Source organism: Actinosynnema sp. NPDC002837 (assembly GCF_040295345.1).
Lineage (GTDB): Bacteria > Actinomycetota > Actinomycetes > Mycobacteriales > Pseudonocardiaceae > Actinosynnema.
The window spans coordinates 171,013-258,507 of record NZ_JBEOVG010000003.1; the positions used below are offsets into that span (position 1 = coordinate 171,013).

Annotated in this window: 99 protein-coding genes and 1 tRNA gene (1 of these 100 only partly in view); 63 read left to right on the forward strand and 37 right to left on the reverse strand. The window is 71.6% G+C overall.

Annotation, left to right across the window (positions count from 1 at the left end; translation table 11 throughout):
- The 3 genes from ABTZ99_RS03510 to ABTZ99_RS03520 all read right to left on the reverse strand — a co-directional run.
- A protein-coding gene (locus tag ABTZ99_RS03510; RefSeq protein ID WP_498771663.1) for a hypothetical protein crosses the window boundary here: on the reverse strand, positions 1 to 297 show its 5' portion. Its footprint begins 90 nt before the window's first position; only the first 297 of its 387 coding nucleotides appear in the window; its start codon is at positions 295 to 297; its stop codon lies beyond the left edge, outside the window.
- Positions 298 to 309: 12 nt separating this feature from the next.
- On the reverse strand, positions 310 to 834 hold the full coding sequence (locus ABTZ99_RS03515; protein ID WP_498771974.1) for a GNAT family N-acetyltransferase: 525 nt from the start codon (positions 832 to 834) through the stop codon (positions 310 to 312).
- Positions 835 to 997: 163 nt separating this feature from the next.
- A tRNA-Gly gene (locus ABTZ99_RS03520) sits at positions 998 to 1,068 on the reverse strand.
- Between the two features lie 36 nt (positions 1,069 to 1,104).
- Between ABTZ99_RS03520 and dcd the strand changes: the two genes are divergently transcribed.
- Positions 1,105 to 1,686: a dCTP deaminase gene (gene dcd, locus ABTZ99_RS03525; RefSeq protein ID WP_498771665.1), complete on the forward strand. Its 582-nt coding sequence runs from the start codon at positions 1,105 to 1,107 to the stop codon at positions 1,684 to 1,686.
- Here the strand turns inward: dcd and ABTZ99_RS03530 are convergent.
- A complete protein-coding gene (locus ABTZ99_RS03530; RefSeq protein WP_499607846.1) occupies positions 1,683 to 2,666 on the reverse strand; it encodes a cation diffusion facilitator family transporter in 984 nt (327 codons plus the stop codon). The two genes, dcd and ABTZ99_RS03530, sit on opposite strands and share 4 nt — an antisense overlap.
- A 118-nt stretch (positions 2,667 to 2,784) precedes the next feature.
- Between ABTZ99_RS03530 and ABTZ99_RS03535 the strand changes: the two genes are divergently transcribed.
- Complete coding sequence (locus ABTZ99_RS03535; RefSeq protein WP_499607849.1) at positions 2,785 to 4,077, forward strand: hypothetical protein; 1,293 nt, start codon at positions 2,785 to 2,787, stop codon at positions 4,075 to 4,077.
- A gap of 34 nt (positions 4,078 to 4,111) precedes the next feature.
- On the forward strand, positions 4,112 to 4,495 hold the full coding sequence (locus ABTZ99_RS03540; protein ID WP_499607851.1) for a phage holin family protein: 384 nt from the start codon (positions 4,112 to 4,114) through the stop codon (positions 4,493 to 4,495).
- A gap of 62 nt (positions 4,496 to 4,557) precedes the next feature.
- Here ABTZ99_RS03540 and ABTZ99_RS03545 read toward each other — a convergent pair whose 3' ends face one another.
- Entirely contained in the window at positions 4,558 to 6,831 is a 2,274-nt protein-coding gene (locus ABTZ99_RS03545) for a (Fe-S)-binding protein (RefSeq protein WP_499607854.1), read from the reverse strand.
- A 139-nt stretch (positions 6,832 to 6,970) separates the two neighbouring features.
- Between ABTZ99_RS03545 and ABTZ99_RS03550 the strand changes: the two genes are divergently transcribed.
- The 4 genes from ABTZ99_RS03550 (at position 6,971) to ABTZ99_RS03565 (ending at position 9,382) form a co-directional block, all read left to right on the forward strand.
- Positions 6,971 to 7,303: a DMT family transporter gene (locus ABTZ99_RS03550; protein ID WP_498771675.1), complete on the forward strand. Its 333-nt coding sequence runs from the start codon at positions 6,971 to 6,973 to the stop codon at positions 7,301 to 7,303.
- Positions 7,290 to 7,823 (forward strand): TetR/AcrR family transcriptional regulator, encoded by a 534-nt coding sequence (locus tag ABTZ99_RS03555; protein WP_498771677.1) that lies wholly within the window; start codon positions 7,290 to 7,292, stop codon positions 7,821 to 7,823. Before ABTZ99_RS03550 ends, ABTZ99_RS03555 begins: the two co-directional genes overlap by 14 nt.
- Before the next feature lie 23 nt (positions 7,824 to 7,846).
- Positions 7,847 to 8,416: a hypothetical protein gene (locus tag ABTZ99_RS03560; protein ID WP_498771679.1), complete on the forward strand. Its 570-nt coding sequence runs from the start codon at positions 7,847 to 7,849 to the stop codon at positions 8,414 to 8,416.
- Between the two features lie 177 nt (positions 8,417 to 8,593).
- Entirely contained in the window at positions 8,594 to 9,382 is a 789-nt protein-coding gene (locus ABTZ99_RS03565; protein ID WP_499607858.1) for a DUF4097 family beta strand repeat-containing protein, read from the forward strand.
- Here the strand turns inward: ABTZ99_RS03565 and ABTZ99_RS03570 are convergent.
- Together ABTZ99_RS03570 and ABTZ99_RS03575 are read right to left on the reverse strand one after the other, a co-directional pair.
- The gene (locus ABTZ99_RS03570; protein WP_499607860.1) at positions 9,379 to 9,786 is read right to left on the reverse strand and encodes a DUF5655 domain-containing protein; all 408 of its coding nucleotides are present in this window, start codon (positions 9,784 to 9,786) and stop codon (positions 9,379 to 9,381) included. The two genes, ABTZ99_RS03565 and ABTZ99_RS03570, sit on opposite strands and share 4 nt — an antisense overlap.
- Before the next feature lie 18 nt (positions 9,787 to 9,804).
- Positions 9,805 to 9,942: a hypothetical protein gene (locus tag ABTZ99_RS03575; protein WP_499607863.1), complete on the reverse strand. Its 138-nt coding sequence runs from the start codon at positions 9,940 to 9,942 to the stop codon at positions 9,805 to 9,807.
- Between the two features lie 169 nt (positions 9,943 to 10,111).
- On the opposite strand from ABTZ99_RS03575, the gene dnaK reads away from it, so the two are divergent.
- The 5 genes from dnaK to ABTZ99_RS03600 all read left to right on the forward strand — a co-directional run bounded on the left by dnaK (position 10,112) and on the right by ABTZ99_RS03600 (position 15,248).
- Positions 10,112 to 11,965: a molecular chaperone DnaK gene (gene dnaK / locus ABTZ99_RS03580; protein ID WP_499607866.1), complete on the forward strand. Its 1,854-nt coding sequence runs from the start codon at positions 10,112 to 10,114 to the stop codon at positions 11,963 to 11,965.
- On the forward strand, positions 11,962 to 12,675 hold the full coding sequence (gene grpE, locus ABTZ99_RS03585) for a nucleotide exchange factor GrpE (RefSeq protein ID WP_499607869.1): 714 nt from the start codon (positions 11,962 to 11,964) through the stop codon (positions 12,673 to 12,675). Before dnaK ends, grpE begins: the two co-directional genes overlap by 4 nt.
- An 18-nt stretch (positions 12,676 to 12,693) precedes the next feature.
- On the forward strand, positions 12,694 to 13,863 hold the full coding sequence (gene dnaJ / locus ABTZ99_RS03590; RefSeq protein ID WP_498771690.1) for a molecular chaperone DnaJ: 1,170 nt from the start codon (positions 12,694 to 12,696) through the stop codon (positions 13,861 to 13,863).
- Positions 13,860 to 14,288, forward strand: coding sequence for a heat shock protein transcriptional repressor HspR (locus ABTZ99_RS03595; protein ID WP_230570812.1), 429 nt, complete (start codon positions 13,860 to 13,862; stop codon positions 14,286 to 14,288). Before dnaJ ends, ABTZ99_RS03595 begins: the two co-directional genes overlap by 4 nt.
- 282 nt (positions 14,289 to 14,570) lie before the next feature.
- Complete coding sequence (locus tag ABTZ99_RS03600; protein WP_498771692.1) at positions 14,571 to 15,248, forward strand: alpha/beta fold hydrolase; 678 nt, start codon at positions 14,571 to 14,573, stop codon at positions 15,246 to 15,248.
- Between the two features lie 138 nt (positions 15,249 to 15,386).
- On the opposite strand, the gene ABTZ99_RS03605 is transcribed toward ABTZ99_RS03600, so the two are convergent.
- Both ABTZ99_RS03605 and ABTZ99_RS03610 read right to left on the reverse strand, forming a co-directional pair.
- The gene (locus ABTZ99_RS03605) at positions 15,387 to 16,490 is read right to left on the reverse strand and encodes an FAD-binding oxidoreductase (protein WP_498771694.1); all 1,104 of its coding nucleotides are present in this window, start codon (positions 16,488 to 16,490) and stop codon (positions 15,387 to 15,389) included.
- A 510-nt stretch (positions 16,491 to 17,000) separates the two neighbouring features.
- On the reverse strand, positions 17,001 to 17,381 hold the full coding sequence (locus ABTZ99_RS03610) for a VOC family protein (protein WP_498771696.1): 381 nt from the start codon (positions 17,379 to 17,381) through the stop codon (positions 17,001 to 17,003).
- Positions 17,382 to 17,566: 185 nt separating this feature from the next.
- Between ABTZ99_RS03610 and clpB the strand changes: the two genes are divergently transcribed.
- From clpB to ABTZ99_RS03640, 6 genes are all read left to right on the forward strand, one after another.
- Positions 17,567 to 20,149 (forward strand): ATP-dependent chaperone ClpB, encoded by a 2,583-nt coding sequence (gene clpB / locus ABTZ99_RS03615; RefSeq protein ID WP_498771698.1) that lies wholly within the window; start codon positions 17,567 to 17,569, stop codon positions 20,147 to 20,149.
- Between the two features lie 511 nt (positions 20,150 to 20,660).
- The gene (locus ABTZ99_RS03620; RefSeq protein ID WP_498771700.1) at positions 20,661 to 21,356 is read left to right on the forward strand and encodes a TtfA family protein; all 696 of its coding nucleotides are present in this window, start codon (positions 20,661 to 20,663) and stop codon (positions 21,354 to 21,356) included.
- A complete protein-coding gene (locus ABTZ99_RS03625; RefSeq protein WP_499607874.1) occupies positions 21,353 to 22,132 on the forward strand; it encodes an SDR family NAD(P)-dependent oxidoreductase in 780 nt (259 codons plus the stop codon). The genes ABTZ99_RS03620 and ABTZ99_RS03625 overlap by 4 nt, the downstream gene beginning before the upstream one ends.
- A gap of 68 nt (positions 22,133 to 22,200) precedes the next feature.
- Complete coding sequence (locus tag ABTZ99_RS03630) at positions 22,201 to 22,554, forward strand: hypothetical protein (protein WP_498771704.1); 354 nt, start codon at positions 22,201 to 22,203, stop codon at positions 22,552 to 22,554.
- Entirely contained in the window at positions 22,551 to 23,468 is a 918-nt protein-coding gene (locus tag ABTZ99_RS03635) for a WXG100 family type VII secretion target (RefSeq protein ID WP_499607877.1), read from the forward strand. Before ABTZ99_RS03630 ends, ABTZ99_RS03635 begins: the two co-directional genes overlap by 4 nt.
- Positions 23,465 to 23,899, forward strand: a complete 435-nt coding sequence (locus ABTZ99_RS03640; protein ID WP_498771708.1) for a hypothetical protein — start codon at positions 23,465 to 23,467, stop codon at positions 23,897 to 23,899. Before ABTZ99_RS03635 ends, ABTZ99_RS03640 begins: the two co-directional genes overlap by 4 nt.
- Before the next feature lie 327 nt (positions 23,900 to 24,226).
- Here ABTZ99_RS03640 and ABTZ99_RS03645 read toward each other — a convergent pair whose 3' ends face one another.
- Positions 24,227 to 24,796 carry a hypothetical protein gene (locus tag ABTZ99_RS03645; protein WP_498771710.1) on the reverse strand — a complete coding sequence of 190 codons (570 nt, stop codon included), beginning with the start codon at positions 24,794 to 24,796 and terminating at the stop codon, positions 24,227 to 24,229.
- A 53-nt stretch (positions 24,797 to 24,849) separates the two neighbouring features.
- Between ABTZ99_RS03645 and pyrE the strand changes: the two genes are divergently transcribed.
- The 6 genes from pyrE (at position 24,850) to ABTZ99_RS03675 (ending at position 29,713) form a co-directional block, all read left to right on the forward strand.
- Entirely contained in the window at positions 24,850 to 25,404 is a 555-nt protein-coding gene (gene pyrE, locus ABTZ99_RS03650) for an orotate phosphoribosyltransferase (RefSeq protein WP_498771976.1), read from the forward strand.
- 1 nt (position 25,405) lies between these two features.
- Positions 25,406 to 26,098 carry a hypothetical protein gene (locus ABTZ99_RS03655; protein WP_498771712.1) on the forward strand — a complete coding sequence of 231 codons (693 nt, stop codon included), beginning with the start codon at positions 25,406 to 25,408 and terminating at the stop codon, positions 26,096 to 26,098.
- An 81-nt stretch (positions 26,099 to 26,179) separates the two neighbouring features.
- The gene (locus tag ABTZ99_RS03660) at positions 26,180 to 26,569 is read left to right on the forward strand and encodes a DUF2784 domain-containing protein (protein WP_498771714.1); all 390 of its coding nucleotides are present in this window, start codon (positions 26,180 to 26,182) and stop codon (positions 26,567 to 26,569) included.
- Between the two features lie 206 nt (positions 26,570 to 26,775).
- On the forward strand, positions 26,776 to 27,621 hold the full coding sequence (locus tag ABTZ99_RS03665; protein ID WP_498771716.1) for a hypothetical protein: 846 nt from the start codon (positions 26,776 to 26,778) through the stop codon (positions 27,619 to 27,621).
- 363 nt (positions 27,622 to 27,984) lie between these two features.
- A complete protein-coding gene (locus ABTZ99_RS03670; RefSeq protein ID WP_499607882.1) occupies positions 27,985 to 28,614 on the forward strand; it encodes a TrmH family RNA methyltransferase in 630 nt (209 codons plus the stop codon).
- 25 nt (positions 28,615 to 28,639) lie between these two features.
- Entirely contained in the window at positions 28,640 to 29,713 is a 1,074-nt protein-coding gene (locus ABTZ99_RS03675; protein WP_498771720.1) for a glycoside hydrolase family 76 protein, read from the forward strand.
- 19 nt (positions 29,714 to 29,732) lie between these two features.
- Here the strand turns inward: ABTZ99_RS03675 and ABTZ99_RS03680 are convergent, their stop codons facing one another.
- Positions 29,733 to 30,689 (reverse strand): LacI family DNA-binding transcriptional regulator, encoded by a 957-nt coding sequence (locus tag ABTZ99_RS03680; RefSeq protein ID WP_498771723.1) that lies wholly within the window; start codon positions 30,687 to 30,689, stop codon positions 29,733 to 29,735.
- A gap of 77 nt (positions 30,690 to 30,766) precedes the next feature.
- Between ABTZ99_RS03680 and ABTZ99_RS03685 the strand changes: the two genes are divergently transcribed.
- Both ABTZ99_RS03685 and ABTZ99_RS03690 read left to right on the forward strand, forming a co-directional pair.
- Positions 30,767 to 31,591 (forward strand): PfkB family carbohydrate kinase, encoded by an 825-nt coding sequence (locus ABTZ99_RS03685; RefSeq protein WP_499607969.1) that lies wholly within the window; start codon positions 30,767 to 30,769, stop codon positions 31,589 to 31,591.
- Positions 31,573 to 32,208 (forward strand): nucleoside/nucleotide kinase family protein, encoded by a 636-nt coding sequence (locus ABTZ99_RS03690; RefSeq protein WP_498771725.1) that lies wholly within the window; start codon positions 31,573 to 31,575, stop codon positions 32,206 to 32,208. Before ABTZ99_RS03685 ends, ABTZ99_RS03690 begins: the two co-directional genes overlap by 19 nt.
- 4 nt (positions 32,209 to 32,212) lie before the next feature.
- On the opposite strand, the gene ABTZ99_RS03695 is transcribed toward ABTZ99_RS03690, so the two are convergent.
- Complete coding sequence (locus tag ABTZ99_RS03695; RefSeq protein WP_498771729.1) at positions 32,213 to 32,818, reverse strand: DedA family protein; 606 nt, start codon at positions 32,816 to 32,818, stop codon at positions 32,213 to 32,215.
- Positions 32,819 to 33,018: 200 nt separating this feature from the next.
- On the opposite strand from ABTZ99_RS03695, the gene ABTZ99_RS03700 reads away from it, so the two are divergent.
- Positions 33,019 to 34,395 (forward strand): FAD-binding oxidoreductase, encoded by a 1,377-nt coding sequence (locus ABTZ99_RS03700; protein ID WP_498771731.1) that lies wholly within the window; start codon positions 33,019 to 33,021, stop codon positions 34,393 to 34,395.
- Positions 34,396 to 34,398: 3 nt separating this feature from the next.
- Here ABTZ99_RS03700 and ABTZ99_RS03705 read toward each other — a convergent pair whose 3' ends face one another.
- The 5 genes from ABTZ99_RS03705 to ABTZ99_RS03725 all read right to left on the reverse strand — a co-directional run bounded on the left by ABTZ99_RS03705 (position 34,399) and on the right by ABTZ99_RS03725 (position 38,511).
- Positions 34,399 to 35,136: a DedA family protein gene (locus tag ABTZ99_RS03705; protein ID WP_498771733.1), complete on the reverse strand. Its 738-nt coding sequence runs from the start codon at positions 35,134 to 35,136 to the stop codon at positions 34,399 to 34,401.
- Positions 35,137 to 35,146: 10 nt separating this feature from the next.
- Positions 35,147 to 35,332, reverse strand: coding sequence for a hypothetical protein (locus ABTZ99_RS03710; protein ID WP_498771735.1), 186 nt, complete (start codon positions 35,330 to 35,332; stop codon positions 35,147 to 35,149).
- Between the two features lie 4 nt (positions 35,333 to 35,336).
- Positions 35,337 to 36,494 carry an N-acetylglucosamine-6-phosphate deacetylase gene (gene nagA, locus ABTZ99_RS03715; RefSeq protein ID WP_498771737.1) on the reverse strand — a complete coding sequence of 386 codons (1,158 nt, stop codon included), beginning with the start codon at positions 36,492 to 36,494 and terminating at the stop codon, positions 35,337 to 35,339.
- Positions 36,491 to 37,396 carry an ROK family protein gene (locus ABTZ99_RS03720; protein WP_498771739.1) on the reverse strand — a complete coding sequence of 302 codons (906 nt, stop codon included), beginning with the start codon at positions 37,394 to 37,396 and terminating at the stop codon, positions 36,491 to 36,493. The genes nagA and ABTZ99_RS03720 overlap by 4 nt, the downstream gene beginning before the upstream one ends.
- 275 nt (positions 37,397 to 37,671) lie before the next feature.
- A complete protein-coding gene (locus ABTZ99_RS03725) occupies positions 37,672 to 38,511 on the reverse strand; it encodes a LysR family transcriptional regulator (RefSeq protein WP_499607890.1) in 840 nt (279 codons plus the stop codon).
- Positions 38,512 to 38,615: 104 nt separating this feature from the next.
- Here ABTZ99_RS03725 and ABTZ99_RS03730 point away from each other — a divergent pair, with 104 nt between their 5' ends.
- A complete protein-coding gene (locus ABTZ99_RS03730) occupies positions 38,616 to 39,350 on the forward strand; it encodes an SDR family NAD(P)-dependent oxidoreductase (protein ID WP_499607893.1) in 735 nt (244 codons plus the stop codon).
- A 22-nt stretch (positions 39,351 to 39,372) separates the two neighbouring features.
- Here ABTZ99_RS03730 and ABTZ99_RS03735 read toward each other — a convergent pair whose 3' ends face one another.
- Positions 39,373 to 39,951 carry a SigE family RNA polymerase sigma factor gene (locus ABTZ99_RS03735; protein ID WP_053714368.1) on the reverse strand — a complete coding sequence of 193 codons (579 nt, stop codon included), beginning with the start codon at positions 39,949 to 39,951 and terminating at the stop codon, positions 39,373 to 39,375.
- Between the two features lie 66 nt (positions 39,952 to 40,017).
- Here ABTZ99_RS03735 and ABTZ99_RS03740 point away from each other — a divergent pair, with 66 nt between their 5' ends.
- A complete protein-coding gene (locus ABTZ99_RS03740) occupies positions 40,018 to 40,296 on the forward strand; it encodes a YciI family protein (protein WP_498771746.1) in 279 nt (92 codons plus the stop codon).
- A gap of 4 nt (positions 40,297 to 40,300) precedes the next feature.
- On the opposite strand, the gene ABTZ99_RS03745 is transcribed toward ABTZ99_RS03740, so the two are convergent.
- Positions 40,301 to 41,164 (reverse strand): SDR family oxidoreductase, encoded by an 864-nt coding sequence (locus tag ABTZ99_RS03745; RefSeq protein WP_499607897.1) that lies wholly within the window; start codon positions 41,162 to 41,164, stop codon positions 40,301 to 40,303.
- 73 nt (positions 41,165 to 41,237) lie between these two features.
- The gene (locus ABTZ99_RS03750; protein ID WP_499607900.1) at positions 41,238 to 42,170 is read right to left on the reverse strand and encodes an aldo/keto reductase; all 933 of its coding nucleotides are present in this window, start codon (positions 42,168 to 42,170) and stop codon (positions 41,238 to 41,240) included.
- A 109-nt stretch (positions 42,171 to 42,279) separates the two neighbouring features.
- On the opposite strand from ABTZ99_RS03750, the gene ABTZ99_RS03755 reads away from it, so the two are divergent.
- Positions 42,280 to 43,104: a TIGR03620 family F420-dependent LLM class oxidoreductase gene (locus ABTZ99_RS03755; protein WP_498771752.1), complete on the forward strand. Its 825-nt coding sequence runs from the start codon at positions 42,280 to 42,282 to the stop codon at positions 43,102 to 43,104.
- Here the strand turns inward: ABTZ99_RS03755 and ABTZ99_RS03760 are convergent.
- A complete protein-coding gene (locus tag ABTZ99_RS03760) occupies positions 43,101 to 43,388 on the reverse strand; it encodes a DUF427 domain-containing protein (RefSeq protein ID WP_498771754.1) in 288 nt (95 codons plus the stop codon). The two genes, ABTZ99_RS03755 and ABTZ99_RS03760, sit on opposite strands and share 4 nt — an antisense overlap.
- Before the next feature lie 94 nt (positions 43,389 to 43,482).
- Here ABTZ99_RS03760 and fbaA point away from each other — a divergent pair, with 94 nt between their 5' ends.
- On the forward strand, positions 43,483 to 44,517 hold the full coding sequence (gene fbaA / locus ABTZ99_RS03765; protein ID WP_498771756.1) for a class II fructose-bisphosphate aldolase: 1,035 nt from the start codon (positions 43,483 to 43,485) through the stop codon (positions 44,515 to 44,517).
- Between the two features lie 60 nt (positions 44,518 to 44,577).
- Here fbaA and ABTZ99_RS03770 read toward each other — a convergent pair whose 3' ends face one another.
- Together ABTZ99_RS03770 and ABTZ99_RS03775 are read right to left on the reverse strand one after the other, a co-directional pair.
- A complete protein-coding gene (locus ABTZ99_RS03770) occupies positions 44,578 to 45,759 on the reverse strand; it encodes a serine hydrolase domain-containing protein (RefSeq protein ID WP_499607903.1) in 1,182 nt (393 codons plus the stop codon).
- A gap of 66 nt (positions 45,760 to 45,825) precedes the next feature.
- Positions 45,826 to 46,941, reverse strand: coding sequence for a hypothetical protein (locus tag ABTZ99_RS03775; protein WP_499607971.1), 1,116 nt, complete (start codon positions 46,939 to 46,941; stop codon positions 45,826 to 45,828).
- Positions 46,942 to 47,236: 295 nt separating this feature from the next.
- Here ABTZ99_RS03775 and ABTZ99_RS03780 point away from each other — a divergent pair, with 295 nt between their 5' ends.
- Together ABTZ99_RS03780 and ABTZ99_RS03785 are read left to right on the forward strand one after the other, a co-directional pair.
- Positions 47,237 to 47,644, forward strand: coding sequence for a DUF3151 domain-containing protein (locus ABTZ99_RS03780; protein WP_230570781.1), 408 nt, complete (start codon positions 47,237 to 47,239; stop codon positions 47,642 to 47,644).
- A 4-nt stretch (positions 47,645 to 47,648) separates the two neighbouring features.
- On the forward strand, positions 47,649 to 48,725 hold the full coding sequence (locus ABTZ99_RS03785) for an FUSC family protein (RefSeq protein WP_499607906.1): 1,077 nt from the start codon (positions 47,649 to 47,651) through the stop codon (positions 48,723 to 48,725).
- Positions 48,726 to 48,857: 132 nt separating this feature from the next.
- Here the strand turns inward: ABTZ99_RS03785 and ABTZ99_RS03790 are convergent, their stop codons facing one another.
- From ABTZ99_RS03790 to ABTZ99_RS03800, 3 genes are all read right to left on the reverse strand, one after another.
- Positions 48,858 to 49,106 (reverse strand): hypothetical protein, encoded by a 249-nt coding sequence (locus tag ABTZ99_RS03790; RefSeq protein ID WP_141980007.1) that lies wholly within the window; start codon positions 49,104 to 49,106, stop codon positions 48,858 to 48,860.
- Between the two features lie 7 nt (positions 49,107 to 49,113).
- Positions 49,114 to 49,755, reverse strand: a complete 642-nt coding sequence (locus ABTZ99_RS03795; RefSeq protein WP_498771764.1) for an HNH endonuclease family protein — start codon at positions 49,753 to 49,755, stop codon at positions 49,114 to 49,116.
- A 110-nt stretch (positions 49,756 to 49,865) separates the two neighbouring features.
- Positions 49,866 to 50,540 carry a diacylglycerol kinase family protein gene (locus ABTZ99_RS03800; protein WP_498771982.1) on the reverse strand — a complete coding sequence of 225 codons (675 nt, stop codon included), beginning with the start codon at positions 50,538 to 50,540 and terminating at the stop codon, positions 49,866 to 49,868.
- Between the two features lie 88 nt (positions 50,541 to 50,628).
- Here ABTZ99_RS03800 and ABTZ99_RS03805 point away from each other — a divergent pair, with 88 nt between their 5' ends.
- The 5 genes from ABTZ99_RS03805 (at position 50,629) to ABTZ99_RS03825 (ending at position 55,721) form a co-directional block, all read left to right on the forward strand.
- On the forward strand, positions 50,629 to 51,921 hold the full coding sequence (locus ABTZ99_RS03805) for an adenylosuccinate synthase (protein WP_498771766.1): 1,293 nt from the start codon (positions 50,629 to 50,631) through the stop codon (positions 51,919 to 51,921).
- Positions 51,922 to 52,077: 156 nt separating this feature from the next.
- A complete protein-coding gene (locus tag ABTZ99_RS03810; protein WP_498771768.1) occupies positions 52,078 to 52,902 on the forward strand; it encodes an ABC transporter permease in 825 nt (274 codons plus the stop codon).
- Positions 52,887 to 53,588 carry an ABC transporter ATP-binding protein gene (locus ABTZ99_RS03815; RefSeq protein WP_499607910.1) on the forward strand — a complete coding sequence of 234 codons (702 nt, stop codon included), beginning with the start codon at positions 52,887 to 52,889 and terminating at the stop codon, positions 53,586 to 53,588. The genes ABTZ99_RS03810 and ABTZ99_RS03815 overlap by 16 nt, the downstream gene beginning before the upstream one ends.
- Positions 53,572 to 54,522 carry an ABC transporter substrate-binding protein gene (locus tag ABTZ99_RS03820; protein ID WP_498771772.1) on the forward strand — a complete coding sequence of 317 codons (951 nt, stop codon included), beginning with the start codon at positions 53,572 to 53,574 and terminating at the stop codon, positions 54,520 to 54,522. Before ABTZ99_RS03815 ends, ABTZ99_RS03820 begins: the two co-directional genes overlap by 17 nt.
- Complete coding sequence (locus ABTZ99_RS03825; RefSeq protein ID WP_499607914.1) at positions 54,519 to 55,721, forward strand: LLM class flavin-dependent oxidoreductase; 1,203 nt, start codon at positions 54,519 to 54,521, stop codon at positions 55,719 to 55,721. The genes ABTZ99_RS03820 and ABTZ99_RS03825 overlap by 4 nt, the downstream gene beginning before the upstream one ends.
- A gap of 56 nt (positions 55,722 to 55,777) precedes the next feature.
- On the opposite strand, the gene ABTZ99_RS03830 is transcribed toward ABTZ99_RS03825, so the two are convergent.
- Together ABTZ99_RS03830 and ABTZ99_RS03835 are read right to left on the reverse strand one after the other, a co-directional pair.
- A complete protein-coding gene (locus ABTZ99_RS03830) occupies positions 55,778 to 56,884 on the reverse strand; it encodes a glycerophosphodiester phosphodiesterase (RefSeq protein ID WP_498771776.1) in 1,107 nt (368 codons plus the stop codon).
- Positions 56,885 to 57,009: 125 nt separating this feature from the next.
- The gene (locus ABTZ99_RS03835) at positions 57,010 to 58,563 is read right to left on the reverse strand and encodes a Na+/H+ antiporter (protein ID WP_498771778.1); all 1,554 of its coding nucleotides are present in this window, start codon (positions 58,561 to 58,563) and stop codon (positions 57,010 to 57,012) included.
- A 28-nt stretch (positions 58,564 to 58,591) separates the two neighbouring features.
- On the opposite strand from ABTZ99_RS03835, the gene ABTZ99_RS03840 reads away from it, so the two are divergent.
- From ABTZ99_RS03840 to ABTZ99_RS03880, 9 genes are all read left to right on the forward strand, one after another.
- The gene (locus ABTZ99_RS03840) at positions 58,592 to 58,852 is read left to right on the forward strand and encodes a UBP-type zinc finger domain-containing protein (RefSeq protein ID WP_498771780.1); all 261 of its coding nucleotides are present in this window, start codon (positions 58,592 to 58,594) and stop codon (positions 58,850 to 58,852) included.
- A gap of 119 nt (positions 58,853 to 58,971) precedes the next feature.
- A complete protein-coding gene (locus ABTZ99_RS03845) occupies positions 58,972 to 60,954 on the forward strand; it encodes a TRAP transporter permease (RefSeq protein ID WP_498771782.1) in 1,983 nt (660 codons plus the stop codon).
- Positions 60,935 to 61,927: a TAXI family TRAP transporter solute-binding subunit gene (locus ABTZ99_RS03850; protein ID WP_498771784.1), complete on the forward strand. Its 993-nt coding sequence runs from the start codon at positions 60,935 to 60,937 to the stop codon at positions 61,925 to 61,927. Before ABTZ99_RS03845 ends, ABTZ99_RS03850 begins: the two co-directional genes overlap by 20 nt.
- Before the next feature lie 28 nt (positions 61,928 to 61,955).
- Positions 61,956 to 63,212 (forward strand): phosphoribosylamine--glycine ligase, encoded by a 1,257-nt coding sequence (gene purD / locus ABTZ99_RS03855; RefSeq protein WP_498771786.1) that lies wholly within the window; start codon positions 61,956 to 61,958, stop codon positions 63,210 to 63,212.
- Positions 63,213 to 63,443: 231 nt separating this feature from the next.
- The gene (locus tag ABTZ99_RS03860) at positions 63,444 to 63,896 is read left to right on the forward strand and encodes a hypothetical protein (protein ID WP_499607919.1); all 453 of its coding nucleotides are present in this window, start codon (positions 63,444 to 63,446) and stop codon (positions 63,894 to 63,896) included.
- 19 nt (positions 63,897 to 63,915) lie between these two features.
- Positions 63,916 to 64,482: a DUF3558 domain-containing protein gene (locus tag ABTZ99_RS03865; RefSeq protein ID WP_498771790.1), complete on the forward strand. Its 567-nt coding sequence runs from the start codon at positions 63,916 to 63,918 to the stop codon at positions 64,480 to 64,482.
- A gap of 10 nt (positions 64,483 to 64,492) precedes the next feature.
- Positions 64,493 to 65,770 (forward strand): PPE domain-containing protein, encoded by a 1,278-nt coding sequence (locus ABTZ99_RS03870; RefSeq protein WP_499607922.1) that lies wholly within the window; start codon positions 64,493 to 64,495, stop codon positions 65,768 to 65,770.
- 1 nt (position 65,771) lies between these two features.
- Positions 65,772 to 66,539, forward strand: coding sequence for an ESX secretion-associated protein EspG (locus ABTZ99_RS03875; protein ID WP_498771794.1), 768 nt, complete (start codon positions 65,772 to 65,774; stop codon positions 66,537 to 66,539).
- A gap of 104 nt (positions 66,540 to 66,643) precedes the next feature.
- Positions 66,644 to 67,171 (forward strand): ESX secretion-associated protein EspG, encoded by a 528-nt coding sequence (locus ABTZ99_RS03880; protein WP_499607925.1) that lies wholly within the window; start codon positions 66,644 to 66,646, stop codon positions 67,169 to 67,171.
- 92 nt (positions 67,172 to 67,263) lie between these two features.
- On the opposite strand, the gene ABTZ99_RS03885 is transcribed toward ABTZ99_RS03880, so the two are convergent.
- Positions 67,264 to 67,644, reverse strand: a complete 381-nt coding sequence (locus tag ABTZ99_RS03885) for a VOC family protein (RefSeq protein WP_498771798.1) — start codon at positions 67,642 to 67,644, stop codon at positions 67,264 to 67,266.
- Between the two features lie 59 nt (positions 67,645 to 67,703).
- Here ABTZ99_RS03885 and ABTZ99_RS03890 point away from each other — a divergent pair, with 59 nt between their 5' ends.
- The 3 genes from ABTZ99_RS03890 to ABTZ99_RS03900 all read left to right on the forward strand — a co-directional run bounded on the left by ABTZ99_RS03890 (position 67,704) and on the right by ABTZ99_RS03900 (position 69,911).
- On the forward strand, positions 67,704 to 68,858 hold the full coding sequence (locus tag ABTZ99_RS03890; protein ID WP_499607928.1) for a pyridoxal phosphate-dependent aminotransferase: 1,155 nt from the start codon (positions 67,704 to 67,706) through the stop codon (positions 68,856 to 68,858).
- A 67-nt stretch (positions 68,859 to 68,925) separates the two neighbouring features.
- A complete protein-coding gene (locus ABTZ99_RS03895; RefSeq protein WP_181320179.1) occupies positions 68,926 to 69,099 on the forward strand; it encodes a hypothetical protein in 174 nt (57 codons plus the stop codon).
- A 59-nt stretch (positions 69,100 to 69,158) separates the two neighbouring features.
- Positions 69,159 to 69,911, forward strand: a complete 753-nt coding sequence (locus ABTZ99_RS03900) for a potassium channel family protein (protein WP_499607931.1) — start codon at positions 69,159 to 69,161, stop codon at positions 69,909 to 69,911.
- 17 nt (positions 69,912 to 69,928) lie between these two features.
- Here ABTZ99_RS03900 and ABTZ99_RS03905 read toward each other — a convergent pair whose 3' ends face one another.
- Together ABTZ99_RS03905 and ABTZ99_RS03910 are read right to left on the reverse strand one after the other, a co-directional pair.
- Positions 69,929 to 70,510 (reverse strand): HAD family hydrolase, encoded by a 582-nt coding sequence (locus ABTZ99_RS03905; protein WP_498771804.1) that lies wholly within the window; start codon positions 70,508 to 70,510, stop codon positions 69,929 to 69,931.
- 1 nt (position 70,511) lies between these two features.
- Entirely contained in the window at positions 70,512 to 71,531 is a 1,020-nt protein-coding gene (locus ABTZ99_RS03910) for a threonine aldolase family protein (RefSeq protein WP_499607935.1), read from the reverse strand.
- Between the two features lie 152 nt (positions 71,532 to 71,683).
- Between ABTZ99_RS03910 and ABTZ99_RS03915 the strand changes: the two genes are divergently transcribed.
- The 7 genes from ABTZ99_RS03915 (at position 71,684) to purB (ending at position 76,851) form a co-directional block, all read left to right on the forward strand.
- The gene (locus ABTZ99_RS03915; RefSeq protein ID WP_498771808.1) at positions 71,684 to 72,202 is read left to right on the forward strand and encodes a SigE family RNA polymerase sigma factor; all 519 of its coding nucleotides are present in this window, start codon (positions 71,684 to 71,686) and stop codon (positions 72,200 to 72,202) included.
- Between the two features lie 17 nt (positions 72,203 to 72,219).
- Positions 72,220 to 72,975, forward strand: coding sequence for a hypothetical protein (locus ABTZ99_RS03920; RefSeq protein WP_498771810.1), 756 nt, complete (start codon positions 72,220 to 72,222; stop codon positions 72,973 to 72,975).
- A gap of 87 nt (positions 72,976 to 73,062) precedes the next feature.
- Complete coding sequence (locus ABTZ99_RS03925; RefSeq protein WP_498771812.1) at positions 73,063 to 73,386, forward strand: DMT family transporter; 324 nt, start codon at positions 73,063 to 73,065, stop codon at positions 73,384 to 73,386.
- A 13-nt stretch (positions 73,387 to 73,399) separates the two neighbouring features.
- Positions 73,400 to 73,984: a TetR/AcrR family transcriptional regulator gene (locus ABTZ99_RS03930; protein WP_498771814.1), complete on the forward strand. Its 585-nt coding sequence runs from the start codon at positions 73,400 to 73,402 to the stop codon at positions 73,982 to 73,984.
- 46 nt (positions 73,985 to 74,030) lie between these two features.
- A complete protein-coding gene (locus ABTZ99_RS03935; protein ID WP_499607940.1) occupies positions 74,031 to 74,561 on the forward strand; it encodes an RNA polymerase sigma factor in 531 nt (176 codons plus the stop codon).
- Entirely contained in the window at positions 74,558 to 75,370 is an 813-nt protein-coding gene (locus tag ABTZ99_RS03940; protein WP_498771819.1) for a hypothetical protein, read from the forward strand. The genes ABTZ99_RS03935 and ABTZ99_RS03940 overlap by 4 nt, the downstream gene beginning before the upstream one ends.
- Before the next feature lie 47 nt (positions 75,371 to 75,417).
- Complete coding sequence (gene purB, locus ABTZ99_RS03945) at positions 75,418 to 76,851, forward strand: adenylosuccinate lyase (RefSeq protein ID WP_499607943.1); 1,434 nt, start codon at positions 75,418 to 75,420, stop codon at positions 76,849 to 76,851.
- Between the two features lie 200 nt (positions 76,852 to 77,051).
- On the opposite strand, the gene ABTZ99_RS03950 is transcribed toward purB, so the two are convergent.
- The 4 genes from ABTZ99_RS03950 to ABTZ99_RS03965 are packed head-to-tail and all read right to left on the reverse strand — an operon-like array spanning position 77,052 to position 79,970.
- The gene (locus tag ABTZ99_RS03950; protein ID WP_498771823.1) at positions 77,052 to 77,489 is read right to left on the reverse strand and encodes a hypothetical protein; all 438 of its coding nucleotides are present in this window, start codon (positions 77,487 to 77,489) and stop codon (positions 77,052 to 77,054) included.
- A 56-nt stretch (positions 77,490 to 77,545) separates the two neighbouring features.
- Complete coding sequence (locus ABTZ99_RS03955; protein WP_498771825.1) at positions 77,546 to 78,295, reverse strand: amino acid ABC transporter ATP-binding protein; 750 nt, start codon at positions 78,293 to 78,295, stop codon at positions 77,546 to 77,548.
- A complete protein-coding gene (locus ABTZ99_RS03960) occupies positions 78,292 to 79,122 on the reverse strand; it encodes an amino acid ABC transporter permease (RefSeq protein WP_498771828.1) in 831 nt (276 codons plus the stop codon). The genes ABTZ99_RS03955 and ABTZ99_RS03960 overlap by 4 nt, the downstream gene beginning before the upstream one ends.
- On the reverse strand, positions 79,119 to 79,970 hold the full coding sequence (locus ABTZ99_RS03965) for an ABC transporter substrate-binding protein (RefSeq protein ID WP_498771830.1): 852 nt from the start codon (positions 79,968 to 79,970) through the stop codon (positions 79,119 to 79,121). Before ABTZ99_RS03965 ends, ABTZ99_RS03960 begins: the two co-directional genes overlap by 4 nt.
- A gap of 62 nt (positions 79,971 to 80,032) precedes the next feature.
- On the opposite strand from ABTZ99_RS03965, the gene ABTZ99_RS03970 reads away from it, so the two are divergent.
- Positions 80,033 to 80,938, forward strand: a complete 906-nt coding sequence (locus ABTZ99_RS03970) for a phosphoribosylaminoimidazolesuccinocarboxamide synthase (RefSeq protein ID WP_499607948.1) — start codon at positions 80,033 to 80,035, stop codon at positions 80,936 to 80,938.
- Positions 80,939 to 81,010: 72 nt separating this feature from the next.
- On the forward strand, positions 81,011 to 81,730 hold the full coding sequence (locus tag ABTZ99_RS03975; protein ID WP_499607951.1) for a DUF2334 domain-containing protein: 720 nt from the start codon (positions 81,011 to 81,013) through the stop codon (positions 81,728 to 81,730).
- Here the strand turns inward: ABTZ99_RS03975 and ABTZ99_RS03980 are convergent.
- A complete protein-coding gene (locus tag ABTZ99_RS03980; protein WP_499607954.1) occupies positions 81,652 to 82,263 on the reverse strand; it encodes an MBL fold metallo-hydrolase in 612 nt (203 codons plus the stop codon). The two genes, ABTZ99_RS03975 and ABTZ99_RS03980, sit on opposite strands and share 79 nt — an antisense overlap.
- Before the next feature lie 61 nt (positions 82,264 to 82,324).
- Complete coding sequence (locus ABTZ99_RS03985) at positions 82,325 to 83,296, reverse strand: NAD-dependent epimerase/dehydratase family protein (protein WP_499607958.1); 972 nt, start codon at positions 83,294 to 83,296, stop codon at positions 82,325 to 82,327.
- A 155-nt stretch (positions 83,297 to 83,451) separates the two neighbouring features.
- Here ABTZ99_RS03985 and ABTZ99_RS03990 point away from each other — a divergent pair, with 155 nt between their 5' ends.
- The 4 genes from ABTZ99_RS03990 to purL all read left to right on the forward strand — a co-directional run bounded on the left by ABTZ99_RS03990 (position 83,452) and on the right by purL (position 87,382).
- Positions 83,452 to 83,985: a DUF3800 domain-containing protein gene (locus tag ABTZ99_RS03990; RefSeq protein WP_498771840.1), complete on the forward strand. Its 534-nt coding sequence runs from the start codon at positions 83,452 to 83,454 to the stop codon at positions 83,983 to 83,985.
- 228 nt (positions 83,986 to 84,213) lie between these two features.
- Entirely contained in the window at positions 84,214 to 84,453 is a 240-nt protein-coding gene (purS, locus tag ABTZ99_RS03995) for a phosphoribosylformylglycinamidine synthase subunit PurS (RefSeq protein WP_033428368.1), read from the forward strand.
- Positions 84,450 to 85,121 carry a phosphoribosylformylglycinamidine synthase subunit PurQ gene (gene purQ / locus ABTZ99_RS04000; protein WP_499607960.1) on the forward strand — a complete coding sequence of 224 codons (672 nt, stop codon included), beginning with the start codon at positions 84,450 to 84,452 and terminating at the stop codon, positions 85,119 to 85,121. Before purS ends, purQ begins: the two co-directional genes overlap by 4 nt.
- Positions 85,121 to 87,382 (forward strand): phosphoribosylformylglycinamidine synthase subunit PurL, encoded by a 2,262-nt coding sequence (gene purL, locus ABTZ99_RS04005; RefSeq protein ID WP_498771844.1) that lies wholly within the window; start codon positions 85,121 to 85,123, stop codon positions 87,380 to 87,382. Before purQ ends, purL begins: the two co-directional genes overlap by 1 nt.
- Positions 87,383 to 87,495: the final 113 nt, after the last annotated feature.

The window sequence follows — 87,495 nt, forward strand, 5'->3', positions numbered from 1 at the left end:
GTGCGCGGCGAGGATCTCCAGGTACCCGTCGACCCGTTCGATCAGGTGCCGGGCCGAAGCCTTGAACCACGCCACCGCGGCGGGGTTGACCTCCCGGTCGTACACGGTCGGGTCGACGTCGGACGGCGTCACGTAGGCCGCGTCGAACCAGTCGTTGTTCTCCCGCCGGAACCGTTCCTGCGCGGCCGTCAGCACCCCGTCCCGGGCGAGCCGGTTGATCAGCCAGAACACCCCGGGGAAGAACCCGCGCTCGTGCCGGACCGTCCCCTGGAACCGCACGTACACCATGTCGCTCATCAGGTCGGGTGACTAGTCGAGGCGCAGGACGGTTTCCTCGATGTCGGCGTTCCGGGCCGGTGCGTAGCCGGTCTCGGTGCCGGTGATCGTGAAGCCCGCCTTCTGCAGGACCCGGAGCGAGCCGTGGTTGTCACTGGCGGCGCGGGCGTGCAAGGGCCGGACCGGGACCAGGTCGAGCAACAGGGCCAGGGCGCGGCTCGCGACTCCCCGACCCCAGGCCGAGCGGTCGATCCAGTAGGTGATCTCGGTGTCGCCGTCCATGACGAAGCTGGAGATGGTGCCGACGAAGCGCCCGTCGAGCGTCACCGCGCGCAGCGTGATGTCGTGGGCGGCCCTCAGCTTCGCCATGTGGGCGTCGAACGCCGCGCGGTCGTCGGGGTCCTTCGCGGTGAAGGCGGCCATCCGGACCGACTCGGGGTCGCGCATCTGGTCGAACAGCGCGTCGAGGTCGGCGTCCTCGATCGGCCGCAGTGCCACCTCTGCCACGGTGTGCTCCCCCTTCGTCCGCCCCGCCCGGGCTCGCGGGGAACGTAGCAGCGGGGTCCGACAATTCCCGCGTCAACTCTTCGCGGTCATCAACGTGCACCGCCCCGACGCGACGAGCCGGCATGGAGGCAGCGCCCACCGCGCTCCGGCCCGAGTACGACGAAGGCCCAGGTCATCCGGCTGAACCGGCGCTGACCTGGGCCTTCGTGCGCTGAGCGGGTGACGGGAATCGAACCCGCCTCTACAGCTTGGGAAGCTGTCGTTCTACCAATGAACTACACCCGCGTGCTGCGGCACCGATCATACACATAGGCTGTGCCCGTGCTGCTCAGTGACCGCGATCTGCGCAAAGAGGTCGAGTCCGGCCGGTTGGTGCTGGACCCGTTCGACGACGTCATGGTGCAGCCGTCCAGCATCGACGTCCGACTGGACCGGTTCTTCCGCGTCTTCAACAACACCCGCTACACGCACATCGACCCCTCGATGCAGCAGGACGACCTGACCTCGCTGGTGGAGCCGGCCGACGGCGAGCCGTTCGTGCTGCACCCGGGCGAGTTCGTGCTCGGCTCGACCTTCGAGCTCGTCACCCTCCCCGACGACCTGGCGGGCCGACTGGAGGGCAAGTCCTCGCTGGGCCGCCTCGGCCTGCTCACCCACTCGACGGCGGGCTTCATCGACCCCGGCTTCTCCGGCCACATCACGCTGGAGCTGTCGAACGTCGCCAACCTGCCCATCACGCTCTGGCCGGGCATGAAGATCGGCCAGCTGTGCCTGTTCCGGCTCAGCAGCTCGGCCGAGTTCCCGTACGGCTCGGCCCAGGCCGGCTCCCGCTACCAGGGCCAACGCGGGCCGACGCCGTCACGCGCCTACCTGAACTTCCACCGCACCGACACCAGGCGCTAGAGCTTCAGGTCCCCGTACCGGGCCAGCACCCGCGACCTCAGCTCCGGGTCGGTCCGCGGCACGGGCTCCAGGAACACCTCGTCCAGCTCGCGGTGCGCGGCACGCAGCTCGGCGTCGATCCGCACGCACGCCCGCTCCAGGTCGGCCGCGCCCAGCGCGTCGTCGAAGTCGAGCCGCGCGCACACCAGCACGCGGTCCGTGCCGACCGCCATCGTCAGCAGGTCCACCACCTGCTCGACCTCCGGCGCGGCACGCAGCCGCGACCACACCGCCCGCACCAGCACCGGGTCGGCCTGCCTGCCGATGAGCAGCCCCCGGTTGGTCGACGCCAACGTGTACGCGGCGAACGCGAGCAGCACGCCGATCGCCAACGACGCCACGCCGTCCCACACCGACGACCCGGTCAGGTGGTGCAGCCCCAGCCCGCCGAACGCGAGCAGCAGCCCGACCAGCGCGGCCGAGTCCTCCAGGAACACCGTCTTCACCGTCGGGTCGTCCGACACCCGCAGGAACGCGAGCACCGACCGGTCCTCCGCCCGCGCCTCCCGCCGCACCTGCCGCACGGCCTGCGTCCACGACACCGACTCCAACGCGAACGCGATGGCCAGCACCACGTACCCGACGACCGGGCTGTTCTGCTCCTGCGGCGCGCCGAACACCGTCCGCAAGCCCTCGTAGAACGCGAACACCGCGCCGGACACGAAGATCGACACGGCGGCGAGCAGCGACCAGAAGTACCGGTCCTTGCCGTACCCGAAGGGGTGCCTGCGGTCCGCGGGCCGGGCCGACCGGCGCAACGCCGTTAGCAGCAGGGCCTCGGTGAACGTGTCGGCGACCGAGTGCGCCGCCTCCGCCATCATCGCCGCCGACCCGGTGATCACCCCGGCGATCGCCTTCATCACCGCGATGGCGAGGTTCACGGTCAGGGCGACCAGGACGGTGAACGTGCTCCCGCCGCCCTCCGAGTGCTCAGCTGCCATGCGCCGACGTTAGGCCGCACCGGCGCGCCCCGCCGGGTGTGACCGCTCTCACGAAACGATCATGATCAACGGCACGACGACGAGGTGACGGACATTCGTCTTCTCAGGGGGAATCCAGGTGCGGAGCACGACCGGCCGTCTCGCGGCCTTGTCCTTGGCCGTGGGCGTGGCGACGCTCGCGAGCCCGCTCGCGGTGGCAGCGCAGGACACCGTCACGCTGGAGGGCCTGGTGTGGTTCGACCGCGACGCCGACGGCGTGGTCGACCCGGGCGAGCCGCCGCTGGTCAACCGCCTCCCCGTGGACGTGCACGACGCCTCGACCAAGGCGTTCATCGGCAGCTACTACACCGACGCCGACGGCCGCTACAAGGCCGAGGGCCTGCCGAACGTGCCGCTCGCCGTCTACAACCGCAACGCCGGGGTCTACGAGCCGACGACCGCGTCGACGGTCAACCCCGTCAGCGGCGGCGGCCGGATCGACTTCGGCGTGCGCGGCGGCACGGTGGCCGGCTTCTCGTTCTCCGACCTCAACCGCGACGGCGTGCGGCAGACGCACGAGCCGGACGTGCCGGGCGCGCCGACCGTCCGGCTGATCTACGGCATCGTCGACGTGGCGCCCGCGACGCGCGGCGTGAAGGGCGAGTACAAGTTCACCGACGTGCCGATCGGCTCGACCGTGTCGATCGTGGCCGACAACGCGCCGGAGCTGAAGCTGGCGCAGCCGCTGACCGAGCACGACGTCGACCCGGTCACGCGGCAGAAGAAGATCGTGGTCCGCGCGGGCGAGACGACGCGCGTGGACGTCCGCTACACGTACCTGGACGCCGACTTCGTGGCGGGCACGCCGCGGCTGGAACCCGCCCAGGACGCCTACCGCGTGGGCGACGTCGTCACGCTGGTCGTGCCGGTGACCAACCGGGGCGAGGCGCCGGACAACCCGGAGATGGTGGTGTTCGGGTCGACGCCGGAGTTCCTCGGGGCGGGCGACCGGGTCGCCGTGATCACGCCCGGCCAGGAGTTCCGGCTGACCGGGCCGATGGCGGTCGGCGAGACCGTCGACGTGCGGCTGCGGTACCGGTTGGACGACCCTGCGTTCGGGCAGTTCCACCTGCTGATCCGGCCGTTCTCGGCGCTGGGGCACCGGGAGACGAACTTCAATGACAACCACGCGATCGTGCCGCTGAAGTACGCGTCCGACGAGCAGCCGACGACGACCACCTCCCCGACGACGACCACGAGCACCACGACCACGACGACCACTTCCGCTCCGGCAGTGGTGCAGGTGGCCGGTGGCAGCAGCGGTCTGGCGAACACGGGCGCGGCGCCGTTCCCGATGCTGGCGATCGGCGGCCTGCTGCTCGGCGCAGGCGCGTTGACCTTCTTGGCGGCACGCGGGCGTCGTCGCGCCTGACCCGTTCGGAGCACCGCTGCCGTTAGCCTGCGGCATGGGCATTTTGGTGCACGTACTGCTGACGGCGGTGGCGGTCTGGGTCGCCACGCTCATCCCGGGCATCGACCTGGAGGCGGGCGCGTCGGCCCCCGCGAAGATCGGCACGCTGATCGGCGTCGCGCTGCTGTTCGGCCTGGTCAACGCGGTGGTCAAGCCCCTGGTGAAGTTCTTCGGCTGCTTGTTCTACGTGGTCACGCTGGGGCTGATCGGCCTCGTGGTGAACGCGCTGCTGTTCTGGCTCACCGGCTGGCTGGCCGGCGAGCTGGGCCTGCCGTTCGACGTCACCGGCTTCTGGCCCGCGTTCTGGGGCGCGATCATCGTGGCCCTGACGAGCTGGGCCCTGAACCTCGTCTACGACCGCGTCACCGACCGCGACTGACCTGAAGACGACGAACGCCCCTCGGTCCGAAGTGCGACCGGGGGGCGTTCGTCCGCGAACGACTAGTTGGACGAAGCCTTGTCCTCGTCCGGCAACGGGGTGCCGGTCGGGGTCTCGTCCGTCGGGATGTCGCCGCGCTCCAGGGCCTGGCCCCGGCGCACGGACGTCAGCAGCAGCTGCGCCACGTCGACGACCTCGACGTGCGAGCCCGCCGCGCCCTCGTTCTGCCTGGCCGTCACGCCGTCGGTCAGCATCACGCGGCAGAACGGGCAGCCCGTCGCGATCTTCGACGGCGCGGTGCCCAGCGCCTCGTCCACGCGGTCGAGGTTGATCCGCTTGCCGATCCGCTCCTCCATCCACATGCGAGCGCCACCGGCGCCGCAGCACATGGAGCGCTCCTCGTGGCGGGGCATCTCGCGCAGCGTCGCGCCCGACGCGCCGACCAGCTCGCGCGGCGCCTCGTAGACCTTGTTGTGCCGACCGAGGTAGCACGGGTCGTGGTAGGTGACGTCCTCCGCGACCTCCGCCACCGGCACCAGCCTGCGCTCGCGCACCAGCCGGTTGAGCAGCTGCGTGTGGTGCACGACCTCGTACTGGCCGCCGACCTGCGGGTACTCGTTGGCCAGCGTGTTGAAGCAGTGCGCGCACGTCACGACGATCTTGCGCCGGCCCGGCTCGCGACCGTCGAACACGGTGTTGAGCACCTCGACGTTCTGCTGCGCCAGCATCTGGAACAGGAACTCGTTGCCCGCGCGCCGCGCCGGGTCGCCGGTGCAGGTCTCCTCCGGCCCGAGCACGGTGTACTTGACGCCCGCGGTGTGCAGCAGCTCGGCCACCGCCCGCGTGGTCTTCTTGGCCCGGTCCTCGAACGCGCCCGCGCAGCCCACCCAGAACAGGTACTCGGCGTCACCCAGCTCGCCGTCGAACACCGGCACCTCGAAGTCCAGGCCCTCGGTCCACGCGAGGCGGTCCTTGGCGTTCTGGCCCCACGGGTTGCCCTTGTTCTCCAGGTTCTTGAACATGCCGCCGAGCTCCGACGGGAAGTTCGACTCGATCAGCACCTGGTAGCGGCGCATGTCGACGATGTGGTCGACGTGCTCGATGTCCACCGGGCACTGCTCGACGCACGCGCCGCACGTGGTGCACGACCACAGCACCTCGGGGTCGATCACGCCCAGCTCGTCGGCCCCGGCGACCAGCGGGCGCTCCGACTCGGCCAGCGCCAGCACGTCGATGGACTCCAGGCGCTTCTTGTAGTCCTCGTACTTGTCCTCGGTCAGGCCGACCTCGTCGCCCGCCATGTCCTTGCTGCCGCCCGCGAGCAGGTACGGCGCCTTGGCGAACGCGTGGTCGCGCAGCTGGGTGATGACCAGCTTCGGCGACAGCGGCTTGCCGGTGTTCCACGCGGGGCACTGGGACTGGCAGCGACCGCACTCGGTGCAGGTGCTGAAGTCCAGCCAGCCCTTCCAGGAGAAGTCCTCGACCTTGCCGACGCCGAACACGTCCTTGTCGGGGTCGGCCTCCTCCAGGTCGAGGACCTTGCCGCCGCTCATCATCGGCTTCAGCGCGCCGAGCGCGACGCCGCCGTCGTCCTCGCGCTTGAAGTAGATGTTGAAGAACGCGCTGAACCGGTGCCACGCCACACCCATGGTGAGGTTCTTCGACACCACGATCAGCCAGATCATGCCGGACAGCAGCTTGGTGAACGCCATGATCGAGACCCAGTCGGGGCTCGCGGGCAGGATCTGGGCCAGCGGCGCGGTCACGAACGAGGACCACAGCGGCGGGTCCTCCAGGCCGGAGGCCTGCTTGAACGCCTTCACGCCGAGGATGCCGAGACCCTCGATGATCACGACCGCTTCGACGAAGTACGCGGACTTGAAGTCCGAGCCAGCGAACCGGGACACGCGGTCGGCGCGGCGCGGGTGGTTGAGCTGGCGGATGATCGCCAGCGCCACGCCGCCGACCACGGTGCCGATGCCGAGCAGCTCGACCAGCAGCAGCCACAGCGACCACGTGCCGATGACCGGCCAGTGGAAGCTCGGGCGGAAGATCTCGCCGTAGGCCTCGAACAGCACCGCGGAGCCGATCAGGAAGCCCCACATCACCATCCAGTGCCACGGCGCGACCTTGCGGAACTTGGCCATCCTGGTGTGGGCGACGAACTCGACGATCAACGTCCGCAGGCGGGGCGCGAACGGCCCGTTGCGGGTCGAGTCCGGCTGGCCGAGGCGGATGATCTTGATCATCCGCATGACGCCGGCGACGAACAGACCCCAGGCGAACACGCTGACGGCGACGCCGATGGCGCCGAGGGTGAGCTGGAGGGCTCCCATTGTGGTGGCGGCCTTTCTCGTCCGTTCTCCTGGCTGGGCAGCCTACGCCCGATTACTGGCCGGTAACCACTTGGACGTGGCCGATCACATAGGGTCGGTAGACTAGTGGAACAGGTGTTCAACTTGTTGGGGGCGGGACGTGCTCGTGTACCTGGTGCTGGCCGTGGCGATCATCGGCGAGGTCACCGCCACCGTGTTCCTCAAGCTCTCCGAGGGCTTCTCCAAGCCGATCCCGTCGGTCGTGGTCATCGTGGGGTACGTCGTCGCGTTCGGCGCGTTGAGCAAGGTGCTGCAGCTGGGCATGCCGATCGGCGTGGCGTACGCGATCTGGTGCGCCTTCGGGATCGCCGCGGTCGCGAGCATCGGCGTGCTGGTGTTCAAGGAGCCGCTGAACACCACGATGGTGGTCGGGCTGCTGCTCGTGATCGCGGGCGTGGTGGCCATCGAGGTGGGCAGCGGTGCCGCCGCCTGACGGCCGGCGGGCGCGGGGCGACCGGCGTCGGCGGGAGATCCTCGCGGCCACGCTGCGGGTCGTCGAACGCGACGGCGTGGCCGGGGTGGGCCACCGGTCCGTGGCGCGCGAGGCAGGCGTGCCGACGACGTCGACGACCTACTACTACGCGACGTTGGACGACCTCCTGATCGCCACGCTCACGTGGTCGGCCGACGAGATGGCCGCGAGCTTCCGCCGGGTGGCCCTGACGCCCGCGGCGGTGGCGCGGTTCATCGCCGACGCCGCCGGCCCGCACCGGGGCCGCACGCTCGCCGAGTACGAGCTGTACCTGCTGGCGGCCCGCCGGCCGGAGCTGCGCGCGGCGGCCCGCCGGTGGACCTCGCTCATGGCCGAGGTGGCGGGCCCGCGCGACCCGGTGGCGCTGCGGGCGGTCCTCGCGGGCCTCGACGGGCTCCTGATCCAGGCGTTGATCGCGGATTTCCCCCCAATGGCGGAGGATTTGGAGCCCGTCGTGTCCCTTCTGATGCTCGGCGGATGACCTTCACGCGGGACACTGGTGTCATGAGGTTCGCCGGTCGTGAGTCGTGGCAGGTGTCGCACGGGACGAGTCAGACGGTCAACACCGCGCTGTTCGTCCGGGACACGCTCGCGCTCTCGGTCGAGACCGTGCCCGAGCTGCCCGGGCTGGACCCGTCGGTGCCCGTGGTGGTGCCCGCGGGGGTCGACCGGGCGGCCGCGGCGGAGGAGTGGCTCGGCTGGTGGGCCGACGTGCTCGACCACGCCCGCGCCGAACCGGCCGGCGGCTCGCCCGCCGACCCGGCCGGCGCGTCGTTGCAGATCAGGCCCGCGCTGCGGGCGGCGGTGCTGGCGCTGGCCCCGGCCGCGGCCGAGTACGACCAGCGGTACGTGACGTCGCGGGGCGCGTTGCCGATCGGCGAGGTGGTGCGCGGGGTGGAGGGCAGGCTGGGGCGGTACGTGCGGCCGTTCCGGCTGGTGATCACCGAGGTGCCGGTGCAGGGCATGGTGTGGGAGCGGATGACGGAGACGCACGTCATCGCCTCGCAGCGCTTCCTGGTCGACCCGGCCCGCTCCGCGCCGGCCCTGCGCGCCGTCGTCGAATCCCTGGCCTGACCCGCGCGCGTCCCCCGTTCGGGGTTCCGCGTTCAGGACGCGCCGGGCCGCTGACGGGCCGCTGACCGGAGGGGTAGGGACAGCCCCCCTATCGGTCGGGGGCCTTCCTGGTGGGCGCACCGGTCGAGTACCCATAACTTGGGTCTCGACATCTTGACGCCTGACGAGGGGGCAGTGGTGGTTAAGCGGATCGCGTTGACGGTCGGTGTGGCGGTGACCGCGGCGCTGGCGCTCACGTCCTGCGTGCGGCTCGTCCACAACACGTTCGACGACACGCACTCGGTGTCCGACCAGGTGACCGAGGTGCGGTTGCAGAACGGCTCGGGCGACGTGACCGTCCGCGGCCAGGACGGCCTGACCGAGACCCAGGTCCGCCGCCGCGTCGAGTACCCGAAGGGCTCGGACAAGCCCGGCGGCGTCTCCCACCGCGTGGAGGGCTCCACCCTCGTCCTCGACGGCTGCGGCAGCCAGTGCTCGGTGGACTACGAGGTGACCGTCCCCACCAAGAACGTCAAGATCACCGGCCGCAACAGCTCCGGCGACGTCCACCTCGAAGGCGTGGCCAGCGTCGACGTCGAAGTCGGCTCCGGCAGCACCACGGTCCGCGAGGTGGCGGGCCCGGTGCGCGTCGACAACGACTCGGGCGACCTGGCCGCGACCGCCGTCGGCGGCGACTTCACCGGCCGGGTCGGCTCCGGCAGCACCAGGCTGGTCGACATGGGAGGCTCGGTGACCATCGACTCCGACTCCGGCGACGTGGACGTGGCCATCGTCGCGGTCAAGTCCGTGCGCGCCGACATGGGCAGCGGCAGCCTGAACGTCACCGTCCCGCAGGGCGCCTACAAGATCGACGTGGACGCCGGCAGCGGCGAGCAGAAGGTCGACGTCAAGGACGACCCGAACGGCTCCGCCGAGCTGCACCTGCGCACCGACAGCGGCGACGTGACGGTGCGGTCCGCCGCCTAGGCGTTCTGCTCGTACGCCGCCACCAGCAGCGCCTCCACCTCGCCGTCCAGCTCGTCGGCCCCGGTCAGCGACACCTTGTGCGTCGCCTGGCCGGGGCCACCGGGCGTCAACCGGTCGCTCTCGGGCGCCGCGGTGAACCGCAGGCCCAGGTCGACCCGCGACGCCAACGCCTGCACGGCCGCGAACTGCCGCCCCCGCACGAACGGCACGTAGGTGGCCCGCCCCTCGGCCCGCACGTCCTCGCCCAGCCCGAGCGCCAGCGTCGCGATCCGGTCGAACAGCGGTCGCAGCGCCGCCTTGCGCCCGGCGTACTGCGACTCGACGTGCTCGGTGAACGTGGGCTCGGTCCACCCCGCCCGGCGCGCCGCCGCGTCCGCGATCGTCCACTGCGAGTTCTGCTTCACCCCGTGCACGTCGCGCAGTCACGCCCGGACGGCCTTCCGGTCCACCGGATCGAGCGAGCTCGCCTCGACCAGCTCGACCCATTCGTCCAGCGTGCGGCCGGTGCGCGCGAGCATCGACGCGGTGACGGCGGCCATCATGTCCGCGGGTGACTCCATGCGGACGAGTGTCCCGGATCACCTCGCGCCGGGAACACCGCGACACCGCCGTCCGTTGGACAGGCAGAAAGATTGAGCCGGGTGGACTCAAGTCCGCCGGCGCCGGCTAAACTTGAGTCGGCACCGCTCAACGCGGGGCTCTCACACACGCACTACCAGGAGGAATCCAATGGCGCGAGCGGTCGGCATCGACCTGGGGACGACCAACTCCGTCGTCGCGGTTCTCGAGGGCGGCGAGCCGACGGTGATCGCCAACTCCGAGGGGTCGCGCACCACACCGTCCATCGTGGCCTTCGCCAAGAACGGCGAGGTGCTCACCGGTCAGCCCGCCAAGAACCAGGCGGTGACCAACGTCGACCGGACGATCCGGTCGGTGAAGCGCCACATCGGCACCGACTGGCGGACCGACGACGTCGACGGCAAGAAGTACACGCCGCAGGAGATCAGCGCGCGCGTGCTGATGAAGCTCAAGCGCGACGCCGAGGCCTACCTGGGCGAGGAGATCACCGACGCGGTGATCACCGTCCCCGCCTACTTCGAGGACGCGCAGCGCCAGGCCACCAAGGAGGCCGGCCAGATCGCGGGCCTCAACGTGCTGCGCATCGTCAACGAGCCCACCTCCGCCGCCCTGGCCTACGGCCTCGACAAGGGCGACAAGGAGCAGACCATCCTGGTCTTCGACCTCGGTGGCGGCACGTTCGACGTCTCGCTGCTCGAGCTCGCCGAGGGCGTGGTCGAGGTCAAGGCGACCTCCGGTGACAACCACCTCGGTGGTGACGACTGGGACCAGCGCATCGTGGACTGGCTGGTCGAGCGGTTCAAGCAGACCAACGGCATCGACCTGACCAAGGACAAGATGGCGTTGCAGCGCATCCGCGAGGCCGCCGAGAAGGCGAAGATCGAGCTGTCCAGCTCGAACAACGCCTCCATCAACCTGCCCTACATCACCGTGGACGCGGACAAGAACCCGCTGTTCATGGACGAGACGCTGTCGCGCGCCGAGTTCCAGCGCATCACCAACGACCTGCTGGAGCGCACCCGCGCGCCGTTCAACAACGTGATCAAGGACGCGGGCATCAGCGTCGGCGACATCGACCACGTGGTGCTGGTCGGCGGCTCCACCCGCATGCCCGCGGTGGCCGAGCTGGTCAAGGAGCTGACCGGCGGCCGTGAGCCGAACAAGGGCGTCAACCCGGACGAGGTCGTCGCGGTCGGCGCGGCCCTGCAGGCCGGTGTGCTGAAGGGCGAGGTCAAGGACGTCCTGCTGCTCGACGTCACCCCGCTGTCCCTGGGCATCGAGACCAAGGGCGGCGTGATGACCAAGCTCATCGAGCGCAACACGACGATCCCGACCAAGCGCTCGGAGATCTTCACCACGGCCGACGACAACCAGCCGTCCGTGCAGATCCAGGTGTTCCAGGGCGAGCGCGAGTTCGCCCGCGACAACAAGAAGCTCGGCATGTTCGAGCTGACCGGCCTGCCGCCCGCGCCCCGCGGCGTCCCGCAGATCGAGGTCACCTTCGACATCGACGCGAACGGCATCGTGCACGTGTCCGCGAAGGACATGGGCACGGGCAAGGAGCAGCGGATGACGATCACCGGCGGCTCCGCGCTGCCGAAGGACGACATCGAGCAGATGATCAAGGACGCCGAGGCGCACGCGGAGGAGGACAAGCGCCGCCGCGACGAGGCCGAGGTCCGCAACCAGGCCGAGACGCTCGTCTACCAGACGGAGAAGGTCCTCAAGGAGAACGAGGACAAGCTCCCGGCCGAGGTCAAGGAGAAGGTCACCGCGGCCCTCGCCGAGACCACCGAGGCGCTCAAGGGCGAGGACATCGCCAAGGTCCGCGCCGCCGTGGAGAAGCTCGCCACGGAGTCCCAGGCCATCGGCCAGTCCCTGTACGCCAACTCCGCACCCACGGCCGACGCCGCGGGCGCCACCGGAGGCGCCGCCGCCGGTGACGCGCCGAAGGCCGACGACGTGGTGGACGCGGAGATCGTCGACGAGGACGAGAAGAAGTGACCCAGCCCGAGGAACAGCCCCACGTGGTGGTGCGCGACCGCAGGCGCATCGACCCGGAGACGGGTCAGGTGCGGGAGAACCCGGCGGACGAGAACGCGCGCGCCGACGCCCCGGCCGAGCCGGAGGCCGGTACGACCGGCGCGCCCGAGACCGGTTCGGAGGGCAGCGGCAAGCACGCCGCGCCCGAGCCGGAGGCCGAAGCGGCCGTGGCCGACGACCCGTCCGTCGAGCTGAAGGCCCAGCTCGACGAGCGGACCGCCGACCTGCAGCGGTTGACCGCGGAGTACGCCAACTACCGCAAGCGCGTCGAGCGCGACCGGGAACTGGTGATCACCACGGCCAAGGCGCAGGTGGCCGGCGAGCTGCTCGGCGTGCTCGACGACATCGAGCGGGCCGGCACGCACGGCGACCTCACCGGCGCGTTCAAGGCCGTGGCCGACAAGCTGGTCGGCGCGCTGCACGGCACCGGCCTGGAGCCGTTCGGGCACGAGGGCGAGGAGTTCGACCCGTCCGTCCACGAGGCCGTCCAGCACGGCACCTCGCCGGACGTCAGCGGGCCGACCGTCACCGCCGTGCTGCGCCGCGGCTACCGGTTCGGCGAGCGCGTGCTGCGGCCCGCGCTGGTCGCCGTGACCGACCACGAGCCGGCCGCCGAGCAGCCGGTCGTCGAAGAGGCCGTCGAGAAGCCGGTCGAAGAGCAGCAGGACTGAGAAGGGGGGCGGCGTCCGTTGAGCGCTCGCGACTGGATCGAGAAGGACTTCTACCGCGAGCTGGGCGTCACCTCCGACGCCTCGGCCGACGAGATCAAGAAGGCGTACCGGAAGTTGGCGCGGGAGCTGCACCCCGACGCCAACCCCGGTGACGCCAAGGCCGAGACGCGGTTCAAGGCGGTGTCCGAGGCGTACGGCGTGCTGTCGGACACCGCGAAGCGCAAGCAGTACGACGAGGCCCGCCGCCTCTTCTCCGGAGGCGGCGGGTTCCCCGGCGGGTTCGGCACCGGCGGCGGGTTCGACGTCGGCGACCTGTTCGGCCGCCAGGGCGCGCAGCAGGCCGGCGGCATGGGCGGGCTCGGTGACCTGCTCGGCGGCCTGTTCAACCGCCGGGGCGGCACGTCCGCGTCGGCGACCAGGCCGAGGCGCGGTGAGGACGTCGAGACCGACGTCCGGATCGACTTCACCGAGGCCGTCAAGGGCGCGACCGTGCCCATGCGGCTGTCCAGCCCGGCGACCTGCGGCACGTGCGCGGGTTCCGGCGCGCGTCCCGGCACGTCCCCGCGGACGTGCACGAACTGCGGCGGCGCCGGGTTGGTCACCCGCAGCCAGGGCGCGTTCGCGTTCTCCGAGCCGTGCGCCGACTGCCGGGGCACCGGGCGGATCGTGGACGACCCGTGCCCGGAGTGCGCGGGCGACGGCGTGAGCACCAAGACCCGCACGTTGACCATCCGCATCCCGGCGGGCGTCGACGACGGCCAGCGGATCAGGCTGGCCGGGCAGGGTGAGCCGGGGCGCAACAACGGGCCCGCCGGCGACCTGTTCGTGCTCGTGCACGTCAACCCGCACCCCATCTTCGGCCGGTCGGGCAACGACCTGACCGTGACCGTTCCGGTGACCTTCCCCGAGCTGGCGCTCGGCACCACGTTGACCGTGCCGACGCTCGAGGGCAAGGTGACGTTGAAGGTTCCCGCCGGCACGGCCAGCGGTCGGGTGCTGCGGGCCAAGGGCAAGGGCATCGCCAAGCGCGACGGCCAGGTCGGCGACCTGCTCATCACGTTGAACGTCGCGGTGCCGAACAACATGGACGCCGCAGCCCGGGAGGCGTTGGAGAACTACGCGTCGGCGACGGCGAAGCACGACCCGCGCGCGGAGCTCAACGCCCTGTTGGAGAAGAGGTCGGTGTGAGCTTCCCGTTCCCGCCCGGCACCGACGAGGACACCCCGTTCTTCGTCATCTCCGTGGCGGCCCAGTTGTCGGGTCTGCACGCGCAGACCCTGCGTGCGTACGACCGGCTCGGCCTGGTGTCGCCGGGCCGCACGTCCGGCGGCGGGCGCCGGTACTCGATGCGCGACATCGTGCTGCTGCGCGAGGTGCAACGCCTCTCGCAGGAGGAGGGCGTCAACCTCGCGGGCGTCAAGCGGATCATCGAGCTGGAGAACGAGGTCGGCGCGCTGCGCGCGAGGGTGCAGGAGCTGACCGAACAACTGGCCTCCGCCATGGCCGCCGCCGAGCACGCCGCCGCGTCGGTGCACGCGTCGTACCGCCGTGACCTGGTGCCGGTGCGGCACGAGACGGCACTGGTCGTCTGGAAGCCGAACTCGAAGCGCTGAGCCGCCTGATGTGTCGCCCAATAGGGTGATCATCTCGGGAAAGTGTACGGAAACACTGTTCCCGTACCTCGGTTAAGCATGAGGAACCCCGCGACGCCGACCCCCACCGCCCTGAACCCCCACGCCCCCGACGCCGGAATCTCCCGATGACGGCGGCCGCGACGACCGGCCCGGCCCTGCCGCCCTACCAACCGGCCACCGCCCTACCGCCCTACCGACCTGCCGTCGCCCTACCAACCTGGCGGCCGACCGAACCGGGCGACCCGCGCCAGACTGGACCCCGTGGACTACGTCTTCGTGCACGGCACCACCCAGTCGCCCGCGGCCTGGCGCCCGGTGGAGGACCTGCTCCGCCAACGCGGCCACCGCACCGTGGCCGTGGACCTGCCGACCGACCAGCCGCAACTGCGCGCCGTCGACTACGCCGCGATCGCCCGCGCCCAGGCGGGCGACGCGCTGGCCCCGGTCCTGGTGGGGCACTCCGGCGCCGGCCTGCTGATGCCCGCCATCGCACGGGCCCTCGGCGCGTCCCACCTGGCCTGGATCGCCGCGATGATCCCCGGCCCCGTGTCGCTGGCGGACGAACTGGCCGTCGACACGGGCGAGATGTTCAACCCGGAGTGGCGCTCCCTCACCGAACCGCCCACCGCGGACCCCGTGGTGGCCTCGTACTTCCTGTTCCACGACTGCGACCTGGCCGGTGTGCGCGCCGGGCTGCGCACCTTGCGCCTGTTCTACCCCGCCGCGACGTACCGCGAGGTGCACGAGGTGCCTGACCTGCCGTCGACCTACGTCCTGCCGCGTGACGACCGCACGCTGCGGCCGTCGTGGATGCGCCGCGCCGCGCGCGAACGGCTCGGGGTCGAGGCGATCGAGGTCGACGGCGGACACTGCCCGCAGACCAGTCGGCCGGGCACGCTGGCGGCCGTGCTGGGCGCGGCGCGGCCGGCGCGGCCGTGACCAGCACGGCGTGACCAGGGCACCGTGGCCGTGACCAGCACGGCGTGGGCCGATCGGCTGTGACCGGCCGGATCGCGTTGGGCAGCCGAAAGTCCCGCACGGCCCGGCGGCAAACGTGAAAAAGTTTCAGGTAGCGGTTCAGTCCAGCGTGAACGGGTCGTACTTGATCCGGTCGAGCGGGGTGCCGGCGACCAGCATCCGCGACACGGTGGCCCGGATCATGGACGGCGAGCCGCACACCAGCACGTCCCGCTCCTCCCACGCCCCGTAACGGGTGACCACGTCGGCGAGCGTGCCCTGCTCCACGCCACGCGCGCCCGGGTCGGACTCCAGCACCGGCACGACGGTCAACCAAGGGTTGGTCATCGCGAACCGCTGGAGGTTGTCCAGGTCGTACAAGTCCTCGCGGGTCCGCCCGCCCATGAACAGGTGCACGCGCGGGTTCTCGCCCCACTGCGCCATCTCGTCGATGATCGCGTGCATCGGCGCGACCCCGGTCCCGCCGGCGACCATCAGCACGTCCCGCCCGGACTTCCGGTCCACGCCGAGCCGGCCCATCGGCGGTCCGAGACGCCAGACGTCACCCGGTTGGGTGTGCCCGACGATCGACCGGCTGACCCACCCGCCCTCGACCGAACGGATGTGGAACTCGATGATGCCGTCGTCACGCGGCGCGTTCGCGGGCGAGTAGTACCGCCACAGCCGAGCGCGCTGCGGCGTCTCGACGCTCACGTACTGCCCGGCGCGGTACCCGACCGGGTGATCCGGCTGCAGCCGCACGACCGCCAGGTCCCAGCTCACCCGCTGGTGGTCGAGCACGGTCGCGTGCCAGTAGGCCGGGCCGTCGTCGGCCGCCGCCGCCTCCTGCATCGCCCGCGCCATGATCGTGTACGCCTCGGCCCAGGCCATCTCGACCTTCGGCGTCCACGCGGGCCCGGCGAACTTCTTCACCGCCGCCAGCAACGCCGTGCCGACGGACTCGTAGTGCACGTTGACCACGCCGAACTTGCGGTGGTCGCGCCCGAGTTGGCGCAGGAACGGGATCAGGTCGTCCGGTCTGTCCACCATCTGCACGACGTGGACGAGGGCGCGCAGCAGTCGGCTGCGCTGGACCTCCATGTTCGCGGGGAACATCTCACGGGTCGCCGGCGCGAGGCTGAAGAGCATGCCGTAGAAGAACTTGGCTACCTCTTCGGCGCGCGGCTCCACCACCGCGAAGCTCTCCCGGATCATCCGCACCATAGCGGTGACACCAGGAGGAGGTTCGCGGTGTGGCGGGCTCGGGATGGGGCTCAACACGGCGTTCGCAGTCATGGTCCGGGCGCAGTCTCCACGTTTCTGGCGGCGCCAGCAAGGGCGCTACGTCCTCGTCAAGCTTCCATCCCGACGAGGGGACACTAACCCGCCAACTGGCCGGTCGACTCCTTGATGCCACCTTCGAGTGCAGTGCGATTACGGACGGTCGCACAACGTTCCCGCGAACGGGTGGTCATTCCCTTCCACATATACCGAATCCAGCGCTTGCGGCCCACCGCCAGACGCACGACTCCTCAGGGGACGTGGGCCGGGTAACACGCCGGCCACGTCGGCGGGACGTCCGATCGGGGTTTACCGGCCGATGTTCACCCCAGTGGCGGCCGGCAGGCCGGCCTGGTGTGGTGGGCCGCAGTCGCCTGTGGATGCCCACCTGCGGATTGTGGACAACTCGCGGGCCGCTGTGGACAACCGGCTGCTACATGTGGGTGACCGGCCTCAGGCCTGCTCGGACCGCTCGGCTGCGCTGCGTTCAACGCAGAACTCGTTGCCCTCCGGGTCGGCCAGCACGACCCACCCCGTGCCGTCCGGCCGGCGCATGTCGGACACCAGCGCCGCCCCGATCCCGAGCAGTCGCTCCACTTCGGCGTCACGCGTCGTGTCGGGTTGGAGGTCGAGGTGGACCCGGTTCTTCACGGTCTTGGGCTCGGGCACCTGGATGAACAGCAACCCGGGCCCGCCGGGCACCGCGACCAGGGCTTCGGGGTCACCCGGGAAGTCGTGTTCGGAGACCGGCAGGCCGGTCACCTTGCTCCAGAAGCCGGCCAGCTCGTAGGCGTTCGCGCAGTCGAAGGTGATGTGGTGCACCAGTGAGGTCATGCGCAGATCGTCGCGGTGGGAGTCGACCGGACGCACCCGAGTTTCGGCAGGGCACGCCGCCGTGGCCCACACCACACGATTCCACTAGGTTGAGCGGAACTGGCTCAACTTTTCTGACGTTGACCTGAGTGATGGCCGGTGGCGCACGCCGGCCCCTTGCGCACGAACACCGACCGAGGTGAGGAATGGACGCTTTCAACCCGACCACGAAGACGCAACAGGCCGTGTCCGCCGCCGTGCAGGCAGCGACCATCGCGGGCAACCCCGACGTCGGCCCGGTCCACCTCCTCGGCGCGCTCCTGGCCCAGGGCGACGGCCTGACCGCGCCCCTGCTCTCCGCCGTCGGCGCGGACCCGAAGCAGGTGCACAAGGAGCTGGAGCAGCTGACCAGGGCGCTGCCCGCGGCCAGCGGGTCGTCCGTGTCGGCGCCCCAGTTCTCCCGCGACGCCGTCCGCGTGCTGAGCAAGGCGCAGGAACTCGCCACCGAGATGGGTGACGAGTACGTGTCGACCGAGCACCTGCTGGTCGGCCTCGCCCACCACGGCGGCCAGGTCGCCGACCTGCTGCGCCGCCACGGCGCGCACCCCGAGGCGCTGAAGGAGGCGTTCGGCAAGGTCCGCGGCTCGGCGCGGGTCACCAGCCCGGACCCGGAGGGCACCTACAAGGCGTTGGAGAAGTACGGCGTCGACCTGACCGAACGCGCGCGCAAGGGCGAGCTGGACCCGGTCATCGGCCGCAACACCGAGATCCGCCGCGTGGTGCAGGTGCTGTCGCGCCGCACGAAGAACAACCCGGTGCTGATCGGCGAGCCGGGCGTCGGCAAGACCGCCATCGTGGAGGGCCTGGCCCAGCGGATCATCGCGGGCGACGTGCCCGAGAGCCTGCGCGGGAAGAAGGTCGTCGCGCTCGACCTCGGCTCGATGGTGGCCGGCGCGAAGTACCGCGGCGAGTTCGAGGAGCGGCTGAAGGCCGTGCTCAAGGAGATCACCGACTCCGCGGGCCAGGTCGTCACGTTCATCGACGAGCTGCACACGATCGTGGGCGCGGGCGCGACCGGCGAGTCCGCCATGGACGCGGGCAACATGATCAAGCCCATGCTGGCCCGCGGCGAGCTGCGGATGGTCGGCGCGACCACGTTGGACGAGTACCGCGAGCACATCGAGAAGGACGCCGCCCTGGAACGCCGCTTCCAGCAGGTCCTCGTCGGCGAGCCGTCGGTCGAGGACACGATCGGCATCCTGCGCGGCCTCAAGGACCGCTACGAGGTGCACCACGGCGTGCGCATCACCGACGCCGCCCTGGTCGCCGCCGCGACCCTGTCCGACCGGTACATCACCGCCCGCTTCCTGCCCGACAAGGCCATCGACCTGGTGGACGAGTCCGCGTCCCGGCTGCGCATGGAGATCGACTCCCGCCCGGTCGAGATCGACGAGGTGGAACGCGCCGTGCGCCGGCTGGAGATCGAGGAGATGGCGCTGGCCAAGGAGTCGGACCCGGCCTCGGTGGAACGCCTGGCCGCGCTGCGCGCCGAGCTGGCCGAGCAGCGCGAGGACCTGTCCGGGCTGACGGCTCGCTGGCAGAACGAGAAGGGCTCGATCGAGAAGGTCCGCGACCTGAAGGAGCAGCTGGAGCAGCTGCGCGGTGAGTCGGAGCGGGCCGAGCGCGACGGCGACCTCGGCCGGGCCGCCGAGCTGCGGTACGGGCGCATCCCGGCGTTGGAGAAGGAGCTGGAGGCGGCCACCCGCACCACCCAGGACGCCGCCGTGATGCTGAAGGAGGAGGTCGGGCCGGACGACGTGGCCGACGTGGTCTCCGCGTGGACGGGCATCCCGGCGGGCCGGCTGCTCGAAGGCGAGACGGCGAAGCTGCTGCGGATGGAGGACGAGCTGGCCAAGCGCGTGGTCGGGCAGGCCGAGGCGGTGCGGGTCGTGTCGGACGCGGTGCGGCGCACCCGTGCGGGCGTGGCGGACCCGGACCGGCCGACCGGCTCGTTCCTGTTCCTCGGCCCGACCGGCGTCGGCAAGACGGAGCTGGCGAAGGCGCTGGCGGAGTTCCTGTTCGACGACGAGCGGGCGATGATCCGGATCGACATGAGCGAGTACTCCGAGAAGCACTCGGTGGCCCGCCTGGTCGGCGCGCCTCCCGGGTACGTCGGCTACGACCAGGGTGGGCAGCTGACCGAGTCGGTCCGCCGCCGCCCGTACTCGGTCGTGCTGCTGGACGAGGTCGAAAAAGCTCACCCGGACGTGTTCGACGTGCTGCTGCAGGTGCTCGACGACGGCAGGCTCACCGACGGCCAGGGCCGCACGGTCGACTTCCGCAACACCATCCTGGTGCTGACCTCGAACCTCGGCTCGCACGTCATCGCGGACGCCACCCTGGACGAGCGGCAGCGCAACGACGCCGTCATGTCGATCGTGCGGACGCACTTCAAGCCGGAGTTCCTCAACCGGCTGGACGACGTCGTGGTGTTCCACTCGCTGGCCACCGAGGAGCTGACGTCCATCGTGGACATCCAGGTGGATCGGCTGGGGCAACGCCTGTCGCAGCGGCGGCTGACCCTGGACGTCACCCCGGCCGCGCGCGAGTGGCTGGCGCTGAACGGCTTCGACCCGGTGTACGGGGCCCGGCCGTTGCGGCGGCTGGTGCAGTCGTCCATCGGCGACCAGCTGGCGAAGGAGCTGCTGGCGGGCGAGGTGCGTGACGGTGACACGGTGAAGGTCGAGGTGCTGGACGACCACTCGGGCCTGATCGTCGGCAAGGCCTGATCCCGGCGCGCTCGACGTTCGCCCCAGGTCGGCGGGACGCGCTCGGTGCAGCCGGGACAACCGGCTCCCGAGCGCTCCCGCCGCCTCACGACCTGACCACGCCCGCCGCTCCGTAGCGTTCCGTCCGGGAGTCCGGGAGTCCGGGAGTCCGGGAGTCCGGGAGTTCGGGAGTTCGGGAGTCCGGAGGTCGGGTGGTTCCGCTGTCCGGCGTTCCGCCGTTCCGCGTTCGCCCGCGTTCCGCGGTCCCTCGTTCGGAGCTCGCTCCGCAGGGGTCCCCGACCGGGGGATCCCCGATTTTTACTCTGCCGGCCGGGACCGACACCGGGTGGGTGGTCGGGGCGTGCCTGTGGACAACGCTGTGGCCTGTGGATAAGTAGTGGCCGGCCGTCGTCGGACGTGCCTGAGCCGCCGCCGTGCCCTACCGGCGAGACGGGTAACAGCTTGATCCGTTTGCGCGACCCACGCCCCAAGTGATCTTCGTTTGTTCATCGCCGCCCGCTACTCTCGCACCGTGGGCATACCGGCGTGGGTCTGGTTCACCGTCGCCGCGGTAGCGGGCGTCGCGGGGTTCGCCCTGCTCGCGACCGACCGGGCACAGCGAACCGCGCGAAACCGCGAACGCCGCCGCTGGGCGGCGCTGCGCGGCTGGCAGTTCGAGGAGACCGACCACGTGCTGCCCACCCGCTGGGAGAGCGGCGCGATCGCCTACTACGGCGTCGGCGTGGCCAAGGACGTCGTCGCCGGCTCCACCTTCACCGCCGACGGCCGCCGCCAGGTCTACGTGCTCGACCACGAGACCGGCGGCAAGGTCAACTCCGTGCTCGTCGGCGTGCGCTGCCGCCGGGCGTTGCCCGTGGTCATCGAGCTGTGGCTGCCCAGCGTGCCGTTCCAACGCGACCAGATGCCCGACCTGCTCGGACCGGTCGGCTCGCGGTACGCGTTCGTCAGCGAGCTGCCCGCCGCGCGCAAGCTCATCAACCCGGACCTGGTCGACGCCGCCGAGGAGATCGGCGGTGACGTCACCGTAGTCTGGCTGGAGAACGACTGGGTGCTCGCCGCCGCACCGCCCAACTCCACCCCCGCCCGCCTGGAACGGCTGCTGCGCGACCTCGGCGAACTGGCCGACGTGATCGACCCGTTCGAGGCCGACCCCGAGTCCGACACCGGTGGCGAGGTCCACCGCCCGCAGTTCGGGCGCAAGCCGTGACGCCGCCGACCGCCCTGGTGACGGGCGCGTCGTCGGGCATCGGCGCCGCGTTCGCCCGCAGGCTCGCCGCCGAGGGCCACGACCTGGTGCTCGTCGCCCGCGACGAACGGCGGCTGGAGGAGACGGCGGCCAAGCTGCGCGCCGCGCACGGCATCACCGCCGAGGTGCTGCCCGCCGACCTGGCCACCGACGCCGGCCGGACCAAGGTCGCCGACTTCCTCGCCGAACGCGAGGTCGACCTGCTGGTCAACAACGCGGGCTTCGCGATCTCGAACGAGTTCTTCACCGCCGACCCGCTCGAACTGCAGTCCCAGCTGGACGTGAACGTGACGAGCGTGCTGCGGCTGACCCGCGCGGCGCTGCCGGGGATGGTGGCGCGCGGGCGCGGCGCGGTGGTCAACGTGTCCAGCGTGGCGGGCTTCCTGCCCGGCCGCGGCACGACCTACAGCGCCGACAAGGCGTGGGTGACCGCGTTCTCCGAGGGCATGGCGATGGCCACGGCGGGCACGGGCGTGCGCGTGATGGCGTTGTGCCCGGGATTCGTGCGCACCGAGTTCCACCAACGGGCGAAGATCGACATGTCCGCCACGCCCGACGTGCTCTACCTCGACGCCGACCGGGTGGTGCACGACGGCCTCGCCGACCTGCGCGCGGGCAAGCCGGTGTCCGTGCCGGGCGCCCAGTACAAAGCCATCACGGTGTTGGTGCGGCTGGTTCCGCGCGCGCTGGTCAGGCGGATAGCCTCCCGCGCGGCGGGCGGACGAGGACGCACTTAGAAGAGCCGGGAACCCGAACCCGGTCCGGTCCGTCCCACTCCACTAGTTGGAACAGGGAGGAACCGTCCATGGGCGAACAGTTCAGCGTGGAGCCGCCCGAGCTCCGCGGCTACGGCGAGTTGCTGAGCCGCAACGCGCAGCACTTCATGACGATCAAGGACCACGCGATCTCCAAGGGCGGCGACACCTCGGGGTTCACCGGTCTGCTCTCGCTGCTGCAGCCCATCGTGACGGGCGTGGCCTCCCTGTACGGGGAGACCCTCGACTTCGCGAACCAGATGATGGTCAAGGAGGCGGAGAGCCTCAACAAGGCCGCCGACATGTACGAGAAGAACGAAGAGATGGTGATGAGCGTCCTCGACCGGGTGCTGTCCCAGCTCCACGCCGTGGCCGAGGCGCCGTCGCTCGGAGGTGGCCGGTGACCGCGTACGCGGACGTCGAAGACCCGTCGGCCGCGCTCAGCGCCGCCGCGGAGGACCGGCCCGGCCGGCAGTCGACCAAGGAGCTCATCGAGAAGGCCGGCTGGAAGATCCAGGGCGTCAACTGGATCTACGAGAAGGTCACCGGCGAGAACCTGCTCGACGCGCTGATCAAGCCGCTGCTCGGCGACTTCGAGAAGATCGACGAGAACGCCAACGCGTGGGACCGGGTCGCCAAGGCGCTCGACTCCGTGCGGCACAACGTGGACGCGGGCGCCGAGCAGCTGTCGTCGCACTGGGACGGTGACGCGGCGAAGGCGTTCGAGACGCGCATGGGCACCATGTGGGTGATCGCCATCGAGGCGGACTCGCAGATCGCGCGGATCATCGGCAACCAGTTCCGGTCCACGGCCAGCACCTGCCGCACGGCGTGCGGCCTGGCGTTGACGCTGCTGGACATGCTGGTCGGCAAGCTGATGGAAGCCGCGATGACGGCGTGGATCCCGGTCGTCGGCTGGGGCCGTGCGGTGTGGATGGTCTACGACGCGATCCAGATCGTGGACGCCATCCGCAAGATCATCATCTCCATCCAGACGCTGATCGAGGGCGTCCAGGGCATGATCGACGGCATCGTCGCCATGGGCACCGCGCTGTCCAAGCTGAAGGACGTGCGCGACGTCAGCGACCTGCTCGACGTGGTCGACGGGTACCAGGACGGCAAGGAGAAGTACGACAACGGCGTGGCCGCGGCGAAGTCCGGGGCGATCGGTGTCGGGTTGGGCGCGTACGGCCTGGGCAAGGCGGGCAACGCGGCGAACGGCCGCTACAACCAGCCGCCACCCACATCACCGGCGCCCGCTCCGGCCGGCGCGAGTTCGGGCTCCGGGTCGGGTTCCGGTGGAGGTGATGGGCAGTGACGTTCCCGTACGACAAGGCGAAGCTGGACGCGCTGGTCGCCGACGTCGAGAAGCGGATGGCGAACGTCGAGGAGACCGCGCGGGCGGCGAGCCAGGTGCAGCTGCGGTCGCGCGGGCTGACGCAGGCGGACTTCGCCGAGATCTCGCGGTTCGCCAACAGCCCCGGTGCGCCTCGTGAGCTGAAGGAGCTGGCGCGGCGGGTCGACGCGGGTGAGATGTCCTGGGAGGACATCGCGTCCGGGCGGGCCGTGGACGACGAGGGCGTGCAGCGCGCTCTGCAGACCGGTGTGCCGGACTTGCAGCGCGCGTACACGGCGATCCAGGAGGGCAACGACCCGGAGGACGTCGTCTCGGCGGGTTCGTCCCGGCCGGGTGGTCGCCGCGACGATGACGACGACGAGCCGAACAAGTTCACCGAGGACGCCTGGTAGACGAGGTGTGGTCAGGCCTGAGGCCGAGGGCTCCGCGGAGTTGTCCACAGGCGCCGGCCTGACCACCTCGAATTGTCTGACCTCAGGGGCAGAATAAAAGCAGGGGTCCCCTTGGCGGGGACGCCTGCGTAGCTCCGGCGGTGCACGAGCCGGGGTTCGTCCGACCGCGGACGAGCCCAGGTGAGTCCGATGGTGATGAACCGGGTACGGCGGATGGTGCACCAGCCGGTGGGTCCGCGGTGGACGAGTCCGGCTGAGTCCGGAAGCGGCACGGGGCGCGGTGCGTTGGTCGGCGTCGAGGCTGGACGCGCGCCGGTCAGCTCGAGCTCAGGTCAACGTGGGGAAGTCGAACCCGCCGGCACTGGTGTGGTTCGTCCCCACCCCGCGCACCACGTCGTACGCCACGGCCGCCGCGATCGCCAGCGAGCGGACCGGGTCCGGCGTGCCCGGCCGGATGCTCAGCACGTCCCGCCGCACGCGCCGCCCGTCCCGCTTCGCGATCGCGCCCGGGCTGAACGACGCCACCTCGTGCAGCAGGCACAGCCGCTGCCCGGCCGCGTCGAGCAGGCCGTAAGCGCCGTGCCCCTCGTGCCGCACGGAGCCGACCACGGACCCGTCCGGCCACGTCACGCGCGTCGGCGGCTTGCCGGACCCCTTGCGGATCAGCAGCAGCTGCCGCCCGCGGTCGGCCAGGGCGAGGTCGAAGGTCGTCCGGCCGGAGAACGCGGTGGCGCGCAACAACTTCCGCAGCGGTCCGAGGAACCGGCGCTCCGAGACCGACGCGACCAACGCGCCGCCGCCGTCGTAGACGTCGTTTCGGTACCTGGTGCCCAGCAGGTGGCGCAGCACGCCCCAGGGCTGCTCGATGATCAAGGTGTCGGTGCCGGGAAGGGTCACGGTGTGCCAGCGTACGGCGCGGTATGACACTCTTGGCAGCCGTGCGAACTGAAGTGGTCCTGGACGCCGCGGCGAAGGCCGAGCTGGCGCGGTTGGTGAGCGAGTTGGCCGTGGTGCACGGCAAGGTGACGCTGTCCTCGGGAGCCGAGGCCGACTACTACATCGACCTGCGCCGGGCGACGCTGCACCACGCCGCGTCACCCCTGATCGGCAAGCTGCTCCGGCAGCTCACCGCCGACTGGGACTACGTGGCCGCGGGCGGGTTGACGTTGGGCGCGGACCCGGTGGCGTGCGCGATGATGCACGCCGCCGCGAACGCGGGCGAGGTGCTGGACGCGTTCGTCGTGCGCAAAGCGGCCAAGCAGCACGGCATGCAGCGGCGCATCGAGGGCATCGAGGTCGCCGGGCAGCGGGTGCTGGCGGTCGAGGACACCTCCACCACCGGTGGCAGCGTGCTGACCGCCGTCGAGGCACTGCGCGAGCAGGGCGCCACGGTGGTCGGCGTCGCGACGGTCGTCGACCGCGGCACGGGCGCGCGCGAGGTGATCGAGGAGGCCGGGCTGCCGTACCGGTACCTGCTGGACCTGGCCGACCTGGGCCTGGCCTGACATGGCCGGCGCCCTGGTCCTGCTGCTGGTGATCGTGGCGATCCTGGGCGTCGGGGTCGCCGTGGGGTTGTCGCGCCGCAAGCGGAACCCGTTCACGAACCAGCAGTTCGTGAACCAGTGGGAGCAGCAGATGCGGGCGCTGGAGGCGTCCCTGGGGTGGCGGTTCGTCGCCGAGGACCAGGGCTTCCAGGAACGCGTGCCGCAGGTCGGGCGGATGCTGGAGGCCGACCGGAGCCGGGTGAAGTTCCAGCTCGTCGGCCACTGGCGCGGTGTGCCCGTGCTGGCCGTGGAGGTGGTGTTCCGCGCGGACAACGTGGTCACGTCGGAGTACCGCACCTACGCGGTGGTGGTCGTGCCGCGCCCGATGCCGGGGCCGTGGGTGCTGATCAGCCCGCGCGAGGACAGCGTGTGGGGGTTGTTCGAGCAGTTCGTGGAGACCGGCGACCCGGCGTTCGACGCGCGCTACGAGGTGCGCCGCCGCAACCCCGCGTTCGCCTCGGCGCTGCTCGCCTCCGGCCTCACGCAGGCCCTGTTGCAGGACCCGCGGGCGAACGGCGTGGCGATCGCGTTCGACGAGCACAACCTCGCCGCCGCCGTGCCGGGCCCGCTGCTGCAGGCCCCGCTCGCCCACCTGGCCGACCTGCTGCTGGACGTGGCCGGCCGGGTGCCGTGGCAGGCGCTGCCCCGGGGCTGAACCCGGGCTGAACCCGGGGTGCCCGTAATTGGCGGGCACGTGATCGCTTGGCGGCCTACTGTGGGAAGCAGGGAGGTCGCTATGGTCGCGCACGCTTTAGCCGAGCTGGTCATGGTGGTGCACTTCGCCGTCCTGCTCTTCCTGGTGGTCGGCGGGTTCCTGGCCTGGCGGTGGCCGAGGGTGCTGTACTTCCACCTGGCGATGGCGACCTGGGGCCTGCTGATCGTCCTGTTCCCGCTCGCCTGCCCCCTCACGTGGCTGGAGAACGAGCTCCGCGCCGCCGCCGGCCGACCCCAGCTCGCGAACGGCTTCATCGACACCTACATCGACGGCGTCCTCTACCCGGACTCCGCGGCACGCCTGGTGCAGGTGCTCGTGGCGGTCGTCGTGCTGGTCTCGTGGACCGGTTACTACCTCAAACGACGCGATGAACAGGCCTGTAATTCAGTGCAGTTCACCAATCAGCGATAAAGCGGCCATTCGTCCCTCACCGGGGTGGCCTAATCGCCCGACCCGTCCGTACCAATCTCATTTCCAGGGCTGTCCGGTGCCTTACCCTTCAGCTATGGGTCGGGGAAGGGCGGTCGGCGATGGGGGTGGCTCGGGCAAGTCTTGACGTTCGCGAACCGGTGCACCGGGCAAGGCGCAGGACGCCGGCCTCGGCGGTCGGTCAGCGGTTGCGCGATTACGTGGTCTACACGCCGATCCTGGGACCGGTGGAGGGCGGGGCGGCTCTCGCGCTGGTCGGCGGCTTCACGGCCGCCGCCGCGGGGCACGGGTACGTGCGAACCGCGGGGCTGGCACTGGTGGCGGGTGCCATTGCGGTCGTGTTCGCGATGCTCGTGGTCAACCGCGTGGTGTGGCGCGGTCGGGACGTCCTGGAACGCAGGCTGTTGTTGGAGTACTGCGACCGGCTGGAAAAGGTCCACGGCCAGAAATGGTCGGTGAAGAGCTGGGTGCAGGAAGTCGACATCCAGCCGAACGGCGACGTGCGGCAGCGCATTTCGTTCACCGTCGTCGCGCTGTGCGAGGTGCTGTACTTCTGCACGTTCCACGACCGCGTCAACTGGAACTGGCCCAAGCGCCACCGGCGCCGGGTGCAGGCTCACGTGCGCAGCGTGGAGGTCCGCGGCGAGGGCGGGACCAGGTACGACTTCACCACGTCGTGGCTGGACAACGGCGTGCTGAAGATGGTCGTCCACCTCCACGAGAGGGTCCCGCGCGGCGGGGAGGTGAGCCTTTCCGTGGACATGTTCTGGCCCGCGAAGTGCCTGCCGTTGATGCGCGGCGACCGGGCGGACGAGTTCCTGACCTCGTTCGCGGAGCCGGTGCCGTTCGCGCAGTACGTGATTCGGCTCCCCGTCGGCGAACGGGCGTCATTCGACAAGATCGGGATGCTCACCGAGCAGGACGACTACGCGCTCACCAGGGAGCTGAACCAGGCCGGGCAGCCGGAAACGACGCTGACGGTGCGGAACCTGCCCGCCTACCGGAAGTTCGGCGTGCGGTTGGACTTGGCATGACGGGCCCGATATCGCGGAGTGGGCCCGTCACCGGCGGTCCGACGTCACTTGTCGGTGTTGCCGCCGCTGCCGCTTTCCCCACCTGCGACCACGAGGGTTTTTCCTGTTCTGCTCATCGACCGCGCTAAGCTGCCGTACCGGTATTCCTGTCGAGCTGGAATCTGGCCATCATGCCGCAAGACGGGAGATCGGCAAAATGCGAGCACCGCTCGTACTTGAATCCCGGTCGGTCGGACGCATCAGGGTACCCGCCCGGCTCTCGGCTTGGTCGTGCCAGTAGGGGTGAGTCATCATCCCGGCATGTCGGTAGTGGTCCTCGAAGGGTTTCACGCGGTCAAGCACGCGGTTCGGTTCGGTGGATCGGTGGGGACCGTGGTGGTGCTCGACCGGGACAAGGCGGTGGCGCTCGCGAGGTCCCACGCGCCCGACCTCGTGGACGTCTTCGAGCGGGCGCGGGTGGTGGGGGTGGCCGAGTTCGAGAAGGTGATCGGGCGGTCGCACCCGACCGGGGTCGGGGGGCTCGCCGAACGGCCCGTGGTCGAGTGGGGGCGGGCTGCGCGCGGTGCGCCGCTGGTGCTGCTGGACAACCCGCGCAACCTCGGCAACTTCGGCGCGGTGATCCGGGTGGCGGCCGGGCTCGGCGCGGGTGGGGTGGTGTCGCTCGGCGACGTCGACCCGTGGCACCCGAACGTGCTGCGCGGCAGCGCCGGGTTGCACTTCGCGCTGCCGGTCGGCCGGCTCGACGGGATCGACGAGGTCCGCGGCACGGTGATCGCGTTCGACGCCGACGGCCGGGAGCTGCGCGACGTGCGGATCCCCGACGACGCCGTGCTGGCCTTCGGCTCGGAGCGGCACGGGCTCTCGCCCGAGGTGCGGGCACGGGCGGACCTGGTGGTCTCGCTGCCCATGCGGCCGAAGGTGTCGAGCTACAACCTGACCACGAGCGTCGCCATGGGGCTCTACCACTGGGAACTGTTCCGGCGAGCTTCTTGAACGGTTCAGTCGGCAGGCTGGTGAGGTGACGTCACCACCGAAGCTCCTCGCCGCGCGCGCCGGTGTCGCCGAGCGCGCGGTCGAGTCCCGGCACCTGCGTCGGGTCTGGGGAGTTCCGGGCACGGCCCTCGGCGCGGTCGCCTGGCCGCCCGGTTGGCCCGCCCGGCTGCACGTCCGGTTCGGCTACTGGTGGCAGGCGCACCTGCTGGACTGCGTCCTGGACGCCCAGCTCCGCTCGCCGAAGGCCGCGCGGGTGGCGTTGGTGCAGCGGCTCGTGCGCGGCATCCGGGTGCGCAACCTGGTCGGCTGGACCAACGACTACTACGACGACGTGGCGTGGCTCGGCCTCGCGCTGCTGCGCGCCGAACGGGAAGTCGGGATCGCCAGGCCGAAGGCCATCGCCACGATCGCCGACCGCCTGCGCGAGGGCTGGACCGACCACGGCGGCGGCGGCATCTGGTGGCGGCGCGACGACGACTTCAAGAACGTGCCCGCCAACGGTCCGGCGGCGATCCTGTTCGCCCGGCTCGGCGCGCGGGCCGACCTCGGCCGCGCCCGGTCCGTCGTCGACTGGATCGAGGACAACCTGGCGGACCCGGAGACCGGCCTGGTGTGGGACGGGCTGCACGTGCACCCCGACGGCACGGTCCGCGAGGTCGAGAAGAACCTCTACACCTACTGCCAGGGCGTGGTGCTCGGCGCGTGCGTGGAGCTGGGAGGCCGCTACCAGGACAAGGCGGCGCGGATCATCGACGCCGTCGACAAGCACCTGGCCACCGACGGCGTCCTGCGCGGGCACGGCGGCGGCGACGGCGGCCTGTTCAGCGGCATCCTCACCCGCTACCTGGCGCAGGCCGCGCTGCGGCTCGACCGGCCCGAGGCGGCCCGCGCGGCGGACCTCGTGTTCGCCTCGGCGAACGCCGTGTGGGCGAACCGGACCGCGGTGGTGAGCGGACCGCTGTTCGGCCCGGAGTGGTCCGAGCCCGCGGTCAGGGGCGGCGGTCCGGAGCGCGACCTGTCCGTCCAGCTCGGCGGGTGGATGGCGCTGGAGGCCGCCGCCCTGCTGGAGCGCGACGGGATCTCGCCGTCACGGAGCTGAGCCTCACGGCGCCGAGCCGTCAGTGGCAGCCGCACGACCGCCGGTGCCGCAGCACGGGCGGCAGCCGGATCGTCTCCGGCGCCCGCTCCGGGTCCTCGATGCGGGACAGCAGCAGCCGCACCGCCGTGCGCCCGATCTCCTCCACCGGCTGCGCCATCGACGTCAGCGGCGGGTCGACCAGCTCGGCCCACTCCACCTCGTCGTAGGTCACCAGCGCCAGCTCCGACCCGATCCGCACACCCCGGGCCCGCGCCGTGCGCAGCACGTCCACCAGCACCTGGTGGTCGCTCACCACCACGCCCGAGACCTGCCCGAGCAGCGGCTCCAACGACGGCCGCACGAGGTCCTCGTCCCACGCGAGCCCCGCCCGGCCGAGCCCGAGCCGGTAGCCGAGCACGCGCTCGTCCGTGGTCGCGAGCCCCGGCTGGCCGGACACCAGCCCGATCCGCCGGTGGCCCAGCTCCGCCAGGTGCCGGACCAGCGTGGACGTGGCCTGCACGTTCTCCGGGCCGACCTGGTCGACGTCCTTCGCCACGGTCAGCCGGTCCACCAGCACCGTCGGCACGCCCAACCGGCGCAGCTCGGGCAGCGCGGCCGAGCCGGACGTCGGCGTGAGCAGCACCCCGTCCACCCGCCGTGAGCGGAGCATCCGCACCGCGGCCTGCTCGGACTCGGCGGTGTCGCGGGTGTCGATGAGCACGAGCGTGTAGCCCGACCTGGTGGCCTCGCCCTCGATCGCCGCGATCAGCTCGGCGAAGTACGGGTGCGAGACCAGCGACACCGCGAGGCCGAGGGACTTCGTGCCGCCGGTGACGAGGGAGCGCGCGATGGCGTCGCCGGTGTAGCCGGTCTCCTCGATCGCCTTGAGCACCCGTTCCCTGGTCGCCGAAGCGACCGACCTGGTCTCGTTGATCACGTGTGAGACCGTGGTGATGGAGACGCCGGCGAGACTGGCGACCTCCCGCATGGTGACCATGGACTCGTCCCCGTTCGGGCTGGCGCAAGCGATTGCGTGGGGACTTTACCTGGTAGGAGGGACGTGCCGTGGCTTCTGTGCTGTGTGTCGGGCTGACGACCGTCGACGTGAGCCAGCGGGTGGCCGAGTTCCCCGTCCCCGGCCAGAAGGTGCAGTCGCTCGGCGTGCACCTGGCGCCCGGCGGTCCGGCGGCGAACGCGGCGCGCGCGGTGGCCGCGCTGGGGCACCGGGCCGTGCTGCTGACCGCGCTGGGCGGCGAGCTCGGCGACTTCGCGCTGGCCCGGCTGCACCCGGTGGAGGTGCGCTCGGTCGGCGCCGGCGGTCCGGCGCTGAGCATGGTCGCGGTGCGCGAGCGCGACGGCGAGCGGACCGTGATCTCGCGCAACGCCGTCGGGTTCGCCGCCGACGTCGCCGTGGACCCGGCGCTGGTGGAGGCGGCGGACGCGGTGCTGGTGGACGGCCACCTCGGTCCGCTCGCCCTCGGGGCCGCACGGCACGCGAGACGCCTCGGCGTGCCCGTGGTGCTGGACGCGGGCAGCTGGAAACCCGTGCTGGACGACCTGCTGCCGCTGGTGGACGTGGCCGCGTGCTCGGCCGCGTTCGAGCTGTCGGAGGCCGAGCTGCACGCCAGGGGCGTGCCGCTGGTGATCCGCACGCACGGCCCGCGTCCCGTCACCTGGTCGCGTGGTGGTGCCACCGGCTCGCAACCGGTACCTGTTGTCGAGGCACGCGACACCAACGGCGCGGGCGACGTGTGGCACGGTGCGCTGGCGGTCGCGGTCGCCGAGGGCCTGGCGGTGGACGACGCCGTCCGGTCCGCGAACGAGGTCGCCGCGGTGCGGGTGCGCCACACCGCGTGGGACTGGGTGGAGGAGCTGGGACGGTGGCGGGACAGCGGGTGAAGTTCGACGAGCTGGTCGACCGGGCGCGGCTGCTGGTGGACACCGGTGAGCGCAAGCTCCTCGGCATCGGCGGCGCGCCGGGCTCGGGCAAGTCGACGTTGGCGCGCCGGCTGGTGGACGCGCTGGGCGAGGACGCCGCCCTGGTCGGCATGGACGGCTTCCACCTGGCCCAGCGCGAGCTGGACCGGCTGGGCATCGCCGACCGCAAGGGCGCGCCGGACACGTTCGACGTCCCCGGCTACGTCGACCTGCTCGGGCGGCTGAAGGCGTGCGGGCCCGACGTGGTGTACGCGCCGGAGTTCCGCCGCGAGCTCGAGGAGCCGATCGCGTGCGCGGTGCCGGTCGACCCGGCCGTGCCGCTGGTCGTCACCGAGGGCAACTACCTGCTGATGCAGTACGACAAGTGGAAGCGCGTGCGGGTCGTGCTGGACGAGGCGTGGTTCCTGATGGTCGACGAGGGCCTGCGGGTGGCGCGGCTGATCGACCGGCACGTCCGGTACGGGCGGTCGGTGGAGGACGCGAGCGAACGCGTGCTGCACGGCACCGACCACGTGAACGCGCTCATGGTGAACGCGTCCAAGTCCGCCGCCGACCTCGTGATCACGGAGGTGCTGTGAGGCGTTACGACGCCGCGGTGACCTCTTCGTCCACCGGCTTCTTCATCTCCTGCCGGTACCGGTAGAAGCCGTAGGCGGTGCCGAAGACGAAGAACGCGATGCTCACGACGACCGCGACCGTCTCCAGCCACGGCACGGCGGTCAGCAGGCCCGCGCCGTAGTAGCCGGCCAGCACCAGCGTCGGCACCCACGCGATCGCGCCGATGGTCGTGGCCAGCATGAACCGCTTCGAGTCCATCCGCGCCGCGCCCGCGATCATCGGCGCCAGCGTGCGGACCCAGGGGATCCACCGGGCCAGCACGACCGCCCAGAAGCCTCGTCGGTCGAGGAAGTCGCGGGCCTTGGCGAGGTTCTCCTTGTTGAGGACCTTGCCGCCGCGGCGGGCCAGCAGGCGGGTGCCGGTGTGCCGGCCGATGTAGTAGCCGATCTGGTTGCCGACGACGGCCACCGCGAGCGCGGCCCCCGACAGCAGCCAGGCGGACAGCTCGGCCTCGTGGGACGCGAGCACCACACCGGCGGCGAACAGCAGCGAATCGCCGGGCAGGAACAGGCCGAAGATGAAGGCGCACTCGAAGAAGATGAAGCTCAGCGTGATCAGCCACACGGCCATCGGGCCTGCGGAGTCGAGCTGAACGAATGCGACAGTCTCGGACGTTGCGGACAACACCACGCCATGCAGCCTACGTGGGACCCCGGCGTCGCCTGGGCGACATGGGGATAACGCGTTGCCGAAGCCTCGGGGACGTGGCGGTTCGCACCGGCGTGAACACGGACTGGAGTGATCACCGTCACCGGGGATAGCGTGGACGGATGGAGGCCTTGCTCGCCGAACTCCGCTCCGCCGTCGGCGCCGACGCGGTCCTGACCGACGTCGACGTGACCGCGAGCTACCAGCGCGACATGATGCCGCTGGCGCCCTACGGGCAGCCGCTGGCGGTGGTGCTGCCCACGTCCGCGGCACAGGTGCAGGCGGTCGTGCGGGCCTGTGCGGCCGCGCGCACGCCGATAGTGCCGCGCGGCGCGGGCAGCGGGCTGTCCGGCGCGGCCAACGCCGTCGAGGGCTGCGTGGTGCTCGCCACCACGAAGATGAACGCGATCGTGGAGGTCGACCCGGACAACCGGCTGGCCGTGGTCGAGCCGGGCGTGGTGAACCTCGACCTGCGCGGCGCGGTGGAGAAGCACGGGCTGTTCTACCCGCCCGACCCGTCCAGCTACGACTGGTGCACGATCGGCGGGAACCTGTCCACCAACGCGGGCGGGCTGTGCTGCGTGAAGTACGGCGTGACCACGGACTCCGTGCTCGGGCTCGACGTGGTGCTGGCCGACGGCGAGCTGCTGCGGACCGGTCGGCGCACGGTCAAGGGCGTCGCCGGGTACGACCTGACCAAGCTGTTCGTCGGCAGCGAGGGCACGCTCGGCGTGATCACCCGCGCGACCCTGGCGCTGCGGCCGTTGCCGCAGGCGCCCGCCACGCTCGTGGCCACGTTCGGCAGCACGGCGGAGGCGGGCGTCGCGGTGAGCCGCGTGGTGACCGAGGGCATCGTGCCGTCGTTGATGGAGATCATGGACCGCACGTCCATCCGGGCCGTCGAGCAGTACCTGAAGACCGACCTGAACGCGGGCGCGGCGCTGCTGCTGTGCCAGTCCGACTCGGGCGGCGAGGCGGGGCGGCACGAGCTGGCGGCGATCGAGCAGGCGTGCGTCGCGGCGGGCGCCGAGCTCGTCTACGCCACCGACGACCTCTCCGAGGGGCGCGACCTGCTGACCGCGCGGCGCGCCGTGCTGAACGCGCTGGAGATCTACGGCGCGTGGCTGACCGACGACGTGTGCGTGCCGCGGACGAAGATCGCCGAGCTGATCGCCGGGTGCGAGCGGATCAGCGAGTCGGTGGGCCTGCGGATCGCCGTGGTCGGGCACGCCGGCGACGGCAACATGCACCCCACGATCGTCTACGACCCGGCGTCGGAGGACGAGTTCGCGCGGGCGCGGCGGGCGTTCGACGAGATCCTGGCCCTGGGGCTGGCGCTCGGCGGCACGATCACCGGCGAGCACGGCGTCGGCAAGATCAAGCGCGAGTGGCTGGCGCGCGAGATCGGCCCGGTCGGCCTGCGGGTCCACCGCGAGATCAAGCGCGCGCTGGACCCGGAGAACCTCTTCAACCCGGGCTCGATGTTCGACCTGGGGTAGCGCTCAGTCGAGGGGCTTGATGCGCTGGGTCTCGTCGACCCGGTCGATGACCTGGGTGATGTCGGCCGCCTCCTGCGCGAGCAGGCTCTTCTTCTCGCGGCGCGCCTTGACGACCTCGATGATGATCGGGACGACCGAGATCAGCACGATCAGGATCAGGATCATCTCGAGGTTGTCGCGGACGAACTGGATCTGGCCGAGGAAGTAGCCGAGCACCGTCAGGCCCGCGGCCCACGCGACGCCGCCGATCAGCGAGTACGTGAAGTACTTGCGCGCGTCCATCCGCCCGACGCCGGCCATGGCGGTGATGAACGTCCGCACGATCGGCACGAACCGGGCCATCACGATCGCGCGCGCGCCGTACTTGTCGAAGAACTCGTGCGTCTTGTCGACGTACTCCTTCTTGAAGATCTTCGACTCGGGCTTGTTGAACAGCGCCGGTCCGGCGCGGTGGCCGATCCAGTAGCCGACCACGTTGCCCGCGAGCGCGCACACCGTGAGCAGCAGGCACACCAGCCACAGCGGGTACTCCAGCACCCCCGAGGCGACGAACAGGCCCGCGGTGAACAGCAGCGAGTCACCGGGCAGGAAGAAGCCCACCAACAGGCCGCATTCCGCGAAGACGATGAAGCACAGGCCGACCAGCATGTACGGCCCGAGCCCCTTGAGCAGGATCGCCGGGTCGAGCCAGTCCGGACCGAGGGCAACCGTGGAGGTGAGCGCGACAGTCACGGCGACCACGGTACAGGCACTACCTGAGCGTCATGACCGCCACGACCGTGCCCGCGGCCAGCCCGAGCAGCACCGCCAGCAGCAGCACCCACCCCGCGCCCAGCGCCGGGCGGACCCGCCGCACGGGCACGTGGGGGTGCGCGCCGGAGCTGGTGGCCTGTGCGCGCAACGCGTCGGCCACCAGCTTCTCGTGGTCTTCGGGCACGAGCTCAGTCTTTCACCCACGCGCCCCGGCTCATCACCTCGCGCGGCCTCAGCTCGGCGTCCAGCACCACGACGTCGGCCGCGAGACCGGCGCGCAGCTCACCCGTGCGGCCCTGCAAGCCGAGCAGCCGGGCGGGCCGGGTCGACGTGGCGTGCACCGCCTCCTCGACGGTCAGGCCGCACGACTGCACCGCGTTGCGGAACGCCGCGTCCATGGTCAGCGTGCTGCCCGCGAGGGACGCGCCACCGGCCAGCGTCGGCACGCCGTCCACCACCCGCACCTCCAGGCCGCCCACGTCGTAGACGCCGTCGCCCACGCCCGCCGCCGCGATCGCGTCGGTCACCAGGACGGTCCGGTGCACGCCCGCGTGCCGCGCGGCGAGGCGGACGGCGGTCGGGTGCAGGTGCACCAGGTCGCAGATCAGCTCGACGGTGACGCGCTCGTCGTCCAGCAGCGCGCCGATCGGTCCGGGCTCGCGGTGGTGCAGCGGGCGCATCCCGTTGAACAGGTGGGTGGCCACCGTCGCGCCCGCCTCGACGGCCGGCCGGATCTGCGCCTCGGTGGCGTCGGTGTGGCCGATCGCGGCCAGGACGTCGTTGGCGACGAGGTGGCGCACCGCGTCCACGCCGTGCTCCAGCTCCGGCGCGACGGTGATCATGCGGACCGCGCCGCCGCCCGCGTCGAGCAGCCGGTCGATCGAGGCGCGGTCCGGCGGGCGGAGGATCGCCGGGTCGTGCGCGCCGCAACGCGCGGCGGACAGGAACGGGCCCTCCAGGTGGATGCCCGCGACCACGTTGTCGCGCACCAGCTCGGTCAGCGCCTCGACCTGGTCGGCCAGCTCCGGGATCGGCCTGGACACCAGGCTGGCCAGCAGCGTGGTGGTGCCGTGCCTGCGGTGCGCGTTCGCCGCCTTGATCACCCGGGCCGGGTCGGCGCTGGTGAACGCCTCACCACCGCCGCCGTGGCAGTGGATGTCGACGAAGCCCGGCACCAGCCAGCCGCCGTCCACGTCCGTCGTCGGGCCGTCCGGTGGCGCCCCCTCGCCGACGGCCGCGATCAGGCCGTCCCGCACCGCCACCCACCCCTGTTCGAGCACCCCGTCGGGCGTGACGACCCGACCACCGGTCAGGGTCACGTCCACGGGTCCACCCCACGTGCTCATCTCTCCTCCAGCATGTCGATGGCCAGCAGCGCGGCCCCGAGGCACCCGGCCTCGTCGCCCAACGCGGCCAGCCGCAGTTCCGGGCGTCGCTGGAACGTGATCAGCTCGTCCAGTCGTCCGCCCAGCGGATCCGTCAGCTTCGGACCCGCCAGCGCCAGTCCGCCGCCGAGCACCACGGCTCGCGGCCCCAGCAGAGCGGCTACCAGCAGGATGCCCTTCGCGAGCGCGTCGACGGCCTCGCGCCACACCACCGCCGCGTCCTCGTCACCCTCCGTGAGCAGTTTCGCCACCTCGGCCGCGCCGCCGACCTGGCGGTCCGTGCGTTCGGTGTAGCGGCGGGCGATCGAGGCGCTGCTCGCCCGCGCCTCGACACAACCCGTCTGGCCGCAGCCGCACGGGTCGCCGTGACCGACGTCCACGTGCCCGATCTCGCCCGGCGCGGGCGAGACCCGGCCGTCCAGGACGAGGGCGGCGGCGATGCCCGTGCCGATCGGCATGATCACCGCGTCGGTCAGGTCGCGGGCGTTGCCCTGGCGCAGTTCGGCCAGGCCACCGGCCCGCACGTCGTGGCCGAACGCGGTGGGCAGGCCGGTCGCCGCCGCGATCCGGTCGCGGAACGGGTAGTCCGCCCAGCCCAGGTTGGCCGAGTAGACGCCGGTGCCGGTCACCTCGTCCACGATGCCCGGCACGACCACGCCGACCGCCTCGACCGGGTGGTCGGAGGCGGCGCGCAGCCCGGCGACCTGGGCGGCCACGTCCTCGACCACGGCGTCACCGCCGGGCCTGGTCGCGCGCCGCTGCTGCCTCACCGCCACCACCCCGCCGGGACCACCGGTGACCAGGGCCGCTTTCGTCCCGGTACCGCCGACGTCGACGGCTATCACGTGTCTTGTGCGCGCCACGAGGACCGATACTGCGGCATCCGACCGCCATTGGTCTATACCAAGTGTCCGATTGGGCGAGTCCGGTGTGGCCGGGCACGTGCTGTCGTGCCTGTCGGGAGTTGTCCACAGGCCGCGGTCGGCGGGGCGGTTCTGTCGGTCCGCGGTGGCAGGATCAAGAACAGGGATCCCCTGGGCGGGGACCCCTGCGAAGCGGGGTCGTGGTGGGCCGGGCGCCACGGAGGTGCCCCGACGGACCGGTGACGCTCGGTGCGACCGATGAGCAGCGGTGCCGGTCAGAGGCGCGTCGCGGTGTGGACGAGGTCGGCGACCGCTTTGGACCTGCTGTGCGGTGGCCAGGCGATGACGGTCGTGACGGTTGGTGCGTCCGGCACGGGCACGACGGCGTGATCGTTGCGCAGTTGGGTCCGCAGCGACTCGGGCACGACCGCGCACGCCAGGCCGAGCGCGATCAGCTGGAACAGCTGGGTGTGGTCGCGGACCTGAGGGCCGGGGCCGTCCGGGTAGCTGCCATCCCGTCCGGGCCAGCGCGGCAGGGGCAGGTTCGCCAGGTCGGCGACCTCGGCCAACGGCACGTGCGCCCGGTCGGCGAGGGGATGGCCCGCGGGCAGGACCACGACCTGCCGTTCGGTGTGCAGGTCCTCGGTGTCGAATCCGGCTGTCGTGTCGTAGGGCCGGTGGAGCAGGGCGACGTCGGCACGCCCGTCGCGCAGCAGGTTCTCCGGCTGGCCGGGCCCGCACAGCACCACCTCGACCGCCGCGGCGCCCGGTTCGGCGGCGTAGGCGTGCAGCAGCTTCGACAGCAGTCCGCTGGACGCCCCGGCTTTGGTGGCGAGCACCACACCGGGCTGGTCGGCCGCGGCACGGCGGGTTCGCCGCTCGGCGGCTTCGACCGCGTCGAGCGCGGTCCGGGCCTCCCGCAGCAGCACCGCCCCGGCCTCGGTCAGGGTGATGGCGCGAGCGCCGCGGTGCAGCAGGACGACCCCGAGCCGCCGTTCGAGCTTCTGGACGGCTCGCGACAGCGGTGGTTGGGCGATCGCGAGTCGTTGTGCCGCCCGCCCGAAGTGCAATTCCTCGGCGACGGCGACGAAGTACCGCATCTCCCGCGTCTCCACCGGGGCATGGTATCGGCGATGACCACCACCAATACCCGTGCGGTATCGCCGCCGACCCACTCGGTCTTGGACGCTGCACCCGGAGCCGCAGCAGGATCCGCGGTGTGAGTGGACGGACGATTGCGCTGGTCACCGGCGCGAACAAGGGAATCGGCTACGAGGTCGCCGCCGGCCTGGGCGCGCTCGGCTGGAGGGTCGGTGTGGGCGCGCGTGACCGGCATCGTCGCGACACCGCGGTGCAGAAGCTGCGCGCGGCCGGGATCGACGCGTTCGGCGTGCCGCTGGACGTGACCGACGACGCGAGTGCCGCGGCGGCGGCCGAGTTGATCGCCGATCACGCCGGAGGGCTCGACGTGCTGGTGAACAACGCCGCGATCAACGGCGTCACCGGCGATGGGCCGCAGACGCCGACCGCGGTCGATCCCGCGACCGTGCGCGCGGTCGTGGAAACCAACGTGATCGGGGTCATCCGCGTCACCAACGCGATGCTGCCGATGCTGCGCGCCTCGCCCTCACCGCGAATCGTCAACATGTCCAGCAGCGTCGGTTCGCTCTCCCTGCAAACCGCACCCGGCATCGACATGGGCCCGGTTCCCGCTGCCTATCTGGCGTCGAAGACCTTCCTCAACGCCGTCACCGTCCAATACGCCAAGGAACTGGGCGGTACCAACATCCTGATCAACGCCGGCTGTCCCGGGTTGACCGCCACCGACTTCACCGGTTTCAGCGGCCACCGCACACCGCGACAGGGCGCGGCCATCGCGATTCGCCTCGCGACCCTGCCCGACGACGGACCGACCGGCGAGTTCCGCAACGACGACGGAGCGGTGCCCTGGTGACGGGCACACCGGCGAAGGGTGGCTAGTTGCCGGCCATGATCTTCTGCAGGGCGTCGAGCGCGCGGCTCGCGGTGCTCTTCACGGTGCCCTTGCTGATGCCGGTGGCCTCGGCGATCTCGGCTTCCGACAGGTCGCCGTAGTAGCGCAGCACGAGCACCTCGCGCTGCCTCGGCGGCAGCTGGGACAGCGCGCGCACGACCGCCTGGTGCTCGGCCGTCAGCATGGCGAGGCTCTCCGCCGAACGCGCGTTCGCCACGTGCGGCGGGGTGTAGTCGCGGGCCGTCTTGCGCCGCCGCAGCACGCTGCGCGAGCCGTTGACGACCGCGGTCCGCAGGTAGCCCACGGCCGCCTGCGCGTCACGCAGGTTCTTCCAGTTCCGGTACAGGCCGGTGAACGCCTCCTGGACGACGTCCTCCGCCGTGGCGGGCTCGTCGACCAGCAGCAGCGCCAGCCGGACCAGCCGCATCCGGTGCTGGCGGTACAGGTCCTCCAGCGTCAGCGGGCCGGTCGGGGCCGGTGCCGCGCCGTCCTGGATCCGCAGGTTCGTCAGCGTGTCCTGCACACGCGCGATGCCGCCGCTGTTCCGATCGGGACCGACCACGGAAAAGACGTTACCCCGTCAGGGGGTAGCTTCGGTGCGGCGCTGCACAACGGAGGTGGGCTTTCGATGGCTCGGTTCGCGGTCGAGTTGGTCTTCGGCGACAACCAGGACGAGCGGATGGCGGTCCGACCCGCGCACCGCGAGTACCTGGGCACGCTGGTCGAGCGGGGTGTGCTGCTCGTGTCCGGTCCCTACACCGACCAGTCCGGCGCCCTGCTGGTCTACGAGGTCGCCGACGAGGACGAGCTGCGCGAGGTCCTCGCCGCCGACCCGTACACGCCCGCCGGCGTCGTCAAGGAGACGCGCGTGCACGAGTGGCAGGCGCTGACCGGCGTCTGGCTCTGACGAGCTACCCCTTCTTCGCCGCGGCGGCGGCCGTGCCACCCGGTCCGACCAGGCCGGACAGGTCGTTCGCCGCCATCTCGCGGTCGGCGGCGGGCACCGACTTGGCCGCCTGCCGGTCGACCACCTTCGGCGTGAACGCGCGGAAGATCTTCAAGCCGCCGACCCAGCCCGGCACGTGCACGGCCTTCGACCGGCGGGTGATCGCCCGGACCACCGCCCTGCCGACGTCGGAGACCGGGTACTTCTTGCCCGCGAGCCCCGGCATCCCGCTGCGCAGCGGGCCGAAGACGGGGTGCTGGTCGGCGCTGTTGACCATGTCGGTGGAGATCCACGAGAAGTACGCCACGCCGACGTCCACGCCGAGGTGCCGCACCTCCGCGCGCAGGCTGTCCGCGAACGCCTCGCAGCCCGCCTTCGCGGCGGAGTAGGCGCCGTTGCCCGGGATGTGCACGATCGCCGCCAGCGACGACACGACGAGGCAGTAGCCGCGGCTCGCGATGAGGTGCGGCAGGCACGTCCGGACCGTGCGCCACACCCCGAGCAGGTTGACCTCGATGACCCGTTCGAACGCCGCGGGGTCCATCGAACGGATGAAACCGGTGGCGGCGATGCCCGCGTTGGCGACGACCACGTCGATGCCGCCGTAGTGGTCGACCACGCCGTTCACCGCGGTCTCCAGCGCCTCCCAGTCGGTGACGTCGGCCTCCCACGCCCGGCCGCCGCACTGCTCGGCCACCTGCCGCAGCTGGTCGCCCTCCAGCCCGACCAGGGCGAGCTTCGCGCCCTTCGCGGCCAACCGCCGCGCCACCTCCGCGCCGATGCCCCTCGCCGCGCCAGTGATCAGGACAACCTTGCCCGCAACGTCCACGGTGACCTCCTCAGCCCGCTCCAGCCAGGGAGGTCACCGTAACGCAACTTACCGCCAGTAAGCTACTGGAGAGTTAAACGGCGCTGGACGCGGTCAGCGCCGCCGCCTCGTCCGCCGTCAGCCGCAGCTCCAGGGCCGGGAGCAGGGCGGCGAGCTGGTCGGTGGTGCGCGCCGACGCGATGGGCGCGGCCACCGTCGGCTGCTCCGCCAGCCACGCCAGGGCGACCGCCGCCTGGGTGGTGTCGTGGCCGGCCGCTACTTCGTCCAGCGCCGCGAGGATGCGCAGGCCGCGTTCGTCCAGGTACTTCGAGGCGGCGGCGGCCCGCGGGCTGTCCACCGTGACGCCCGGCCGGTACTTGCCGGTCAGGAAGCCCTTCGCCAGGCCCCAGTACGGCGCGGACGCGAGCCCGTGGTCGGCCACCGCGCGGGACAGCTCTCCCTCGTAGGAGCGGTCCACGAGGTTGTACGGCTGCTGGAGCGCGACGAACGGGGCGAAGCCCTCGCGCTCGGACACGGCGAGCGCGGACGTGAGCCGCTCGGCGCTGTAGTTGGACGCGGCGACGTGCCGGACCTTCCCGGCGCGGACCAGCCGGTCGAACGCCGCCAGCGTCTCCTCCTGCGGCGTGTCGAGGTCGTCCTTGTGCGCGTAGTACAGGTCGATGTGGTCCACGCCGAGGCGGCGGAGGGAGTCCTCGGCGGCCCGCTCGATCGTGGCGGCCTTGAGGTCGTCCAACCCCCGGAGCATGCCGACCTTGGTCGCGACCACGATCGAGTCCCGGTTGCCCCGCTCGCGCAGCCACCGGCCGACGATCGTCTCCGACTCGCCGCCGACGTGGCCCTCGGCCCACGCCGAGTACGAGTCGGCGGTGTCCACGAAAGTGCCGCCGGCCTGCGCGAACGCGTCCAGCACGGCGAACGAGGCCTCCTCGTCGGCGGTCCAGCCGAACACGTTGCCACCCAGGCACAGGCGCGACACGTCGAGGTCGCTGGTTCCGAGTTTCGTCATGTCGCGAAGCTAGGCGGACCGGTCCATTCGCGCCGAATGGAGAAGTCAGGACTAAATGGTGCCGCGGCGCGGTTGGCAGTCGTCAGCACCTAGTTCGCGGGGAGACGAAATGACGGTCGAGTTGGGCAGGTACGGCGTGTGGGACCGGGCCGCGCGGTGGGTGGGCCGCGGCGAGGACGCCGCCGAGCTGGAGGAGCTCGGTTTCGGCGCCCTGTGGCTGGGCGGGTCGCCCGACGGCAGCGTCATGACCACGGTCTCCGAGCTCCTGGACGCGACCGAGAAGATCACCGTGGCGACGGCCGTGATGGACGTGTGGACGACGCCGGCCGGCGAGGTCAACGACGGCTACCGGGCGCTCGCGTGGACCGACCGGTTCCTGGTCGGCATCGGCACCGGGAACGGTGAACTCGTGGGTGAGGTGCATCACAGCCCGTACCAGAAGCTGATCCACTACCTCGACGAGCTGGACGTGCCGCGCGACCGCCTGGCGCTGGCCGCGCTCGGTCCGCGCCTGCTCCGGCTCGCCGCCGCCCGGACGAGCGTCGCCCACCCCTACCTGGTGACGCCCGACTACACCGCGAGGGCGCGCGAGACCGTCGGCTCGGGCGCGGTGCTCGCCCCCGAGCAGCACGTCGTGCTGGAGGAGGACCCGGCACGGGCCCGTGACCTGGGGCGGGAGGCGCTGGCCGGCTACCTGGGCAGGCCGCACCACACCCGCAACTGGCTGCGCAACGGCTTCACCGAGGACGACCTGGCCGGCGGCGGCAGCGACCGGCTGGTGGACGCCCTGGTCGCGTGGGGCCCGGTCGAACGGGTGGCGCGGCGCCTGCGCGAGCACCACGACGCGGGAGCCGACCACGTGGCCGTCCAGGTGGTCGGCTCCCCCGACGCCCAGCAGGCGTTGCGCGACGTCGCGGCCGCGCTGGAGGACTAGTTCTCGGAGATCTCCACGCCGTTCCAGAACGCGACGTGGTCCTTGATGTTCGCCGCGGCCTCGCTGGGCTGCGGGTAGTACCACGCGGCGTCGGTGTTGTCCTGGCCGTTGACGTGCAGCGTGTAGTAGCTCGCCTTGCCCTTCCAGTGGCAGACCGACGTGGTGTCCGACGGCCTGAGGTACTCGGTGCGCACCGACTCCAGGGGGAAGTAGTGGTTCCCCTCCACCATCTCGGTCTGGTCACTCTCGGCGATGATCTCGCCGTTCCACCGTGCGATCGCCATGACACCACTATGCCGTTGATCATCTTCGCTCGCCGGCCGGTGCCCGTAGGATGCTGCCGACACCGCGTTCCGGGCACCCGAGGAGGACCCACCGATGCCCATCGCAACCCCCGAGGTCTACGCCGAGATGCTCGACCGCGCGAAGGCGAACGAGTTCGCCTACCCCGCGATCAACGTCACCTCGTCCGAGACCCTCAACGCGGCCCTGCGTGGTTTCGCAGAAGCCGAGAGCGACGGGATCATCCAGGTCTCGACCGGTGGTGCCGAGTTCGCCTCGGGCACCAAGGTCAAGGACATGGTGACCGGCGCGGTTGCGCTGGCGGAGTTCGCGCACGTGGTCGCCGAGAAGTACCCGGTGAACATCGCGCTGCACACCGACCACTGCCCGAAGGACAAGCTCGACGGCTACGTCCGGCCGCTCGTCGCGATCAGCCAGGAGCGGGTGGACCGCGGGCTCAACCCGCTGTTCCAGTCGCACATGTGGGACGGCTCGGCCGTGCCGCTGGACGAGAACCTGAAGATCGCGTCGGAGCTGCTCGACCTCACCGCCAAGGCGAAGATCATCCTCGAGATCGAGGTGGGCGTCGTCGGCGGCGAGGAGGACGGCGTCGCGCACGAGATCAACGAGAAGCTGTACACCTCGCCCGAGGACTACCTGAAGACGGTGGACGCCCTCGGCGCCGGTGAGAAGGGCCGCTACCTGGTCGCGGCGACGTTCGGCAACGTGCACGGCGTGTACAAGCCGGGCAACGTGAAGCTGCGCCCGGAGATCCTCAAGCAGGGTCAGGACGTGGTGGCCGAGAAGCTGGGCCTGCCGGCCGGCTCCAAGCCGTTCGACCTGGTCTTCCACGGCGGCTCCGGCTCGCTGCTGGAGGAGATCCACGAGGCTCTCACGTACGGCGTGATCAAGATGAACATCGACACGGACACGCAGTACGCGTTCACCCGGCCGATCGTGGGCCACATGTTCGGCAACTACGACGGCGTGCTCAAGGTGGACGGGGAGGTCGGCAACAAGAAGGCCTACGACCCGCGGTCCTACCTCAAGGCCGCCGAGCAGGGCATGGCCGCCCGCATCGCCCAGGCGTGCGAGCACCTGAAGTCGTCCGGCCGCATGATCGCCGGCTGAGACGCCCCCGCACGGCGAACGGCCCCCTCCGGTTCCGGAGGGGGCCGTTCCGCGTCCGCGCTACCGGCGGTTCATGCGGCAGACGGCGGCGTCCACCAGTTCCGCCTGGGCGGCGGCCGCGGCCGGTGCGGCCAGGGCGAAGGTGGTCGTCATCAGCACGGTGACCGTGCGGGCGCCGGTGACGTCGGTGTAGTTGTGGCTGCGGTAGCCCGGGAAGCCGCCGGAGTGGCCCCAGACCGTCCCGCAGGACGTCCTGACCTCCATGACGCCGAGGCCGTAGCCGTTGGCGCTCGCACCGCCCTGGGGCACCGCGTCGCGCATCTCGGCGAGCAGGTGCCGCGGGACGAGCCGGCCGGACATGAGCGCCGCGAGGAACCGGTGCCAGTCCGCGGCGGTGGACAGCAGGCCGCCGGCGGCCCACGCCGGGCCGAGGTCGATCCCGGTCACGTCGACGTGCTCGTGGCGCCGGGGGCCGGCGAAGCCGTCGCCGACGGGCTGCCCGGGCGGGAGCAGCGGGCCGAGGTGCTCGGCGTCGGGCTCGTACCCGTGGGCGTGCCGGCCGCGGAACCCGGTCCCGTCGGCGAAGTAGGTGTCCCTCATGCCGAGGGGTTCGAGGATCCGCCGCTGCACCAGTTCGGTGTACGGCCGGCCGGTCACGGCCTCCAGCACGAGGCCGATCAGCGTGTAGTTGGTGTTGCTGTAGTCCCACCGCTCGCCGGGCGCGAACAGCGGCGGGTGCGAGAGGGCCACGGCGAGCAGTTCGTCAGGCGTCCACGCGTGCGGCTGCTGCCCGGTGAGCAGGCCGTGCAGGCGCGGGTCGTCGAGGTAGTCGAACAGGCCGCTGGTCTGGTTGAGCAGCATCCTCAGCGTGATCGCCGAGCCGTTCGGCACCACGCCCGGCAGCCGGCGCTCGACGGGGTCGTCCAGGCTCAGCCGCTGCTCGGCGACGAGTTGCAGGACCAGGGTCGCGGACACCGTCTTGGTGTTGGACGCCATCTTGAACTCGTCGCCGGGGCGCAGCCGGTGGTCCGACAGCGTCCAGCGGGCCTGCCGGACGACCTCCACCGGCCGGCCGCGCCCGTCGTCCACCCGGACGACGACACCGGGGACGCCCGCCGCCAGGGCCTGGTCGACCGCGCTCGCCAGCCGGTTCGGCGCGTCCGCGGTCGCGAGGCCCGCGGTGGTCGCGGTCAGGGACAGGACCAGCGTGCCGGCGATCGTCGCGCGGAGAAGTCGGCGCATAAAAGTTCCCCCCAAGGGTTCGGGTGCCACCCGACTGATCCTCGAGGGGAACGGGGTCGATCGGAATCAGGCGGCCACCAGGGGCCGTCGGGGGGTTTCCCCCACCTTGACCCGGTCGGCGACCAGCCAGAGCGCGGCCAGCACGACGAACGTCACCGCCGCGGACGGGTAGAGGATCGGCGGCGCGGCGTCCAGCGCCTGCAGCACCCAGATCCCGCCGTAGCCCAGGCCCGTGACGGCCGCCGAGCCGAGCACCGCGGCCAGCCGGGCGGGCAGCCTGCCCAGGTGCGCGGCGTCCACGGCCAGGCCGATGAGCAGCAGGAACACCGGCACGGTCGACAGCGGGAAGTCGGCGACGCCGAGCAGCGGCCAGATCAGCAGGCGGTAGGCGACGTAGCCGCCCGCCACCGCGGTCGCCGCCCACGGCACGCCGATCGTGCGCCGGGCGATCACCAGCACGAGCGCCGCCGCGACCAGGCCCCACACCGGGTAGACCCAGTCGGGGATGGGCAGCGAGAACTGGACGATCGACTCGCGGTCGACGGGCCGGCCGATCTGGTCGGCGGCGAACTGGAGCAGGCTCGGCTCGGCGTACGGGTCGCCGCGGTCCCAGGAGGCGATCTCCAGCACGCCGTACTCCTGGTGCTGGTTGGGGAACCACATGTTCTCCAGGAACAGCAGCCACAGCCCGGTCAGGCCGAGCACCCGCCACCGGCCGCCCTCCGGGTAGAGCTTGATCCACCCGCGGATCGCGCCCGCCATCATGATCGCGGTGCCCAGGTACAGCAGGGCGTGCGAGCCGCTCCACGACGTGATGTCGAGGCCGTTGATCCGGTGGTTGATCAGGTCGATGGGCAGCGCGACCAGGAAGACGCCGGTGCCCCACTGCATCAGCCGCAGCGCGGTCTTGTCCGCGCCGTAGCCGGTGTAGGTGTGGAACAGCGTCAGCCCGACCACGATCACCGTGCCCAGGGTGTTGATCAGGTGCGGTGGCGCCAGTTCGTCGCGCAGCCACTTGAAGTGCCAGGCCACGTCCCACGAGGAGCCGATCAGCTTGAGCAGCAGACCGACGAGCCAGAGCTTGTAGAGCGAGGCGACGAGCGCCGGTGGCGTCGCGCGCCCCGGCTCGCCGCGCTCCCAGTACTGGTCGCGGAAACGCGCGACGCGATTGGTTACCCCCATGTTCACCCGCCCATGATGCGTCCCGACCGGAGAGGCTGGAAGGGTGCCCCGCCCTGGAATTTCCCGGAACATCCCCTAGGGGACGTCGATGACCAGCGCATTCCGGGCAGGACTCATGCTAACAGGTGACCTTCGTTGCTCCGAATGGCCTCAACGGGGAAAGGTGCCGCCCTGAGAGTTCACTGAGAACCGAGGAGCGCTTTCATGGGCAAGAAGGTCGTCGCCGGCGTCATCGTCACCGCGTTGGTGCTGGCACTGGTCGCTGCGGTGGCCCGGGTATTCCTAAGCTGACGGCATGGAGAACCTGCTCGGTCCCGAACCCACGTTGCTGCCGGACCGCCCGGAGGCGCAGGCCGCCGCCGAGGCGGGCACCGACCCGGCCAAGATCGTCCGCGCCTACCCCGACTTCAGCGAGGCGTGGGCGCTGCTCGCCGAGCGGGCGCTGCAGACCGGCGACCCGGTCGCCGGCTACGCGTTCGCGCGCACCGGCTACCACCGCGGCCTGGACCAGCTGCGCCGCTCGGGATGGAAGGGCCACGGCCCGGTGCCGTGGTCGCACCGCGGCAACCAGGGCTTCCTGCGCGCGCTGGCGGCGCTGGCGCGGGCCGCCGACGAGATCGGGGAGACCGAGGAGTACGAGCGCTGCCGGAAGTTCCTCGGCGACAGCGACCCGGCGGCGCCCGCCGCGCTCGGCCTGAGCTGAGCACGTGGGGGCCGTGCGCGACGAGGTGGCGCGCAGGCTGAAGCGGTGGCGGAGCACGGCCTTGCCGATCGTTCAGGCCGCGCTCGCCGCCGGCCTGTCCTGGCTGGTGGCCACCGAGGTGGTCGGCCACGCGCACCCGTTCTTCGCGCCGATCGCCGCGGTCGTCTGCCTCGGCGTGTCGCTGGGGCAGCGGCTCCGGCGCGTCGTGGAGCTGGTCGTCGGCGTGTCCGTCGGCGTGGGTGTCGGCGACGTGCTGATCTCGCTGATCGGGTCCGGGCCGTGGCAGATCGCGCTGGTCGTGGCGCTGGCGATGTCCACGGCGGTGCTGCTGGACGGTGGCGCGGTGATCGCGCTGCAGTCCGGCTCGTCGGCGGTGCTGGTCGCGACCCTGCTGCCGCCCAGCGCGGGCGGCGGCCTGGACCGGATGGTGGACGCGCTGGTCGGCGGCCTGGTGGGGCTGGCCGTGACGGCGCTGCTGCCGGCGAACCCGCTGACCGTGGCGCACCGGCAGGCGAAGGTGGTCTTCGGCGAGCTGACCGAGGCGTTGCGCGGCGTGGCGACGGCGGTGGCCGAGTCCGACGCCGTGCAGGCGGCGGGGGTGCTGGCGCGGTTGCGCGGCAGCCAGGAGGCGGTGGACGAGTTCGCGTCGGCGTTGAAGACCGGCGGCGAGATCGCGACCATCGCGCCGATCCGCTGGCGCAGGCGGCACGAGCTCGGCCGCTACGGCACGGCCGCCACGCCGGTGGACTACGCGCTGCGCAACACCAGGGTGCTGGCCCGGCGGGCGTTGGCCGCGCTGCGGGACGGCGAGCGGATGCCGGACGTGCTGCCCGACGTGCTGCGGCGGTACGCGGACGCGGTGGACGTGCTGCGCGCCGAGCTGGAGCGCGGCGAGGAGCCGAAGAAGGCGCGTGCGGCGATCTGCGAGGCGGCCGCGTGCGCCACGACCCGGCACCTGGGCGGCGAGGGGTTCTCCACGAAGGTGGTGCTGGCCCAGGTCCGGTCGGTGGCCGTGGACCTCTTGCAGGCCACCGGGTTGTCCAGGGCGGACGCCGCCGGTTCGCTGCCGCCGCTGCGGTGACCTGGCCGCTGCTCCGCGGACGGCGGCGAAGTCGCCTGGAAGTCGGTCGTTCGCGCCCTGATGTCCCGACGGCCGAAAGCGTGATCGCCGGGAAATCAGGACACGAACGACCGACGCGACTTCGCGGGCGGGTCAGCCCTCGGGGCGGTTCAGCACGCCGAGCAGGACGGCGTGCACCGCCTCGTGGTCCTTCTCGTCGGCCAGGCGGCACGAGGCGCCGGTGACGGCGTACCACTCCTCCGCGCCCTCGTAGCGCACCAGCGCGCGCAGCTCGCCGTTGTCCAGCGTGGTCCGCAGCTCCAAGTCCCCGGTCACCACGCCGACTTCGTCGGTCATGACGCCGCCGGGGCCGGCCACGAACGCGGAAGACAGGTCAGCCATCTCCTCGTCAGCACCTCCCGAGCATGCTTTGCAGTGCAGACTTCTCCGCCGAGTTCACGCTCAAACCCCACTTGTACTTCGAGCGCGTCCACATCTTCGCGTAGGTGCACCAGTACGAGGTCAGCGGCGGCTTCCAGAGCGCCGGGTCCTGGTCGCCCTTGGCCTGGTTGACGTTGTCGGTGACGGCGATGAGCTGCGGGTTGGTCAGGTCGTTGGCGAACGACTGCCGCCGCGACGTGGTCCACGACGACGCGCCGGAGCGCCACGCCTCGGCCAGCGGCACGACGTGGTCGATGTCCACGTCGGACGCCGCGGTCCACGTCGCGCCGTCGTACGGGCTGTACCAGCGGCCGGACGTGGCCGCGCAGCTGGAGTCGGTGACCACGTTCGTGCCGTCGCGCTTGAGCACCGTCTCGCGGGTGTTGCAGGCGCCCGACACGGTGCTCCAGTGCGGGAACAGGTCCCGCGAGTAGCCGCTGGTCGAGCCTTCGGTGGCCACCCTGAGCGCGGCCAGCTCCGACAGGGCGGTGCTGGTGCTCGGGATGTTCGGCGGCGTCGCCTGGGCGGGACTGACCAGGCCGACTGCCAGCGCACCAGCCAGGAGCAGGGAATAGATCGAGAATCGCGCGGTTTTGTTGACCGTTGACATAATTCCGACCTTCCTAGTTGGAAGCTGTCGGAATTACCTTGGGTCAATTCTCCTTCCGTTACAACGCTTCGAGTGACGCCTGAATGGCGGGCTAGAAAATTCCTCCGTCACTACAACCCGCGGACCAGTCGCAGCTCTTCCGTGTGGCGGTACCAGGTCCACTTGCTCATCGGCCGCGGGTGCGCGACGCCGTCCGAGTTCACCTGCACCGGCAGGCAGCCGAGTTGGAACGCGCGCGCCGACGTGCTGGTCACCTTCCGCCCGAACAGCCGCTTGTGGATGACGCGCACCACCAGCCCGAGGCCGCCCTCCGGGTCCGGGGTCACCTCCAGCCGGGACGCCTGGCCGCGGAGCACCACGGTGTCGTCCCCGTAGCCGACCCCGCGCACCGGGCCGAGCGAGCCGAGGCCGACGAGCACGCCGCCGACGTCGTCGCGGACCAGCGGCACCGGGTCGGGGTCGCCGGACAGGGCGAGGTCGAGCGCGCGGCCCGGGTCGGTCGGCAGGCCCCAGAGCTTGGCCACCTCGGAACCCGGGTCCGCGGGCACGTACCCGATCGGCACGTCGGCGAGCCGTTCGGTGCGCAGCAGTCGCAGCACGACGGCGTTGAGGTCGCCGTCCGTGCCGTGCACGACGAGACGTTTGTCACCCGAATCGGCGAGAACCGCGTCCACCTCGGCCTTTCCGGGCCGTTCCGCCACGTGGCGGACCTCGAAACGGTCACCGTCCGTGATCATTGGCAACTGCGAGTTTCCGCAGGCCAGCACGATTCCGCGCACCTTCATCTCCTGGTCTACCCTCAACAGCCGTCCACTGACGGCTCGGCCGTCGCAGGCATTCGGCTCTTACCCGTCCAACCGCTTGGAGTTTCACATGCCGGCCGTCGTGCTGATCGGTGCCCAGTGGGGCGATGAGGGCAAGGGCAAGGCAACCGACCTGCTCGGTGACCGGGTGCAGTGGGTGGTCCGGTACCAGGGCGGCAACAACGCCGGGCACACCGTGGTGCTGCCCGACGGTCAGAAGTTCGCCCTGCACCTGATCCCCTCCGGCATCCTCACCCCTGGCGTGACCAGCGTCATCGGCAACGGCGTCGTGGTCGACCCCGGCGTGCTCCTCGAGGAGCTGGCCGGCCTGGACGAGCAGGGCGTCGACACCAGCAAGCTGCTCATCTCCGCGGACGCGCACTTGATCATGCCCTACCACGTGGCGATCGATAAGGTCACCGAGCGGTACCTGGGCAAGGCCAAGATCGGCACCACCGGCCGCGGCATCGGCCCGTGCTACCAGGACAAGATCGCCCGCGTCGGCGTGCGCGCGCAGGACCTGCTGGACGAGAAGATCCTCCGGCAGAAGGTCGAGGCCGCGCTGGACTTCAAGAACCAGGTGCTGGTCAAGGTCTACAACCGCAAGGCGCTCGACCCCGAGCAGGTGGTGGACAGCGTGCTGGAGCACGGCACCAAGTTCACCTCCCGGATCGCCGACACCCGCCTGCTGCTCAACCAGGCGCTGGAGCGCGGCGAGACGGTGCTGCTGGAGGGCTCGCAGGGCACCCTGCTCGACGTCGACCACGGCACCTACCCGTTCGTGACGTCGTCGAACCCGACCTCGGGCGGCGCGAGCGCCGGTTCGGGCATCGGGCCGACGCGGATCACCACGGTGATCGGCATCCTCAAGGCGTACACGACGCGGGTGGGCTCGGGTCCGTTCCCGACCGAGCTGAACGACGAGATGGGCGAGCACCTGCGCAAGACCGGCGGCGAGTTCGGCGTGACGACCGGGCGGTCGCGGCGCACGGGCTGGTTCGACGCGGTGATCGCGCGGTACGCGGCGCGGGTCAACGGCATCACCGACTACTTCCTGACCAAGCTGGACGTGCTGTCCGGCCTGGAGAAGGTGCCGGTCTGCGTCGGCTACACGATCGACGGCGAGCGGATCGACGAGATGCCGATGACGCAGACCGACGTGCACCACGCCGTGCCGGTGTACGAGGAGCTGCCGGGCTGGTTCGAGGACATCAGCCACTGCCGCACGTTCGAGGAGCTGCCCGCGAACGCCCGCGCGTACGTCGAGCACCTGGAGGAGATCTCCGGCGCCCGCATGTCCGCGATCGGCGTCGGCCCGGGTCGCGACCAGACCATCGTGCGCCACGACATGCTGGGCGGCTGACGCCCCGTTCGGACAACAGTGCCTCCGGGACCGACGCAATCGGTCCCGGAGGCATTTTCACAATTCGGGAGACGTTGACTCTCCTCGGTCGGATATCGAAACTCTGACTCGCTGATCAGCGCGTCCGATGTTCCCGTTGTCCGCTGGGAGAAATCCGTGTCGGTTTCCACCGCGGGTGTCGTCGTGCGTCCGGAATCCACTGCCCCGGCCCGCGCACCCGCTCCACAACGACGCAAGTGGCCCGATTTGACCCGGTGGCTGAGCCCGCTCGGGCTGGTCCTGCTGTGGCAGGCCGCGAGCAGCTCGGGCGTGTTGCCGCCGGACAAGCTAGCGTCACCGCTGACCGTGTTCCGGTCCGCCTACGAGCTCGTCCTGGACGGGCAGCTGGTGGACGCGTTCCTGGTGTCGTCGAGCCGGGTCGCGGTGGGGTTCGCCCTGGGCGCGACCGTCGGCGGCGCCCTCGGCCTGGCCTCCGGCCTGTCCCGCTGGGGCGAACGGCTGCTCGACCCGCCGGTGCAGATGCTGCGCACGCTGCCGCACCTCGGCCTGATCCCGTTGTTCATCCTGTGGTTCGGCATCGGCGAGGAGCCGAAGCTGGCGCTGGTCGCGGCCGGTGTGGCGTTCCCGCTGTACCTGAACCTGCACGCGGGCATCCGGCAGACCGACCCGGCGCTGCTGGAAGCCGCGCGCGTGCTCGGCTACTCGCGGTTCGAACGGGTCGCGCACGTCGTGCTGCCGTCGGCGGTGCCGCAGACGTTGGTGGGCCTGCGGATCGCGCTCGGCACGGCGTGGCTGTCGCTGATCGTCGGCGAGCAGGTCAACGCGGACGCGGGCATCGGCTACCTGATCAACAACGCGCGCGAGTTCCTGCGCACCGACGTCGTCGTGGTGGGCCTGCTGGTCTACGCGCTGCTCGGGCTGACCACGGACGCCCTGGTGCGCGCGTTGGAGCGGAGGGTGCTGCGGTGGCGGGCGCGGTGAGGGTCCGGGGGCTGGTCAAGGACTTCGGGCCGCGCCGGGTGCTGGCCGGGCTCGACTTGGACGTCGCGGGCGGCGAGTTCGTGGCGCTGCTGGGGCGCAGCGGGTGCGGCAAGTCGACGTTGCTGCGGGTCCTGGCGGGGCTCGACCGTGACGTCGAGGGGACGTTCGCGGTTCCTGAGCGCGTCTCGGTCGCCTTCCAGCAGCCCCGGCTGCTGCCGTGGCGGCGGGTGTGGCGCAACGTCTCGCTGGGGCTGCGCGGTGTGGATGGCCGGGTCGTGGCGGAGCGTGCGTTGGCCGAGGTGCGGCTGGCCGATCACGCCGACGCGTGGCCGTCGACGTTGTCCGGCGGCGAGGCGCAGCGCGTGTCGTTGGCGCGGGCGTTGGTGCGCGAGCCGGAGCTGCTGTTGCTGGACGAGCCGTTCGGCGCGCTGGACGCGTTGACCCGGCTCGCCATGCACCACCTGGTGGCGCGGCTGTGGCGGGAGCACCGGCCCGCCGTGCTGTTCGTGACCCACGACGTGGACGAGGCCCTGTTGCTGGCCGACCGCGTCGTGGTGCTGGCCGAAGGTCGGATCGTGGCCGAGCACCACGTCGACCTGCCGCGACCGCGGCGCCGCGCGTCCTTCGCCGACCTGCGGTCGCAAGTGCTGTCGAACCTGGGAGTGGACGATGTCGAAGCTGCTTAGCGCGCTGGTGGTCGCGGTGCTGGCGCTGTCGGGCTGCGGCACGGCGTCGTCGGCGGACGGGCCGGTGGTGCTCAAGGTCGGCGACCAGAAGGGCGGTTCGAAGGCGCTGCTGACGGCCGCCGGGCTGCTGGAGGACTTCCCCTACCCGATCGAGTGGTCCACGTTCACGTCCGGTCCGCCGTTGCTGGAGGCGGCGTCGGCGGGCGCGATCGACGTCGGCGGCGTCGGGAACACGCCGCCGATCTTCGCGGCGGCGGCGAACGCGCGGATCGCCGCGGTGTACTCGGCGAAGGGCAGCGTGGAGGGCGACGCGCTCTTGGTGCCGTCCGACTCGGCGGTGCGGACGGTGCAGGACCTCAAGGGGCGCGGCATCGCGGTCGCCAAGGGCAGTTCGGCGCACGGGCAGGTGTTGCTGACGCTCGCCGCGGCCGGGTTGTCGACCAAGGACGTCACGCTCAACTTCCTGCAGCCGTCGGACGCGTACTCGGCGTTCACGCAGAAGCGGGTGGACGCGTGGGCGGTGTGGGACCCCTACACGGCGCAGGCCGAGCTGGAGGCGGGCGCGCGGGTGCTGACCGACGGGCGCGGCAAGTCGAACGGCTACACGTTCCAGGTGGCCGGGCGGGCGGCGTTGGGGTCGCCGGGCAAGGGCGAGGCGATCAAGGAGTTCGTGAAGCGGATCAGTCGGGCGCAGCGGTGGGCCGACGCGCACCGCGAGGAGTGGGCGCGGGTGTGGGCCGCGGAGACCGGGCTGAAGCCCGAGGTGGCGCGGGCGGCCGTGGAGCGCGGCGGCGACCTGCCGGTGCCGCTGGACGACGCGGTGATCGCGTCCGAGCAGGAGCTGGCCGACGCGTTCACGGCGGACGGCGCGTTGCCGGGCGCGGTGCGGTTCCGGGACTTCGTGGACACCCGTTTCCAGGGGGAGCTGTCGTGAGCGTCGTGCTGCACTGGTTCCTGCCCACGTCCGGTGACGGCCGGACCGTCGTGGAGCGCTTCCACGCCAACCGGTCGCTGGGCGCGGCGGCGTTGCGCGAGCCGGACGTCGACTACCTGGCGCAGGTCGCGGCGGCGGCCGAGCACAACGGGTTCAGCGGCGTGCTGACGCCGACCGGCACGTGGTGCGAGGACGCGTGGCTGACCACGGCGGCGCTGCTCGCGCGGACGTCGACGCTGAAGTTCCTGGTGGCGTTCCGGCCCGGGGTGATCTCACCGACGCTGGCCGCGCAGATGGCGTCGACGTACCAGCGGATCTCGCGCGGGCGGCTGCTGCTGAACGTGGTGACCGGCGGGGACGAGGTGGAGCAGCGCCGGTTCGGCGACTGGCTCGACCACGACCAGCGGTACGCGCGGACCGACGAGTTCCTGCACGTGCTGCGGGCGGTGTGGTCGGGGCGGCCGGTCGACTTCGCGGGCACGCACTACCGGGTGTCGGGCGCGACGGTGATGGCCGCGCCGGACCCCGTGCCGCCGATCTACTTCGGCGGGTCGTCGGACGCGGCGCTGCCGGTCGCGGCGCGGCGGGCCGACGTGTACCTGACGTGGGGCGAGCCGCCGGCGCAGGTGGCGGAGAAGATCGGCCGGGTGCGCGCGCTGGCCGGTGACCGGCCGATCCGGTTCGGCGTGCGGGTGCACACGATCAGCCGCGACACGTCCGCCGAGGCGTGGCGTGAGGCGGAGAAGCTGCTGGCGGCGCTGGACCCCGGACAGGTGGCCAGGGCGCAGGAGCAGCTGCGCGCGTCGCAGTCGGTGGGGCAGCAGCGGATGGTGGCGCTGCACGGTGGGGACCTGGGCCGGGGCGTGCGCGGCCTGGAGGTCCACCCCGGGCTGTGGGCGGGCGTCGGGCTGGTGCGCGGCGGCGCGGGCACGGCGCTGGTGGGCAGCCACGAGGAGGTCGCGGACCTGATCGAGGAGTACCACGGCCTCGGCGTGGAGGAGTTCGTGCTCTCCGGCTACCCGCACCTGGAGGAGGCCTACTGGTTCGGCGAAGGCGTCCGTCCGATTCTCGCCCGGCGCGGCCTGCTCGCCGAGCCCCCGGTCGACGACGGCCGGGAATTGTCGGACCCCGTCGGTAGAATCGCAGCAAGGGTTCCCCTTGGCGGGGACCCTCGCGAAGCCGTTCACGGCGGGGCCTGATCGTCGGGGGACGCCCGTGCTCGCGCGAGTGCGGGCGTCCCCCGGTGTCGTGAGGGTTATCGGCTGTTGCGGGCTTCCACGGCGGTGTCGGGGTTGTCGGCGAACACGCCGTCCAGGCCCGTTGCGTAGAACTTCGCGTACTCGCCGAACGCGTCGCCGTACGCGGCCGGGTCGGTGGACCTGCGGAAGTCCGCCGGCAGGAACGTGTTCTCGTTGCGGAACGTCCAGGCGTGCACGATCAGGCCACGCGTGTGCGCGTCACGCACCAAGGTGGTCGGCTCGCGCAGGAAACCCGCCGCGTCACGCGGGATGATCCGGTCCTTCGCCGCACCGATGCCGTTGGCGTAGGTGCGGATCTCGCGCAGCCCCTCCGGCGTCACGAGGTCGCTGTAGGTGCGCTTGTCACCGGCCTTGACGAAGTCGTACGGCGCACCCGACCCGTTGATCAGCTGCACCAGCGGCACCCGCAGCTTCCCCTTGAGCTGCTTGAGGTTGGCCACCTCGAACGACTGCACGTACACCTTCGCGCCGTGCCGGTTCAGGCCCGCCTTCGTCAGCACGTCGACCAGGCGCGGCTCCAGCGGCAGGCCGATGTCCTGGAAGTACGTCGGGTGCTTGGTCTCCGGGTAGATCCCGATGTCGCGCCCGAGCTCGCGGGTCAGCCGGCGGGACAGGTCGATGACCTCCTCCAGCGTCGGCACCTCGAACCGGCCGTCGTAGAGGGTGTTGCGCGGCCGGACCTCCGGGATGCGCTCCTTGGCCCGCAACGTCTTCAGCTCGGCGAGCGTGAAGTCCTCGGTGAACCAGCCGGTGATCGACGTGCCGTCGATGACCTTGGTCGCCTTGCGCCCGGCGAACTCCGGGCGCGCCGAGACGTCCGTGGTGCCGCCGATCTCGTTCTCGTGCCGGGCGACCAGCTTGCCGTCCTTGGTCACCACCAGGTCGGGCTCGATGTAGTCGGCGCCCATCCGCGCGGCCAGCTCGTACGCGGCCAGCGTGTGCTCGGGCCGGTAGCCCGACGCGCCGCGGTGGCCGATCACCAGCGGGCCCTTGCGGGACGACGCCACCTCCGCGTCACCGCTCGCCGACGCCGAGGGCAGCACCACCGCCCCCGTCACCGCGAGCGCCGCGAGCGCCACCCCGACGATCCTCGTCCGCACCATCGCCGACCTCCTCGACTTCACTCCTGACGCGCGGCAGCCTCGTCGCGCACCGCGACGTCCCGGACACGCTAAGGCGAAGCACAGGCCACGTCACGGTGAACGCGTAGTGGGTGGTTCGGGGTTCGTCACTCCCTGGATATGGCCGCTTCCTCCAGGTCGAGTTCGCGGAGCACCCGGAACAGCACCTCGTCGTCGATCTGCCCGTCGTCGCGCGCCTGGATGAACACCTGCCGCTCGGCCTCCAGCATCGTGCGCCGCAGCCGCCGGTACGACGCGGCCGGGCTCTCGTCCTCCTGCCTGCCCAGCCGCTCCCACGCCGCGTTGCCGCGGTGCTCGGCCATGAGCCGCAGCCGGTCGACGACCTCCTCCGACGTGCCGTCGTCGCCGCCGATCACCTCGTCGAGCTTGCGCACGGCGGCCTGCGCGGCGGCGTGCTGCACCTGCGCCTCGGCCAACGCGTCGGTCCGCTCCTCGTCGCCGCGGAACCCGAGCTTGCGGATCACGAGCGGCAGCGTCAGGCCTTGGACGAGCAGCGTGCCCACGGTGACCACGAACGCGCAGAACACGATCACCTCGCGTCCGGGCAGGTCGAGCGGCAACGCGCTCGCCGCGGCCAGCGACACCACGCCGCGCATCCCGGCCCACGACAGCACCGTCACGCCGCGCCACCCCGGCGCGGGCTCGCGCTCCCGGACCCGCTTCGACAGCAGCCGCGGCAGGTACGCGGCCGGGTACATCCACACGAACCGCACCAGGATCGTCGCCGCCAGCACGGCCGCCGCCGCCCACACCAGGCCGGCGGTGATGTCCACCTCCCGCACCACGCTGTTGAGCTGCAAGCCGATCAACGCGAACACGAACGACTCCAGCAGCACGTCCACCGACCGCCACACCGCCGTGTCCTGCAGGCGCGTGTAGTAGGAGCTGCGCGGCGCGTTGTGCCCGATGTAGAGCCCGGCGATGACGACCGCGAGCACACCGGAGGCGTGCAGCTCCTCGGCGAAGATGTACGCGCCGAACGGCACCAGCATGCCGAGCGCGCTCTCCAGCACGCCGTCGTCGAGGCGGTCGCGGATCCGCCGCACGCACCAGCCGATCGCCAACCCGACGAGCACGCCGCCACCCGCGCTGATCACGAACGTGCGGGTGCCGTCCACCCAGGTCGCGGCGGCGCCGGCGGCCGCCGCGACGGCCACCTTGTACGCCGTCAGCGCGGTCGCGTCGTTGATCAGGCTCTCGCCGGTGAGCAGCGTCATCGTCCGGCGCGGCAGGTTGAGCCGCCGGCCGACCGCGACCGCGGCGACCGCGTCCGGCGGCGCCACCACCGCGCCCAGCACCAGCGCCGCGGGCAGCGACAGCCCGGGCAGGACCAGGTGCGCGACCCAGCCGACGGCCATCGTGGTGGCCAGCACCAGGCCCACCGCGAGCAGGCCGATAGGCCTCAGGTTCGCCCGGATGTTGTGGTAGGAGCTGTCCAGCGCGGCCGAGTACAGCAGCGGCGGCAGCACCAGGACCAGGATCAGCTCCGGCTCCAGGGCGAACTCCGGCAGGCCCGGGATGAACGACACCGCCAGCCCGACGCCCACCAGCACCAGCGGGGCCGACCAGTTGAGGCGTTTCGCCGCCGCCGTGACGAGCAGCGCGCCGACGAGCAACAGGAGCAGTTCCGGACCGTGCATGGCGCAATCTTGCGTGATGATGACCGGTATGACCTGTCCTCACGTCCCGGATCTCCCGGACTCCGTCACCCCGGACAACCCCGAGGGCTGCGCCGACTGCCTGGCCGCCGGTGAGCACAACTGGGCCCACCTGCGGATCTGCCTGTCCTGCGGGCACGTCGCGTGCTGCGACTCCAGCCCGCGCCGGCACGCGACCGCGCACTTCCACGCCTCGGAGCACCCCGTGATGCGGTCGTTCGAGCCGGACGAGGACTGGCGGTGGTGCTACGTCGACGCCCGGATCGTGTGATCGGGCCGTCCCCGGCGCAGCGGTCTTTACAGTCCCTTTAGACGGTCGCTCTATGGCTGTGACCGGCGACACAAGTAGCTTCGTGAGCGCTTCATCCAGCGCGACACGAAGGGGTGCGCGTGCCGACCAAGCCGCAGGTCGAAGTAGACGAACTGCTCGCCGAGTACGACGAGGAGCGCCCGTCGCGCGCCTTGTCCCGGCGTTGGGAGCTGGGCGTGTGGGTGGCGGGTCTCGCCATCGCGCTGCTCGTGCTCAAGCAGGTGTTCTGGCCGTTCAGCAAGGGCGGCCAGTACTACCTGGTGATCTTCCTGGCGGTCACGCTGCCGCTGGTCTTCCTCTGCTACCGGCCGCGCGGCAGGCGCGGCGAGGCCGACGACCCCGGTGTCGTGGACTGGGTGGCGGCGGTGTGCGCGTTCGTGGTGGGCGCGTACCCCCTGTTCGGCGGGTTCGACGCGTTCCTCGACCGCCAGGGGCAGCTGACCGCGCTCGACGTCGTCGCCGGGTCCCTGCTGCTGGTGCTGATCCTGGAGGCGTGCCGGCGGACCACCGGCTGGGTGCTGCCGATCGTCTGCGTCGGGTTCATCGCGTTCGCCTACTACGGCGGGTTCCTGCCACCGTCCTGGGCGATCTCGCACGCCGGCGTGGACTTCTCGCAGATCATCAACGGCTTCTACAACGACGCGACGGGGTTCTACGGGACGCCGCTGGACGTCGCCGCCACGTACATCGTGCTGTTCACGATCTACGGGTCGGTGCTGAACGCGTCCGGCGCCGGCACGTTCTTCGTGGACATCAGCTTCTCCGCGTTCCGCAAGTCGCGCACCGCGCCGGGCCGCACCGCCGCCACCGCCGGGTTCCTGCTCGGCACCGTGTCCGGGTCGGGCACCGCGACGACCGTGTCGCTGGGCGCGGTGACCTGGCCGATGCTGAAGAAGGCCGGCTACCCGAAGGAGAACGCGGGCGGGCTGCTGGCCGCGTCCGGCATCGGGGCGATCCTGTCCCCGCCGACGCTCGGCGCGGCGGCGTTCATCATCGCCGAGTACCTGGAGACGTCCTACCTGCAGGTGCTGATCTGGGCGATCCTGCCGACCCTGCTGTACTACCTGGGCATCGCGCTGGCCGTGGAGATCGACGCGCGCAAGTTCGGCGCGAAGCCGGTGGAGATCGACTCGCCGAGCCCGTGGGCGCTGCTCAAGCAGGGCGGGTACCACTTCCTGTCGCTCGCGGTGATCGTGGTGTTCCTCGCCCTGGACATCCCGGTGTTCTCCGCCGTCGTCTACGCGACCGGTGTCGCGGCGCTGTTCGCGCTGGTGGCCAAGCGCGGTGACGTGCGGGCGTGGCTGCGGGCGATGGCGGACTCGCTGTCGCTCGGCGTGCGGTCGGCGTTGCCGGTGATCGCGGTGTGCGCGGCGGCGGGCGTGATCACGTCGACGATCACCAAGACCGGGCTCGGCCAGGAGCTGGCGGCGGCGCTGGTCGACGTGGCCGGCGCGATCTCGTCGAACCCGACCGCGGTGCTGTTCGTCACGGTGGTGCTGGCGGCGGTCGCGGTGAGCCTGCTCGGCCTGGCCGTGCCGGTGACGGCGTCGTTCATCATCTCGTGGGTCGTCATCGGGCCCGCGCTGATCGAGCTGGGCGTGGCGCGTGAGGAAGCGGCCATGTTCATCTTCTACTACGCGGTGCTGTCCGAGGTGACGCCGCCGACGGCCCTCGCCGCCGTGGCCGCCGCCGCGATCACCGGCGGCGACGTGATGAAGACGATGTGGCGGACGTGGAAGTACACGCTGCCCGCGTTCCTGGTGCCGCTGGCGTTCGTGCTGACCGACAACGGCGCCGGGCTGCTGCTGCGCACGTCGTTCCTCGACGGCGTGTGGGTGTTCGCCGTCTCCGCGCTGGGCGTGGCCGCGCTGGCCGTGCTCACCGGCGGCTGGATGTTCGGTCGCGCGCGGTGGCCCGAACGCGTGCTGTGCGCGCCCGCCGCCGTCGCCCTGCTCTACCTGCAACCCCTCACCATCGCCGTCGGCCTGGGATTCCTGCTGGTCGCGGTCGCGGTGCACGTCGTCCTACGGAGGAAGGAACAGCATGCGCAGCTGGACGCTTAAGGTCGCGGTGGCCGTGCTCTCGGTCGGCGTGGTCGCCGCCGGGTGCGGCGGCAAGCAGACCCCGGCCGCATCGAGCGGCGACCCGGGCGGAGCCGCCTGCGAGGCGGCGGACGGGCGGATCACCATCGCGACCGGCAACTCCGGCGGCGTGTACTACGTCGTCGGCGGCGGGCTGGCGAAGCTGATCAGCGACAACACCAAGCTCAAGGCCACCGCCGCGGAGACCGGCGCGTCGGTGCAGAACATCCAGCAGCTCGTCGCGGGCGACTACGACGTGGCGTTCTCGCTGGCCGACACGGCGGCGGACGCGGTAGCGGGCAAGGGCGCGTTCGACGGCAAGCCGCAGCAGGTGCAGGCGCTGACCAGGCTGTACCCGAACTACACGCAGGTGCTGGTCAGGACCGACTCCGGGATCGACTCCGTGGCCGACATGCGCGGCAAGCGGATCTCGACCGGGTCGCCCAAGTCGGGCACGGAGGTGATCGCGCAGCGGCTGCTGACGGCGGCCGGGCTGAACCCGGAGACCGACGTGCAGGCGCAGCGGCTCGACCTGGCCAAGACCGCGGACGGGATGAAGGACGGCAGCATCGACGGCCTCGTCTGGTCCGGCGGCCTGCCGACCGCGCAGATCACCGACATCACCACGTCGCTGAAGGACAAGGTCAAGTTCCTCGACATCACGCCGCAGCTCGACGCGTTGAAGAAGATCAACGAGGTGTACGACCGGGGCGTCATCCCGGCCGCGACCTACGGGCAGCCGGCGGACGTGCCGACGGTGGCCGTGCCCAACGTGCTGCTCGTGCGCACGGACTTCCCCGAGGGCGACGCGTGCGCCGTGACCAAGCTCATCTACGAGAAGAAGTCGGACCTGGAGGCCGTGCACCCGGCGGCGAAGGACATCCGCAAGGAGAAGGCCGGCATGACCGATCCGGTGCCGCTGCACCCCGGCTCGCTGGACGCACTGGGCGAATGACCGGGAGGGTCATCTAGGCTTCCGCACCGTGCGTGTCCTGGTCATCGGGTCTGGCGCCCGTGAACATGCCCTTGTCCTCGCTTTGTCGCGGGATCCTTCGGTGATCGCGTTGGCCTGTGCGCCCGGCAACGCCGGCATCGCCGGTGTCGCCGAGACCTACGGGGTCGACGTCACCGACGGGGGCGCGGTCGCGGCCCTGGCCAAGGAGTGGAACGCCGACCTGGTCGTGGTCGGGCCGGAGCAGCCCCTGGTGGCGGGTGCGGCGGACGCCGTGCGCGCCATCGGGATCCCCTGCTTCGGCCCGTCGGCCGCGGCGGCCCGGATCGAGGGCTCCAAGGCGTTCGCGAAGGACGTCATGGCCGCCGCGGGCGTGCCGACCGCCACCTCGGAGATCGTCGACAACCCGGCCCGGCTCGACTCGGCGCTGACCCGCTTCGGCCCGACGTGGGTCGTGAAGGACGACGGCCTGGCCGCGGGCAAGGGCGTGGTCGTCACCGCGGACCGAGCCGTGGCCCGCGCGCACGCCATGACGCTGCTCGACCACGGCCACCCGGTGCTGCTGGAGTCGTTCCTCGACGGGCCGGAAGTCTCGCTGTTCTGCCTGGTGGACGGCGCCACCGTGGTGCCGCTGCTGCCCGCGCAGGACTTCAAGCGCGTCGGCGACGGCGACTCGGGCCCCAACACCGGCGGCATGGGCGCGTACTCGCCCCTGCCCTGGGCCGCGCCCGACCTCGTGGACACGATCGTGTCAACCTGCGTCCAGCCGGTCGTGGACGAGCTGGCGCGCCGCGACACCCCGTTCACCGGCCTGCTGTACGCGGGCCTGGCCCTGACCTCCACCGGCCCGCAGGTGATCGAGTTCAACTGCCGGTTCGGCGACCCGGAGACGCAGGCCGTCCTGGCGCTGCTGCGCACCCCGCCGGCGGCCCTGTTCCACGCCGCCGCCACCGGCACCCTCGCGTCCGTGCCGCCGTTGGAGTGGGCCGAGGGCCACGCCGTGACCGTCGTGATCGCCGCCGAGGGTTATCCGGGCCGGCCGCGCACGGGTGACGTGATCAGCGGGTCCGAGGCCGAGGGCGTCCTGCACGCGGGCACCCGCCGCCGCGAGGACGGCGCCGTCGTCTCGATCGGCGGCCGAGTCCTGTCGGTGGTCGGCACGGGCAAGACCCTGGCCGACGCCCGCGCCGACGCCTACCGCCGGCTGGAGGGCGTCCACCTGACCGGCTCCCACCACCGCACGGACATCGCGCTGCGTGCGGCGAACGACGAGATCACCACCCCCTAGGCCCGCTCGCACCACGTCCGCGCCCTCCTGGTCCCGCGGCCGTGACCACCGGCACGCCGACCACGACTTGGTCGGCGTGCCGTCTGTGTCTTCGGCGACAGTTCACCCGCCCGCCGACCCGGCGGAACCGGCGCGGGCGTTTCTTCGTCCAACCTCAGACCTGGCTCACGTGGTCGTTGGTAGCCTCGAACCGGGTTCAATCCGTTACCGACCGTACGGGGGTAGGACGTCGTGGAACAGGAGACCGGCCTACTAGGAGCCGTCGCCGCCGCGGGGGGAGCCGTCGGCAAGGCGGTCGGCGACATGTTCATGGCGGAGAAGCGGCTGAACGACACGATGGCCGCCAGTCCGGTGTCGGGTCAGAAGTTCGAAGTCAGCCGGGACACCGTGCTGCAGGCCGGCAAGATCATCGACGACCAGGCGGACCGGTTGAACAAGGCCTGGCAGAGGGCCGCCAAGGACCTCAGGGTCGAACTCGGGGACGGCGCCGACCCGGTGAACGCCGGGGTGGCCGAGGCGTGGAACAGCAGGCTGGTCGAAGCCGACGACTCCTACGGCGAGCGCATCCGGCAGTACATCGACAGTCTCGACAACCTGGTCAAGCAGCTGCGCTCGGTGGCCGAGCAGTACGGGTTCACCGAGGAAGAAGTCACCACGGCGTTCGGGGCGAAGAGTGTCCACTAGCGTTCTTCGCGTCGTGATCGTGGCCGCGACCCTGGGACTGGTGGCCGTGGGCTGCACGAATCGCGAGCCCGGCGATGCCACTCCCGTCGGCGAGACGACGGCCACGTCCACCGCGACGTCGGCGACCCCCGACAAGCCGCGCCCGCGCGAGGTGAAGCTCGACGGGATCGACCCGTGCAAGGTCCTCACCACCGCGCAGATGAAAGAGCTCACGGTGGTCGAAGCCGAGCGGAACGACGGCGACATCGTGAAGGCAGGCGATGAGCCGGTCTGCGCGTACGACAACAACGACTCGCCTCGCGTCACCTATGAGGTCGGCTTGGTGACGAGCAAGGGCATCGAGTACTGGCGCGGCAGCGGCAACGTCGCGGTGGAGCAGGTGGAGGTGGGCGGTTACTCCGCCGTGCAGCTCACCTTCAAGGGCACGTCGACCGTGGATTGCGCCGTCTCCGTCGATGTCGCCGACGGTCAGCAGCTGTACGTGGACTTCTCGTCCATCGGGCAGACGCCTTCCCAGGAGCAGATGTGCGACAACGCGAAGAAGGCGGCCGAGCTGGCGCTCGTCACCTTGCCGACATTGGCGTGAGGGGAGAGTCATGAGCGGGCATCGAGACATTCCGGATTTCCGGTTCCAGGGCTATGACAACCAGGCGCTGGCCACCCTCGTCCAGCAGTTCCAGTCGGGTGACGCCGCGCAGAAGTTCAGCGACGCGTCGCACGCGCTGCGCGAGTTGTCCGCCAGCCTGACCGACGTGGACCAGACCCTGCGCACGGAGCTGAAGAAGCTCGGCATCGACTGGCAGGGCGCCGCCGGCGAGCAGGCGAACCAGAAGACGACCGTCATGGCCGACTACGCGGCCGAGGCGGACGACGCGGCGCAGCAGAACTCGCAGGCCACCGCGGTGCAGGGGGCGACGTACAGCCACACCCGCAACGGGATGCCCGAGCCGCAGAAGTTGCGCGGTGACACGGAGACGAACGTCGGGGACGAGTTCCTCGGGTTCTTCGGGCACGAGACGGATCACGCGAAAGAGGTCAAGGAGACCCAGGCGGCGCGCGAGCAGGCGATCCGCGGGCTCGACCAGTACACCGACGCCAGTCGGGACGCGCTGAACCAGTACCAGGGCATGAACAAGCCGCCGCAGTTCGACGTGACGGCGGCGTCCAGCGTCGGCACGCCGGTCGCGTCGGTCGGGCAGCTCGGTGGGACTGCGCCCGCGATTCCCGGTGGCGTGCCGGGCGGTGTCCCCGGTGGTGTGCCGGGCGGCTTGCCCGGTGGCACGGTCGGTGTGCCGCCGCAGGTGCCCGGGATGCCCGGCGGCTCGACGGGGTTGTTGCCGAGCCAGCCCGGTGGCCAGACGGTGCTGCCGCCGGCCGCCTTCGGTGGGAAGCCGGGTGGTGGGTCCAACTTCGGGTTGGGGCTCGGGCTCGGGTTGGCCGGTGGGATCGGGCTCGGGCTGGCGGCGACGCAGGCTCGCGGTTCGCGGCTCGTGCGCAACACCGCGCCGGCGATGCCCGGCGGCGCCAAGGCGCCGGAAGGTCCCGCCGGCGGCAAGGGCACCGGTGGTGGTTCGGGCGGCAAGGGCGGTGTGCCCGGGATGCCCGCCACGTTGACCGGGAAGTCCGGCATCTCCGCGACGATCGGCGCCATCGACCCCGACGAGCGCGTGCCCGGTCGTGGCGCGGCCGGTGGTGTCGCGGGCAAGGCCGGTGCGGGTTCCTCGATGTTGCAGCCGGCGGCCAGCGCCAAGGGCGGTCCGGGCGAGGAGGACGGGGAGCACGTCCGCAAGTACGGCGTCGACTCCGACGACGTGTTCGGCGACGAGCGGATGGTCGTGCAGTCGGTCATCGGCGACGAGACCGAGAAGAAGTGAAGTGAGCGGCACGGTTGTCCTGTCCACGTTGGAGTTCGACGTCGCGTGGGAGGGTGAGCGACTTGCCCGGCGCAACGTCGCGCTGGACGTGCCGAGCCCGGGCATCACGCACACCGAGCGCGCCGTGTTCGTCGAGCAGGCCTGGGGCTCGCTCGGCGAGCGCGGGCTGGCGGCCAACCGGCGGCTGACGCCCGAGCTGGCCGACGCGTTCGCGCTGCTGGCCAACCCGCAGGTGTCGATCGACCTGTGGATCTGGGTCGACCGCCGCAAGATCAAGGGTCTTGCGGCGGCGGCCGGTGACGAGGGCATCCTCGCCGTGGTCGACGGCGACGAGGTGTGGCTGATCGAGGCACGGGGCAGCGCGCTGGCCGAGGCGGCGGTGTCCGTCGCGGGCGACATGCCCGCCGGGCACGGGCGGTCGATCAGCCTGCCGAACGACGTGCTGCGCGCGGCGGCCGACGAGGCCGGGCTGGACGCCGAGAAGCTGATGCTGGCGTTGGAGCGGCACGGGTTGCCGCTGCACGAGGCTCAGGAGCTGGCCGCCATGTGCGACGGGATGAGCACCCGCGGCCAGTTCGGCGTCGAGCGCGCCCGGCCCGGCGGCCCGCCCGTGCGCGCGGGTCGCGTGGTCGCCTGGCACGACACGCCGTCCGGCCGCTACCTGCACCAGGTGCGGCCCAGTTCGGACGGTCGCAACTGGAGCACGATCACCCCGATCGACAACGCCCGGCTCGCCGGGTGCGTGTGGGAGCTGGTGCAGGAGGTCTGAGTTCCCGGCGCCAAAACGGAACCCGCGCGTCCTCCAGGACGTCAGTTCCGGAGCGGGCCTGGGGGGCCGGAGCAATGCCCGCCGTCATTCGGGAGTGACGTCTGGTGACCAATGCGACCCTCAGCGCCACCGCGTTCCGCACTGCCTGGGAACACCTCGACCTCGGCGCCATGCCGATCGTCCTGCACGTGCAGGACGACCCCGCGCCGTGGAGCCACCTGACCGCCCAAGGACTGGCACGCGGCGGCGAGCTCGACCCGTGGCTCGGCGCGGCGTTCAAGCTCATCGCCAACCCGCCGCGGTCGGCGGACCTGCGGCTGGGCATGGGCAGAGCGGCGGTGCGCGCGCTGGCCGCGTCCACCGGCTCGGGCTCGGTGCTGGCCGTGCTGACCCGGGACCTGCTCACCGTGCGGGAGGTCGACGACGACCTCGCCACCGCGCTGGTCGGGCTGCTGCCGGAGCTGCCCGACGGCCTGGTCGGCGGATCGGACCTGCGCGGCCAGTTCGGCGCCGCGGCGATCGACCGGAGCGGGCGGCGCAGGCGGGCGGCGGACGTGGTCGACTTCCACGGCCCGGTCGACCCCGACGTGCTGCGGAAGAGGGTCACCGGTCTGGTGGAGGAATTCCTCTGACCGTGGCCGGGTGGCCGGGTGGCGGGTGGCCGGGTGGCGGGTGGCGGGTGGCCGGGCGGTTGGGCGGTTGGCGGGTGCTGATGGGCCTTGGGCTACGGCCAGGTGTTGGACTCGGAGTCGAACAGGGCGGTCGGGCTGTGCACGGGCAGGACGCACAGCAGGTGGCCGCCGGGTGCGCGCAGCACTCGGCACTCCAGCCAGCGGGACACCTCGGTCGCGCCGAGCGCCAGCAGCCTCGCCGTCTCGGCCTCGACGTCGTCGGTCTCGATGTCGAGGTGGAAGCGGGGCTCGTCGTCCACCGCCTGCACGGCCGTGACGAGGTGCGGCAGGGCCTGGTGCAGTGAGGTGAACTGCTCCTCGCCCGGCACCGGGCGGGCTGGTGCGCCGAGGGCGGCCGACCAGAAGGCGGCGGCCTCGGTGGCCTCGGCACGCGGTGTGTCGATCAGCAGGGCGTAGACGCGACTGCGGTGCATGGCCACGACAGTAGTGGTGACCTGCGGATCTTCCCGGGGGTTCGATTAGCCTGGCCGCCATGGTTGGTGTTGCCGGACGTGCCGATGTGCCTCCCTTCCACGTCATGGAGGTGCTGTCCGCCGCGGCGCGGCGGCAGCGGGTCGTGGGGGACGTCGTGTCGTTGGCGGCGGGGCAGCCGTCCAGTCCGGCGCCGACACCGGTGCTGGAAGCCGCTCACCGCGCCCTGCGCGAGCAGACGTTGGGCTACACCGAGCAGTTGGGGATCGTCGAGCTGCGGGAAGCCCTGGCCGGTCACTACTACCGCCAGTACGGGCTGGAGATCTCGGCGGACGACGTCGTGGTGACCACCGGCTCGTCCGGCGGGTTCCTGCTGACGTTCCTCGCCGCCTTCGAGGCGGGCGACCGGGTCGCGTTGGCCCGGCCCGGCTACCCCGCCTACCGCAACATCCTCACGGCGCTCGGGTGCGAGGTGGTCGAACTGCCCTGCGGCCCGCGCACGCGGTTCCAGCCGACGGTGGCGATGCTGGACGACGCCGGCCCGCTCGACGGGCTCGTGGTGGCCAGCCCGGCGAACCCCACCGGCACCGTGCTGTCCCCGGACGAGCTGGCCGGCCTGTCGGCCTGGTGCGCCGAGCACGACGTGCGGCTCGTCAGCGACGAGATCTACCACGGCATCAGCTACGGCACGCCCCTGGCCTGCGCGTGGCAGACCTCCCGCGAGTCCATCGTGGTCAACTCCTTCTCCAAGGCCTTCGCCATGACCGGCTGGCGGTTGGGGTGGATGCTGCTGCCGCCCGACCTGCGCCGGGCGGTGGACCGGTTGACGGGCAACTTCACGCTCTGCCCGCCCGCGCTGGCCCAGCACGCGGCCGTCGCCGCGTTCGAGCCCGAGTCGTACGCGCAGACCGAGCGCCTGGTCGAGGGGTACCGCCTCAACCGCGACGTGCTGCTCAAGGGCCTGGCCGACCTCGGCATCGACAAGGTGGCCCCGGCCGATGGCGCCTTCTACGCCTACGCCGACGTCTCGCACCTCACCGACGACTCGATGGACTTCTGCCGCCGCCTCCTGGACGACACGGGGGTCGCGATCGTGCCGGGCGTCGACTTCGACCCCGTCCACGGGCACGAGTTCATCCGGATGTCCTTCGCCGGGGCTGCCCCCGACATCGAGGAGGCGTTGCGGCGGATGGGTGCTTGGTTGTCGTCATCATGACGACAGTTGTACTCCGGATCGGGGCCGGGGTGGGGAACTGATCCAGTGGTTCAGTCGTTCGGATGACATGGTCCGGATAATCCTGTGGCTGCTCGCGGCCTGGCTCGTGATCACCGTGCTCGGCGCCGTGATCGAGGGCGTCTTCTGGCTCGCGGTGATCGGTGGCGTGCTCTTCCTGGGCACCGCCGCGTACGGCGCCATCAAGAGCAACAAGCGCCCGAAGGGCATCAAGGGGCCCTGACCCTGCCCGTTCGACCCCCCGAGCTGGAAATACGCGGAGCCGACCCGCACCATGGGGCGGTGTTCGAGACCGATGAACGACGCCTCGCCCGCTGGGAGCGCCGCGCCGAATGGCCGCTGACGGGCCTGGCGCTCCTCTTCGTGGTGGTCTACGCCTGGCAGGTCCTCGACGGCCGCTCGACCCCCGGCCTGCACCCGGTGCTCGAGGTCGCCCTCTGGCTGATCTGGCTGGTCTTCGCGGTGGACTACGCCGTGCGCCTCACGCTCGCCGTCGACAAGCGCAGGTTCTTCGTCACCCACCTGTTCGACCTGCTCGCGGTCCTGCTGCCGATGGTCCGCCAGCTGCGGGTGCTGCGGCTGATCAGCGTCCTCAAGGTGCTCAACAAGCGGTTCGCGGGCAGGTTCCGGCAACGCGTCGGCGTCTACGCCGCGGGCGTCACCTTCCTGGTCGGCCTGTGCGCCTCGCTGGCCGTGCTGGACGCGGAACGCGACCACGCGGACGCCTCCATCACCACGTTCGGCGACGCCGCGTGGTGGACGCTCACCACGATCTCCACCGTCGGTTACGGCGACCGCTACCCCGTCACCTGGGAGGGTCGCCTGGTCGCGGCACTGCTGATGATCGGCGGCATCGCCCTGCTGGGTGTCATCACCGGCACGATCGCGTCCTGGCTGGTCGAACGGCTCAGCGGGGTCGAGGACTCGGTGACCGAGGCCGAGCAGGCGACCGCGGCCGAACTCCGCCTGGTCCGGGCGGAGCTGGCCGAACTGCGCGAGGAGCTGCGCGCGGCGAGGGCCGACAGCGGCCGTTGAGCCGATCGGGCGCCGGGCTAGGACCCGAGCACCTGCCGCGCGTGCGCCGGTCCCCGCCACAGCACGCCCTGGAGCCCGGCCGCGACCGCGCCGTCCACGTTCACCTGCCGGTCGTCGAAGAACACGCAGTCCGCCGGCCGCGCCCCGATCCGCTCCGCCAACGCGGCGAAGATCCGCGGGTCCGGCTTGGCCACGCCGAGGTCGCCGGAGAACACCAGGTGCCGGAAGTGCCTGGTCCACGGCTCCCGCTCGGCGGTCCGCGCGAACGACACGGGCGCGTTCGACAGCAGCGCCAGCGGCACGCCCGCCGACGCCAGCTCGGCCACCAGCTCCACCGCGCCGGGCGCGGGCCGCAACCACCCGCGCACGTCCACCTCGGTGAGCCGCCCGGCCAGCTCCTCGTCCACCGGCACGTCCACCGCGGCCCCGACCGCGCGCCAGTACTCCAGGTCTGGCTGACCGGCGTCGTAGGCGTCCCGCGCGGTCCAGTACCCGCGCGAGAAGTCCGCGACCGGCACCCCGAGCAGCGCGGCCAGCGCGGGCAGCTCCCGGGTCGGCTCGCTGATCACCTCGCCGTAGTCGAACACCACCCAGCGCACGTCAGCTCGCCGACCCGATCCGGCGCAACGCCTCGGCCACGTCGTCCGCGTTCACGTCGCGGTGCAGCACGAACCGCACCTTGCCCGCCATCGGCCCGGCGAACACGCCCAGGTGCCGCAACCCGGTCAACGTCACCTCCAGGTCCGGCACGCCCGCCAGGACGATGTTGGTCTCCGGCTCGTCCACCTGCCACCCGAGCTCGGTCAGGCCCCGGGCCAACGCGCGGGCGTTCGCGTGGTCGTGCGCGAGGTCGTCGATGCGCCCCAGCCCCACCAGCCCCGCGGCGGCCAGCACGCCACCCTGCCGCACGCCGCCGCCGAGCATCTTGCGCACCCGCCGCGCCTCCACGACGAACGACGACGACCCGGCCACGACCGACCCGACCGGCGCGCCGAGCCCCTTCGACAGGCACACCTGCACCGTGTCCACCCCGACCGTCAACGCGGCGGGCGGCAGCCCCAGCGCCACGGCCGCGTTCCACAGCCGCGCGCCGTCGAGGTGCACGCGCAGCCCGGTCTCCCGCGCCGCGGACACCAGCAACGCGTGCTCGTCGGGCTGCGTCACGGCCCCGCCGGCGGCGTTGTGCGTGTTCTCCAGGCACAACAGCGTCGTGCGCAGCGTGTAGTACGGCCCGGACGTCCCCGCCGCCGCACGCACCGCCTCGGGTGACGCCTGACCGGGTCCCGCGTCGCACTCCAACGGGTGCGGCATCCCGCCCGCGATCCACGCGGCCGTGCCGAGCTCGCTGTCGAGCACGTGCGCGCCGCGCGGCGCGAGGAACCGGTCGCCGGGCCGCAGGTGGATGGTCAGCGCGATCAGGTTGCCCATCGACCCCGACGGCACCCACAGCGCCGCCTCGACGCCCAGCAGCTCCGCGACCCGTTCCTCGAGCTGGCGCATGGTCGGGTCGTGGTCGAGCACGTCGTCGGCCACGTCGGCGGCGGACATCGCCAGTCTCATGGCCTCGTCCGGCTGGGTCACGGTGTCGGAGCGGAAGTCGAGCGGCGAGAGCTGGGTCACGAATGGATCACATCACACCGGGCAAGCCCTGACCCGATCGTGTCGGCCATACCACGATGGGGGTGACGCAAGTCTCGGTGAACCGGCGTGCAACCGTTGGCGCCGTCGGTTCCGTCCGGTAAGTGCAAGCACGACGAGCGGAGAGAGTCCGCGTGGATCAGCGCGACGAGCAGGAGTTCGCGGAGTACTTCGTGGCTCGCCGGGAGGCCGTGCGCCGAACGGCGTTCCTGCTCTGTGGTGACTGGCACCGGGCGGACGACTTCGCGCAGACCGCGTTCGTCGCGTTGCACCGCAGGTGGCGCAAGGTCCGGGACAAGCAGGCCCTGGACGCCTACGTCCGCCGGAGCCTGGTGCGCGCGGTGATCGACGAGTCGCGCCGGCCGTGGCGGCGGGAGCGCTTCGTGGACGAGGTCCCGGAGCGGCCCTCGGGCGACGGCGAGGTGGCCGACTCGGTGGCGACGCGCGAGGCGCTGGTCGCGGGCTTGCGGCGGGTGCCGCCGAGGCAGCGGGCGGTGCTCGTGCTGAGGTTCCTGGAGGGCCTGGACGTCGCGGCGACGGCCGAGGCGCTCGGGTGTTCCGAAGGCACGGTGAAGAGCCAGACCTCGAGGGGACTGGAAGCCCTCCGCGACGCGTTGGGCGACACGATCGACGACTTGCGGCCGGCGTCGTGAGCGGGAGGAGGAGGTAGGTGGACGAGCAGAAGCTCGGCGAGCTGTTCCGCGACGCGGCCCGGGACGTGCCGCCCGCGTCCTTCGACGTGGGTGCCGTCCGGTCCGCCTCGGCGCGGGCGACGGCGCGGCGCAGGTCGGCCCTCGCGGTCGGTTCCGCCATGGCGCTGGTGCTCGTGCTCGGCGGACTGGCCGTCTCCGCGAACCTTCTGGGCACCACGAGCGGCGATACGTCCGCCGCGGGTTCCGCTGACCGGGCTTCGTCCCCTAACGTCACTCCTTTCAGCGCGGGCGAGCCGGAGGTGCTGTCGAAGGACACGCCACCGGGGCGCAGCGGTGGAAACCCGCCCGAGAGCATCCCCGATGACCCGTCTACGCAGGGGGACGAGCCATGGGGGAGCGCCGGTCGCACCGCGACCGGCAGCGCCCAACGCGGGTGCGTTGAGGTGGACCGGGAGCTCGCCGTCGCCCTCGCCGACGAGCTCTCGGTCGCCAACGCCGACCAGGCCGCGCCCGCCGTGGCGGACTGCCCGACCGACGCCCGGGGCGCGAGCTTCCTCGTGCGCGACGGCGACGTCCACGGCACGGTGTCCGTGGTGCTCGCGCCGTCGGGCACTTACGAACAGGTGGCGGCCGACTCGCGGGCGTACGCGAGCGCCGAGACGTCCGACGGCCGGCGGCTGTTCGTGCTGAGCCGGCCGGAGCAGGGTTCATCGGAGGGTCCGCTGACGGACGACCTGGCGAAGCTCGCCGAACGGCTCGCCGCCCGGTTCTGAGGTCGCGGAGATCAGGATCACCGACCATTGTAGTACTGGCGTACCACAAATCTGGTACGTTAGTGCCAGATTTGGGAGGTGGTCGTCATGGCGTGGGCCGTGCTCATCGTGTCCGGCTTCTTCGAGGCCGGCTGGGCGGTCGCGCTGAAGCTGTCCGACGGCTTCAGCAGGCTGTGGTGGACGGTGGTGTTCGCGGTGTTCGCGCTGGTCAGCTTCGCCGGCCTGGCGTGGGCCATGAAGCAGCTGCCCGCCGGACCGGCGTACGCGGTGTGGACCGGGATCGGCGCGGCGCTCACCGCCGTGATCGGCATGATCTGGCTCGGCGACGGCGTCAGCACGGTCAAGCTCGTCTCCATCGGCCTCATCGTCAGCGGCGTCATCGGTCTCAACCTGGCCGGCGGCGGGCACTAGTACCTTTCCTGCAATGACAGCCGCAACGCCGAAGGGCGAACGCCGGCGCCAGGCGCTGGTCGAAGCCGCCGCCGGCCTCCTGGTCGACGGCGGCTTCGACGCGATCCGGCACCGCGCCGTCGCCGAGCGCGCGGGCCTGCCGCTGGCCTCCACCACGTACTACTTCGACTCGCTCGACGACCTGGTGACCGCGGCCCTGGAGTTCCAGGGCAACGCCGAGCTGGCCTACGGCAAGGCCAGGCTGGACGAGCTGGACCCGCGCGAGTGCGGCGGCGACGCGTTCGTCGAGCTCGTGCTCGACCTGCTGCTCGGGCCGTCCGGCGACCGCGACGCCGAAGCCGTCCTGCTGCGCTACGAACGCCTCGTCGCCACGGGCAGGCGGCCCTACCTGCGGCCGTTGATGCGCAGGATGTCCGGCGAGCTGCACTCCCTGCTGTTCGACATCTTCGCCCGCGCCGGTCAGCCGGTCAGCCGGGAACGCGTCGAAGAGCTGATCGCGCTGGTCGACGGCGCCGTGGTGAACGCGCTCATCGAGATCAGCCCGGACCCCAGGGCGGCCGCCCGGCGGATGCTCGGCAAGGCGATGCAACCCCGCTGACGCCCCACGCGTGCAAGGGGGCGGGGGCGGAAGGGGACCGGATCGCATGCGCAAGGCCGAAGAGCAGGGCTTCCGTGAGTTCGCGGTGAGCCACGCCGCTTCGTTGCGGCGCACGGCGTACCTGTTCTGCGGCGACTGGCACACGGCCGAGGACCTGATGCAGGCCAGCCTGCTCAAGCTGTACCAGGCGTGGCACCGGATCGAGTGGCGCGACAACGCGTCGGGGTACGCCCGCAAGGTGCTGCTGCGCACCTGGCTGGACGAGAAGCGCAGACCGTGGCGGCGGGCCGAGCAGCGCGACGGCGAAGTGCCCGATGTCGCCGACGCGGCGGCGGACCCGGACCGGACGGGCGAGCGGCTGTGGGCGCGCGACCTGGTGCACGCGGCGTTGCTGCGGGTGCCGCCGCGCCAGCGGGCCGTGCTGGTGCTGCGGTACTTCGAGGACCTGTCGGTGAACGAGGTCGCGGTGGCCATGGGGTGCACCGAGGGCACGGTCAAGAGCCAGACGGCACGCGGGCTCGTGGCGCTGCGCGTGGCGGTGGAGGAACTGGAGCGAGGGGCGGTGGTGGCGTCATGAGCGAGGCAGACCTGCGGGAGGGGTTGCGGGCCGCGGTCGGTGACGAGCCGCCGCTGGAGTTCGACGCCGACGAGCTGATCCGACGCGCCCAGCACGTGCGCAGGCGGCGTCGCGCGCTGGTGGCCGTGGCGGTGGCCACGCTCGCCCTCACCGGCACCGTGCTGGCCCTGCCCGGCGTCCTCGACCAGCGGCGGGGCGTCGACGCGGCGAGCGGTGCGGTGCTGACCACCACCGCGTCCGGGTCGGCGAGCGAGGTCCCGGCCACCACACCACCGCCGGTCACGACCGTGGAGCCGACCGGGGTCGAGCCGCCGACCACGGCCGCGACCAAGCCCCTCACGGGCGGCGACAGCGAGCTCTTCGAGTACCTGCGCAAGAGGTTCACCGAGGTCGCGCCGGAGGTCAAGGTGGTGGCCGCCGACGCCGCCGCGACCACCGACTCCCCGTCGAGGCACGTCTACGCGTGGTTGACCTTCGTCGACAATGTGGGGACCAGCAGGGTGGTGGTGAGGGTCGCCCCGCCCGGGTCGGGGATGACCCAGGACGAGTTCTGCGCCGAGGCCGGGTGCGAGGGGCCGATCCGCCAGCGCGACGGCAGCTCCGTGATGTCGTCCTGGCGCACGACCGCCCTGCCGGACCCGGAGGGCGTCATGCACGCCGTGGCGCACTTCCGCCTCGACGGCTCGGTGGTGGAGGTCAGGGGTTTCGGCTACCAGCCGCCGGTGGACGTCGCCGGGCGGGAGAAGGTCTTGCTGACCTACGACCAGCTGGCGTCGCTGGCCACCGACCCGAAGCTGGGCGTGTCCTGACGCTCCCCGGCGTCCGGTCGCCCGTCCGGGCGAAATAAGCTGGTCACGTGACGGTCAAGCCCCGCATCGCCAATGTCCTCGCCGGTCGCTACGCCTCCACCGAGCTGGCCACGCTGTGGTCCGCCGAGCACAAGGTCGTGCTGGAGCGGCGGCTGTGGCTCGCCGTGCTGAAGGCGCAGGCAGAGCTCGGCATCGAGGTGCCGGCCGAGGCCGTCGCCGACTACGAGCGGGTGGTCGAGCAGGTCGACCTGGCGTCCATCGCCGAGCGCGAGCGCGTCACCCGGCACGACGTGAAGGCGCGCATCGAGGAGTTCAACGCGCTGGCCGGGCACGAGCACGTGCACAAGGGCATGACCTCGCGCGACCTCACCGAGAACGTCGAGCAGCTGCAGGTGCTGCGGTCGCTGGAGCACGTGCGCGGCAAGACGGCGGCCGTCCTGGCGCGCCTCGCCCGCCGTGCCGCCGAGCACACCGACCTGGTGATGGCCGGCCGCTCGCACAACGTCGCCGCGCAGGCCACCACGCTCGGCAAGCGCTTCGCCACCGCGGCGGACGAGCTGCTGGCCGCGTTCCGCCGGCTGGACGAGCTGATCGCCCGCTACCCGCTGCGCGGCGTCAAGGGCCCGGTCGGCACCGCCCAGGACATGCTCGACCTGCTCGACGGCGACCGGGACAAGCTGGTCGAGCTGGAGCGGGGCGTCGCGGGCCACCTCGGCTTCACCACCGTGCTGACCAGCGTCGGCCAGGTCTACCCGCGGTCGCTGGACTTCGACGTCGTCTCGACCCTCGTGCAGCTGGCCGCGGGACCGTCGTCGCTGGCCAAGACGATCCGGCTGATGGCGGGCCACGAGCTGGTCACCGAGGGCTTCAAGGCCGGCCAGGTCGGCTCCAGCGCGATGCCGCACAAGATGAACACCCGGTCGTGCGAGCGGGTCAACGGCTTCGCGGTCATCCTGCGCGGCTACCTGTCGATGGTCGGCGAGCTGTCGGGCGACCAGTGGAACGAGGGCGACGTGTCGTGCTCGGTGGTGCGCCGGGTCGCGCTGCCGGACGCGTTCTTCGCCTTCGACGGGCTGCTGGAGACGTTCATCACGGTGCTGGACGAGTTCGGCGCGTACCCGGCGGTCGTGGCGCGCGAACTGGACCGCTACCTGCCGTTCCTGGCGACCACCAAGGTGCTGATGGCGGCGGTGCGGGCGGGCGTGGGCCGGGAGACGGCGCACGAGGCCATCAAGGAGCACGCCGTCGCGGTGGCGCTTGCCATGCGCGAGCAGGGCCTGGCCGAGAACGACCTGCTGGACCGGCTCGCCGCCGACGAGCGCCTGCCGCTGGACCGCGCCGCCCTGGACGGCCTGCTGGCCGACCGCCTGTCGTTCACCGGCGTGGCGGAGCACCAGGTCGCGGACGTGGTCCGGCAGGTCGAGGACGTGCTGGCGGAGTACCCGGCCGCAGCCGGCTACGTCCCCGAGCCCATCCTCTAGCCCTCACCCCCCACCAGCCCTAACCACCCCCACCGGCCCTCACCACCCCACCGGCCCTGACCCGACCCGTCCCCTCCTGCGAGGTCGCGTCGGTCGTTCGCGTCCTCATTCCCGGCGATCACGCTTTTCGATCGTCGGGAATCAGGGCGCGAACGGTCGACTTCCCGGCGACCTCGCCGCCGTCTGCGGAGCAGCGGCAATCAAACGCGATCCCAGACGAGGCGTCCCCGGCGGTTCGGTTCGCAGACCAGCGCACGGCCCGCCGGGTCGACCGCCGTCGCGCCCTCCTCGTCGCACGGGAAGCCCTCCAGGGCCACCTGGTCGAAGCGGGGCGGGGTCGTCGTCGGCTCGGCCGTCGGCCTGGCCGGCGGCTGGACCTGCACCGGTGGCGGCGGTGCGGTCGTCGCGGCGACCGTCGGAGGTGGTGGCGGCGGCGGCGGCGTTGTGGTGGTGGCCGCCGGGCGCACGGAGATGTTCGCGACCGCCGGGATCGAGGTCACCGGAGCCGAGCTGGACGCCGTCGGGAGCAGCACCGGCTCCGGGCTCGCCGACGGCTTCGCGCAGGCGCCCGTGAGAAGCAGCAGGAGCAGACCGCCGCTCGCCGCGACGGGCGCCACAAATGCCTTCGGATGGACCACGCCAAGCAGAGTAGGGGTCACTCGTCCGATACCCCAAGTGGAGTCTCCCGAGCGGCCTAGAGCCGGCCCGCCTCGATGATCCGCCGGAGGAACTGCCGGGTGCGCGGGTGCACCGGCTCGCCGAGCACCTGGCCGGGCGGTCCGGACTCGACCAGCCTGCCGCCGTCGAGGAACACCACGCGGTCGGCGACCTGCCGGGCGAAACCCATCTCGTGGGTGGCCATCAGGATCGTCCGCCCACCCGCCGCCAGTTCTCTGACCAGCGACAACACCTCGCCGACGAGTTCGGGGTCCAACGCGCTGGTGATCTCGTCCAGCAGCAGCAACCGCGGCGAGTAGGCCAACGAACGCGCGATCGCCACCCGCTGCTGCTGCCCGCCGGACAGCCGCTCCGGGTAGCTGCGCGCGCGGTCCGCGAGGCCGACCCGGTCGAGCAGGTCGAGGGCGTTGCGCTCCGCCTCCTCGCGCGGCACGCCGTGCACCACGCGCGGCGCGAGCGTGACGTTGTCCAGCACGCTCATGTGCGGGAACAGGTTGAACGCCTGGAACACGATGCCCATGCCCCGCCGGGCCACGTCGGCGTCCACCCTGGGGTCGGACACGTCCACGCCGTCGAGCAGCACCTGGCCGTCGTCCAGCTCCTCCAGCAGGTTCACGCACCGCAGCAGGGTCGACTTGCCCGACCCCGACGACCCGATCACGGTCACGACCTCGTGCTCGTGCACGTCGAGGCTGATCCCGTCCAGCACGGTGCGGTCGCCGTAGCGCTTGACGACACCGCGCACGCTGAGCACCGGATCGGTCATCGTCCCCCCTGACGGCGTTCCAGCCGGCGGCCCATGGCGTCGGCGAACCGCGCCGTGGGCGCCGCGAGCAGCACGAACAGCAACCCCGCCACCACGTACGGGGTGAAGTTGAACGCCCGGGCGTGCTCGATCTGCGCCGCGCGCACCGCGTCCACCGCGCCGAGCACGGAGATCAGCCCGCAGTCCTTCTGCAGCGCCACGAAGTCGTTGAGCAGCGCGGGCATGACCCGCCGCACGGCCTGCGGCAGCACGACCAGCCGCAACGTCTGGCGCGGACCGAGGCCGAGCGACCGGGCCGCCGCGACCTGCGACGGGTGCACCGACTCGATGCCGGCGCGGAACACCTCGGCCACGTACGCGGTGTACGCGAGCACGAGCGCCGCGCCGCCGAGCACGACGAAGTCGTTCGGCACGCCGGTCAGCCGCAACGCGGGCAGGCCGAACCCGACCAGGTACAGCAGGATGATCAGCGGCAGGCCGCGGAACAGGTCCACGTACACCGTGGCCAGCGCGCGCAGCGGGAACCACACCGGGCCGGGCAGCGTGCGCAGCGTCGCCACGACCAGCGCCAGCACCAGGATCAGCACGCCGCAGACCGCCAGCACGCGCAGGTTCAGCCAGAGCCCTTCGAGGATCGCGGGCAGCGACCGCCACGCGATCTCGACGTCGAAGAACGACTGCCGCACGCGCGGCCAACCCGGCGCGCCCGCGACGGTGACCCCGACCGCGACGGCGAACACGGTGGTCGACAGCAGGGCGACCAGGGTCGACCGCCGCGCACGGGAGCGCTTGTAGGCCAAGCGCTCCCGTTGCCGCTCGCTCGTCACTTCAGCTCGGGTGCCGTGCCCGCGGACGACAGCCACTCCTGCTCGATCCTGGTCAGCGTGCCGTCGGCGCGCAGGTTCTGCACCGCGGTCGAGACGCACGCGGTGAGCGGGCTGCCCTTGTCCAGCACGATGCCGAACTGCTCGGGCTTGCCGTCGCCCGCCGGGATCTGACCGACGATCAGGCCGTCGTCCAGCTCGGCCGAGGTGATGTAGAACGCGGTCGGCAGGTCCACCACCAGCGCGTCGATCTGCCCGGCCCGCAACGCGGCCTTCGCGTCGTCGTTGGTGTTGTAGACCGCGACGTCCTCCTCGGGCTGCAGCCGCTGGGCGGCGTCGAAGCTGGTCGTGCCGACCTGCGCGCCGATCTTGACACGCTTGAGCTCCGCCAGCGTCTTCACCGACGCGGCCTTGGAGGAGTTCAGCGTGATCACGGCCTGGTCCACGTCGTAGTACGGCGCGGAGAAGTCGACGGCCTGCTTGCGCTCCTCGGTGATGGAGAACTCGTTCAGGTCCATGTCGTAGGTCTTGCGGCCCGGCTGGATGGCCGCGTTGAACGGCACCCGCGTCCACACCACGTCGGTCTTCGCGTAACCCAGCTCCTCGGCCAGCGCGTAGGCGATCGCGGACTCGAAGCCCTTGCCGTTGGTCGGGTCGTCGTCCACGAACCACGGCTCGTACGCGGGCTGGTCCGTGCCGAAGGTGATCTTGCCCGGGGTGAGGGTCGGCAGCTTGTCCTTCGTGCAGGCCACGCCGTCCACCTGGTTGGTCGGCGTCGTGGTCTCGTCCGCGGGGGCGCAGGCGACCGCGAGGGCGGCGGTCACGGCGAGTATCAGTCCGGGTGCACGCATGGGATGAATCTTGCCGCAGGTGGGAAGGGCGTCCCAGGAGCCGGCACAAGTACGCTTCGGCGGTGCCCAAGCTCGCTGACTACCGGCAGGTCGCCGCAGGCAAGGTCCGCCAGGTCCACGAGGTGGACGAGGACCTGCTGCTGTTCGTGGCCTCCGACCGGATCTCCGCCTACGACCACGTGCTGACCACTCCGATCCCGGACAAGGGACGGGTGCTCACCGCGATGAGCGTGTTCTGGTTCGAGAAGTTCGCGGACTTGGCGCCCAACCACCTGGTGGCGTGGGACGACCCGCGCATCCCCGCCGAGGTGCGCGGCCGGGCGCTGCTGGTGCGGCGGCTGGAGATGGTGCAGGTGGAGTGCGTGGCGCGCGGCTACCTGACCGGGTCGGGCATGGCCGAGTACCGGCAGACCGGGTCGGTGTGCGGCGTCGAGCTGCCGTCCGGGCTGGTGGAGGCCTCGGAGCTGACGCCGCCGATCTTCACGCCGGCGACCAAGGCCGAGCTGGGCGCGCACGACGAGAACGTGTCGTTCGAGCACGTCGAGGCGGAGGTGGGCGCCTCGACGGCGGCCCGGCTGCGTGACGTGACGCTGGAGGTCTACGGCGCGGCCCGCGAGTACGCCCGGTCGCGCGGCGTGATCCTGGCGGACACCAAGTTCGAGTTCGGGCTGGACCGGTCCGGCGCGCTGGTGCTCGGCGACGAGGTGCTGACGCCGGACTCGTCGCGGTACTGGCCGCTGGAGGGGTACGAGCCGGGGCGCGTGCAGCCGTCGTTCGACAAGCAGTACGTGCGCGACTGGCTGACCTCGCCCGCCTCCGGCTGGGACCGGGCGTCCGACACCCCGCCGCCACCGCTGCCCGACGACGTCGTGGCCGCCACCCGCTCGCGGTACGTGGAGGCGTACGAGCGGATCACCGGCCGTTCGTTCGCGGACTGGCCCAGCCCCGAGGAGACCGGCGCGCAATAGTTCGCCGGCTCCGCACCCGGCCGTCACCTGGTCTTAGAGCGGGCGACACGCAGGTGCGGCGCACTGGGTGGCATGGTCGCCGAACTCGTGGTCTCGCTGTCCGGCATCGGGCCGAGCACGCTCGCCCGGTGCGCCGACCTCGCCGCCGAGCTCGACCGGCGTCGGGTGCCGTTGTCGCTGCTCTTCGCGCCGCGCAAGGCCGTGCCCGGCGCGGCGTTGGACTGGGTGCTGGGTCGGGTCGCCGCCGGTGACGCCCTGGTGCTGCACGGTTTCGACCACCAGCCGGACCCGGCGCGCCGGGCCGTGTCGCTGCGCCGCCGTGCCGAGTTCTCCGCGCTGCCCGCGCACGAAGCGGGCCTCCGGCTGGTCGCCGCGCGTGCCGCGGTGGCCCGGTTGGGGCTGGCCACGGACCTGTTCGCGCCGCCGGGATGGCTGGCGTCACCGGGCACGGTGGTCGCGCTGCGCCGGCACCGGTTCGCGGTGTGCGCCGACATGGCGGGCGTGCGCGACCTGCGCACCGGCGACGTGCGGCCGGGCCGGGTGCGGATGGTCGGCGAGCACTGGAGCTACCTGCTCGGCGTCGGCCGGGCGGCTCGGCGCGGCGGGCTCGTGCGGATCGGCGTGGACGCGGCGGACCTGGACCGGCTCGGGCCGCGCGAGGTGCTGCTGGAGGCTGTCGACCTGGCGCTGTACCACGGCGCGTCGCCCACGACCTACAGCTCGACCGCCTCGCCCCGGGGCAGCACGACGACCTCGACGCCCTCGGGCGCGGTGCCGACCAGGACGCGGTAGAAGATCTCGGTCTGCGACAGGATCGCCTCGTGGATCGGCACCGCCTTGCGCGGGCCGACCTCGGCCAGGAAGTGCGCCGCGTCGGAGACCTTCATCCAGGGCGCGGCGGTGGGCAGGCCGAGGACGTCGACGCGCTGCTCCGGCACGGTCAGCGAGTCGCCGGGGTGGTAGAACGCGCCGTGGTCGACCAGGTAGCCGACGTTCACCGGCAGTTCGATCCGGTCGTGGATGACCTCGTGCGGCGCGTCGAGGACGTCGACGACGGTGCCGTTGAACTCCAGGGCGGCACCCGGCTCGACGATCTCGGCGCCGTCGAGGTCGAACGGTGCGATCAGGCGCGCGCCGGGGTTGGCCGCGCGGACGGCCGCCAGCTTGCCGGGGTCGACGTGGTCGCGGTGCTCGTGCGTGATCAGGATCGCGTCGAGGCCGTCGACCTCCTCGAAGCCCGACGAGAACGCGCCGGGGTCGAACAGCAGCCGGGCGGCGCCGGTGTCGACCAGCAGGCACGAGTGCCCGAAGTGGGCGATCAGCATGAGCGCTCCTTCTCCGTTCCCCGAGGGGAGTCCTACTCCGGTCACCCGGCCCGCGTCTCGCTCAGCCGACGTCGTGCAGCAGCGCGTCCTCCACCTCCGGCGGCAGGCCGGCGCGTCGGGCGCGGTCGGGGCCGAGGGCCCGTTCGTACGCCAACGCGTCCACCGCCGTCTCGGCCGTGGGTCGGACGCGCAGCCCGGCGGCCAGCGCGGGGCCCGCGTCGCGGAACATCATCGCCCGGTGCGTCGGCGGCAACCACAGCGGCAGGGACCGCGGCCCCACCCACGGCTCGACCTCGTGCCGCTGGAGGACGGGCTGGGGTATGCGGACCAGCACGGTGCCCGGCGGCGCCACGGCGCCCGCGATCTCGCCCAGGACCAGCGACAACGGGTTGGCCGGCCCGATCGCGTCGTAGGTGCCGGTGGTGCGCTGCTCGGCGGCGTCCACGATCCAGGCGGCGAGGTCGCGCACGTCGACGTGCTGCGCCGCCTGGTCGGGCGCGTCGGGAACGGCGACCCGGCCGCCCCGGGACAGCCGGCCCGGCCAGTACCCGAACCGGTCGCTCGGGTCGCCGGGGCCGGTGATGAGGCCGGCGCGGACGATGAAGGCGCGGTCGCCGACGGCGTCGCGGACGGCGTGCTCACCGGCCACCTTGATCGCGCCGTAGCGGTCGGACGACATCGGCGCGTCGGGGTCGTCCTCCAGCGGGTCCAGGGTGGCCGTGGTGCCGGGGACGGAGTGGTCGGCGTAGACGGAGCAGCTGGAGACGAACGTCCAGTGCTCGGCGGTCACCGATCTCAACGCCCGGCGGACCCAGGTGACCGACATCTTGGCCACGTCCACCACGGCGTCGAAGTGCGCGCCCTCCAGCGGCCCCAGGTCGACGTCCCGGTCCACCGGCACGAGCACCGCGCCGTCGGGCACCCGGCCGGACTCCCCGCGTGCCGCGCAGACCACCTCGTGCCCCCGCCGCACCGCTTCGGCGGCCGTCGCCTTGCTGAGGAACACCGTCCCACCGAGCACCAGGATGCGCATGATCCCCACCCTGCGGTGCCACCCGCCCGCCCGCCACCACGTCCGCCCACAGCGAACGCCCGACTTGGCCGGTGGTACCAGGGCTCCCGCCGAACGCACGTTCGGGCGGACTCGCTCCAGTCGTGTCGATCCGGTGCCGATCCACCACCGTGAGTGTGCACGCATTCGTGGACGAGTCCCGGCGAAACGACACGTACTACCTGGCAGCGGCCATAGTGCGGCCCGGAGATCTCAGGCGCTTGAGGTCAGGGCTTCGCAGCCTGCTGTTCCCGGGCCAGAGGGAACTGCACTTCTGCAAGGAGAAACAGGCGCGGCGCAAACTGCTGCTGTCGAGGATCGCCGAGTCGGGCGTCCGGGTCGACATCTACCGGGCAAGCTGCCGCCGAGGCGAGGAACGCGCTCGGCAAGAGTGCCTGGCGAGACTGACGAACGACCTGCTCGACCTCGAGGGCAGGCGATTGGTGTTGGACAGTCGTGAAGAGCGGAATGCCCACGACGAGCTGACCATCCGCATCGCGCTGGGCAAGCGGGCTCGCGAAACGGGACTCGTGTACGAGCACCTCACCAGCGTGGAGGAACCGCTGCTCTGGCTGGCGGACATCGCCGCTTGGTGCCAGGGTGCCGGTGGTGATTGGGCTCGGCGTGTCGCACCGGTGATCGGTTCGGTGATCCGGCTCGACTGGCCCTAGATAGCGCGAAGCGCGGCCGCCCACCGTCCGGAGGGGGACCGCGCTCACTTCCTCGGCTTACGGGCCGAAGCTGCGATCAGGTTAGCAGGAACCGGCCCTGAAACGCCGCATCACGATCGGGTGATTCGAGGTGAACGTGTGCTGCCCACCACGTGCGAAGTTGATGAACACACAGGTCAGGTAGGCTCCGCGAGTACCGCCAGCCCTCCTAGCTTGGAGCAGCCTGTCGTGGCCCGAGTCGTCGTCGACGTCATGCCGAAGCCCGAAATCCTCGACCCGCAAGGACAGGCGGTGGCCAACGCGCTGCCCCGTCTCGGGTTCGACGGAATCACCAGTGTCCGCCAGGGCAAGCACTTCGAGCTGGAGGTCGCCGACGACGTCGACGACGCCACGCTCGCCAAGATCGCCGAGACCTTCCTCGCCAACCCCGTGATCGAGGACTGGGTCGTGAGGCGGGTCGAGGCATGAGGGTCGGGGTCATCACGTTCCCCGGCACGCTGGACGACGTCGACGCCGAGCGCGCGGTCCGGTATGCGGGCGGGGAGGCGGTCAAGCTCTGGCACGCCGACCACGACCTGAAGGACGTGGACGCGGTCATCGTGCCCGGTGGGTTCTCCTACGGCGACTACCTGCGCTGCGGCGCGATCGCCCGGTTCGCCCCGGTCATGCAGGAAGTCGTGGACGCGGCGAAGAAGGGCATGCCGGTCCTGGGCATCTGCAACGGCTTCCAGATCCTCTGCGAGGCGCACCTGCTGCCCGGCGCGCTCATCCGCAACCACAAGCTGCACTTCGTGTGCCGCGACCAGTGGCTGAAGGTGGAGAACAACTCCACCGCCTGGACGGGCCGGTACGACCAGGGCGCGGAGATCCTCGTCCCGCTCAAGTCCGGCGAGGGCGGCTACCAGGCCGACCGGTCCACGCTGGACGAGCTGGAGGGCGAGGGCCGGGTGGTGTTCCGCTACGTCGGCGAGAACCCGAACGGCTCGCGCAACGACATCGCGGGCATCACCAGCGCCAACGGCCGGGTCGTCGGCCTGATGCCGCACCCGGAGCACGCGATCGACGCGCTCACCGGGCCGACCGACGACGGCCTCGGCATGTTCCTGTCCCTCGTCGACTCGGTGGTGAAGGCCTGATGACCGTCGACACCGTCAAGCACGCGGAGAGCACGCCCGACCAGGAGCAGCCCTACAAGGAGCTGGGCCTGAAGGACGACGAGTACGCCCGCATCAAGGACATCCTGGGCCGCCGCCCCACGGACGCCGAGCTGGCCATGTACTCGGTGATGTGGAGCGAGCACTGCTCCTACAAGTCGTCCAAGGTGCACCTGAAGTACTTCTCCGAGACGACCACCGACGAGATGCGCTCGAAGATGCTCGCGGGCATCGGCGAGAACGCGGGCGTGGTCGACATCGGCGACGGCTGGGCGATCACGTTCAAGGCCGAGAGCCACAACCACCCGTCCTACGTCGAGCCGTACCAGGGCGCGGCGACGGGCGTGGGCGGCATCGTGCGCGACATCCTCGCGATGGGCGCGCGTCCGCTGGCCGTGATGGACCCGCTGCGGTTCGGCCCGGCCGACGCGCCGGACACCCGCCGCGTGCTGCCGGGCATCGTGGCCGGCGTCGGCGGCTACGGCAACTGCCTCGGCCTGCCCAACATCGGCGGCGAGGTCGTGTTCGACGCGACCTACGCGGGCAACCCGCTGGTCAACGCCCTGTGCGTGGGCGCGATGCGGGTCGAGGACCTGCACCTGGCGCACGCCTCCGGCACCGGGAACAAGGTCATCCTGTTCGGCGCCCGCACGGGCCTGGACGGCATCGGCGGCGTGTCCGTGCTGGCGAGCGAGACGTTCGACGACACGGCGGGCAAGCGCAAGAAGCTGCCCAGCGTGCAGGTCGGCGACCCGTTCACCGAGAAGGTGCTGATCGAGTGCTGCCTGGAGCTGTTCGCCGAGCGCATCGTCGTCGGCATCCAGGACCTCGGCGGCGCGGGCCTGGCGTGCGCGACGTCGGAGCTGGCCAGCGCCGGTGACGGCGGCATGCGCGTGCACCTGGACCGGGTGCCGCTGCGCGCCGCGGGCATGACGCCGGCGGAGATCCTGTCCAGCGAGTCGCAGGAGCGCATGTGCGCGGTCGTGCGGCCCGAGGACCTGGACGCGTTCATGGCGGTCTGCGCGAAGTGGGACGTCATCGCGACCGAGATCGGCGAGGTCACCGAGGGCGACCGGCTGGTGATCACCTGGCACGACGAGGTCGTGCTGGACGTGCCGCCGCGCACGGTGGCGCACGAGGGCCCGGTGTACGACCGGCCGATCGAGCGCCCGGCCGACCAGGACGCGCTGCAGGCCGACGTGCCGGACCGGCTGGCCCGTCCCACCGAGGACGAGCTGCTGCCGCTGATCAAGTCCATGGCCGCGTCGCCGAACCTGGCGTCGAAGCGGTGGGTGACCCAGCAGTACGACCGGTACGTGCGCGGCGGCACGGTGCTCGCCCAGCCCGCCGACTCGGGCATGATCCGGATCGACGAGTCGACCAACCGGGGCGTGGCGCTGTCCACGGACTGCAACGGCCGCTACACCAAGCTGGACCCGTACGCGGGCGCGCAGCTGGCGCTGGCCGAGGCGTACCGGAACGTGGCCACCACGGGCGCCACGCCGGTCGCGGTCACGAACTGCCTGAACTTCGGCTCGCCGGAGGACCCGGCGGTGATGTGGCAGTTCGAGCAGGCCGTGAAGGGCCTCGCGGACGGGTGCGTCGAGCTGGGCATCCCGGTGACCGGCGGCAACGTCAGCTTCTACAACCAGACCGGTTCGACGGCGATCCTGCCGACGCCGGTGGTGGGCGTGCTCGGCGTGATCGACGACGTCCGCCGCCGCATCCCGACGGGGATCGGCGCGGAGGCGGGCGAGACGCTGCTGCTGCTCGGCGAGACGCGCGCGGAGTTCGGCGGCTCGGAGTGGGCGCACGTCGTGCACGGGCACCTGGGCGGCCTGCCGCCGAAGGTGGACCTGGCGCGGGAGAAGCTGCTCGGCGAGGTGCTGGTGGCCGGCTCGCGCGACGGCATGCTGTCCGCCGCGCACGACCTGTCCGACGGCGGCCTGGCTCAGGCGCTGGTGGAGACCTGCCTGATCGGCGAGGTCGGCGCGCGGGTGTTCCTCGAGGGCGACAAGTTCACCGCGCTGTTCAGCGAGTCGACGGCCCGCGTGCTGGTGGCCGTGCCGCGCACGGAGGAGCTGCGGTTCACCGACATGTGCACCGCGCGCGGCCTGCCGTGGCGCAAGGTCGGCGTGGTGGACCCGGAGTCCGACGCGCTGGAGATCCAGGAGCTGGGCTCGCTGCCGCTGGCCGAGCTGCGCGAGGCCTGGGAGGGCACCCTCCCGGCGCTGTTCGACTGAGCGGGGAGTGGCCGGCCGGGGGGGGACCCCCCGGCCCCCGCCGGCGCCCGCCGTGGGCCGTGGCCGGGTCCCCGCGGAAGCGGCCGTGTAATATGTTTTGGAGTAAGGGGGCG

Excerpts from the sequence above, each read along its gene's own strand:
- ABTZ99_RS03530 (WP_499607846.1), bottom strand. The coding sequence starts at position 2,666 with ATGGCAGCTGAGCACTCGGAGGGCGGCGGGAGCACGTTCACCGTCCTG.
- ABTZ99_RS03540 (WP_499607851.1), top strand. The coding sequence starts at position 4,112 with ATGGGCATTTTGGTGCACGTACTGCTGACGGCGGTGGCGGTCTGGGTC.
- ABTZ99_RS03545 (WP_499607854.1), bottom strand. The coding sequence starts at position 6,831 with ATGGGAGCCCTCCAGCTCACCCTCGGCGCCATCGGCGTCGCCGTCAGC.
- ABTZ99_RS03560 (WP_498771679.1), top strand. The coding sequence starts at position 7,847 with ATGAGGTTCGCCGGTCGTGAGTCGTGGCAGGTGTCGCACGGGACGAGT.
- ABTZ99_RS03575 (WP_499607863.1), bottom strand. The coding sequence starts at position 9,942 with ATGGAGTCACCCGCGGACATGATGGCCGCCGTCACCGCGTCGATGCTC.
- dnaK (WP_499607866.1), top strand. The coding sequence starts at position 10,112 with ATGGCGCGAGCGGTCGGCATCGACCTGGGGACGACCAACTCCGTCGTC.
- ABTZ99_RS03605 (WP_498771694.1), bottom strand. The coding sequence starts at position 16,490 with ATGGTGCGGATGATCCGGGAGAGCTTCGCGGTGGTGGAGCCGCGCGCC.
- ABTZ99_RS03610 (WP_498771696.1), bottom strand. The coding sequence starts at position 17,381 with ATGACCTCACTGGTGCACCACATCACCTTCGACTGCGCGAACGCCTAC.
- clpB (WP_498771698.1), top strand. The coding sequence starts at position 17,567 with ATGGACGCTTTCAACCCGACCACGAAGACGCAACAGGCCGTGTCCGCC.
- ABTZ99_RS03630 (WP_498771704.1), top strand. The coding sequence starts at position 22,201 with ATGGGCGAACAGTTCAGCGTGGAGCCGCCCGAGCTCCGCGGCTACGGC.
- ABTZ99_RS03655 (WP_498771712.1), top strand. The coding sequence starts at position 25,406 with ATGGCCGGCGCCCTGGTCCTGCTGCTGGTGATCGTGGCGATCCTGGGC.
- ABTZ99_RS03660 (WP_498771714.1), top strand. The coding sequence starts at position 26,180 with ATGGTCGCGCACGCTTTAGCCGAGCTGGTCATGGTGGTGCACTTCGCC.
- ABTZ99_RS03680 (WP_498771723.1), bottom strand. The coding sequence starts at position 30,689 with ATGGTCACCATGCGGGAGGTCGCCAGTCTCGCCGGCGTCTCCATCACC.
- ABTZ99_RS03695 (WP_498771729.1), bottom strand. The coding sequence starts at position 32,818 with ATGGCCGTGTGGCTGATCACGCTGAGCTTCATCTTCTTCGAGTGCGCC.
- ABTZ99_RS03700 (WP_498771731.1), top strand. The coding sequence starts at position 33,019 with ATGGAGGCCTTGCTCGCCGAACTCCGCTCCGCCGTCGGCGCCGACGCG.
- nagA (WP_498771737.1), bottom strand. The coding sequence starts at position 36,494 with ATGAGCACGTGGGGTGGACCCGTGGACGTGACCCTGACCGGTGGTCGG.
- ABTZ99_RS03740 (WP_498771746.1), top strand. The coding sequence starts at position 40,018 with ATGGCTCGGTTCGCGGTCGAGTTGGTCTTCGGCGACAACCAGGACGAG.
- ABTZ99_RS03750 (WP_499607900.1), bottom strand. The coding sequence starts at position 42,170 with ATGACGAAACTCGGAACCAGCGACCTCGACGTGTCGCGCCTGTGCCTG.
- ABTZ99_RS03755 (WP_498771752.1), top strand. The coding sequence starts at position 42,280 with ATGACGGTCGAGTTGGGCAGGTACGGCGTGTGGGACCGGGCCGCGCGG.
- ABTZ99_RS03760 (WP_498771754.1), bottom strand. The coding sequence starts at position 43,388 with ATGGCGATCGCACGGTGGAACGGCGAGATCATCGCCGAGAGTGACCAG.
- fbaA (WP_498771756.1), top strand. The coding sequence starts at position 43,483 with ATGCCCATCGCAACCCCCGAGGTCTACGCCGAGATGCTCGACCGCGCG.
- ABTZ99_RS03770 (WP_499607903.1), bottom strand. The coding sequence starts at position 45,759 with ATGCGCCGACTTCTCCGCGCGACGATCGCCGGCACGCTGGTCCTGTCC.
- ABTZ99_RS03775 (WP_499607971.1), bottom strand. The coding sequence starts at position 46,941 with ATGGGGGTAACCAATCGCGTCGCGCGTTTCCGCGACCAGTACTGGGAG.
- ABTZ99_RS03780 (WP_230570781.1), top strand. The coding sequence starts at position 47,237 with ATGGAGAACCTGCTCGGTCCCGAACCCACGTTGCTGCCGGACCGCCCG.
- ABTZ99_RS03790 (WP_141980007.1), bottom strand. The coding sequence starts at position 49,106 with ATGGCTGACCTGTCTTCCGCGTTCGTGGCCGGCCCCGGCGGCGTCATG.
- ABTZ99_RS03795 (WP_498771764.1), bottom strand. The coding sequence starts at position 49,755 with ATGTCAACGGTCAACAAAACCGCGCGATTCTCGATCTATTCCCTGCTC.
- ABTZ99_RS03800 (WP_498771982.1), bottom strand. The coding sequence starts at position 50,540 with ATGAAGGTGCGCGGAATCGTGCTGGCCTGCGGAAACTCGCAGTTGCCA.
- ABTZ99_RS03805 (WP_498771766.1), top strand. The coding sequence starts at position 50,629 with ATGCCGGCCGTCGTGCTGATCGGTGCCCAGTGGGGCGATGAGGGCAAG.
- ABTZ99_RS03820 (WP_498771772.1), top strand. The coding sequence starts at position 53,572 with ATGTCGAAGCTGCTTAGCGCGCTGGTGGTCGCGGTGCTGGCGCTGTCG.
- ABTZ99_RS03830 (WP_498771776.1), bottom strand. The coding sequence starts at position 56,884 with ATGGTGCGGACGAGGATCGTCGGGGTGGCGCTCGCGGCGCTCGCGGTG.
- ABTZ99_RS03835 (WP_498771778.1), bottom strand. The coding sequence starts at position 58,563 with ATGCACGGTCCGGAACTGCTCCTGTTGCTCGTCGGCGCGCTGCTCGTC.
- ABTZ99_RS03840 (WP_498771780.1), top strand. The coding sequence starts at position 58,592 with ATGACCTGTCCTCACGTCCCGGATCTCCCGGACTCCGTCACCCCGGAC.
- ABTZ99_RS03850 (WP_498771784.1), top strand. The coding sequence starts at position 60,935 with ATGCGCAGCTGGACGCTTAAGGTCGCGGTGGCCGTGCTCTCGGTCGGC.
- ABTZ99_RS03870 (WP_499607922.1), top strand. The coding sequence starts at position 64,493 with ATGAGCGGGCATCGAGACATTCCGGATTTCCGGTTCCAGGGCTATGAC.
- ABTZ99_RS03885 (WP_498771798.1), bottom strand. The coding sequence starts at position 67,644 with ATGCACCGCAGTCGCGTCTACGCCCTGCTGATCGACACACCGCGTGCC.
- ABTZ99_RS03890 (WP_499607928.1), top strand. The coding sequence starts at position 67,704 with ATGGTTGGTGTTGCCGGACGTGCCGATGTGCCTCCCTTCCACGTCATG.
- ABTZ99_RS03895 (WP_181320179.1), top strand. The coding sequence starts at position 68,926 with ATGGTCCGGATAATCCTGTGGCTGCTCGCGGCCTGGCTCGTGATCACC.
- ABTZ99_RS03925 (WP_498771812.1), top strand. The coding sequence starts at position 73,063 with ATGGCGTGGGCCGTGCTCATCGTGTCCGGCTTCTTCGAGGCCGGCTGG.
- ABTZ99_RS03930 (WP_498771814.1), top strand. The coding sequence starts at position 73,400 with ATGACAGCCGCAACGCCGAAGGGCGAACGCCGGCGCCAGGCGCTGGTC.
- ABTZ99_RS03935 (WP_499607940.1), top strand. The coding sequence starts at position 74,031 with ATGCGCAAGGCCGAAGAGCAGGGCTTCCGTGAGTTCGCGGTGAGCCAC.
- ABTZ99_RS03940 (WP_498771819.1), top strand. The coding sequence starts at position 74,558 with ATGAGCGAGGCAGACCTGCGGGAGGGGTTGCGGGCCGCGGTCGGTGAC.
- ABTZ99_RS03955 (WP_498771825.1), bottom strand. The coding sequence starts at position 78,295 with ATGACCGATCCGGTGCTCAGCGTGCGCGGTGTCGTCAAGCGCTACGGC.
- ABTZ99_RS03965 (WP_498771830.1), bottom strand. The coding sequence starts at position 79,970 with ATGCGTGCACCCGGACTGATACTCGCCGTGACCGCCGCCCTCGCGGTC.
- ABTZ99_RS03975 (WP_499607951.1), top strand. The coding sequence starts at position 81,011 with ATGGTCGCCGAACTCGTGGTCTCGCTGTCCGGCATCGGGCCGAGCACG.
- ABTZ99_RS03980 (WP_499607954.1), bottom strand. The coding sequence starts at position 82,263 with ATGCTGATCGCCCACTTCGGGCACTCGTGCCTGCTGGTCGACACCGGC.
- ABTZ99_RS03985 (WP_499607958.1), bottom strand. The coding sequence starts at position 83,296 with ATGCGCATCCTGGTGCTCGGTGGGACGGTGTTCCTCAGCAAGGCGACG.
- purQ (WP_499607960.1), top strand. The coding sequence starts at position 84,450 with ATGAGGGTCGGGGTCATCACGTTCCCCGGCACGCTGGACGACGTCGAC.
- purL (WP_498771844.1), top strand. The coding sequence starts at position 85,121 with ATGACCGTCGACACCGTCAAGCACGCGGAGAGCACGCCCGACCAGGAG.